The sequence below is a fragment of the Streptomyces sp. WAC 04229 genome, assembly GCF_003947455.1.
Lineage (GTDB): Bacteria > Actinomycetota > Actinomycetes > Streptomycetales > Streptomycetaceae > Streptomyces.
The window spans coordinates 1-103,067 of sequence record NZ_QHJH01000009.1 but is presented as its reverse complement, the minus strand read 5'-3'; the positions used below and the strand labels follow the sequence as shown (position 1 = coordinate 103,067).

At 69.4% G+C, this 103,067-nt stretch carries 101 protein-coding genes, 1 tRNA gene and 4 pseudogenes; 37 read left to right on the top strand and 69 right to left on the bottom strand.

Annotated features, from left to right (window positions below; translation table 11 throughout):
* Nucleotides 1–162: 162 nt before the first annotated feature.
* A pseudogene (locus tag DMH12_RS04585) lies at nt 163–729 on the top strand (ATPase, T2SS/T4P/T4SS family); the annotation flags it as partial.
* 199 nt (nt 730–928) lie between these two features.
* On the opposite strand, the gene DMH12_RS04580 reads toward DMH12_RS04585, so the two are convergent.
* From DMH12_RS04580 to DMH12_RS04565, 3 genes are all read right to left on the bottom strand, one after another.
* Nucleotides 929–1,597 carry a bifunctional 2-polyprenyl-6-hydroxyphenol methylase/3-demethylubiquinol 3-O-methyltransferase UbiG gene (locus DMH12_RS04580; protein WP_125490232.1) on the bottom strand — a complete coding sequence of 223 codons (669 nt, stop codon included), beginning with the start codon at nt 1,595–1,597 and terminating at the stop codon, nt 929–931.
* Between the two features lie 78 nt (nt 1,598–1,675).
* Nucleotides 1,676–2,140: a hypothetical protein gene (locus DMH12_RS04575; RefSeq protein WP_221763109.1), complete on the bottom strand. Its 465-nt coding sequence runs from the start codon at nt 2,138–2,140 to the stop codon at nt 1,676–1,678.
* Nucleotides 2,141–2,399: 259 nt separating this feature from the next.
* The gene (locus tag DMH12_RS04565; protein ID WP_125490230.1) at nt 2,400–2,738 is read right to left on the bottom strand and encodes a hypothetical protein; all 339 of its coding nucleotides are present in this window, start codon (nt 2,736–2,738) and stop codon (nt 2,400–2,402) included.
* Nucleotides 2,739–2,882: 144 nt separating this feature from the next.
* On the opposite strand from DMH12_RS04565, the gene DMH12_RS04560 reads away from it, so the two are divergent.
* A complete protein-coding gene (locus DMH12_RS04560) occupies nt 2,883–3,638 on the top strand; it encodes a GntR family transcriptional regulator (protein WP_260474050.1) in 756 nt (251 codons plus the stop codon).
* Between the two features lie 52 nt (nt 3,639–3,690).
* Here DMH12_RS04560 and DMH12_RS04555 read toward each other — a convergent pair whose 3' ends face one another.
* From DMH12_RS04555 to DMH12_RS04365, 41 genes are all read right to left on the bottom strand, one after another.
* Nucleotides 3,691–4,059: a hypothetical protein gene (locus DMH12_RS04555; RefSeq protein WP_125490228.1), complete on the bottom strand. Its 369-nt coding sequence runs from the start codon at nt 4,057–4,059 to the stop codon at nt 3,691–3,693.
* Complete coding sequence (locus tag DMH12_RS04550; RefSeq protein WP_125490227.1) at nt 4,049–4,477, bottom strand: hypothetical protein; 429 nt, start codon at nt 4,475–4,477, stop codon at nt 4,049–4,051. Before DMH12_RS04550 ends, DMH12_RS04555 begins: the two co-directional genes overlap by 11 nt.
* A complete protein-coding gene (locus DMH12_RS04545) occupies nt 4,477–4,743 on the bottom strand; it encodes a hypothetical protein (RefSeq protein WP_125490226.1) in 267 nt (88 codons plus the stop codon). Before DMH12_RS04545 ends, DMH12_RS04550 begins: the two co-directional genes overlap by 1 nt.
* Before the next feature lie 3 nt (nt 4,744–4,746).
* The gene (locus tag DMH12_RS04540; protein WP_185832140.1) at nt 4,747–5,655 is read right to left on the bottom strand and encodes an N-acetylmuramoyl-L-alanine amidase; all 909 of its coding nucleotides are present in this window, start codon (nt 5,653–5,655) and stop codon (nt 4,747–4,749) included.
* Nucleotides 5,656–5,712: 57 nt separating this feature from the next.
* A complete protein-coding gene (locus DMH12_RS04535; RefSeq protein ID WP_125490225.1) occupies nt 5,713–6,210 on the bottom strand; it encodes a hypothetical protein in 498 nt (165 codons plus the stop codon).
* A complete protein-coding gene (locus DMH12_RS04530; RefSeq protein WP_125490224.1) occupies nt 6,207–6,644 on the bottom strand; it encodes a hypothetical protein in 438 nt (145 codons plus the stop codon). The genes DMH12_RS04535 and DMH12_RS04530 overlap by 4 nt, the downstream gene beginning before the upstream one ends.
* Nucleotides 6,645–6,653: 9 nt before the next feature.
* Nucleotides 6,654–9,095 (bottom strand): LamG-like jellyroll fold domain-containing protein, encoded by a 2,442-nt coding sequence (locus DMH12_RS04525; RefSeq protein WP_125490223.1) that lies wholly within the window; start codon nt 9,093–9,095, stop codon nt 6,654–6,656.
* Nucleotides 9,096–9,097: 2 nt separating this feature from the next.
* On the bottom strand, nt 9,098–12,397 hold the full coding sequence (locus DMH12_RS04520) for a hypothetical protein (protein ID WP_125490222.1): 3,300 nt from the start codon (nt 12,395–12,397) through the stop codon (nt 9,098–9,100).
* 145 nt (nt 12,398–12,542) lie between these two features.
* Complete coding sequence (locus tag DMH12_RS04515; RefSeq protein ID WP_125490221.1) at nt 12,543–12,998, bottom strand: hypothetical protein; 456 nt, start codon at nt 12,996–12,998, stop codon at nt 12,543–12,545.
* Nucleotides 12,999–13,008: 10 nt separating this feature from the next.
* The gene (locus DMH12_RS04510; RefSeq protein WP_125490220.1) at nt 13,009–13,518 is read right to left on the bottom strand and encodes a hypothetical protein; all 510 of its coding nucleotides are present in this window, start codon (nt 13,516–13,518) and stop codon (nt 13,009–13,011) included.
* Between the two features lie 7 nt (nt 13,519–13,525).
* Nucleotides 13,526–14,512 (bottom strand): phage tail tube protein, encoded by a 987-nt coding sequence (locus tag DMH12_RS04505; protein WP_125490219.1) that lies wholly within the window; start codon nt 14,510–14,512, stop codon nt 13,526–13,528.
* A gap of 3 nt (nt 14,513–14,515) precedes the next feature.
* Nucleotides 14,516–14,749, bottom strand: a complete 234-nt coding sequence (locus tag DMH12_RS04500) for a hypothetical protein (protein WP_125490218.1) — start codon at nt 14,747–14,749, stop codon at nt 14,516–14,518.
* A gap of 25 nt (nt 14,750–14,774) precedes the next feature.
* Nucleotides 14,775–15,239, bottom strand: coding sequence for a hypothetical protein (locus DMH12_RS04495; RefSeq protein WP_125490217.1), 465 nt, complete (start codon nt 15,237–15,239; stop codon nt 14,775–14,777).
* Entirely contained in the window at nt 15,240–15,797 is a 558-nt protein-coding gene (locus tag DMH12_RS04490; protein WP_125490216.1) for a head-tail connector protein, read from the bottom strand.
* A gap of 13 nt (nt 15,798–15,810) precedes the next feature.
* Complete coding sequence (locus DMH12_RS04485; protein ID WP_125490215.1) at nt 15,811–16,068, bottom strand: hypothetical protein; 258 nt, start codon at nt 16,066–16,068, stop codon at nt 15,811–15,813.
* A gap of 72 nt (nt 16,069–16,140) precedes the next feature.
* Entirely contained in the window at nt 16,141–17,361 is a 1,221-nt protein-coding gene (locus tag DMH12_RS04480) for a phage major capsid protein (RefSeq protein ID WP_125490214.1), read from the bottom strand.
* Between the two features lie 90 nt (nt 17,362–17,451).
* Nucleotides 17,452–18,126, bottom strand: a complete 675-nt coding sequence (locus tag DMH12_RS04475) for an HK97 family phage prohead protease (protein ID WP_125490213.1) — start codon at nt 18,124–18,126, stop codon at nt 17,452–17,454.
* Nucleotides 18,126–19,271, bottom strand: a complete 1,146-nt coding sequence (locus tag DMH12_RS04470; protein WP_125490212.1) for a phage portal protein — start codon at nt 19,269–19,271, stop codon at nt 18,126–18,128. The genes DMH12_RS04475 and DMH12_RS04470 overlap by 1 nt, the downstream gene beginning before the upstream one ends.
* A gap of 10 nt (nt 19,272–19,281) precedes the next feature.
* Nucleotides 19,282–20,838, bottom strand: coding sequence for a terminase (locus DMH12_RS04465; RefSeq protein ID WP_260474049.1), 1,557 nt, complete (start codon nt 20,836–20,838; stop codon nt 19,282–19,284).
* Nucleotides 20,774–21,049, bottom strand: coding sequence for a hypothetical protein (locus DMH12_RS04460; RefSeq protein ID WP_260474048.1), 276 nt, complete (start codon nt 21,047–21,049; stop codon nt 20,774–20,776). Before DMH12_RS04460 ends, DMH12_RS04465 begins: the two co-directional genes overlap by 65 nt.
* A gap of 199 nt (nt 21,050–21,248) precedes the next feature.
* Complete coding sequence (locus DMH12_RS04455; RefSeq protein WP_125490211.1) at nt 21,249–21,683, bottom strand: hypothetical protein; 435 nt, start codon at nt 21,681–21,683, stop codon at nt 21,249–21,251.
* 10 nt (nt 21,684–21,693) lie between these two features.
* Complete coding sequence (locus DMH12_RS04450) at nt 21,694–22,017, bottom strand: hypothetical protein (RefSeq protein ID WP_125490210.1); 324 nt, start codon at nt 22,015–22,017, stop codon at nt 21,694–21,696.
* 2 nt (nt 22,018–22,019) lie between these two features.
* Nucleotides 22,020–22,298: an HNH endonuclease gene (locus DMH12_RS04445; RefSeq protein WP_125490209.1), complete on the bottom strand. Its 279-nt coding sequence runs from the start codon at nt 22,296–22,298 to the stop codon at nt 22,020–22,022.
* Nucleotides 22,299–22,310: 12 nt separating this feature from the next.
* Nucleotides 22,311–22,658: a hypothetical protein gene (locus tag DMH12_RS04440; RefSeq protein ID WP_125490208.1), complete on the bottom strand. Its 348-nt coding sequence runs from the start codon at nt 22,656–22,658 to the stop codon at nt 22,311–22,313.
* Between the two features lie 198 nt (nt 22,659–22,856).
* Nucleotides 22,857–23,057 (bottom strand): hypothetical protein, encoded by a 201-nt coding sequence (locus tag DMH12_RS04435; protein WP_125490207.1) that lies wholly within the window; start codon nt 23,055–23,057, stop codon nt 22,857–22,859.
* Between the two features lie 164 nt (nt 23,058–23,221).
* Nucleotides 23,222–25,336, bottom strand: a complete 2,115-nt coding sequence (locus DMH12_RS04430) for a cell division protein FtsK (RefSeq protein WP_185832139.1) — start codon at nt 25,334–25,336, stop codon at nt 23,222–23,224.
* Between the two features lie 85 nt (nt 25,337–25,421).
* On the bottom strand, nt 25,422–25,583 hold the full coding sequence (locus DMH12_RS38940; protein ID WP_185832138.1) for a DUF6257 family protein: 162 nt from the start codon (nt 25,581–25,583) through the stop codon (nt 25,422–25,424).
* A 14-nt stretch (nt 25,584–25,597) separates the two neighbouring features.
* Nucleotides 25,598–25,771 carry a hypothetical protein gene (locus tag DMH12_RS38935; protein WP_185832137.1) on the bottom strand — a complete coding sequence of 58 codons (174 nt, stop codon included), beginning with the start codon at nt 25,769–25,771 and terminating at the stop codon, nt 25,598–25,600.
* A gap of 79 nt (nt 25,772–25,850) precedes the next feature.
* The gene (locus DMH12_RS38930; protein WP_185832136.1) at nt 25,851–26,171 is read right to left on the bottom strand and encodes a hypothetical protein; all 321 of its coding nucleotides are present in this window, start codon (nt 26,169–26,171) and stop codon (nt 25,851–25,853) included.
* Nucleotides 26,168–26,920 carry a hypothetical protein gene (locus tag DMH12_RS04420; protein ID WP_125490206.1) on the bottom strand — a complete coding sequence of 251 codons (753 nt, stop codon included), beginning with the start codon at nt 26,918–26,920 and terminating at the stop codon, nt 26,168–26,170. The genes DMH12_RS38930 and DMH12_RS04420 overlap by 4 nt, the downstream gene beginning before the upstream one ends.
* The gene (locus DMH12_RS04415) at nt 26,917–27,648 is read right to left on the bottom strand and encodes a DUF6907 domain-containing protein (RefSeq protein ID WP_125490205.1); all 732 of its coding nucleotides are present in this window, start codon (nt 27,646–27,648) and stop codon (nt 26,917–26,919) included. Before DMH12_RS04415 ends, DMH12_RS04420 begins: the two co-directional genes overlap by 4 nt.
* Nucleotides 27,645–27,920 (bottom strand): hypothetical protein, encoded by a 276-nt coding sequence (locus DMH12_RS04410; RefSeq protein ID WP_125490204.1) that lies wholly within the window; start codon nt 27,918–27,920, stop codon nt 27,645–27,647. Before DMH12_RS04410 ends, DMH12_RS04415 begins: the two co-directional genes overlap by 4 nt.
* 122 nt (nt 27,921–28,042) lie before the next feature.
* Complete coding sequence (locus DMH12_RS04405; protein ID WP_125490203.1) at nt 28,043–28,255, bottom strand: hypothetical protein; 213 nt, start codon at nt 28,253–28,255, stop codon at nt 28,043–28,045.
* A 32-nt stretch (nt 28,256–28,287) separates the two neighbouring features.
* Nucleotides 28,288–28,923 carry a hypothetical protein gene (locus tag DMH12_RS04400; RefSeq protein ID WP_125490202.1) on the bottom strand — a complete coding sequence of 212 codons (636 nt, stop codon included), beginning with the start codon at nt 28,921–28,923 and terminating at the stop codon, nt 28,288–28,290.
* Entirely contained in the window at nt 28,920–29,126 is a 207-nt protein-coding gene (locus DMH12_RS04395) for a hypothetical protein (RefSeq protein ID WP_125490201.1), read from the bottom strand. The genes DMH12_RS04400 and DMH12_RS04395 overlap by 4 nt, the downstream gene beginning before the upstream one ends.
* Entirely contained in the window at nt 29,123–29,641 is a 519-nt protein-coding gene (locus DMH12_RS04390; protein ID WP_260474047.1) for a hypothetical protein, read from the bottom strand. The genes DMH12_RS04395 and DMH12_RS04390 overlap by 4 nt, the downstream gene beginning before the upstream one ends.
* Nucleotides 29,642–29,799: 158 nt before the next feature.
* Nucleotides 29,800–31,425 carry a DEAD/DEAH box helicase gene (locus DMH12_RS04385; RefSeq protein WP_260474046.1) on the bottom strand — a complete coding sequence of 542 codons (1,626 nt, stop codon included), beginning with the start codon at nt 31,423–31,425 and terminating at the stop codon, nt 29,800–29,802.
* A gap of 330 nt (nt 31,426–31,755) precedes the next feature.
* Nucleotides 31,756–34,422: a bifunctional DNA primase/polymerase gene (locus DMH12_RS04380; RefSeq protein WP_125490199.1), complete on the bottom strand. Its 2,667-nt coding sequence runs from the start codon at nt 34,420–34,422 to the stop codon at nt 31,756–31,758.
* A complete protein-coding gene (locus DMH12_RS04375) occupies nt 34,419–34,613 on the bottom strand; it encodes a hypothetical protein (protein ID WP_125490198.1) in 195 nt (64 codons plus the stop codon). Before DMH12_RS04375 ends, DMH12_RS04380 begins: the two co-directional genes overlap by 4 nt.
* Nucleotides 34,614–34,818: 205 nt before the next feature.
* A complete protein-coding gene (locus DMH12_RS04370; protein ID WP_125490197.1) occupies nt 34,819–35,283 on the bottom strand; it encodes a hypothetical protein in 465 nt (154 codons plus the stop codon).
* Nucleotides 35,284–35,363: 80 nt separating this feature from the next.
* Nucleotides 35,364–35,636, bottom strand: coding sequence for a helix-turn-helix domain-containing protein (locus DMH12_RS04365; RefSeq protein WP_125490196.1), 273 nt, complete (start codon nt 35,634–35,636; stop codon nt 35,364–35,366).
* An 89-nt stretch (nt 35,637–35,725) separates the two neighbouring features.
* Here DMH12_RS04365 and DMH12_RS04360 point away from each other — a divergent pair, with 89 nt between their 5' ends.
* A complete protein-coding gene (locus tag DMH12_RS04360; protein WP_125490195.1) occupies nt 35,726–36,589 on the top strand; it encodes a helix-turn-helix domain-containing protein in 864 nt (287 codons plus the stop codon).
* On the opposite strand, the gene DMH12_RS04355 is transcribed toward DMH12_RS04360, so the two are convergent.
* Nucleotides 36,590–38,083: a recombinase family protein gene (locus DMH12_RS04355; RefSeq protein ID WP_125490194.1), complete on the bottom strand. Its 1,494-nt coding sequence runs from the start codon at nt 38,081–38,083 to the stop codon at nt 36,590–36,592.
* A 36-nt stretch (nt 38,084–38,119) separates the two neighbouring features.
* On the opposite strand from DMH12_RS04355, the pseudogene DMH12_RS04350 reads away from it, so the two are divergent.
* The 6 genes and pseudogenes from DMH12_RS04350 to DMH12_RS39625 all read left to right on the top strand — a co-directional run.
* A pseudogene (locus DMH12_RS04350) lies at nt 38,120–38,797 on the top strand (ATPase, T2SS/T4P/T4SS family); the annotation flags it as partial.
* A complete protein-coding gene (locus DMH12_RS04345) occupies nt 38,794–39,672 on the top strand; it encodes a type II secretion system F family protein (protein WP_125490193.1) in 879 nt (292 codons plus the stop codon). The pseudogene DMH12_RS04350 and the gene DMH12_RS04345, both read left to right, overlap by 4 nt.
* On the top strand, nt 39,669–40,469 hold the full coding sequence (locus DMH12_RS04340; protein ID WP_125490192.1) for a type II secretion system F family protein: 801 nt from the start codon (nt 39,669–39,671) through the stop codon (nt 40,467–40,469). The genes DMH12_RS04345 and DMH12_RS04340 overlap by 4 nt, the downstream gene beginning before the upstream one ends.
* A 90-nt stretch (nt 40,470–40,559) precedes the next feature.
* Nucleotides 40,560–40,787, top strand: coding sequence for a DUF4244 domain-containing protein (locus DMH12_RS04335; protein WP_125490191.1), 228 nt, complete (start codon nt 40,560–40,562; stop codon nt 40,785–40,787).
* Between the two features lie 82 nt (nt 40,788–40,869).
* On the top strand, nt 40,870–41,199 hold the full coding sequence (locus tag DMH12_RS04330; protein ID WP_399186591.1) for a TadE family type IV pilus minor pilin: 330 nt from the start codon (nt 40,870–40,872) through the stop codon (nt 41,197–41,199).
* Nucleotides 41,196–41,462, top strand: a pseudogene (locus DMH12_RS39625) (Rv3654c family TadE-like protein); the annotation flags it as partial. The gene DMH12_RS04330 and the pseudogene DMH12_RS39625, both read left to right, overlap by 4 nt.
* A gap of 97 nt (nt 41,463–41,559) precedes the next feature.
* On the opposite strand, the gene DMH12_RS04320 reads toward DMH12_RS39625, so the two are convergent.
* Nucleotides 41,560–44,145 carry a DEAD/DEAH box helicase gene (locus tag DMH12_RS04320; RefSeq protein ID WP_260474045.1) on the bottom strand — a complete coding sequence of 862 codons (2,586 nt, stop codon included), beginning with the start codon at nt 44,143–44,145 and terminating at the stop codon, nt 41,560–41,562.
* Nucleotides 44,146–44,227: 82 nt separating this feature from the next.
* Between DMH12_RS04320 and bldG the strand changes: the two genes are divergently transcribed.
* From bldG to DMH12_RS04265, 11 genes are all read left to right on the top strand, one after another.
* Nucleotides 44,228–44,569 carry an anti-sigma factor antagonist BldG gene (bldG, locus tag DMH12_RS04315; protein ID WP_003975386.1) on the top strand — a complete coding sequence of 114 codons (342 nt, stop codon included), beginning with the start codon at nt 44,228–44,230 and terminating at the stop codon, nt 44,567–44,569.
* 107 nt (nt 44,570–44,676) lie between these two features.
* Nucleotides 44,677–45,108, top strand: a complete 432-nt coding sequence (locus DMH12_RS04310; protein WP_125490188.1) for an ATP-binding protein — start codon at nt 44,677–44,679, stop codon at nt 45,106–45,108.
* Nucleotides 45,109–45,403: 295 nt separating this feature from the next.
* The gene (locus DMH12_RS04305; RefSeq protein ID WP_125490187.1) at nt 45,404–47,809 is read left to right on the top strand and encodes a sodium-translocating pyrophosphatase; all 2,406 of its coding nucleotides are present in this window, start codon (nt 45,404–45,406) and stop codon (nt 47,807–47,809) included.
* A 207-nt stretch (nt 47,810–48,016) separates the two neighbouring features.
* A complete protein-coding gene (locus tag DMH12_RS04300; protein WP_125490186.1) occupies nt 48,017–48,607 on the top strand; it encodes a small secreted protein in 591 nt (196 codons plus the stop codon).
* 52 nt (nt 48,608–48,659) lie between these two features.
* Entirely contained in the window at nt 48,660–50,174 is a 1,515-nt protein-coding gene (locus DMH12_RS04295; protein WP_125490185.1) for a class I SAM-dependent methyltransferase, read from the top strand.
* Nucleotides 50,175–50,379: 205 nt separating this feature from the next.
* Complete coding sequence (locus DMH12_RS04290; RefSeq protein WP_125490238.1) at nt 50,380–50,577, top strand: hypothetical protein; 198 nt, start codon at nt 50,380–50,382, stop codon at nt 50,575–50,577.
* A 270-nt stretch (nt 50,578–50,847) separates the two neighbouring features.
* The gene (topA, locus tag DMH12_RS04285) at nt 50,848–53,706 is read left to right on the top strand and encodes a type I DNA topoisomerase (protein WP_125490184.1); all 2,859 of its coding nucleotides are present in this window, start codon (nt 50,848–50,850) and stop codon (nt 53,704–53,706) included.
* A gap of 163 nt (nt 53,707–53,869) precedes the next feature.
* Entirely contained in the window at nt 53,870–57,217 is a 3,348-nt protein-coding gene (gene tmk, locus DMH12_RS04280) for a dTMP kinase (protein ID WP_125490183.1), read from the top strand.
* A 132-nt stretch (nt 57,218–57,349) separates the two neighbouring features.
* The gene (locus DMH12_RS04275; protein ID WP_125490182.1) at nt 57,350–58,555 is read left to right on the top strand and encodes a DNA polymerase III subunit delta'; all 1,206 of its coding nucleotides are present in this window, start codon (nt 57,350–57,352) and stop codon (nt 58,553–58,555) included.
* Nucleotides 58,556–58,662: 107 nt separating this feature from the next.
* Nucleotides 58,663–60,279 (top strand): alpha/beta hydrolase, encoded by a 1,617-nt coding sequence (locus DMH12_RS04270; protein WP_125490181.1) that lies wholly within the window; start codon nt 58,663–58,665, stop codon nt 60,277–60,279.
* 127 nt (nt 60,280–60,406) lie between these two features.
* Nucleotides 60,407–60,483: transfer RNA gene (locus DMH12_RS04265), tRNA-Thr, on the top strand.
* A 125-nt stretch (nt 60,484–60,608) separates the two neighbouring features.
* Here DMH12_RS04265 and DMH12_RS04260 read toward each other — a convergent pair.
* Nucleotides 60,609–62,279, bottom strand: a complete 1,671-nt coding sequence (locus DMH12_RS04260; RefSeq protein ID WP_125490180.1) for a site-specific integrase — start codon at nt 62,277–62,279, stop codon at nt 60,609–60,611.
* Nucleotides 62,276–62,977: a helix-turn-helix domain-containing protein gene (locus DMH12_RS04255; protein WP_125490179.1), complete on the bottom strand. Its 702-nt coding sequence runs from the start codon at nt 62,975–62,977 to the stop codon at nt 62,276–62,278. The genes DMH12_RS04260 and DMH12_RS04255 overlap by 4 nt, the downstream gene beginning before the upstream one ends.
* A gap of 94 nt (nt 62,978–63,071) precedes the next feature.
* Between DMH12_RS04255 and DMH12_RS04250 the strand changes: the two genes are divergently transcribed.
* The 5 genes from DMH12_RS04250 to DMH12_RS04230 all read left to right on the top strand — a co-directional run bounded on the left by DMH12_RS04250 (nt 63,072) and on the right by DMH12_RS04230 (nt 68,727).
* On the top strand, nt 63,072–63,302 hold the full coding sequence (locus DMH12_RS04250; protein WP_185832135.1) for a hypothetical protein: 231 nt from the start codon (nt 63,072–63,074) through the stop codon (nt 63,300–63,302).
* Between the two features lie 233 nt (nt 63,303–63,535).
* Nucleotides 63,536–64,837, top strand: a complete 1,302-nt coding sequence (locus tag DMH12_RS04245) for a DUF3631 domain-containing protein (protein WP_125490178.1) — start codon at nt 63,536–63,538, stop codon at nt 64,835–64,837.
* 463 nt (nt 64,838–65,300) lie between these two features.
* The gene (locus DMH12_RS04240; RefSeq protein WP_125490236.1) at nt 65,301–66,134 is read left to right on the top strand and encodes a DUF2637 domain-containing protein; all 834 of its coding nucleotides are present in this window, start codon (nt 65,301–65,303) and stop codon (nt 66,132–66,134) included.
* Nucleotides 66,135–66,667: 533 nt separating this feature from the next.
* Nucleotides 66,668–67,018, top strand: a complete 351-nt coding sequence (locus DMH12_RS39620) for a MobC family plasmid mobilization relaxosome protein (protein ID WP_260474043.1) — start codon at nt 66,668–66,670, stop codon at nt 67,016–67,018.
* Nucleotides 67,015–68,727, top strand: a complete 1,713-nt coding sequence (locus tag DMH12_RS04230) for a relaxase/mobilization nuclease domain-containing protein (protein WP_125490176.1) — start codon at nt 67,015–67,017, stop codon at nt 68,725–68,727. The genes DMH12_RS39620 and DMH12_RS04230 overlap by 4 nt, the downstream gene beginning before the upstream one ends.
* A 136-nt stretch (nt 68,728–68,863) precedes the next feature.
* Here DMH12_RS04230 and DMH12_RS04225 read toward each other — a convergent pair whose 3' ends face one another.
* From DMH12_RS04225 to DMH12_RS04215, 3 genes are read right to left on the bottom strand one after another with little or no spacing between them, the layout of a single operon-like run.
* A complete protein-coding gene (locus DMH12_RS04225; protein ID WP_125490175.1) occupies nt 68,864–69,286 on the bottom strand; it encodes a hypothetical protein in 423 nt (140 codons plus the stop codon).
* A complete protein-coding gene (locus tag DMH12_RS04220; protein ID WP_125490174.1) occupies nt 69,283–69,489 on the bottom strand; it encodes a hypothetical protein in 207 nt (68 codons plus the stop codon). Before DMH12_RS04220 ends, DMH12_RS04225 begins: the two co-directional genes overlap by 4 nt.
* Nucleotides 69,486–70,064, bottom strand: coding sequence for a DUF6907 domain-containing protein (locus DMH12_RS04215; protein ID WP_125490173.1), 579 nt, complete (start codon nt 70,062–70,064; stop codon nt 69,486–69,488). Before DMH12_RS04215 ends, DMH12_RS04220 begins: the two co-directional genes overlap by 4 nt.
* A gap of 486 nt (nt 70,065–70,550) precedes the next feature.
* On the opposite strand from DMH12_RS04215, the gene DMH12_RS04210 reads away from it, so the two are divergent.
* Complete coding sequence (locus tag DMH12_RS04210; protein WP_125490172.1) at nt 70,551–71,090, top strand: hypothetical protein; 540 nt, start codon at nt 70,551–70,553, stop codon at nt 71,088–71,090.
* An 84-nt stretch (nt 71,091–71,174) separates the two neighbouring features.
* On the opposite strand, the gene DMH12_RS04205 is transcribed toward DMH12_RS04210, so the two are convergent.
* The 6 genes from DMH12_RS04205 to DMH12_RS04175 form a co-directional block, all read right to left on the bottom strand.
* A complete protein-coding gene (locus tag DMH12_RS04205) occupies nt 71,175–72,137 on the bottom strand; it encodes an FAD-dependent oxidoreductase (protein WP_125490171.1) in 963 nt (320 codons plus the stop codon).
* A 716-nt stretch (nt 72,138–72,853) separates the two neighbouring features.
* Complete coding sequence (locus tag DMH12_RS04195) at nt 72,854–73,441, bottom strand: class IV adenylate cyclase (RefSeq protein ID WP_125490169.1); 588 nt, start codon at nt 73,439–73,441, stop codon at nt 72,854–72,856.
* Between the two features lie 12 nt (nt 73,442–73,453).
* A complete protein-coding gene (locus DMH12_RS04190) occupies nt 73,454–74,116 on the bottom strand; it encodes a bifunctional 2-polyprenyl-6-hydroxyphenol methylase/3-demethylubiquinol 3-O-methyltransferase UbiG (protein WP_125490168.1) in 663 nt (220 codons plus the stop codon).
* A complete protein-coding gene (locus DMH12_RS04185; RefSeq protein ID WP_125490167.1) occupies nt 74,034–74,606 on the bottom strand; it encodes a hypothetical protein in 573 nt (190 codons plus the stop codon). Before DMH12_RS04185 ends, DMH12_RS04190 begins: the two co-directional genes overlap by 83 nt.
* A gap of 61 nt (nt 74,607–74,667) precedes the next feature.
* Nucleotides 74,668–75,570: a radical SAM protein gene (locus DMH12_RS04180; protein WP_125490166.1), complete on the bottom strand. Its 903-nt coding sequence runs from the start codon at nt 75,568–75,570 to the stop codon at nt 74,668–74,670.
* A gap of 72 nt (nt 75,571–75,642) precedes the next feature.
* The gene (locus DMH12_RS04175; RefSeq protein ID WP_125490165.1) at nt 75,643–76,368 is read right to left on the bottom strand and encodes an HAD family hydrolase; all 726 of its coding nucleotides are present in this window, start codon (nt 76,366–76,368) and stop codon (nt 75,643–75,645) included.
* Between the two features lie 98 nt (nt 76,369–76,466).
* On the opposite strand from DMH12_RS04175, the gene DMH12_RS04170 reads away from it, so the two are divergent.
* Nucleotides 76,467–77,240 (top strand): helix-turn-helix domain-containing protein, encoded by a 774-nt coding sequence (locus tag DMH12_RS04170; RefSeq protein WP_185832134.1) that lies wholly within the window; start codon nt 76,467–76,469, stop codon nt 77,238–77,240.
* Nucleotides 77,227–77,694, top strand: a complete 468-nt coding sequence (locus DMH12_RS04165) for an NUDIX hydrolase (protein WP_030404972.1) — start codon at nt 77,227–77,229, stop codon at nt 77,692–77,694. The genes DMH12_RS04170 and DMH12_RS04165 overlap by 14 nt, the downstream gene beginning before the upstream one ends.
* Here the strand turns inward: DMH12_RS04165 and DMH12_RS04160 are convergent.
* Complete coding sequence (locus DMH12_RS04160) at nt 77,682–78,245, bottom strand: HD domain-containing protein (RefSeq protein ID WP_125490164.1); 564 nt, start codon at nt 78,243–78,245, stop codon at nt 77,682–77,684. The genes DMH12_RS04165 and DMH12_RS04160 overlap by 13 nt on opposite strands.
* Nucleotides 78,246–78,393: 148 nt before the next feature.
* On the opposite strand from DMH12_RS04160, the pseudogene DMH12_RS04155 reads away from it, so the two are divergent.
* The 6 genes and pseudogenes from DMH12_RS04155 (at nt 78,394) to DMH12_RS04130 (ending at nt 86,399) form a co-directional block, all read left to right on the top strand.
* A pseudogene (locus tag DMH12_RS04155) lies at nt 78,394–79,298 on the top strand (IS3 family transposase).
* Between the two features lie 357 nt (nt 79,299–79,655).
* Nucleotides 79,656–81,455 (top strand): hypothetical protein, encoded by a 1,800-nt coding sequence (locus DMH12_RS04150; RefSeq protein ID WP_125490163.1) that lies wholly within the window; start codon nt 79,656–79,658, stop codon nt 81,453–81,455.
* A complete protein-coding gene (locus DMH12_RS04145; RefSeq protein WP_125490162.1) occupies nt 81,455–83,605 on the top strand; it encodes a DEAD/DEAH box helicase family protein in 2,151 nt (716 codons plus the stop codon). Before DMH12_RS04150 ends, DMH12_RS04145 begins: the two co-directional genes overlap by 1 nt.
* A gap of 60 nt (nt 83,606–83,665) precedes the next feature.
* Nucleotides 83,666–83,851 (top strand): hypothetical protein, encoded by a 186-nt coding sequence (locus DMH12_RS04140; protein ID WP_125490161.1) that lies wholly within the window; start codon nt 83,666–83,668, stop codon nt 83,849–83,851.
* Complete coding sequence (locus tag DMH12_RS04135; protein ID WP_125490160.1) at nt 83,848–85,926, top strand: AAA family ATPase; 2,079 nt, start codon at nt 83,848–83,850, stop codon at nt 85,924–85,926. The genes DMH12_RS04140 and DMH12_RS04135 overlap by 4 nt, the downstream gene beginning before the upstream one ends.
* A complete protein-coding gene (locus tag DMH12_RS04130) occupies nt 85,926–86,399 on the top strand; it encodes a DNA phosphorothioation-associated protein 4 (protein ID WP_125490159.1) in 474 nt (157 codons plus the stop codon). Before DMH12_RS04135 ends, DMH12_RS04130 begins: the two co-directional genes overlap by 1 nt.
* Before the next feature lie 49 nt (nt 86,400–86,448).
* On the opposite strand, the gene DMH12_RS04125 is transcribed toward DMH12_RS04130, so the two are convergent.
* The 6 genes from DMH12_RS04125 to dndB form a co-directional block, all read right to left on the bottom strand.
* Nucleotides 86,449–87,414: an HNH endonuclease gene (locus DMH12_RS04125; RefSeq protein ID WP_125490158.1), complete on the bottom strand. Its 966-nt coding sequence runs from the start codon at nt 87,412–87,414 to the stop codon at nt 86,449–86,451.
* A gap of 13 nt (nt 87,415–87,427) precedes the next feature.
* The gene (locus DMH12_RS04120; RefSeq protein ID WP_125490157.1) at nt 87,428–89,134 is read right to left on the bottom strand and encodes a hypothetical protein; all 1,707 of its coding nucleotides are present in this window, start codon (nt 89,132–89,134) and stop codon (nt 87,428–87,430) included.
* A gap of 122 nt (nt 89,135–89,256) precedes the next feature.
* Complete coding sequence (gene dndE / locus DMH12_RS04115) at nt 89,257–89,634, bottom strand: DNA sulfur modification protein DndE (RefSeq protein ID WP_125490156.1); 378 nt, start codon at nt 89,632–89,634, stop codon at nt 89,257–89,259.
* Nucleotides 89,624–91,654, bottom strand: a complete 2,031-nt coding sequence (gene dndD, locus DMH12_RS04110) for a DNA sulfur modification protein DndD (protein WP_125490155.1) — start codon at nt 91,652–91,654, stop codon at nt 89,624–89,626. Before dndD ends, dndE begins: the two co-directional genes overlap by 11 nt.
* Complete coding sequence (gene dndC, locus DMH12_RS04105; protein WP_125490154.1) at nt 91,641–93,239, bottom strand: DNA phosphorothioation system sulfurtransferase DndC; 1,599 nt, start codon at nt 93,237–93,239, stop codon at nt 91,641–91,643. Before dndC ends, dndD begins: the two co-directional genes overlap by 14 nt.
* The gene (gene dndB, locus DMH12_RS04100; protein WP_260474042.1) at nt 93,236–94,375 is read right to left on the bottom strand and encodes a DNA sulfur modification protein DndB; all 1,140 of its coding nucleotides are present in this window, start codon (nt 94,373–94,375) and stop codon (nt 93,236–93,238) included. Before dndB ends, dndC begins: the two co-directional genes overlap by 4 nt.
* 249 nt (nt 94,376–94,624) lie before the next feature.
* Here dndB and dndA point away from each other — a divergent pair, with 249 nt between their 5' ends.
* On the top strand, nt 94,625–95,779 hold the full coding sequence (gene dndA, locus DMH12_RS04095) for a cysteine desulfurase DndA (protein ID WP_221763107.1): 1,155 nt from the start codon (nt 94,625–94,627) through the stop codon (nt 95,777–95,779).
* A 13-nt stretch (nt 95,780–95,792) separates the two neighbouring features.
* On the opposite strand, the gene DMH12_RS04090 is transcribed toward dndA, so the two are convergent.
* Entirely contained in the window at nt 95,793–97,229 is a 1,437-nt protein-coding gene (locus DMH12_RS04090) for a DNA phosphorothioation-associated putative methyltransferase (protein WP_125490153.1), read from the bottom strand.
* A 126-nt stretch (nt 97,230–97,355) separates the two neighbouring features.
* On the opposite strand from DMH12_RS04090, the gene DMH12_RS04085 reads away from it, so the two are divergent.
* Entirely contained in the window at nt 97,356–97,538 is a 183-nt protein-coding gene (locus DMH12_RS04085; RefSeq protein WP_125490152.1) for a hypothetical protein, read from the top strand.
* Nucleotides 97,539–98,119: 581 nt separating this feature from the next.
* On the opposite strand, the gene DMH12_RS04080 is transcribed toward DMH12_RS04085, so the two are convergent.
* From DMH12_RS04080 to DMH12_RS04070, 3 genes are all read right to left on the bottom strand, one after another.
* Nucleotides 98,120–99,811 carry a bifunctional 3'-5' exonuclease/DNA polymerase gene (locus DMH12_RS04080; RefSeq protein WP_125490151.1) on the bottom strand — a complete coding sequence of 564 codons (1,692 nt, stop codon included), beginning with the start codon at nt 99,809–99,811 and terminating at the stop codon, nt 98,120–98,122.
* Between the two features lie 85 nt (nt 99,812–99,896).
* Nucleotides 99,897–100,643: a Clp protease N-terminal domain-containing protein gene (locus DMH12_RS04075; protein ID WP_125490150.1), complete on the bottom strand. Its 747-nt coding sequence runs from the start codon at nt 100,641–100,643 to the stop codon at nt 99,897–99,899.
* A gap of 69 nt (nt 100,644–100,712) precedes the next feature.
* The gene (locus DMH12_RS04070) at nt 100,713–101,345 is read right to left on the bottom strand and encodes a LysE family translocator (RefSeq protein WP_125490149.1); all 633 of its coding nucleotides are present in this window, start codon (nt 101,343–101,345) and stop codon (nt 100,713–100,715) included.
* Between the two features lie 132 nt (nt 101,346–101,477).
* Between DMH12_RS04070 and DMH12_RS04065 the strand changes: the two genes are divergently transcribed.
* Nucleotides 101,478–102,614 carry a DUF2786 domain-containing protein gene (locus DMH12_RS04065; RefSeq protein WP_125490148.1) on the top strand — a complete coding sequence of 379 codons (1,137 nt, stop codon included), beginning with the start codon at nt 101,478–101,480 and terminating at the stop codon, nt 102,612–102,614.
* A gap of 24 nt (nt 102,615–102,638) precedes the next feature.
* On the opposite strand, the gene DMH12_RS04060 is transcribed toward DMH12_RS04065, so the two are convergent.
* The gene (locus DMH12_RS04060; protein ID WP_260474051.1) at nt 102,639–103,058 is read right to left on the bottom strand and encodes a hypothetical protein; all 420 of its coding nucleotides are present in this window, start codon (nt 103,056–103,058) and stop codon (nt 102,639–102,641) included.
* Nucleotides 103,059–103,067: the final 9 nt, after the last annotated feature.

The window sequence follows — 103,067 nt, the reverse complement described above, 5'->3', positions numbered from 1 at the left end:
GTGGACGGGGGATCCGGAGCGCGCGGTCCCGGGACGCCGAGAGGGCGCACTGCCGAAGTCGTCCCCGGCTGGGCCTCCCGGACGCCCTCGGGTGGGGCCGGTCCGGCCCGCTCGGCCGGTTCGGTCGCGGGCGGGGCTGAGGGACCGGCTCCCGCTCCGGGGATGCTCGACGGGGTGCGGAGGTGGCTGGCCGAGAGCGGGGCGGAGCCGACACCCGCGCGCGTGGCGCAGGCGCTGCGCGAACAGGGGCGGGTGCTCGGAGACGCCGAAGTCCTCGGCACCGCGGCCCGGCTCAGGTCGGAACTGGTCGGCAGCGGGCCACTGGAACCGCTGCTCGCCGACCCGTCGGTGACCGACGTGCTGGTGTCCGCACCGGACCGGGTCTGGGTCGACCGGGGCGGTGGTCTGGAGCTCACGCCGGTCTCCTTCCCGGACGCCGGGGCGGTACGGCGGCTCGCCCAGCGCCTCGCCACCGTCGCCGGACGGCGGCTCGACGACGCCCGGCCGTGGGTGGACGCCCGGTTGCCCGACGGCACCCGGCTGCACGCGGTGCTGCCACCGGTCGCCGTCGGCTGCACCTGCCTGTCCCTGCGGGTGGTGCGACCGCGCGCGTTCACGCTCGACGAGCTGGTGGCGGCGGGCACCGTGCCGCCGGGCGGGGACCGGGTGCTGCGCGCCCTGCTGCGGGCCCGGCTGTCTTTCCTCGTCAGCGGAGGTACGGGCAGCGGCAACCCCAAGATGGCTCTGTGACGCCTCTAATGTGATCTTGCTCTAAGGGTACTCGCCGGGCGAGTATCCATGCCCCTGACCTGCGGTTATGTGGCCCAAATCCACAGCCTGTGGACCAGCCTTCGAATCCAAGGTGAGCACGAAAAGCGGCCCCGGACAGCGGTTGAGGTCGCTGTCCGAGGCCGCGTCGGGGGACCGGTCAGGCGCGCGCCCGGACGATGAGAGTGCCCGTCGTCCGCTTCCCGGGGGGAGCGGCGAGCACGTCGGCGGTCACGTCGGTGAAGCCGTGCTCCTTCAGCACGCGCTCCCACCCGTCCGGCTCGTAGTCCCAGCGCTTCACGACGAGCGGGTCCTCGTCGGCGCCGCGCGGGATGTACGAGGCCTGGCAGCCGTAGCAGCCCTCCACCGGCGGGCGCTGCGAGAACACCAGCCGACCGCCCGGGTGCAGACGCTCACGGATCGCGGGCAGCAGCCGCGCCGGGTCGGTGAACCAGACGGCGCCGTACACCGAGTACACCGCGGCGAACCCCTCCCGGTCCTCGCGCAGGAAGTCGACGGCGTCCGCCTGGTGCAGCTCCAGGCCGGCCGCCTGCCCCCAGCGTTCGCGGGCCGCCGTCAACTGCTTCGGGGAGATGTCGACGCCGACCGCGCGGTGACCGAGCGCGGCCAGGTGCGCGGCGTTCCCGCCCTTCCCGCACCCGAGGTCCAGCACCCGCGCGCCGGGCAGCGCCTCGAGGAGGCCGGCGCCGGGGCCGTGGTCCTCGTACTGGGTCCAGTTGAACCAGGTCGACTCGCCGCGGCCGTTGACGTCCCGGCGCTCCGGGCGCTGCCGGGAGTAGGTGTCCCAGGCGATCGACGTGTCTGTCACGTGGTGCTCCGCTCATAGGGGCAGCCGCCCGGCTGTGACACCGGACGGCTGGAGTGTCGTACAGATGGTGCCGTGCTGTCAGCTGTTCTTGGGGCTGTCCGTGCACCCGGCGTGGCATTGGGTGCACTTGGCCAGGTCGGGCCACAGCTCCTCGTCGACGGTGTATCCGGCGGCGCGGATCGCGGCGAGGGTCCGCTCGCGAGTGGCGCGCGCTGCGCTCGGCGTCTCGTCGCCCTCGTCGGTGGGGACGTGGTGGACGAACCCGCCGACGGTCTGCGAGCAGAACCGGGCGTAGTCGACGGTGTGCAGGATGAACGCGTGCCAGCCGTAGTCGACGAGCTGGCTCGGCGCGAGGGACTGGCCGGGGTAGCGGCCGGACGCGGCGACGAACGCGGCGGCCTGGCCGACGATCCGCCGGGCGGTCGTCTCACTGATCTCCGGGTGGTCGGCGGTGATGCGCCGGACGAGCCGGTCGGTCACCTGGGAGTCGACCAGGGCGGCCGGGTTGGTGGTGCCCACGGGGTGCTGTAACGCGATGGTCACGTCTTCCTCCTGTTGTGGACGGCGCCTCCGGTCGGAGGCGTCTTGCCCGCCCGCTGGTAGGGGGCGGGAGTTTGGGGGAGGCGCGCGGGCCCGCACCCGGACCGGGGCGGGCAGGCGTACACCTCGATGCTCAAGTCGTGGTTGCCGGAGCGGCCTTGGGCGCGGCCCGCGGACACGCCGCCGGTCACGGCGAGGGAGGCGCCGCACAGCACGCAGGCCCACCCGGAGTACTGCGCCCAGGACAGTGCGGAGGCGGCGATCACGAGCGGCCTCCCAACTGCCCCCACAGGCCGGTCTCGTCGGTGGTCAGTCCGGCCCTGGTGCAGAGGGCGGTGAGGATGGACCAGCCGGGGCCGTGGCTGTTGATGAGCGGCAGCGGGTCGGGGCCCTGCGCGGTGATGCGGATGCGGGGGCCCGCGGTGGACAGCGTCATCTCGACGACGGGGGCGCCGGAGCCGAGGACGGCGGCGAACAGTTCGTTCGCGATGAGCGGGGCGTCGGGGTGCTCGACGCGGCCACGGGTCCAGAGGCGGACGTGGGGCGCCTCGATGGGCTCGCCCTTGAACGCCTTCTGCCACGTGTGACCCGATTCGGGCATGACTGGACCCCGCAGACGGTGGCTATCTGAGTACGGATAGTGCTTATCTGTACTCAGATTGTCGCCGGAGTTGGCGCTGGTCAAGAGGGAGGGGAGAGTATGTGTACTCAGATTGACGCGATCACACGGAACGGTGGTACGGCAGTGGCACAGCCCGAGTACCTGCGCATCGCCGCTGAGCTGCGGCAGCGCATCGCCTCCGGCCAACTCGCGCCGGGAGATCAGCTGCCGACGCTGCCCGCCCTCTGTGCTTCATATGGCGTATCCGAGACCACCATCCGCAACGCGCTCCGGCTCCTCGCCACCGAGGGCCTCATCGAGACGAGGGCCCGCGCCGGCACCCGCGTGCGGCCCCGCCCGCCGATCCACCGCATGGCCGCCGACCGGTACCGGACCACGCCCGGCGCGAAGTCCACCCCGTACACCCGCGATCAGGGAATCGGCTGGTCCGAGTACCGGCTCGACAAGCGGTTCGAGCGGGTCAAGGCCGACGCCGAACTGGCCGGACTGTTCGAGTGCGAGGTAGGGGAGCGGCTCCTCGCACGGCACTTCGTCTTCTACGACAACGACCAGGCGACGCAGATGTCCACCAGCTACGTCCGCTGGTCCGACGTCGCCGGAACGCCGGTCGCCGACCCGATCAACGAGCCGTGGCCTGGCGGCACCCGCGCGCAGCTCAGCAGCCTCGGTATCCGCGTCACCGCGATCACGGAGTCGTTCACGGTGGGCATGCCGACCGAGCTGGAGGCGACGACGCTCCGCATCGGCGGCGGCGTCCCGGTCCTGCGGTACACCCGTCGGCACATCTCCGACACGGGACGCATCGTCGAGGTCGCGCACCCGATCGTGCGGCGCGGCGACACCACCATCGTCGACTTCCGCATCGACCTCGAAGACTGACCCCGGACGCACGAAAGCGGCCCCGCCCTCCCGAAGGAGAGCGGGGCCGCGGTCATGAGGTGATGTCGTGCAGGTACGGGGCGACTTCGTCCGGCACCGGCTGGGGTGGCGGTGGTGGTTCCAGCTGCTGGTGCCGCATGTAGCCGACCAGAGAGCGCGCCCACCCGGCCAGGTAACGGATCGCGTAGTCCTGCGCCGTGATCCGCGCCCGGTCCTGCCGGGACGCTTCCTTCTGCTCGGCCAGCTCCGTCTTCACCTCGCCGAGGCTGTTCCGCAGCTCGCCGACGATGGTGGTGAAGTCGTCCCGGCGTTGCTGCCCGCGCGGTTGCCGCCGGCCGACGATGGCCGTGGCGATGCCGCCCACGGCCGTGACGGCGGCGACGGCGAGGGCGGACAGCGCGGTCAGCATTTCAGGTCTCACGCGGCGACTCCGATCGTGCAGAGGGCTCGTCCCAGCCGATCGCCACGAGGCAGACCAGGCCGAACGCGCCGAAGAGCGTGGCGACGACCCACCCGCGGGGGGATTCGTCGAGCGGCCACCACGAGACGAGGTAGGCCATGGCCCAGGCGGAGGCGATGAGCCACACCGCGAGGAAGCCGGGCCAGTCGTGCGGCTGCCGTAGCCAGGCGCAGGCTAGGGCGATCAGGCCCGCCGCGATCCACGCCCATCCCCAGGCGTCCAGGGACATGGCCTTGAGGAGCAGGCTCAGGCCGTCGCGGTCGCCGGTGGGCTGGACGACCTGCCCGGCGCCGTAGCCGACGGCCATGATCCCTTTGAGGGAGAGCAGCGCGCCGCGGCGGCCCAGCCGCTTGACGAGCCGCCGGACCGCCGCGCGCATCAGACCCCCGAAGCTGTCGACGCGGAGTTCTTCGTGCCGACCAGGCGGGCCAGCACACCCTTGACCAGGGTCACGACGGCGGCCCCGCCGCCGATGGCGACGCTCTCCCAGAACGACGCGGACAGCATGTCGGCAGGGCCCGCCGCGAGGGCGACCGTGGTGGACGCGCCGAGGAACGTCCAGATGATCCGTTCGATGAGGTCGACCGCGTAGGTTCTCGCGGTCTTCACGACGGTCTCGGCGGCGGGCAGGTTGATGTCAGCCATGGGTCACTTCTCCTTGGTCTTGGTGAGCTGGGTGACGAGGTCGGTGAGGTTCTTGACCTGCTTCTCCAGGTCCTTGACCTTGGTGTTGGCCTGGGCGCTGTCGGCGCCCGCCCACCAGAGGACGTCCTTGACCTCGACGTACTTGGTGCCGCTGGTGCGCGGGTCGTCGATCTTGTAGGCCATGACCGCCTCGGCGATCTCCTTGGCGCTGGGCATGCCGTCCTCCTTCGGGGGCGTCTGGGGGGTGCTGGGCTTCGAGGGCGCGTCGGCGCTCCATGAGGCGGGGTGCTTGAGCCGCTCGGCGACGCGGGCACGGATCCCGGCGTGGCCGGGGTAGCCGGGGCCGCGGGGGTCGACCTTTCCGGGCTGCCACTCGGCGTGCGCGATGACCGAGATGGCTTCCTTGCCGTCCTTGTTCCAGCCGTGCGCGCGCAGCAGGGCCGTCGCAGCGCGGACCATGGCGTCCACCTGGGCGGCGGGCCACGGGTCCTTGTTGTCGCCGAGGTTCTCGCACTCGAAGCCGTAGAAGTGCCGGTTGCCGTCGGTGTTCGCCTCGTTGTCCGCCGGGATCGGCTTCTCGTTGATGACGGCCTGGAGCACGTCGTCGTCGCCGAGTCCGGCATGGTTGGCGCGGCCGTAGCCGACGACGTGGACGCGGCCGTCCTTGGTGATGACGCCGTGGCAGAGCGGGCCGGGCAGCCCCTCGTAGCCCTTGCGGCAGGTCTCCACCGTGTTGGCGCTGCCCTTGGTCACGGTGTGGTGCAGCAGGACGCCGTGTACGGGGCCGAAGGGGCCCTTGCTGTTGCGGTTGTGGGAGGCCGGGGACTTGCCGTTCGTCTTCACCTCGACGACGGTCAGGCCCTCGGCGCGCAGTGCGGCGAGGAACCCCGCATACGACAGTGGTGTGGCCATGTGGCCTCCAGACATGGGAAAGCCCCCGGCGGGCGGGGGCTAGTGGGTGAGGCGCCGTCAGGACGCTGCCTCGTACATGAAGGTCATGCGGAGCTGGGACCCGGAGGCCAGGGTCTCGGGCATCGTGCCGCTGACGAAGTCGATGCGGGTGTTGGTCGCGCTGATGTTGGAGAACGCGGCGAACTGGGTGGCGCCAGGGGAGAGGACCAGCTGGCCCTGCCACCGGTTGGACGCGGTGAGGATCTGGCACGTCCCCACGAACGAGGCGCCGGCGTTCGCGGCCGTGGCGGGCAGGGACCAGTTGTAGGCGCCGCTGCCCCACGTCGTGGTCGATCCGCCGGTGACGTTGACGTGCCCGAACACCATGCGGCCGATCTTCATGTACCGGCCGGTGAGGGTGCCGTTGTTGATGTTCGGGTTGGACGACGACGTCCACGTCGGGGTGTAGGAGGTCCAGGCGCCGAAGAAGGTGTTGAACTGGTCGCGGATCTCCTGGTTCATGGTCGCGGCGGAGACCACCTCGCCGACGACCCAGGTGCGGGGTGCGAACGTCATGCCGGGCTCGTCAGCGGTCCGGGGTCGGGCGCGCCGACGATCGGCTTGTCGGGGTTGGCCGGGTCTTCGGGGTTCCACCAGTTCCGCAGGGCGGGCTTGAGTCCCAGCAGGGCGGCCTCCACCGCGGCGACGTCGGAGGGGAAGATCAGGGTGCACCAGCCCCAGCCGCACTCGGTGCACGCGTAGCGGGGGTCGGTCGGGGAGACGACCTGCGCGGAGCCGCAGCTGGTGCAGTCGGCCAGCCACCGGTTCTGGTTGATGCGTGCGAAGTAGACGTCTTCGACGGTGCCCTCCGGGGGGAGGGTGCGCCGGCCGAGACGCCACTCGATCCACTTCCAGACGCGCTCGGCGGCGGGCACATCGGCCCACAGGTCCGCGGGCTGGGACGGCGGCGGGGTGTAGAACGCCTCGGCTCTGACGACGGCGATGGGCATGCAAGGCTCCTAGTAGGCGAGGCGGGTGGTGAAGTCGAGGACGCTGTAGGTGGCGTCGTCCAGGACCCAGACGCTGTCGTTGTTCGTCGCGCTGGTGTGGAACTGGAAGAGGTGCGAGCGCTCTTTGATCGTCTCGGTGTAGCCCTCGACGGTGACGCGCATCCATGGGGCGGGCGCCTGCGCGGGCAGGTTCGTCACGGAGAAGTACGTGGAGATGTCGGCATCGAGGATGTCCAGGTAGTTGGGCATCGTGTACGCCTCGACCGGTACCTCGCGCAGCTCCGGGGCGGGGTTGGCGTAGCGGGACACCAGCCAGTACGCGGCGTCCAGCACCGAGTTGTCGGAGGTCTTGAGCATGGACAAGTTCTGCTCGTACTCGCCGAACGCGAGGATGCTGGCGGGTGCGGTGACGCGCTGGGAGGCGCCGCCGGGCCGGTTGACGTCGGCGACGTTGACCAGCTTCTGGTCGTCGTCGGCGATGCTGATCCCGGGCTCCAGGTCGGCGTAGTCGATGGTGAACGTCTCCGACATGGGGTCGGGGTTGTAGCGCACGTCACGGGACTGGTAGGCCAGCCCGTACCAGTCGCGTTCGGCGAACAGCCGGCCGGACTCCGTGGCCTCCACCTCCCGCAGCCGCGCCACCACCGACGATCCGCCCGGGCCCTGGGAGGCGATCGGGTCGTGGGTGCTGCCCCACACCGTGACCGACGGCAGGCCCGCGTACCCGGCGAGGCGTTGCACGCGTTCGTCCGCGGCCTCCCCGGCGTAACCAGTGGTGCCGGCCGTCCAGTGCCCGACCGCAGTGGGGCCGGCGGAGACGGACAGCGTGGAGTGGATCGCGACGTGGGCGATGCTGCCCGCCCACAGGCGGGTGTTGCGGTAGCCGCCGACGTGCAGGACGCGCTCACCCCACCGGCGGGAGACGGCCAGCCCGGAGTCGACGAGGGCGCCGTCGATCCACACCTTGCCTTCGCGCTGGTCGTAGACGACGTGGTGCCAGTTCCCGTCGGCCAGCGTGGTGGGGCTGCTCACCGCCTCGGTGGTCAGCGGCCCGCCTTCCATGGCCCACTCGATCTGGAGGCCGCCGCCTGCGGCGATGGACAGCAGGTGCTGGTCGGCGCGGTCGGGGGTGTGCACGCCGAGGATGCACCGGCCGGTCGTCGTGGTCTGGAACCAGGCCTCGAAGCACAGGTACTGGTACATCGGAGGATCCTCGAACTGCGGGCCCAGGTCGACGCTGAGGTACTTGCCCTGCGTCGCGGTGCTCGGAGTGAACAGCGGGGCCTGCTCGCCGGTCTCCGCCGGGCCGGATGCCGCGCTCATGGTGAGGGTGCCGCCGCTGCCCGCCTGGGTGATGGCCAGGGCCGGGGCGCCGTAGCCGCCGATGTCGCCGGCGCTGGTCGCGTCGTCGTCCTCGGCCAGCGGGTAGTACACCATCGGCGCCTGGGCGAGGATCTCCTGCGCCAGCATCGACCGCAGCACGGGTAGCTTGTTGAGCCGTTTGAACAGGTCGGTGCAGGTGATGGAGACGTAGCTGGTCAGGCCCTCCCAGTCGACGGGGAATTCGTTGACCATGCCGTAGAAGCGGGGCCGGACGGTGGCGCCGACTAGGTCCCACTCGACGTAGTCCGAGGCGCCGCCGGTGCGGGTGGTGGGGAACTCCACGGTCACCTGCTGCGCGGCCACCCACGCCGGTGCGGCGAGCGTGCGGCGGACCGTCCATCCGAACCCGTCGCCGGACGTCTCCCAGTAGACGGTTCCGGACGTCTCGCGGATCCGCAGCCAGGCATGGCTGATCGGCGAGTACGTGAGGCTGACGGGGGTGGCGTCGCTGTAGCCCACCTGGTTCTCTGCGGTGAGCTGGCCCGTGACGGGGTTGTAGCGCCAGCCCAGCCGGGTGCCCGCGGTGGTCGAGCTGACGGTCATCGAGGCGTAGGCGGACGACGAGCCTCCCGCGGCCGGGGCCTTCGCTAGCCGCGCGGTGATCTGGCTTCCGGCGAGCGTCCACTGGCGGGCGCTCTGGTAGCCGGCGTTGCCGGACGTCGACACGGGGATCCGGGCGCGGCCGTCGACCTCGGTGGCGCCGCCGTAGTTCGTCGGCCACAACGTGGTGTCCACGCGGTCGTCGTCGAAGTCGTCGCCGAGCATCTCCAGCGGGTACGGCGCCGACCCGGTCGGCGCCGGCATGACGGCCACGCTGATCCGGATCGGGGCGCCCCGGCGGACGTAGGGGTAGTACGGGCTGGACGGGTTGCCGGGGGTCAGGGCTCCGTCGGCGTTGTCCAGGCGCAGCGTCGCGGTGCCGGGCTGGGTCTCGGAGCGTTCATCCGAGGCGCCGCGGGTGATGGTCACCCCGCGGCCCATGTCGGTGCGGCGGGAAATGTCCGTCCACGTGATGGTGCTGGGGTACTGGACCAGCCCACCCCAGCCCATCTCGACGATCAGCGGCACCGCTACACCCCTCCCAGGTTGATGGAGACCTTCGCGCCCTGCGCGCGCCCGAGCTGCAACAGCAGCCGCTGTACCTCGCGGGCTACGGCCATCGGGTCCAGCGCGTCGCTGATCGAGAAGTTCGCGTTGATGACCTGGCCGCCGGCGCCCGCCGTCACGGCGGCCCGCCCGGCCCGGGCCGGTGCGGCGATGGACTTGCCCGTGATTCGGCCGGCCACGGACTGCATGGCCCGGTCGACGTGCGGCAGACCGCCGGCCAGGCCCACGGCCAGGCCCTCGGTGGAGTAGCTTCCGAGCCGGGCCATCACCGTGGACGGCGACCTGATGCCCAGCGATTTCTTGATCGCCGATTGCATCGACTTCGCGATGCGCATCATCAGGTTCTCGATGTCCTTCTTCTGGCCTTCGAGCCCCGCGAGGAAGCCCTTGCCGGCGTTCTTGCCTGCGTCCCACAGGGCATCCGCCCCGTTGCGGCCCAGGGTGACGGCCCCCGATTCGAGCTGCTTGTCCAGGCTGTTGATCTGGCTGAGCGTGGACTTGCTGGCACCGACCAGCGCCGAGGCGTAGGCGTAGCCCTGCTCCGGGCCCATGTCGAGGATCTGCCGCAGCAGGGCGCCGCGCAGGCCCTGCTTCTTGAGGATGTCGATGTACTTCGTGAACTGCCGCAGCTTGGACAGCTTCGAGGCGAGCCCGGCCTGGATACTGCCGGCGGTGACCTGTTCGTCCTCCAGTCCGAGCTGCTGCATGTAGCCGCTCTCCCGGGTCCGCTTTTGCAGGTCGTAGGCGTATGCCTTGGCCGCCGCGATCTGCGAGGCGACCTTGTCCCGCTTGGCCGCCGCGGACAGCAGCGACTTCGTCTGCTTGTTCACCCACGAGACGAGGGAGGATTCCTTGCGCCCGGAGAACGCGGTCCGAATGTCCTTGACCAGGTCAGCCGCAACGGAGCGGATCTTCGCCTGGCTGCCGGTGAGACCGACGATGAGGCCCTGGCCGATGTCCGCGGCGAGCGCCTTCGTCTTCTTCGACGGGGACGCGATCTGCATCTCCGTCTTGATCCCGGCGGTGATCGCCGAGGCCATCAGGGCGGCGGCCCGGTTCACGTCTCCGGTGGCCTGCCCCATGCCCGTCACGAGGCCCTGCCCGGCGGCCTGCCCGGACTCGGCGGTGCTGGCCCGCGGCCCGGGCTCGGCGCCGCCGGTGCCCAGGGTGTCGTTGTTGATGGCCTCGATCAGGTTGCGGTGCTTGGCCGTGGAGCGGGCGTTGACGACGTACTCGCCGTCACCGGCCCACCACATGGGGATACTGTCCGAGGTGCCCGTGCCCGGACCGGACAGCATCCCGGACGGCATGCCGCCGGCCGCGAACTTGGGGGCGTGCCCGCCGTTGCGGCGGAACGGGCGGGCGGCCGCGTTGTCGTACTTCGCCTGGTAGTGGGTGACGATGTACGTGGTGGCGGTGCGGCCGTTGGCGGCACGGAGCATGCCGAGGGCGCCGCCGATCACAGGCGATGCCCGGTCGACGGCCTTGATGAACGTCGACTTGTCCCTGATGGAGGCGAGCTGCCCCTTGGCCGAGCGCACCTTCGCCTCAAGGTCGGCGATGTGGGCCCGCAGCTTCGCCTGCTTGTCCAGCGGCAGAGAGTTCAGCTTCGCCTTCGCCGTGGCGATCTGCTGTTCCCAGTTGTTGATGTTCATCTTGAGCTTGCCCTGCTCAAGTTTCGGGAGGGCCTCGGCGGCGAACGTCTTGGCCTTGCTCTGGGCTTCGTCGAGAGCGCCGATCCACTTGCCTTTGAAGGTGTCGAACCCCTCGGAGGCTTTCTTCAGCTTCTCGCCGATGATCGGCACGTCACCGAACGCCTTCGCCAGACCGCCGATCATGACGCCGACGGCGGTCAGGGCGAGCGTGGACATCTGCTTGAACGCGCCGATGACGGTGGGCATGATCCCGATGACGGATGACGCCATGCCGATCGTGGCGTTGCCGAAGACCCGGCCCACTTCCAGGATGCCGATCTTGTTGTCCTGGACCGTGCGGTGCAGCCGCTCGAACGGTCCGACCGTGCGGTTCACGGCGTCGCCAGCGGGAGACAGCCCGCCGAGGATCGCGCTGCCCACGTCGGACATGGTGGGGGCCAGGAGCTGACCCAGGTCGTTGAGGGTCCGCACCCCGAACGTCAGGTCATCGAAGATCGGTTTCGCGCCCCGGGCGATGGCCCCCAGGCTGTCCAGCACGCCACCTGTGGCGTTCCCGAACAGCTTCAGGTTCTCGCCGACCGCGGGACCGAACATGTCGGCGACCGTTCCGGCCAGCCGGCCGAGGGCGGGCAGGATCGTGTTGACGGCGCTGAACAGGCCGTCGAGCATCTTCGCCGAGCCGTCGATGCCGGGGATCAGGCCCTGGAAGAAGCCGGGCAGTCCGCGGGACAGCAGGCCGCCGATTCCGTCGGAGAACGCCTTGAGGGTGGGGCCGGAGGCGGCGCCGAAGTCGAGGAGGCTGCGGGTGAACGGGCCGAGCGCGGACGTCATGTCCCGCACGAACGTCGACCCCAGCTGGAGGTTGGTGCGCAGGGAGTCCTGGAATCCGGAGTCCTTCATCATCCGGCCGAGGCCCGCGGCCGCATCCCCGAAGGCGCCGCCGAGGTTGACCATTTCGCCGCGCAGGATCTTCGTGACCGGTCCGGCTTCCTTCAGCGCCTTCGTGAAGCCGGGCAGCATCGCCGCCTGGATCTCCTTGCCGACGCCGGAGAACTCCTTCTTCAGCCCGACCAGTTCCTTGGTGAACTCACGGGCCGGCGGGGACAGCTTCTCCAGGGCCTCGGCGTACTCCTCTTGGCCCTTGCCCGCGGCCTCGACGGCGTCGCCGACGCCGGCGAACCCGAGCTTCATCGTGACCGCGGCCAGGCCGACGCCGGCCATCATCGGCACCAGCGCACCGAGCGCGGGCAGCAGGGACAGAGCAGCGACGCCGGCGACCGCGCCCATGGCTCCGCCGAGGCCGCCGCCGCCCTTGCCGAGGGCCGTGGCAGCGTCGCCGCCGGCCGAGGACACGTCGCCGAGACGGTTGGTGAGGTCAGGCAGGCCGCCCGCCATGGCGCGCTGTGCGTCGGCGACGGACAGGAACCGGCCCTGGAGGTCCCGGAGGCGGCCGTCGGCGTCGCGGGTGAAGCCGCGGACGGCGGTGGTGTTGGCCCGCATGTCGCCGTCGAGGCGGCGGTGCAGGCGGGCCGAGGAGTCCCCGGCGTGGTTGAGGACCGGAGACAGCTGGTCGTCTCCGTCGAGGACGAACCGCAGGCGCGTGGCCATCACTCACCCCCTGAAGCGTGGGCCCGTAGCTGGGCCTGGTGGTTGTCGATCCACGCCACGAACAGTTCGAACCGCTCCTCGGTGAGGGCGTCGACAGCGTCGGGGGGCATGTGGCAGAGGTGCGCGAAGAGCGGCAGATAGCTCTCTACGCGGTCGCTGAAGGAGCCGTCGTCTCCTCCGGTGCCGGGGCGGGGGCCGGGTCTTTTGGGGCCGTCACGTCAGTGATGGCGGCCTCGCACGCCTCGGGGTCTGCGGTCACGTCGCGCAGCTCGGCGAACGCGTCGGCGAGGTCTTCGGGGTTGTCGCCGTACTTCTCGAACAGCCCCTCGGCGTAGGCGCGGGTCTCCTTCGCGTCGAGGAGCACCCGCAGTTCGTCCTCCCACGGGTCGAACTCGGAGAGCTTCAGAGCCGGCTGGGTGCGCTTCTTGATGACCAGGGCCACCACCCGCATGGCGCCGACGTCGCCCTGCCGCAGGCCGGCCCTCACGTCGGACCAGGTGGCGTCTGCGGTGCGCTCGATGATCTGAATCTCCGACGTGCGCAGGCGGCCGGCGTCCAGGCGCTCGGGCTCGGTGCCCTCGGGGCGGTACTCGATGATCAACGTCGGTCTCCTATTCGAGGCGGCGGCGCACGTCGTCGACGATGCGCTCGATCTCGCGGTTGATACGGGGCTGGTGGGCGCGCACGACGCGGTCCCACCACAGGGGGCTGGCGTTCTGCTGCGTCCACCGGCGACGATTGCCGAACACCGGATGCCGGACCCGGCCGTCGTGGATGCGGTTGACCAGGCCCATGGGGATGTCGGCGGGGAGCCGCCCCCGGTCGATCCACACGGTGGCCCCGGGGCTCGCGCCGGTGCGGACGCTGATCCGGATCGCGTCCGCGATCGAGGCGCGCAGCGGCCGGGTGGTGGGCGAGGGCCCGCCGCGCTTGCCCGGTCGGCGGCCCTCGCCGCGGATGTCCAGGCCGCGGATCGACCCTTGCAGGTCGGACTTCAGCGGCTCGGCCGCGCGCCGGATTCGGCGGTGCATGGACTGGCGGATGTTCTCCCCACCGGCAGCGCGCAGGCGCCGTGACAGCTCCAGCAGGCTGCCGGTGTTGAGGAGCCGGACGTTCTGCACGTCCGGCTCACAGCGTGACGTCGGTGCTGATGTACTCGATCTTCGGCTGGTTCGTGCCGTCGTACAGGCCCACGAAGTTGAAGCTGGGCTTGACCACGCCGAACCCGTCGACGACCGGGGGGCCCTCGTCGAGGCGGATGGCGGGCAGCGTCACGCGGAACGTGTCGTAGTACGTGGTCGCGATGTTCGCGCCGACGAACTCCCACACCAGGGATGTCGCACCGTCGGAGGTGTGCAGGTCGTCCAGGGTGGTGGCGACGTAGTCCGTCTCCAGCGTCCCGGAAATCTTGACCTGGTCGTTCTCGATCGGCTCGGCCTTCAGCGCGGACTGGTTCGCGTAGAACCTTTCGACATCCTGGGGCCTTTCGATCTTGCAGGACACCTTGCGGATGCCGCTCAGAGCGGTCTCCGTACCGAAGCTGCCGGTCTTCACCGCCATCTGCCCGAAGTGGAACGGCGACATGGCGCTGTACGAGGCGGCGGCCAGCGCCGACGTCTCCTCGACGTCCCGGCCGTCGACCTCGAACGCGGCGGTCAGCATGCCGCCGACCTCGCAGGAGAACTCACCCGAGGTGACCTTGCAGCCCAGGAAGTTCTTCCGGGTCACCGTGCCCGTGGTCAGCGGCACGCCCTTCTGGATCGTCAGGGACTTGCCCGCCACCGACGCCAGCGTGTGCGTCTGGAGATAGGCGGCGCCAGCGCCCTGCTGGACCGGGGTGACGGTGGTCCCCATGAGCGACTGCAGCAGCAGTCCCATGCCCTTGTTGGTGACCTCCAGCTCGATACTGCCCGCCACCTCCTTGCGGGTCAGCACGCGCCGCGAGGACAGCGCCAGCAGACGGCCGGCCGCGATGCCCGCGCTCTGGGCGGTGGTCTTCTTGAACGCCAGCGATTCCTTCGTGAACTCGATGAACTTCGCCGGCGCCACGTAGGTGCCATACGTCGTCTCGGCGGCGATGCCCAGCTGGGCGCCGAGGCCCGATCCGATCGCCATCGCTCAGCCCTCCGTCTTCTGCGGCCTGGCCGCCTTGCGAAGCGGCAGGGGCGCCACCTCTTCGTCCTGGTCCCGCTGCTCGCGGGGTTCCTCGACCGACTCCCAGTTCGCGGTCTGGCAGACGTAGCCGTCGAACCGGTCATCGGGTACCTCGACGACCTCGTCCGGGTGCACCAGACGGTTGCCGAGCTCGGGCACGGTCACCGGTTCCGGGCCCGTGAAGCGCACACGCGCCATGGCTGTACTCCTTGGATGAGATGGGTCAGATACGGGCCTGGCAGGTCACCGTGAAGGCGAGGCCGGCAAGGCTGCCCTCGGCCTGCTGCTGGAGCAGGTCGCCGGCCGTCAGGTGCGCCCACAGAACGACGCCGTTCAACGTCGGCGCCTCGGGGGATTCCTCGCTCGCGCGAAGCGCCTGCTCGACCTCGCCGACCAAGGCGAAGACTTCGCTGCGGCGGGCGGCCATGTCCTTGTCGCCGGACCGGGCCTCGGCATAGCAGGTGATGGCGAACGCCTCGTCGCGGGTGCGGGCGCCCGCACCGTTGAACTCCTGCTGCAGCGAAACGGCCGCCTCGCCGCCGGCAGACCAGCCGACGTGGATCCGCTGCAGCGCGGTCAGGTTGACGACCGGGGGACCGTCCACAATCTCGACGTCCACGAGCGCGGGCCGCGCACGCAGGATGCCCAGCAGCGCGTCGACCGCGGCCGGGACGCGGGAAGTCGCCATCTACGCCACCCCCGGCGGGACCCGGTAGGGCTCCAGCAGCTGGAGTACACGGTTGGGGATGGCGTAGCCCCATCCCGCGATGGGCTCGGTCACGCTGTAGTCGTCACTGCCGCCGACCCCGGGCACGCCTCTCGACGCCCCGTACTGCGTGCGCCACAGATGCTGGAGCAGGATCCGGGCGGCGAGGTTGACGGTGGGCATGTCCTCGGCGCGGCCGGCCGTGTAGCGGGCCAGCCACAGCGTCCCTGCGAACGTGCCGCCGCCGCGGCGGCGGACAATGCCCGTAGTCCCGTCCAGCACGAGCTGCGACAGGTCCAGGGAATCGCCGTCGTCCACGGCCGGGGCCACGGACACCAGAGCGACGGCCGGGATGTGGGACAGGCACAGGATGCTGCTGCGGCCCTCGATCGTCTCGGTGAACTCCCGGACCTCAACCGGGCCGATGAGCCGCTCGATGGGCGCGGTGAGCGCCTCGATGAACGCCTGCAGTTCGACGTCGTCGGTGTCCGATGCGATGTCGAGCTGGGCTTTCGCTTCGGCGAGGGTGAGCAGCGCCACGACGTCCTCCCGGCTACTTCGTGACGGCGGACTTCGTCGTCATGGGCTTGCGGCGGCCGGCGGCCGTCTCGGGCTGGGCCGGGTCGGTAGCGGTCTCTTCCCCCCGGTCGTCGTCGCGCTCCTCGGCCGCGGCGTCGCCGTGCTCCTCGGCGAGGCCGGCGGCGACCAGCTGCTTGGCCTCGGCCTCGGGCAGGTCGACCGACTCGCCGCGCTCGGGCCAGGACTTGCCGTCGCGGGTGCCGGAGATGGTGGCCTTCATACGCACGCGCATCGCGTGCTCCTCTCGTGAGCTGGGGCGGAGCCGGGACGGGCGGCCACCGTTCGTGGCCGCCCGCGGGGTGGATCAGGTGGCCGCGCCGACGAAGACCTTCACGGCGCCGGTCTGGTCGACGAGCAGACCGTCCGCGCGGATGATCGCCCGGAAGGTCACCAGGTCGGAGTTGAAGGCGTAGTCGTCGGAGCGCTCGAAGCGCACCCCGCCCGCGAGGCGGACGAAGTACTGCGAGAAGTCACCGAACGCCACGGACTTCGCGGTCGTCGCGGCGGCGGCCACGTTCGGGTCGGTGTGCACCGGCTTGCCCAGCAGCGTGTCCGGGGCGCCGACCTGGATGGACGGCTGCCACAGGTACTGGCCCTGCGAGTCCTTCAGCTTCCGCGCGGCGGCGAGGGTGGCGTCCCGCATCAGCCAGCCGGCCGAGGTGCTGTTCCGGTACGGGGCGATCACCGAGTAGTACAGGTCGATCAGGTCGTCCGCGGTGAACGCGCCGGCCACACCGGTGCCGCCGGTCTTGCCGGTCGTCGCCGAGGTGATGACACCGGTCGGCTTGGACGAGCCGTCGCCGGTGATGGCGTGGACGCCGAACGCGTTGCCCAGCGCCCGGCCGGCCTGCATGGCGAGGTAGCCCTCCAGGTCCACGCCGGTGTCCGTGAGCAGCTCGGTGGACGCCTGGAGCAGAACGCCGTACTTGTAGGCGCCCAGGGTCCGCTTGGCGAACGCCGGGTCGGACTCGGTCAGCGGCGCGGCCTCGGCGGTCAGCGCCGCGCTGGAGTGCGCCGTGGTGACCGGGATCTCGATGGTCTCGCCGGAGCTGGTGTTCAGCACGGTCGGCCCGGCCTGCATCACGCCGGACACCTCGATGAGGTGGGCCATGAGCTGGCCGTAGAAGGTGGTCGGCACCGTGTTGCCGCCCGCGGTCGCCGAGCCCTTGGTGAGGTCACGGAAGGAGACGCCCTCCGGCTTGGCGATGTCGACGCCGCGCATCTCGCCGCGCGCCCACCGCCGCAGCTCCGAATCCTTCTCCTGGCCCTTGCGGGCTCCCGGCTCCTCGGGCTTGGCGAGCAGCCCGGCGAACGCGGCCTCGGCGTCCTTGGTCCGCTGCTCCGCTTCGACCAGGTCCTTGGCCCGCTGGTCGATCTTGTCGAGGTCGGCGTTGAAGGCCTGGTACTTCGCCTCTTCCTCGGCGGTCAGGTCCCGCTTCTCCGACTCGGCCGTGTCGAGCAGCTCCTTGGCCTGCTCCCACACGTTGGCGCGCCGCTCCTGCAGCGCCTTGATGAACGAACTCATCTCGCCCTCCTGGGCATGACGAAGGCACCCGCAGGCCGTCGGGCCAGGGGTGCCGGATGGGTGGTGTGTCGAGGTGGGGTTCGCCCTGCCTCAGAAGGTGCGGCGCTGGTTGAGCGCGGCGCGCCGCTGCCGTACCGCCAGGAGCGGGTGGGTGTCGCCCTGCCCGCCCGGCGGAATGATCGTGGGGGCCGGGGCCCCAAGGAACCGCTTCAGTTCGCCGGCCTCGGCCGCGGCCCGTACCTCGGCCAGCTCAGCGCCCGCCTTCTCGGCGAGCGAGCGCAGGCCGGTGGACGTGTCGAGGTAGGCGGGATCGTTGACGGGGGCGACGTCGACCAGCTGCCCGGACAGCAGGGTGCGCACCGGGAACCCGTCGTCGGTCATCGACCAGTCGTCCTCGAACGTGAAGAACGCGAACGACGACTCGGAGACGTCGCCGCGCTGCACCAGCTCGTACACGTCCTCCCGAGCAGCGGGCACGTCCACGCTGTAGTCCAGGCCCGTGCCGTCCGTCTGCAGCCGCAGCGTCCCCGCCCGCGTGGTGCCGAGCAGCATGTTCCCGTCGTGGTTGTAGCGGGCCATCGCGCGCGGCCAGCCGTCGCCCTCGCTCTTCGCGAAGAACCCGGGGTCGATCCGCTCCACGAACCCGCCCAGGTTCCGCGACAGCGTGTTGAACTTCGCCGCGTACCCGCCGATCGTCCTGCTGCCGCCGGCCGCCCGAACCTCCACGAGGCCGCGCGTGAACCGACGCTCACTGTCGCCGTTCATCACTTCTCGCTTTCGTCACGGGCCACCTTCTGCAGCGGCGTGTAGTCCTTGCCGAGCCCGCCCGGCAGGGGCGGTTCGTCCTCCAGCCGGCGCAGCTCATCGATGCTCTTCAGGCCGATCGCCCGGGCGATCCGGTGCGACTGGTAGCGGGTGAGAGTGTCGGTACGCAGCATCGCGTCCACGTTGAACCGGGCCTCTTCCGTCGGCGGCCGCAACAGGGAGAACGCATCCTCCAGCCGGGCCACCCAGGGGCGCAGCGTCCACGTCAGCATGTCGATGCTGTTCTGCTCGACCGTGGCGTAGGTGAGGCTGCCCCCGGTCTCGCCGCCGACCTTTTCCGGCGGCACCCCGTAGATCGCGGCGATCTGGTTGGCGGTCGCCTTGATGGTCTCCAGGAACTGCGACTCGTCCGCCGGTACCGAGATCGGCTTGTACTTCACCCCGTTGCCCAGCGCCACCACGTCGCGGCCCTCGGCGGCCTCCTTGAACCGGGCCTTCAGGATCGTCGCCGCCACCTTGTCGACGGCCATGTCCGTCTCCAGCACAGCCGACGGCGTGGACCCGTTGGCGAACCAGTCCCGCCCGAACTGGTTGGCCAGCAGCCCGGCCTCCGTCGTCGTCGCGAAGTACGCGATCGGCGACAGCCCCAGGATCTGCCCGGGCACCGTGTAGGCCGGGATGTGAAACATCTGCCCGTCCTCGAGGCGCCGGCCCTTGTAGTACCAGACCGGGACCGCGGCCAGGTTGTCGGCGATGTGCACATCGTCCGGGTGCAGCCACTCGATCTGTGAGGGCCAGCCGTCCGGGCCCCAGGCGACGACCAGGCCGTAGGCGTTGCCGCGCAGCGTCAGCGACGTCATGCACCGGTGCAGCCAGTCGTAGCGGGTACCGGTCGCGGCGGGACGCCGGAACAGCGCGGGCACTGGGGCCCGCATCCGGTCGTCTCCGTCCACCCGGTAGGACTTCAGCGGCAGGGACGCCACCGAGTCCGCCAGCAGCCGCGTCGCCGCGTACACCGGCCCCAGGCGCAGCGCCCGCTCCTGGCTGCTGCCGCGCAGCACGGCCGGGTCCGCGCCCGCCCCCCACACGTCCTGGTAGGAGATCGCCCGCTGTACCGCCGTGCGGCGGAAGGGCCACCACTTCACGACTGCCCCCTCACCACACGCTGCTCAGAATGTCGCCCGGAGGCTCTTCCACCTCGGCGCCGAGCCCCCACTTGGCGAGGGTGCCGGCCACCAGCGGGCTGATGTCCACAGACGGGATGCGGCGGGCCCACGCCCACGCATCGCCGAGCGTGCGCTTCTGCGCGCCAGCCAGAGCGGACGCCAGCGGCGCATCGTCGAAATGGGTCAGGCTCTGGGTGGTGACCGCGTCGTAGAACTGCCCGCAGGCCGCCGCCGTCTCGCGGGCCTTCGGCTTCACGACCTCCACGCCCAAAGCCTCGGGACGCTCCAGCTCGGGGATGAACGAGGCCGCGGGGCTGGCCGGGTCGATGACCCAGCACCGCGGCCCATACTTCTCGTGCAGCTCCTTGGCGCGCTCTACGACCCAGCCGCCTCCGGGCCGGTGGTCGACCACCGTGACGTGCACCCCGCCCAGGTACGGAAACGCCGCCGAGATCGCCGCGTGTGACCTCTCCGGGGTCATGTCGATGGACAGCGCCACCGGCCCCGCCAGCCGCGCGGCAGCGACCGCCTGGACGTCGCCGACAGCCAGGGCCCGCCACGCGTCCTCGGCAATGACCTGCCACGTGTCCGCAGTGTCAGACGGGTACTCGCCCACGCCGAGCCTCTCCCTCGCGTAGCCGGCCTTGCTGAGGGTGGCCCGCTCACGGGCGACCTTCTCCAGCGTCAGCCGGTAGCCGACGCCCGGGTTGGACTTCAGCACCGCCTCGTCACTGTCCGGGTCGTCATGCTCGGTGCAATCCGCCGGGCACTCATCGAGGTGCACGTCCGCCGACCACTCCATGTAGGCCAGGGACTCGTCGGGCACCCCGGTCTCGATCGCAGCCAGCGCGCGGCGCCGCAGCCTCCCCAGCTGCACCGACGGAGAGCCGATGCCGGCCGATCCCAGGTACCAGATCTGCGGGTTGGCCACGGCCGCCATGGTCGGCAGCAGCGCGTCCATCGCGTCGTCGCCCAGGATCATGTCCTCGTCGAGGATGTTGCAGTCGCCAGTGAAGCCGCGCCCTGAGCCCTTCGACCGGGCGATGAACCGCAGCACCTGCCCCGAGTGCAGCTCGATCGACTCCTCGCCGACCGTGTACCGGTACGCCTTCACGCGTTTATGCAGGTCAGGACATCCTCGGATCAGGCGCTCGATCCGCTTGAACGCGTTCTTCGCCGTCTTGAACTCGTGTGCCGACAGCAGGATCAGCCGCTCGCCACCGATGAACAGGCCCCACAAGACTCGGGCTTCGATGACGCCGCCCTTGCCGTTCTGGCGGGGGACGTTCACGACGCACTCGAAGGCCGCCCAAGTGCCGTCCGGCTTCTCGCCCATGCCCACCCGGAGGATGTGCTGCTGCCACGGGTCTAGGACCAGGCCGGCCCGGGCGGCAAGGTCGATGGCCTCCTGGCCCGCGGTGGACACGGCCAGGGGCGCGATCTGGATCGGTGGGGTCTGCCAGCCGTACACCGCGGCGCCGTCAGCCGTCGGAGGCCTGCCGCTGTGCTGCTGCTCGGCGTTTCGCTCGCTGCTCAGCAATGTCATCGACCGTGTCCCCCTTCGTCTCGACGGGGGCCAGCCTGCGCAGGTCGGCCATGATGGAGCGCAGTTCGCGCGCAGCGACAGCCTTCGCGGTGGGAGCGTCGGTCCCGGCGATGGCCTGCGCAAGGTCGCGGGCGACGGCGGCCATGCCGGGCGACGTCTCGTCGGCGTGGAGGTCGTCAAGCTCGGCGTCGATCTTGTCGGCGACGCTCACGATCACCTCCACTAATTCACTCGAACCGAGTTCGCGGAAATAGCGAGGTGACCCACCGGCCCGTCACGGAGAGTGACGCCACTAAAACACTCGAACCGAGTTCGCGCGAAGAGGCTTTCAAAATCGCCGCGCAAAAAATCGGGCGACAAGGGCGTTTGGGTCGCCCGGTCTCGCTCTCAAAAAGTGGTCGGGCTCTTGATCACCAGTCGAGCGTTGCGCCGGCCGTCTCGGTCTTCGTTGCAGGTCGTGACCGGTACCAGCGGGTCGCCACCCGCTTCATCTCGGGGTCGCGCATGGCTTCGATGCGGGCCATGACGATGCTGCGTCCGGGGTCGACGGCGATGATCGTGGCATCCATGCGCTTGTACCGGGCGAGCCATTTGCCCGTGGGCATGGTGTGGATCAGGAAGACATCGACCTTGTCGCGGTGCTCGAACGCCTCGAACATCGCGGCGTAGCGGGCCTTGTGCGCGACGCGGAGCAGGGTCGGGTCCTGGTTCCAGTTGGGGGCGCCGGGTCCGGCGAGCGCGCGGGTGATGCGGTCCAGGTCGATGACGATGTCCGACGGCTTGGCCCTGCCTTCGATCCAGCTGGTCTTGCCCGCGGCCGGCGGCCCGGTCACGACGTACAGCATGGGCGTCACCTCAACGACGGGCGGGGTCGGTGCCCCGATCACCGGCTGCGAGGCGGTCGGGCTGGCGGCACGCGTCCCAGTCGCAGGGCGAGTCGGCCTCGGTGTGCCAGCACTGGACGGACGCTTCGCTGTACTGCTCGACGGCGGCGCCGCGGGCCTGGTGGCCTGGCGGCAGGTCGGCGAGGAGTGCGTCGAGGCTGACGGCGACGGTGCACTGGGTGGGCTGGTCGGGGTGGTAGACGCAGACGAAGCCGCCGGGGAACTCGGCGCCGCCCCAGGCTCGGCCGTCTGCCAGCCGGAGGAGGAACGGGATGGGCGGTGCGGGCACGGCCATGGTCACCACCTGAGTGTCGGGCGCTTGGGCTGGCGGGGCGGGGTGGTGCGGTTGCCCTTGCTGCTGTTGCAGCGGCGGTGCGCGGCGCGGGCGTTGGTCTTGTCGAGGAGGGCGCCGCCGCGGGAGAGCGGCTGCTCGTGGTCGAGGGTGAAGCTGAGCGGGTGGCGGGCGTCGAGGTTGTAGTCGATGTTGTGGCCGCACAGCCAGCAGGGCAGGCGCTGGGAGCGGAGCCAGGCGCAGAGCGCGCGGTAGGGGCGCCCGTTGCGGGGGTTGCCGGCCACGGGCGCCACCTCCTACGGCTGCTCGCTGCTGCCCATGTCGCCCCATGCGTCGTCGAGGGCCTCGCCGAGTTCCTGCTCGGCGATCTCGCCGATGTACCGCTCGACGGTGGCCTGGCTGATGCCGGCGCACTGGGGTGGGGTGCCCTTGAGTCCGTCGCCGCCTGCTTCGGCCTTGTCGTAGGCGCGTTGGAGGGCGGCCTTGCAGGCGCTGGGGCTGGCGTCGCTGTCCGTGGCGTCGCGGATGACGCCGCCGAGGGCGAAGGCGCCGGCGGCGGCGATGGCGGTTGCGAGGACGAACAGCCAGGGACGGCCGCGCCGGGGCGCTCTGTCTGCGGGCGGGTTGTGCTGTGGATGCGTCATGAGGGCCCCCAGGATGCGCTGATGCTGTGGTGGGCATCATCCGCCGCCGGGTGGCGCGTTGGGGACGGTATGGCCGTCCTGTGACACGGCGAAGCCCCGGGGGCTCGGTGGCCACTCCGGGGCTTCGTCGTGAGTGCGTGGCGCCCGTCTCGGGGCACAGTTGTACACCCGGATCGTCACACAGCTTCTGACCTGCGGTCAAGCAGCGCTGCGTGTGCGGCGTTCGGCGAGGATGGCGGTGACGTCTTCGACGCGGTACCAGGGCTGTCGTTCGGTGCCGCCGGCGCGGGTGAGGCGGCCTCGGTAGACGAGGTTGCGGACGGCGCCGAGACTGCTGCCGAGGATCCTCGCGGCCTGGTGCGCGGTGACGTAGCCGGGGCGGATGAGCTGTGACTCCATACCCCCATGATGCGGCAGGGAGGGAGGCGGCGGAGGGGAGGCGGGAGTGCCTGTTTCCCGTTTCCCAGGCTCGGTACGGCGAGCTTCCCTCGCCTCCCTCAACGACTGTTTCCGCAGGTCACTGTGAGGGAAGCGGGTTGGGGAGGCAGGTAGGGAGATCTCCCCTACTCTTCGTCGCCTCCCTCGTCGTCGTCGCGGGCGGCGATGGCCTCAAGGATGCGGTCGAGGCTGACGTGCTGGCGGCCGCCGGTCTTGTACTCGCCGTGCCCGGCGTCGTCGAGGACGCGGCGCAGGTCCCGGAACGACCAGGAGCTGTAGGCGGCTTCGTTGCGGTCCTGCAGGCCGCGCAGGACGTCTTGGGTGAGCATCTTCGTCTCGTGCCCGAGGACGGCCGCAATGTCGGCGAGGTGGTCGACGGGGGCGAACGTGGGGGCGTCGGCCGGCGTGCTGCCCTTGTGCATGGCCATGGCGCGTTCGACGACCGGCGTCACCTCGTCGACGCCTGCCTCCTTCCGCACGTAGTACGAGCGGATCAGCCCCGGGGTCTTCCCGAAGCCCGCGGCCATGGCGGTGCCGACGTCCTCACCTGCGACGAGGGTGGTCGCCGAGTAGCCGTTCTTGTGCATGCCGGTGCCGAGGATCGCGTCGTTGCCCTGGTGGTCGTTGATGGCGAACGCCACCCGGTGGGAAACGGTCTTGGAGATGCCGCGCGGCAGGCTCGCCGCATCCGCGTCCGGGGTGATCCACATCAGCATGATGGCCGTCTTGCGGGCCTTCTTGGTGACCTTCAGCGCCAGTTCCTTGGCTTCCCTGCCGTGCTCCGGGTGCGTGAACAGCTCGTGGACCTCGTCGAATACGACGATCCGGGGCCGCATGGACGGGTCACGTTCCGCCATCTCGCGGGTGACCTTGGTGTCGGTGCCGATACGCTCCAGCTCCTGGCCGCGGCGGGACACCTCGGAGGCGAGGGCGCGCAGCGTGTTCATGGCCGCGACCACGTGTTCGTCGTCGTCGCCCTTGACCAGGCTCCGCAGGCGGGGCCGCATCGGGTCGTAGTCGTTGTTGTACGCGAGGACGTGAACGTCGATCTCGACCAGCGGGTCGAGCATCGCGCCGAGCAGCAGGGCGACGACCAGCGACGACTTACCCGAACCCATGATTCCGGCGATCAGGTAGTTGGCGGCCATCAGCCGGCCGATGATCTGCTCGCCGCGGGCGTTGAGGGAGACCGGCACGCCCTTGAAGAAGTCGGTCGTGCCCTCGGTGAGGAGCGGCCACGGCGGTACCGGTTTGGTGAGGACGCCGGGGTCGGCCACCCACAGGTCGAGGACGCCGGCCTGGTCGCGGGGCTCGGTCGGCCACACCTCGATGGGCTTGCGCATCAGGTTGTGCGCCAGGATCCGCTTCTTGTCGGCGATCATCTCGACGGGCACGCCCTCGGGGAGCTGCAACTGCGCATGCCACCCGTTCCCGGAGCGGGTGGACGGCTGCACCCATCGGGGCTTCCAGCCTTCCTTGATGGCCGCGTTCAGCGGGGCGATCCCCAGCTTGCCCAGGGCCCTCATGATGGCGTTCTCATCAGGCACGACGTCCCGCTCGTCACCGTCCTCGGGCAGCGCCCAGACGGGTGCGGCCTGCCGGTTCTTGCCGACAGCCCAGGCGCCGGCCACGGCCAGGAACGGCAGGGCGGTCAGCAGCGGTTCCCAGATGACGCCGCCGATGAACGCGGCCCACGCCACCAGGTCGATGACGGTGCGGATGGGGGTGAGCACGTCGGCGACGTCGTGGTTTGCCCAGGCCAGCATGATGCCGAGCATGAGCAGCAGGCCCGCGGCGCCGGCCGTGCCCATGGCGATGGCCTTGGGGGCGTTGATGGCGAGCTGGAGGAGTTCCATGCGCCGACGGTGCCGGGACTGCCGGAAGATGTAGGCGCGCTGTTCCCAGTCGCGGGCGACGTCTTCCTGGCCGGCGGCTTCGGCGGCGCGCATCATCCGCTCGTGCCGGGCGGTCGTGCGGGAGTCCCAGGCGCGGCGGGTGAGGATGCGGGCGCCGCCGAGGGTGTAGGCGCCGTGCCGGACGACGGCCCTGTACCCGGCGTTGGTGCGCACCTCGACGAAGACGCGGCGCAGGGAGTCGACGCGTACCCGGCGGCGGTTCCGGTTGGTCCCGCTGGTCTTCTCGACGGGTACGGGCGCGGGGCCTGTACTCGCCTGCTCGGGTACAGCGGGTACGGGTGTACTCGCGGCGCCAGGGTGGGCGGGTGCGTGGACGTCCGTCATGCTGGTCTCTCCTGGTTCTCCGTGAGGTGTGCTGGGGCCCGGGGCGCCCGGTGTACCTGGCCGGGTACGGGCGCCCCGGGTGTACCTACTTGCCGTTCTTGCGCTTGGCGGCCTGCTGCTCGATGCGCTCGATGTCCCGGCGGAGCTTGGTGATGTTGGCGCGGGGCATGGTCATGCGGGCGGTCTTGGCGGCGATCCGCGCCTTCTCGCCGCGGGTGAAGTCGCTGAAGCGGACGTCGTGGGCCATGGGTCAGTCCTCCGTCAGCGGCGCTTCTGCTGGTTGACGGCCTGGGTCACGGCGGCCACGGTCTGCTCGGCGCTGGCGGTGTTCTCCTTGATCGCCTCGGCCATCACCTGGACGATCCGCTGGGTGTCTCCCGCATCGGCGGCGGCGATGACCTCGGCGGCCTTGTCGTTGATGAAGCTGCTGGCCATGTCGGTCTCCTCGGTATGTGGGCCGGGGCTGTCCCGGCTCCCCTCACCGCCCGTGCGTGACGGGCGGATCGGGCAGCCGTCAGCGGCCTTTGCGCTGGTAGTCGGTCCACATCGAGCGGAGGACCAAGACGACGATCGCGGCGGTGCCGCCGAGGATGGCCAGGGCGATGGAGGCGAAGGCGATGCCGACGCCGCCGACGCACACGGCGCAGGCGATGCCGAGCCACTCGCCGGCCGAGCGGCGGGCCTTGGGCTGGTGCTCGCAGTGGTGGTGCTGCGGTGCGGCCTGCTGCTGCGCGGCCTTGGCCAGCTCGATGGCGGCCATGGCCAGCTGTACGGCGGCCGTGTCGGTCGCGGCCTCGCGGGCGGCGGCCTCCGCCTTCTCCAGGGCTTCGCTCACAGCTTCACCCCCGAGGCCTGCGCCTCCAGGGCGGCCCGGAAGCCGTCCTGAATCTCCTTGGCCCGGTTCTGCCCGACGGACAACTGAGCCTTGATGGTCCGGATCGAAGGCAGGTCCCCGGCGAGCAGCTCGTCTTTGAACTGCTCGGCGGCCAGCCCGAGGCCGTACCTCGTGAGCGGCATCTCCTCGGCGGGCGCGTAGTCGCCGGGTACGGTCCACTCCGCGTGTACCTCGGCGCGGGTACGGGTGTACTCGGCGGCGGGTACGAGGGCCTTCCCGGCGGGCACCGGCCGGGCGACGATCGGCAGCATCCGGGCGCCCTCGGGTACGGCTACCGGAACCGGCCGGACGGGTTCGGGTGCGGCGGGTACGGGTTCCGGTTCCGGCGCCTGCTCGTACTCGGGAGCGTCGCCGACGGTGTCGGTCTCGGGTGCGTCGGCGAGCCGGTGCACCCGCCACAGCACCAGCGGTGCGATGGCGGCGACGGCGACGACGAGGGGCCAGTCGACGGGCAGTAGCCCGACCGTGACGAGGTGGCTGGCGGAGTTGACCAGGATCAGTGCGAGGACCGCGGCGAGGACGTCGCGGTGCGCCCGCAGCGCGCGGATGGTGTAGATGTCCAGGGCGCCCGGCACGGCCGCGGCCACCCACTGGTTGAAGCCGACGGCGCGGGCGAGGTCGTACTCGGCCGAGGCCGTCGCGACCAGTGCGGCGATCAGCGCCGCCCACTTCAGGGTGTCGTTCTTCATCGCTGCTCACCCCGCAGGTGGTCGAGGCTGGCGATGGCGCGGTCGAGGCGGACGGCGGCGACGCGGAGGGCCTGGACGATGTGCCGGGCGTCTTCGGGGACGACGTTGGCGTCGACGTCGACGCGGATGGACAGCAGCGGCGCCTGTTCCCGCTGCTTGTCGGCGTGCGGGGCGTGGGTGATGTTGGCTTCGAGGACGGGGATGCGACCGTACCGGGCGGTGACGGCGCCGGCGGTGCTGGATGGCCCGTTGTGGGTGAGGTCGGCGAGGTAGCCGATCAGCTCGTCGTCGTGGCCGACGCACCAGGCGGGCTCGGGCACGGTGACTTCACCGCGGTCGAGGGTCTGGAGGGTGACGGTGCCCTGCCGGTACCGCGGGTCCTGCTGGAGGCGCGGGGCGGCGGGGGGCCGGGTGTAGGCCCGGTTGATGGCCTCGTCGAGCTCGGCCGCGTACTCGGGAGTGAGCCGGGCGTTCACGGTGGGGGTCTCGTCGTCGATGGCGACGACGGCGCCGGCGGCGAGCTGGCCTTCGATTTCGCGGCGGATGTCGAGGATGGAGAGGTCGGCGAGCGGCGGCCGGCCGGCCTGTTCGGCGTGGCTGGCGGCGAGGGCGGTGCGCAGCTGCTCGCGGGAGACGGTGACTGCGAGCGCCACGACGGCGAGCGGGGTGGCGTTCTCGTCGGCCGGGATGGTGTCGGTGGGCCCGAACACGGGCGGGTGCGTGCTCACTGGCCGTCCTCCTCGGCGAGGAAGGCGGCGATGGTGGGGAACTGGGCGTCGACGGAGCGGCGGACGGCGTCCTGCTCGACGGCGCGCAGCAGGATCCGCAGGCTTTCGCGGACGGCGACCGGGTTGTCGCTGGCGAGGACGCAGCGGGCGAGCTGGGTGGCGACGGCGAGGTCGCTGGGCTCCGGGGTCCGTCGGATGATGCCCGCGGCGATCAGAGTGCGGGCGGGGCTGACCTGCGCGCACGACGGCGCGCTAGGGTTCTTCCTGTCCATTACGAGGCCTTATCTCGTGGTGGGAAGTGCCGGGGCGTGTCAGCGCTCCGGTGCGTTAGGGGTCGGTCGTCGCGCGCGCCTCGGGTGTTCCACCACCCGGGAGCTGACGGCCGGCCCCGCTTCTATTCGGTTGTCGAGTACTTCTTGATCGCGTCGTTGACGGAGGTGTAGCTCCGTCCGACGTCCTTCGCGACCGCGTAGGCGCTGCCGAGTTCGGCCTTGCCGTCGGCGAGCGCCTTGCCGCGCCGCTTGAGCGCTTCGGCCAGCTGCGACTGGAGCTGTTCCACCAGCTCTTCCTCACGCCTGAACCGAACCCGCCAGGGTTCTTCGGTCACGAGGAGCAGACTATCACGGCCCCCCGTGATAGTCACGCTACTTCCTTGGGCTGGCCGGCCAGGAGTCGCAGCCAGTCCTGGCCGGAGTCGTAGACGCAGCAGCACCAACGGCAGCGGAGCCGCGTCTGGCCCGGCACCCGGGCGATCACCGCCCCGCAGATGGAGCCGTCCAGGTTATGGCCGATGCAGTAGCCCAGCCGCTGCGCCCGCGGCGGCGGATCCCCGGCGATCGTCAGCGCCGCCCGCTCAACCTCCTGCACCTCCCCCAGCAGGTCGGCGGCGGCCGGATAGTTCGCGACGATCCAGTCCACCTCCATCAGCAGCCACCGACACGCGACCTGCACCCGCCGGGTCATGCCGCCCTCGACGGGCGGGGCGCCGTGCTCGGGCCACCGCACCCGCTGCACGTCCGCCCGCCACCCCTCCAGGACCAGCGCCGCGTGGCCGGCGGCGACCAGGTCGATGACGTCCTCGTTGACCGGGGACCGGGGACCGGCCGGGGACGCCGCCAGGAAGTCGGCGGGTCCGCGGCGGGGCGGCACCAGGTACAGCTCGAGCTCGGCGAACAGGACCGGGAGGGAGCCGAGGGCCCTCGCCAACTTCACGGCGTGCCGCCCGCACAGGTACTTGCCGTCCGAGTCGTCACGGCAGACCTCGCACGCGATCACGACGTCCTCCCCGTGCGCTGCTGGAGGCGGTAGAGGCGGAAGCCGTTCAGCCAGTGCTCGCCGAGGGCCTGCTTGGCTGCCACCTCGGCTTCGGTGGCGGCCCGGTTCGCGGCGCGGCCGGCCCACCAGGCGTGCCCGGTACTGACGGCGACGGCCCCCGCGGTGGCGGCCGCCACCGCGGCCTGAATCTCTTCGGGTGTCATGCTGCGAGTCCTTCCGTGACCGGCCACTGGCTTCCGTCGAGGCCTCGGCGGTGGGTGTCGGGGACGACGGCGAGGGGCCAGCCGAGGTGGTGCAGGCCCATCGCGAGGAGGGTGTAGGCGTCGGCCTGGTCGTAGCGGCCGGGCCCGTCGCAGTCGACGCCGTAGCGGGTGCGGACGGCGTCGCGGACGGCGCCCTTGGATCCGGAGCCCTTGCCGGTGGCATACAGGGCCCGGCAGGACGGCGGAACGACCGCGTAGGGGATGCCGCGGCGCCAGCAGGCGTGGCGGACCATGACGCGGAGCCCGGCGAGGTCTTCGTGGCGGTGGGCGACACCTCCGCCGAACGAGGGGCCTTCGATGACGACGAGGTCGGCGCCGGTGATGTGATCGGCGACCCGTTCGACGATGAACGCGAGCCGGGGGTGACCGCGGACGCCGGTCCGGGGGCGGATGGTGTCGGTCCAGCCTTCGCCGGCGACTCCGGTGCAGGTGAGGCTGAGATCCAGGCCGATCACCTTCGGAACCGCAGCGGTCCGGGGCGCGATTGTGGGGGACAGCCTGCCCCCCACAACAGAGGGACGGGCTGTCCCTCTGTCGTCTGCCACTCCGCCCAGCGGAGTCGCAACTGTGGGGATATCCCCACGGCTGTTGTCGTTGTGCACGGTGTCTCCCTTCACGCCGCGGCGAGGGCGGTAAGCCGGTGGAGGATGCTCGAGAACTGGTGCACGGCCTGAAGGTCGGACACCTCGCCGGCGGTGCTGCCGGTCGGCACCGCGATCCGGTTCATGCGGCAGAAATTGAGCTGCTTCACGCTCGCCGGCCGGTTCCGCCAGGACGCCGAGCGGGTGGCAAGCCACCGGCTGCCCATCGCCCGCGCCTGCTGCTCAAGCCACGCCTTCGCCTCCGCCAGTGGCAGCGGGACGTCGTTCCTCGGGCCGACGATGCCGTTGGCGACGTCGAAGCGGCGTAGCCAGTACGTCCGCTGCCCCGGGTTGCGGAGCAGGAAGACGTAGGTGGTGTCCGTGACGGGGATGAACCAGACCCCCGACTCGGTCTTCAGCCAGCGGACCACCGAGCCGTGGAACAGGTCGATCTCCTCGACCTGCATTCGGGAGAGGTCCAGCTGGCGCCTCGTCTGCTCTTCGGCTTCCCGCACGGCCTCGCGCAGCGTCTGGTCCTCGTCGGGCATCACGACGTCGCGTCCGGTGAGGTCGACGATGGAGGCGAGCCGGTGTCGGGTCGAGGCGCCCATCACGTCGAGGATCAGCGCATCCTTCTTGCCCTCCCACAGGCGGAGCGCGCGGCCCGCCATCTGGCAGTACAGGCCCGCGGACTTGGTCGGGCGGGCGATGACCGCGCACGACGTCCACGGCGCGTCGAAACCTTCCGTCAAGACCATGCAGTTGGTCAGTGCTTGCACGTCGCCGCGCCGGTACTTCTCCAGGGCGGCCGCACGATCGTCGCGGGGCATGTCACCCCACACGGCGGCGGCCGGGATACCCGCGGCGGTGAAGGCCTCGGCCATGGACTGGGCCGTGTCCACCGTCGGAGTGAAGACGACACCTGCCCGGTCTCCGGCGTGCTGCCGGTACGCCTCGGCGACGACCTCGGCGGCGCCGGCGTCGTCCAGGGCCTGGCCGAGCTGTCCATCCTGGAGGTCGCCGGCGCGGGACTTCACCGCGTCCAGGTCGAGGCCGGGGACGGTGACGCGCTTGCCGCGGACGTCGCACAGGTAGCCGTCCTCGATCATCTCCAGGATGTCGAGGGTGAAGACGACCTCTTCCCAGACGTCGGCCAGGCCGCCGTCGGTGCGGGTCATGGTGGCGGTGAAGCCGGCGACGGGCAGGCCGCGCCAGGCGCCGAAGTGCTCGAGGACGGTCATGTAGCTGCGGGCGGCGGCGTGGTGGCACTCGTCGACGATGACGACGCCGATGTTGGTGATGGCGTTGCGGCGGCGTTCGACGGCGAGGGTCTGGATGCTGGCGACGATGACGTCGACGTCGTGATGCTCGTCGCGTTCGGCCTTGACGACGCCGACGCGGAGGTCGGGGCGGACGGCGCGGATCTTTGCGGCGGCCTGCTCGAGGAGTTCCTCGCGGTGGGCGATGACCAGGGCGCGGCCGCCGTTGAGCTGGGTGAGCAGCTCGTCGATGAGGTTGGCGAAGACGACGGTCTTGCCGGCGCCGGTCGGGAGGACGACGGCGAGCCGGTTGTGCGGGCCCTGCCAGCCGGAGATGAGGGCCTTGATGGCCTCGGCCTGGTACGGGCGGGGCGTGAACGTCTCGGGCGTATCAGACATGCCGGTCACCTCGGCTCTCGGTTGCGGGGTTCTGCGGGGATGTTGCGGGGATGTGCGCGGGGTTCTTCTCGCGACGCTCGACGCGCCCTGACCTGCCGGTCTGCGGGGTTTGCGGGTAAGTGCGGAATGTCTTGTGGGTCTGACGTATGGGGCTGAGATCTTTTGGAACGCGACGCATGCACAGACGTGTTGCGGGTGTTGTGTATGAGGGGGTTACGTATACGGGGGAATAGCTCCCGATCCCGCACATCCCCGCATCCCCGCGAAACCGCAGGCCAGGGGCCGTTTCGCATCCCCGCAGCTTCCCCGCAGACTGCGGGGATGTGGGGATCACCGGCCCTCCCCGTACTTGGCGACGCGCCACAGGTTCTGTTTCCGGTGGGAGTCGGGGACGCGGACGACCTTCAGGTCGTCGTAGTAGCGGCCTTCTCTGGCCTTGAGCCAGTGGCCGAGCTGTTTCGGGGACGGGAGGTCACCGTTGTGGAGGCGGGGCACGTCCTCCTTGAGGCCCAGGAGCTCCTTGGTGGGGACCGCGCGGCCGGCGGGAATCGTCTCGTGCCAGGCGGTCAGGAACGCCGCCCACTCTTCGGCTTCGTCGTCGAGGACGGCGGCCGCCGCCTCGCGGTTGGCGAGCCAGCCGGGGACCTCCAGGTAGGCGAGGATCCCGGCCATCACGGAGGCCCATCTGGAGTAGTCGCCCATGCGGGTGTTGACGGTCTTGGCGCCGTCCGCGAGCCACCCGCGGACCATGGTGACGAGTGCGGCGACGACCGTGGACGCGTTGTCGGCGAGCCACGTGCGGAGGTCGCCGACTGCGAAGTTGTCGCGCTGGTCGGGGTTGGGGCAGTCGGGGTCCAGGCGGACCCAGAGGGTGCGGCGGGCGTTGTCCCCGCCGGTGCGCAGGTTGTTCCCGGTCAGGACCCATAGCCGGTCGTTGGGGATGCTGACGCTGCTGGTGCTACCGAGGAGTCGGTCGCTCCAGTTGGCGGAGGTGACGAGGGACGACAGGATCGGCGACTTGACGATGTGGCCGTTGGGCAGGTTGTCCATGGCGATCACCGGGTCGCCGCAGTCCCACAGCTTGGCGGTGATGGCCTTGCGGAGTTCGGCGTCGTTCTCCGGCCACGGCGTTTCGGCGAGTCCGTAGACGTAGCCGAACGCGTCCTTCAGCAGCGTCTTTCCGGAGCCCTGGGAGGTGCTCGTGATGACGACGACGGGTGTCGGTCCGGGAACGTAGGGGCGGATGATCGGAGACAGCAGGGCGCCGAGGTACTGGGCGCAGTCGGATGCGTCGACGAACGGGAAATCGGCCAGCATCTGGTTGAGCACGATGTCCTTGGCCCGCTCGACGGACTCCTTGGACACCTGCGGCTGCAGCCGCCGGAGCGGCACCCGCGGGTGCATATACAGGCCGGTGCCGCGGTCGTAGCCCGGCGCCTTCACCAGTGTTCCGTCCGGTCGGACAACCGGCGACGTGACGATTCCCCGCAGCGGCAGCAGCGGCCAGTCCCGGCGCCCCAGGATCGTGCCGCACGTCTTGGGCATGACCAGTTCGCGGACTTCCTTCGTGCCCTCGGTGATCGGGTCGCGCACGATCTGGAAGGTGGTGACGTGCTCGGCGAGGTAGGCCCGCAGGTTGTCGGTTCCCAACTGCTTGACGAGAGGGTTGCCCTGGTCGTCCTCGTAGACCCAGCACGGGCCGGTGGACCGCTTGTACAGGCCGGGCATCTGCTCGTTAGCCATGATGTCGAGCAGGCCGTCGATGGCGTCGGCCTCGTTGGTGATGTCCAGCTCGGGCTTGCTCCGGACGATTCGGAGGTCCGGCCCGCCGGCCATCTCCTGCTCGTCCGGGTCCGGGACGCTGTCCGGGTCGAGGGCAGACGAACCGTCGTTGAACGGGCCAAGCTGCCGGGGAACGGAGCTGAGGCGCTGCCGGGGCGGTTCGGAGCCGTATCCCTGCTGGCGGAGGTCGGCAGCCGCACGCTTGAATGCCGGAGTGGTGTTGCTGCCCTGAGTCAGGAGGGTGTAGGCCGCGAACTTGGAGTACGGCGTCCAGGCGTCGAACTCGGTGGAGCTGCTGAAGACGAACAGCCGGTCTTTGTCCGGGGCGTGACCGGTGGTTGCGGAGATACCGCGGGTGTCCTTGCCGGGCCGCCGCCAGTAGCGGGTGCGTCCGCGCTGGTGCAGGCACTCCCAGCCGTGAGCGCCGATGATCTGTGCCCAGTCGGCCCGTGCGTCGAAGTCCTCGCCGGGCCGGAGTCCGCCGCCGGGCAGCGGCTTGAGCTCGGTCGGTGCGGTCTTGGGGGTCTCGGGCTTGGGCAGCGTGTCGACCATCCGGCAGATGTCCCGGATGGCCTGCATGGTCTCGGCGTCCAGCGTCGGGATGCTGTCCGGGTCTCCGGCGTGGTGGAGGTACGGCTTCCCGGAGGCGTGGACGGTACCGCTTGATGGTTCGACCAGGCCGTACCCGCCTTCGCCGCGCGTCTCGATCTGCACGCGGATGATCCGGCTGTTCGGCTTCTGGCGGAGCCGCTGCTTCTCCTCGTCGGTGTACTCGTCCTCGCGGGCGAGTCGCGACGCCAGCTTGGTGTTGCCGGGGACGTCGCCGCCCTCGATACGCACGCGGTAGTGGCGGCCGCCGGAGGGGGACTCGGTGGCCCAACCGTTCAGGATCTGCGCCCAGGGCTCGCCGAGCCCGGAGGCGTCCATGATCTCGGTGACCTCGTCGAGGACGCCGTCGGCAATGGCGTGCCCTTCGAACTCGATCATTTCGACGTTGCCCGACACGGCGCCGTAGACGACTGCGATACCGCGGGGGCGGTCCCCGCCGAACCACTGGTCGTGTTCGGCGGGGACCGAGCGCTGGACCTTGTAGGGGCTCCAGCTGCGGACGTCGGCGGCCTTGCTGCCGTCTGCCTTGATGGGCAGCAAGCACAGGCCGGCGTCGTCCATCTCGCGGGCGGAAGCCCGGAGGTCGGTGGGCTGTGCGTCGTTCAACGTGACACTCCGGTGCGGTGGATGGGCCAGCCGGGACCGGCCGGGATCTCGGGCAGGCCCTTCAGGGCATTCGGGGTGTGGGCCGGGCACCGCATGCCGGGGAGGTAGTGGCGAACGCCGTCGACCTTCTTGCAGTGCCGTCGTTCGGCGCCGAGCCAGTGGTCGCACTCGGGGCGCGTCTGGTCCTTCATGTCGCCTCCCGGGTCGCGGTGCGGGCGACGGGCGCGAAGATTCCCCGCAGGGTGGCGATCTGTTCCTCGGTGAGCGGTGGCGCTGCGGCCACGTTGCGCTCGATGCGAGCCCAGTAGGCGGCGTTCCGGACCGGGTCCTCGAAGCGGACCGGGCGGGCCGGGGGCGTAGCTACACCCCCAGCTGCCGGCGTGCTGTTCGGCGCCGTCACTTCTGGTCCTGCATGTGGTCGAGCAGGTCGCGGATGGCGGCGAGCCGCACGGTGGGGGTCTGTCCGGCGGGGACGGCGATGATGGTGCGGCCGTCGGTGTGGTTCACGAGGAGGGCCTGGAAGCCAGCGGCCAGCTTGGGGTTGGTCTCGAAGAGGCTGGCGGTGTCGAGCTCTTCGAGCTCGATGTGGTACTCGGCGAGGAACGCCGGGGTGAGCACCTTGGCGGTGTACTCCTGGGCGAGGGCTTCGATCTGGTCGAGCTGCTTGCGCTGGATGGCCACCTTCTGCAGCAGGGCGCGCGGGCTGATCACCTGAAGATCAGCCAGGTTGCCGAGCGTGCTGGCGGTGAGGTCGAGCTGTCCGTCGTCGGGGTCGGCCATGACCTCGGCGGTCAGGCTGGCGACGATGCACTGCTCGGACATGGTCGGCGACGCCGTTGTCGCCTGTGCGATGCTGTCCATAGAGCTGTCCCGTTCTCATTGCGTGGGTTCGCGATTTGCTCGACTGGCGCCGCCGGCTGGACTCCGGCGGCGCCGCCGTTTTAGGCGGCCGGTTCCGACTGGACTTCGGAGCCGACGCCCGACTCCTCCGAGAGGAGGGGCTTGAGGTGACCAGCAAGGTCATCGAGGTCGATGACCAGGGCCAACCGGTAGAGAGCCTCGAGCGAGAGTTGTTTCTCGCCGCGCTCGACCTTGGACAGGTGTCCGGGGTCGATCCCGGATCGTGCTGCTGCAGTCCGCAGAGACAGCCCTTTCGCCTCGCGGACAGCGCGTAGCGACCGAGGCTTCAACGCGGACGTTGAATCAGTCTGCATGTCGTTGACCGTAGGCCACCACGGTCACATAGTCAACGATCCGTTGAGTGAATCTGGCGCGGCGTTGACTCATGGTCTACGGTGGCGCCATGACAGACGACGAGACCCAGGCCGCCGCGTTCACCTTCAAGCCGGCCGTCCCCCCGCACGGGCCGATCCTGTCGATCAACGAGATCGTGTCCTACAACCTCATGAGGGCTAGGCGATCCAACGCTTGGACTCAGCAGGAAGTGGCTGATCTTCTGGAGAAATACACCGGCAGGACGTGGTCGAATGCGAGCGTGAGTGCCGCTGAACGTGCATGGCAGGGCGGCCGGCCGCGCAAATTTGACGCGAGCGAACTGGTGGCGCTCACGAAGATTTTCGATGTCCCACTCGGCTATTTCTTCCTGCCGCCAGAGGATCAGGAGTACGCCAACAAGTGGGTCTCTATGAAGAAGTTCGAGGGACAGGAGCCTCCGCGCGGGCCGGAGGCACTAGACCGCCATGACTTCATGGCCCTGCTCCCGACGGCGGATCTACTGGAATCAGTAGGCGCACATAAGGCTGACCTCGACTATGCGGCCAGGATGAAGCGGCTGGTCAAGCGATACCTGGGTCTCGACTGGAGGCCAGACTCGTGGACCATCTTCATCGGCACTAACCCCGACACGGGAGAGCTTCAGATCGGAAAGCAGGTAGACGAGGGCGACCGCGTTGGACCTGAAGAGCGGCCGGAAGAGCGGACTCTAGAGAAGCCGAAGTTGACCTGGCCGCTGCCTGATCATTTGAAGGAAGCCGAGGAGCTTGTTGGTGTCGGTAACGAAGTCATGGCTGAGCAGGAAAGTTGGGAGCGAATGATCCAAGATCGGGTTACGGCTATCGTCGAGGCGAAGACCCGGCAGGTAGTCCAAGAGATCGTCGCCGAGGTGGGTAAAGAAATTACCCATTTGGTAAGGGGGCAAGAGAAGTAGTCAGCTACGTGTCGCCCGCTTCCACTGGAACACGACGGCTTCGTAGTCGAAGTACCCGCCGTCCGGCATCCGCCCCGGCCGCGGCGTCCGCAGCGTCACCTCCACCAGCGATCGCAGCACCGCCCGCTTGCGGTCCAGCTCGAGCGCCTTCCACGCGGCGCGCACGTCCGGCGCCCCGACCAGTCCGGCCAGCGGGTCGGCGGTCACTGCGCGCGCCAACTGTCGGGTGACGCCGTCCAGCTGCGCGCGGGCCGTCTCCATGCCCTCGGTGAACGGCGCCAACTCGAGCTCCCCCGCGCCGAACAAGCCACCGAGGTCCCGCATCCGTGCGCGGATCTGCTCGCCCTCCGCCTGGAGAGCGGCCACGTCCACGCCCTCCGGCGCGGGCTCCAGCAGCTCGTGCGCGTCGGGCTTCTCCAGCCGCTCGACGATGGTGTCCTCGACGTACTGGTCGACGACCTCGGCGCGCCGGCCGCCGCCGTGCCCCGTCGGGCACTTGTAGCTGGGGTACCGCCGGCCGCCGGACTGGGTCACGGTCACGTACCCCGTGCAGTCGCCGCGCCCGCACCGGTACAGCAGCGAGCCCAGCCACTTCGGCGCCGCCCCGGGCGTCGTCTTGCGCGCGGGGTCCATCAGGATCGCCACGACGGCCCTGTGCTTCGCCTCGTCGACGATCGGCTCCCACTTCCCGCGGCCGACCTCCTCGCCCTTGTAGACGGCGATGCCGGCGTTCCGCGGCCGCATCAGCATGTCCCGCAGTTCGACGTGCGTGACGGGGTTCCCGCGCGTGGTCGTGATCCCCTTATCGGCGCACCACTTCACCAGCGATCGGAGTGACGCCCCGGACAGGATCTCGTCCACCCAGAAGCGCAGCGCCTCAGCCTCATCGGGCACGACCTTGGCCATGTCCAACTCTGGGGCCTCGGTCTCCTCACCGGTCTTCCGGTCGACCTTCTTCTTCGTCTCCCCGGTGGGCACGCCCCATCCGAACGGGCGGATGCCGCCCGCCCACTCGCCGGCCATGGCCTTCTGCTGCCGGGCGCGGGCCACGCGGTGGCCCTTGTGCTCGGACTCCTGGCGGGCGACGGCGCCGAGAATCCGCGCGGTCATCCGGCCGGACGGCGTCGCGAGGTCGATCGTGCCGGCCTGCACGGTGTGGGTGGCGATGCCCCGGCGGTCGGACAGCTCGATGTACTCCTCGAGCTCGACGATGGAGCGGGTGAGCCGGTCGGTGTGCCAGACGATGACGACGGTGGCCTTGCCATCGTCGAGGTCGGCGAGCATCCGGCGGTAGTCCTTGCGGAGCTTCCCGGAGAACGCGGACACGTCGTTGTCGACGTACACCTCAACGACGTCCCAGCCCATGCGCTCGGCGAGCGCTTCGCAGTCCTCGCGCTGGCGGTCGACGCCGAGGCCCGCGCCGGTGCGGTCCTGGCTGATGCGGCAGTAGATCACGGCGCGCGTCCGAGCGCCCCCCGTCTGGGTGGTCTTCATGACCTGAGTGTGCACCAGTAGGGGAGTCACTGTCCCGGGTTCGGGAAGACGACGCTCCTGAGCGCGCTGCTCGGGCTCGTCGGACCGGACGAGCGCATCGTGCTGGCCGAGGACTCGGCGGAACTGCGGCCGGATCACCCGCATGTCGTCCGCCTGGAGACCAGACCCGCCAACCAGGAGGCCGCGGGCCTGGTCACCCTCGAGGACCTGGTCCGGCAGGCGCTGAGAATGCGCCCGGACCGGCTGGTCGTGGGCGAGGTGCGCGGCCCCGAGGTGGTCCATCTGCTCGCGGCGTTGAACACCGGTCACGAAGGCGGGTGCGGGACGGTGCACGCCAACGCCGCCGCCGACGTACCGGCCCGGCTGGAGGCGCTCGGCACGGCGGCCGGCCTGGACCGCGCGGCCCTGCACAGTCAGCTCGCCGCCGCCCTCTCGGTCGTCCTGCACCTGGTCCGCGACCGGACCGGCAGGCGCCGGATCGCCGAGGTGCACGTGCTGGAGCGTGATCCGTCGGGGTTGGTGCGGACGGTACCGGCCCTGCGGTGGGGCACGGCGGCCTTCGTGGCCGAGCGCGGTTGGGAGCGGCTGCGGGAGCTGCTGCGTGGCGAAGGGCTCGGAGGGCTCCAGGGGCTCGAGGGACTCGGAGGACTCGGAGGCCTCGAAGGAGTCGGAGGGCTCGACGGGCGAGCCCGCAGGACGGGAGGCGAGCGATGACGGTGACCGGGACGGGCGAGCTGTCGACGGGTGTGGCCCTGGCGTGCCTGGGGAGCGCCGCCTGGCTGGCGGGCGGATGGCACTCCGGCGTACGACGCGCGCGGGCGGTGCTGGCGGAAGGAGGGAAGGGCGGGACCGGACCGCCCTCGGTGCGCCGGGTGACGGAGCGGCTGTGGCGGGCCTGCCGCCGGCTGGGCTTCGAGTGGTGGGCCCCGGCCGCGGGGCTGGCACTGGCGCTGCTGGGCGCCTCGGTGCTGCCGCTGCTCGCGGGAGCGGCCGGGGTGCCGGCACTGCGGCGGACGCGGCGGGCCGGCGATGCGAGGAGGGCCCGGGAGCGGCGGCAGGACGCGGTGCTCGCGCTCTGCGGCGCGCTCGCCGGGGAGGTGCGGGCGGGGCGGCAGCCCGGTGAGGCGCTGTTGTACGCCGAGCGTGACTCCGGCGGGCTGGGGACCGCGCAGGCCGCCGTGCTGGCGGCGGCCCGGTTCGGCGGGGACGTTCCCGCGGCGCTCGCGGCGGCGGCGCGGCAGCCGGGCGCCGAGGGGCTGCGGGGCCTCGCCGCCTGCTGGCGGGTCGCCGTCGACCAAGGGGCGGGGCTGGCCGCCGGACTCGACCGGCTGGAGGGCGCGTTGCGCGCCGAGCGGGACCAGCGCGCCGACCTGCGCGCCCAGTTGGCGGGCGCCAGGGCCACGGCGGTGATGCTCGCGGGCCTGCCGGTGCTCGGCCTCCTGCTTGGCGTCGCCCTGGGCTCCGATCCGCTGCACGTGCTGCTGCACACCGGAGCAGGGCTCGGCTGCCTGCTGGGCGGCGGGCTGCTGGAGGGCCTGGGCGTGTGGTGGGTGACGCGGATCGTGCGCGGAGCGGAGGCGGTGTCGTGAGCGGGGACGTTGTCCACAGGCTGGGGGTAGTGGTGGGGGCTCTGGCGGCGGCCGTCTGGCCGGTGCGGGTGCTAGGAGCCGCGCGGCGGGAGCGGACGGTGCACAGGCGGCTCACGGGGCTGCTGGCGACAGGCCCGTCCCCCACGACCCCACGACGCACCGAGGAAGTGCGGGCCGTCGCCCGCGCGTGGCTGCCGCTGCTGGGCACGGTGGGTGCCGGCTGGGTCGTGGTCGGGGGTGCCGCCGGTGCCGTAATGGGGCTGGCGGGCGCGGCGTTGCTGTGGCGGCGACGCTCCCGACGCCCGGCCGCCGGTGCGTCCGAGGCGGGAGTCACCGCCGCGCAGGCCGCGCGTCAACTGCCCCTGGCAGCCGATCTGCTGGCGGCCTGTGTCGCGGCGGGCGCGAGTCCGGTGGCCGCCGCGCGGGCGGTGGGCGAGGCCTTGGACGGGCCCGTGGGAGAGGCGTTGGGGCGTGGCGCGGCGGAGGTGCGACTCGGCGGCGAACCTGAGGGTGCCTGGCGGAGGTTGGCCGAGATCCCGGGCGCCGGTCCACTGGCGCGGCTGCTGGAACGGGCCGACGTGTCGGGGCTGCCCGCGGCAGATCCGGCCGCCCGGCTCGCCGCCCAGGCCCGCGCCGACTGGGCCCGCACCACGACGGCTCGGGCCCGCCGGGCGGCCGTCATGGTCACCGCGCCGGTGGGGCTGTGCTTCCTGCCCGCCTTCATCGCGGTAGGCGTACTGCCGGTCGTCATCGGGCTGGCCGGCGGTGTGTTGGGAGACGGGGGAGGCGGTCGCTGACGGAACGGGGCGTACCGGCGGGAAGCCGGAGAGCGAGTGACCAGCAGGACGAGCGAGTGAACAACGGGATCGAACCTCACGGGGGTTGAGATGTATCAGGTGGTACGGGCAGGGCTGAGTGCCCTGGTGTGCGGCGCACGGACGGCGTTGCGGCGACGGGGCGCGGGGCGGGACGGGGGCATGGTCACGTCGGAGTACGCGATGGGGATCGTCGCGGCGGTGGCCTTCGCCGTGGTGCTCTACAAGGTCGTGACGAGCGGTACGGTCAGCGCCGAGTTGCAGGGAATCGTGAAGCGGGCGCTCGATGCGCGGATGTGAGCGGACGGCGGGGACGGAGGCCGTGCCCGGAGCCCGCCGGGGGTGCGGTCCGCCGGGTGGGCGCCGCTCGGACGAGGGGTTCGTGACCGCCGAGACGGCCGTGGTGCTGCCGGTGTTGGTGGTGTTCGCGATGGCACTGGTGTGGGGGCTGCTGGCGGTGGCCGCCCAGATCCAGTGCGTGGACGCGGCCCGCTCGGGCGCACGCGCGGCGGCACGCCAGGACCCGGACGGCGCGGTCGTGGAGCTCGCCCGGGAGGCGGCGCCGCGCGGGGCACGCGTCACGGTCGCCCGGGAGGGGGGCCTGGTCCGTGTGGTCGTGGTGGCCGCGCCACCGGCGTTGCACGGCCTGCCCTTCGAGGTACGGGCGGAGGCCGTGGCGTCGGCGGAGCGCGCGGTGGGGGCGGAGCCGTGAGGGGCGCTCACGACCAGGGGTCCGCCACCGTCTGGAGTGTGGGCGCCGTCGCCGTCCTGTGCCTGGTGTTCGGTATCGTGCTGGCCCTGGGGCAGGCGGTGGTGGCCCGGCACCGCGCCGCCGGGGGTGCCGATCTGGCGGCGCTGGCGGCGGCGGACCACTGGGCCCGTGGCGGCTCGGCGGCGTGTGCCGAGGCCGACCGGGTCACGCGGGCCCAGGGTGCGCGGCTGGTGCGCTGCGTGCTGACCGGCCAGGTCTCGGACGTGTCGGCGGCGTCGGGCCGGGGCCCGTTCGCGGCGGAGGTCCGTGCGAGGGCGGGCCCGGGCCTGCCCACCGAACCTCAGCCCGCCGAACACCTGCCTACTGAGCCTGCTCCGCTTCAGCCTGCTCCGCTTCAGCCTGCTCCGCTTCAGCCTGCTCCGCTTCAGGCTCGTCCGTCTGTTCCGTCCGTCCCACCTGCCCCGCCCGAGGCAGCTCTGCCTCCACCGCCGCTGCCGCCGCCTCCGCGCCCCGCAGCAGCACCGTGAGCAGCCGCACCGCTCCCCGCTTGTGCAACGGATCGTTCCCGTTGCCGCACTTGGGGGACTGGATGCAGGACGGGCAGCCGGCGTCGCACTCGCAGGAGGCGATGGCCTCCCGGGTGGCCGTGAGCCATTCGCGGGCCGTGTGGAAGGCGCGCTCGGCGAATCCCGCGCCGCCGGGGTGGCCGTCGTACACGAAGACGGTGGGGAGCAGCGTGTCCGGGTGCAGCGGGACCGACACCCCGCCGATGTCCCAGCGGTCGCAGGTCGCGAACAGCGGCAGCATGCCGATGGAGGCGTGCTCGGCGGCGTGCAGGGCGCCGCCGAGGATCTCCGGGTTGATCCGGGCCGCGTCGAGCTGGTCCTCGGTGACCGTCCACCACACCGCGCGCGTGCGCAGCGTCCGAGGAGGGAGGTCGAGCTTCGTCTCGCCCAGGACCTCGCCGGTGATGAGGCGCCGGCGCAGGAAGGAGACCACTTGGTTGGTGACCTCGACGGAGCCGTAGCACAGGCGCCCGTCGCCCCAGGGGACCTCGATGTCGGTCTCCAGGACCGAGATCGCCGTCGTGTCGCGGGCGACCGTCGAGTAGGCGGGGGTGGCCTGTTCGACGAGCGCGACGGAGTCCTCCAGGTCGAGGGAGCGGACGAGATAGGTGCGCCCCTGGTGGAGGTGTACGGCGCCCTCGTGGACGCTGGTGTGGGCGGCACCGGCGTCCACCGTGCCCAGCAGCCGCCCCGTCCCGGCCTCGACGACCTGGACCGGACGTCCGCCCTCCCCGCGGATGTCCGTCAGGTCGGCGGCCCGCTCCCGGCGTGTCCAGTGCCAGGCCCGGGTCCGCCGGCGGAGCAGCTTGGCCGCCTCCAGCTGGGGCAGCAGCTCCTCGCAGGCGGGGCCGAAGAGCTTCAGGTCCTCCTCCGTCAGGGGCAGCTCGGCCGCCGCCGCGCACAGGTGGGGGGCGAGGACGTAGGGGTTGTCGGGATCGAGGACGGTGGACTCGACGGGCTGGTCGAAGAGCGCCTCGGGGTGGTGGACGAGGAAGGTGTCCAGCGGGTCGTCCCGGGCGACCAGCACCGCCAGGGCCCCCTGACCCGCGCGACCCGCCCGGCCCGCCTGCTGCCACAGCGAAGCCCGTGTGCCCGGGTACCCCGCGATCACCACGGCGTCCAGGCCGGAGATGTCGAGGCCGAGTTCGAGGGCGTTCGTCGCCGCGAGCCCCAGGAGTTCGCCGGAGTGCAGGGCGCGCTCCAGGGCGCGGCGTTCCTCGGGGAGGTAGCCGCCGCGGTAGGCCGCCACGCGCCGGGTCAGGGAGCGGTCGACCTCGGCGAGGCGCTCCTGGGCGATCACCGAGATCAGCTCGGCGCCGCGCCGGGACCGTACGAAGGTGATCGACCGCATCCCCTGGACAGTGAGGTCGGTGAGCAGGTCGGCGGCCTCGGCGGTGGCCGTGCGGCGCACCGGGGCGCCCTTCTCGCCCTCCAGCTCGGTCAGCGGCGGCTCCCAGAGGGCGAACACCAGTTCACCGCGCGGGGAGGCGTCGTCCGCGACCTCGACGACCGGGAGCCCGGTGAGCCGGCGGGCCGCCACCGACGGCTCGGCGGCCGTGGCGGAGGCGAGCAGGAACACGGGCGACGCGCCGTAGCGGGCGCACAGTCGGCGCAGCCTGCGCAGCACCTGTGCGACGTGGGAGCCGAAGACGCCGCGGTAGGTGTGGCATTCGTCGATGACGACGTACTTCAACGACTTCAGGAAGGAGGACCAGCGGGGGTGGGACGGCAGGATGCCGCGGTGCAGCATGTCCGGGTTGGTCAGCACGTAGGTGCCGTACTGGCGGATCCACTCGCGTTCCTCGAACGGCGTGTCGCCGTCGTAGACCGCGGCGCGGACGGCCGTGCCGAGAGGTTGTGAAAGTTCCTTCACCGACCGGCACTGGTCGGCCGCGAGTGCCTTGGTCGGGGCCAGGTAGAGGGTGGTGGCGCCGCGTCCGTTGGGGGCCTCGGAGCCGTCCAGGAGCGTCGACAGCACCGGCACCAGATAGGCCAGCGACTTGCCGGAGGCGGTGCCGGTGGCGACCACGACGGAGTCGCCGTCCAGGGCGTGCTCGGCGACGCGTGCCTGGTGGGCCCACGGATGTTCGATGCCCGCGGCCTGCACGGCGGCGACGACCTCCGGGCGAATCCGGTCCGGCCAGACGGCATGACGGCCCGCACGCGGGGGCAAGTGCTCCGTATGAGTGATGCGCGCAGCCCGACTCGGTCCCGCGGCGAGCCGGTCCAGGACCGTGCCTGGTTCCGGCCGGGAGCCGGGCTCCGCCGGGGGTCGATCGGGTCGGTGATTCTTGGCCATCGGCACCGAGTCTGTCACTGGCGTGACGGACAATGGGACCAAGGCGTCGTGCGCGCCTGCCGGTAAGTGATTGAATGCCATCGCGGCTGGCGTACCGTCCTGGGGGCTTCAAGCCGAGGTGTCCCGATGGACGACCGCTCGATAGCAAGGTGCTGGAGGATCCGTGGACCTGTCCCTGTCGACCCGTACCGTCGGCGATCGTACGGTCGTCGAGGTCGGTGGCGAAATTGACGTATACACCGCGCCCAAGCTGCGTGAGCAGCTGGTCGAGCTCGTGAACGACGGGAGTTTCCACCTCGTCGTCGACATGGAGGGCGTGGACTTCCTCGACTCCACGGGGCTCGGCGTGCTGGTCGGCGGACTGAAGCGGGTGCGCGCCCATGAGGGCTCGCTGCGCCTGGTCTGCAACCAGGAGCGCATTCTCAAGATCTTCCGTATCACCGGCCTCACCAAGGTGTTCCCCATTCACACCTCGGTCGAGGAAGCGGTGGCGGCCACCGACTGACGACCGGTCCCGGGCCCGCGAGCCCGGGACGGTGAGAGAACGAGGGGGGTCCGGGCCGTCGGCGGCCCGGACCCTCGGAAGCACGCCCGTAGTTCCGAGGGGGATGCATGGCCACCGTTGAACTCCGCTTCAGCGCGCTGCCCGAGCATGTCCGTACCGCCCGTCTGGTGGCGGCCGCCGTGGCACGCAGGGCCGGAGTGGACGAGGCCGTCCTCGACGAGGTCAGGCTCGCCGTCGGTGAGGCATGCACGCGGGCTGTGGGCCTGCATCAGCACGTCGGCATCACGGCGCCGGTCAAGGTGTCGCTGATCGAGGAGGAGAAGCAGTTCTCCATCGAGGTCGGCGACGAGGCGCCGCACGCGGTCCCCGGTGACCGGACCCCGGGCTCCGGGGCCGACGAACCGGAGGCCGAGGAGGACGAGATGGGCCTCGCGGTCATCAGCGGACTCGTCGACGACGTGGAGGTCAAGGCCGGTGAGGACGGCGGACTGATCCGCATGACCTGGCCGACCGCGCCGGCGGTGCTCCCGCCGGTCTGACCGCTCCCGCCTCACTCACCCGTTTCACCCGAAGGGCCCTACCTCGTAGGGCCCTTCGTCATGTGCGGACATACAGTGGTGCCGTGCGGGCGCCAAGTGAATTCATTCACGATCAATGGCGCGGTAAATGGATCACAACAGGAAACCAAGACGTTAATGCGGGAAGGGCATTACTACTTCTCGGGTCCTTGTGGTTGACAGGTCATTTCCTTTTGTCGTGCACTGTTTTGATCAGCTTCCGGTACCTACAATCCCGTCCACATCTTGAGCTCAGCCCAAGCGTCAAGGAGGACGAATGGCGGAGCTTTCCACCCCTCATCAGTTGGGCGACTCCTCGACCCTCGCGGCCGCCGTGCTCACCGACGGAAACCGTGTCCTGATCGCGGTCATCGCCGTCGTCGCACTGGCCGCCCTGGTGCTCGCGGGAATCCTGGTGCGCCAGGTGCTCGCGGCGGACGAGGGCACCGAGAGCATGAAAGAGATCGCGGCGGCCGTCCAGGAAGGCGCGAACGCCTATCTGGCCAGGCAGCTTCGCACGCTCGGCGTATTCGCCGTCGTCGTGTTCTTTCTGCTCATGCTGCTGCCCGCGGACGACTGGAATCAACGAGCCGGGAGATCGATCTTCTTCCTGATCGGCGCGGCGTTCTCGGCGGCCACCGGCTATATCGGCATGTGGCTCGCCGTGCGCAGCAATGTGCGCGTCGCCGCGGCGGCGCGGGAAGCGACCCCGGCCCCGGGCGAACCGGAAAAGGATCTCACTCTCGTCTCGCACAAGGCGACGAAGATCGCTTTTCGCACGGGCGGCGTGGTCGGCATGTTCACGGTGGGGCTCGGCCTGCTGGGCGCCTGCTGCGTGGTGCTCGTGTACGCGGCCGACGCGCCGAAGGTCCTGGAGGGCTTCGGCCTCGGTGCCGCGTTGATCGCGATGTTCATGCGGGTCGGCGGCGGCATCTTCACCAAGGCCGCCGACGTCGGCGCCGACCTGGTCGGCAAGGTCGAGCAGGGCATTCCGGAAGACGATCCGCGCAATGCCGCGACCATCGCCGACAACGTGGGCGACAACGTCGGCGACTGCGCGGGAATGGCCGCCGACCTCTTCGAGTCCTACGCCGTCACCCTGGTGGCCGCACTGATCCTCGGCAAGGTGGCCTTCGGCGACTCCGGGCTGGCGTTCCCGCTGCTGGTGCCGGCGATCGGTGTGATCACCGCCATGATCGGCATCTTCGCGGTGGCGCCCCGGCGCTCCGACCGCAGCGGCATGAGCGCGATCAACCGGGGCTTCTTCATCTCCGCGGTGATCTCGCTCGTCCTGGTCGCGGTGGCCGTCTTCGTCTATCTGCCCGGGAAGTACTCGGAGCTGGACGGCGTCACCGACGCGGCGATCGCGGGAAAGAGCGGTGACCCGCGGATCCTCGCGCTGGTCGCGGTGGCCATCGGCATCGTGCTCGCCGCGCTGATCCAGCAGCTCACCGGCTACTTCACCGAGACCACCAGGCGTCCCGTCAAGGACATCGGCAAGACCTCGCTCACCGGTCCCGCCACCGTCGTCCTCGCCGGTATCTCCCTCGGTCTCGAATCCGCCGTCTACACCGCCCTGTTGATCGGACTCGGCGTCTACGGGGCGTTCCTGCTCGGCGGAGCCTCGATCATGCTGGCGCTGTTCGCGGTGGCGCTGGCCGGCACGGGCCTGCTCACCACGGTCGGGGTGATCGTCGCCATGGACACCTTCGGCCCGGTCTCCGACAACGCGCAGGGCATCGCCGAGATGTCCGGTGACGTCGAGGGTGCCGGCGCCCAGGTGCTCACCGACCTGGACGCCGTCGGCAACACCACCAAGGCCATCACCAAGGGCATCGCCATCGCCACCGCGGTCCTCGCGGCGGCGGCCCTGTTCGGGTCGTACCGCGACGCCATCACCACCGGCGCGGCGGACGTCGGCGAGAAACTCAGCGGCGAGGGCGCGCCGATGAGCCTGATGATGGACATCTCGCAGCCCAACAACCTGGTCGGGCTCATCGCGGGCGCGGCGGTCGTCTTCCTCTTCTCGGGGCTGGCGATCAACGCGGTGTCGCGGTCGGCGGGCGCGGTGGTCTACGAGGTGCGGCGGCAGTTCCGGGAGCGGCCCGGAATCATGGACCACAGCGAGAAGCCGGAGTACGGCAAGGTCGTCGACATCTGCACCAGGGACGCCCTGCGGGAACTCGCCACGCCCGGACTGCTCGCCGTGCTGGCGCCGATCTTCATCGGGTTCACGCTCGGCGTGGGCGCGCTCGGCGCGTTCCTCGCGGGCGCCATCGGCGCGGGCACGCTGATGGCGGTCTTCCTCGCCAACTCCGGCGGCTCCTGGGACAACGCCAAGAAGCTCGTCGAGGACGGCCACCACGGCGGCAAGGGCAGTGAGGCCCACGCCGCCACCGTGATCGGCGACACGGTCGGCGACCCGTTCAAGGACACCGCGGGACCGGCCATCAACCCGCTGCTGAAGGTCATGAACCTGGTGGCACTGCTCATCGCGCCCGCCGTCATCAAGTTCTCCTACGGCGCCGACGAGAGCATCGGCGTGCGGGTGGTGATCGCGGTTCTCGCGTTCCTCGTCATCGCGGGGGCGGTCTACGTGTCCAAGCGGCGCGGGATCGCGATGGGTGACGAAGACAACGCCGGCCACGAGCCCAAGTCGGCCGATCCGGCCGTGGTTTCGTAGCGGGCGGCGCGGAGCCCTCGTAGGAGGTGCAGCTCAAGGGCCGGGCGGACGGCGCGTGTTGGCGCGTCGTCCGCCCGGCCCGTACCCGTGCGCTCCCTTCGCCGTGACCCTTCTCTCTCTTGGTGCAAATGGCTTCAATACGGTCTTAACGGATGTTCGTCCGGCGGATGTCCCCCATCCGGCGTGTATGTTCCGGGGCCGAGAGCCATGGAAGGGACCAAACCGGTGAACAAGAAGCTCGCGGTCGCACTGTCCGGCGGTGCGGTACTGGCACTGGCGCTGACGGGATGCGGTGGCAGCGACGACAACGAGAAGCTGAACTCCTGGGCTAAGGACGTCTGCGACGGCGTGCAGCCGCAGGCCAAGAAGATCGAGGCGGCCAACGCGGCGATCCAGAAGGAGACCTCGGACAACAGCACTCCGGCGGAGGTCCAGAAGACCGACGCGAAGGCGTTCCAGGACATGTCCGACGCCTACAAGGCGATGGGCGCCACCGTCCAGAAGGCCGGTGCTCCGGATGTCGAGGACGGCGAGAAGAAGCAGAAGGACGCGGTCACCGAGCTGAACGGCCTCTCCTCGTCGTACGCCTCCCTCAGGAAGCAGGTGGAGGACCTCGACACCAAGGACCAGGCGAAGTTCGCCGACGGCCTGAAGGACATCGCCACCGAGCTGAACAAGCTCAGCAAGAGCGGCAGCGACGCGCTGAAGACCCTGGAGGAGGGTGAGGTCGGCCAGGCGATGGCGAAGCAGGAGAGCTGCAAGGCGGCTTCCGTGACGCCGTCGGCCGCGGCGGGCTGATCCCCCGGGCGGACACGGGGCGGAGGGCGGAGAGCGGGGCCACAATGGGGGTGTGAGTAACGCCAGCCTGTCCCCCCTGCCCTCCGCCGACCGCCCCGACGTCACCGCCCGGCTGCGGGACGCCCTGCTCGGGGCCTCCTTCACCGCCGACGGACTGCTGGAGCTGCTCGGCGCCCCCGCCTACGCGGCGCTGTCGCGCAGCGAGACCGTGCCCGCGCTCCGGGCCACCCGCGGCGACACGCCGCTCGAACTGCTCGTCCGGCTGTTCCTGCTCCAGCAACCCGTGCCCCACGCGCGCGTGACGGACGTTCTGCCCGTCGACGCCTGCCTGGAGGCCGGCTGGCTGGTCCGGGCGGAAGACGAGGTGGCGGCCACGGTGGACGTACGGCCCTACGGCGGACCCGGCGGCGAGGACTGGTTCATCGTCTCCGACCTGGGCTGCGCGGTCGGCGGCGCCGGAGGCATCGGCAACCACGCCCCGGGCGTCGTCCTCGGCGTCGGCGGCGCCTCCACGACCCTCGCGGGCCTCACCGTGCGCACGCCCGTCTCCGCCGCCCTCGACCTCGGCACCGGCTCCGGCATCCAGGCGCTGCACGCCGCCGCGCACGCCACGCGCGTGACCGCGACCGACGTCAACCCGCGCGCGCTGCACATCACCTCGCTCACGCTCGCCCTGTCCGGGGCTTCGGCGGCCGAGCTGCGCGAGGGCTCGCTGTACGAGCCGGTCGACGAGGACGCGACGTACGACCTGATCGTCTCCAACCCGCCCTTCGTGATCTCGCCCGGCGCCCGCCTCACCTACCGCGACGGCGGCATGGGCGGGGACGATCTGTGCCGCCGGCTCGTTCAGGAGACGGGGGAGCGGCTGAACCCGGGCGGGTTCGCGCACTTCCTCGCCAACTGGCAGCACGTGGAGGGGGAGGACTGGACGGACCGGCTGCGCTCGTGGGTGCCGCGCGGCTGCGACGCCTGGATCGTGCAGCGCGAGGTGCAGGACATCACGCAGTACGCCGAGCTGTGGCTCAGGGACGCGGGCGACCACCGCGGTGACGCCGGCGAGTACCAGGCGCGGTACGACGCGTGGCTGGACGAGTTCGAAGCGCGCAAGGTCAAGGCCGTCGGCTTCGGCTGGATCACGCTGCGCCGGACCGGGGCCGCCGAGCCCTCGGTCGTCGCCGAGGAGTGGCCGCACCCGATCGAGCAGCCGCTCGGCGAGACGGTGCGCGCGCACTTCGACCGCGTCGACTACCTCCGCGCCCACGACGACGCCGCGCTGCTCGAAGCGCACTTCACGCTGGCCGGCGAGGTCGTCCAGGAGCAGGTCGGGCTGCCCGGCGCCGAGGATCCGGAGCACGTCGTCCTGCGCCAGAACCGCGGCATGCGCCGGGCCACCCGGGTCGACACGGTCGGCGCCGGTTTCGCCGGCGTCTGCGACGGCACCATGAGCGCGGGCCGCATCCTGGACGCCATCGCCCAGCTGGTCGGCGAGGACCCGGTGGCGCTGCGCGACCGCACGCCCGCCCAGATCCGGCTGCTGGTGGAGCAGGGCTTCCTCGAACCGGCGTAGAGACATGCCGCGCGGAGACGTGTCTTCCGGAGACGTGCCTCACCGGTCCCGGCCTTCCGTCGCCGAACGGGAAGAACGAGCCACGCGCGGTGGCCGACCGCCCGTCGGCTCCCCGTTCACCTCGGGTTCGCCTGCCCGCCGCCCACGCGTGACAGCGTCCCCGATGCTGCACACGCGCGGGGTGGAGAAAAGGGGCACGGGGACCATGGAGAGCGGGCCGGCGATCTTCGCGGGATTGGTGTTCGCCCTGTTCGGGGCCGGTCTGCTGGTGTGGACCACGACGCGGGTGCGGCACGGCCGGTCCGTCGCGCACGGTGTGAGCCCCGTCGCATCGGCGACCGTCGCGAGCGTCGCCGCCGTGGTCGCGCTGGCCCTCGGGGCATGGTGCCTGTCGCACGTGTGAGAGGCCGGTTCCGGTCCCCCGCCGCACTCTCCCCCGCGTAATCGGGAGATCGCGCTCCGGATATCCGGATCGGGGCCGGTGACCACTCCGGGCGGCAGGAACAGGGTTCGTCGGGTTACCGTTCGAGTGGCCGTTGCGGGCTTTTCCCGTTTGACACGGGGGCGGGAGGTACCGTCACACTCCGCAGCGTCACGACCGAAACGCAGTACGACCCGACCCCGGGGACCACGGCCCGGGGAGGCCCAGCGTCGACCGGAGAGAAGAGCGAAGTTGTCCCCGACCAGCGAGACCGCGAACGGCGGCCGCCGACTCGTCATCGTCGAGTCGCCTGCCAAGGCGAAGACGATCAAGGGCTATCTCGGCCCTGGCTACGTCGTCGAGGCGAGCGTCGGGCACATTCGCGACCTTCCCAGCGGTGCCGCCGAGGTGCCCGAGAAGTACACCGGCGAGGTCCGCCGCCTCGGTGTGGACGTCGAACACGACTTCCAGCCGATCTATGTGGTCAACGCCGACAAAAAGGCGCAGGTGAGGAAGCTCAAGGACCTGCTGAAGGACTCCGACGAGCTCTTCCTCGCCACCGATGAGGACCGCGAGGGCGAGGCCATCGCCTGGCACCTCCAGGAAGTCCTCAAGCCGAAGATCCCCGTCAAGCGCATGGTGTTCCACGAGATCACCAAGGACGCGATCCGGGCGGCCGTGGCCAACCCGCGCCAGCTCAACCAGAAGCTGGTCGACGCCCAGGAGACCCGCCGCATCCTCGACCGCCTCTACGGCTACGAGGTCTCGCCGGTCCTGTGGAAGAAGGTCATGCCGAAGCTGTCGGCGGGCCGCGTCCAGTCCGTCGCCACCCGCCTCGTCGTCGAGCGGGAACGCGAGCGCATCGCGTTCCGCTCCGCCGAGTACTGGGACCTCACCGGCACCTTCGCCACCGGCCGCGCGGGCGACGCCTCCGACCCGTCGTCGCTGGTCGCCCGCCTCCAGACGGTCGACGGCCGGCGGGTCGCCCAGGGCCGCGACTTCGACTCCCTGGGGCAGCTCAAGAGCGCCAACACCCTCCACCTCGACGAGGCGAACGCCCGCGCGCTCGCCGCCGCCCTGGAGAACACGCGCTTCGCCGTCCGCTCGGTCGAGTCCAAGCCGTACCGCCGCTCGCCGTACGCCCCGTTCCGTACGACGACGCTCCAGCAGGAGGCGAGCCGCAAGCTCGGCTTCGGCGCCAAGGCGACCATGCAGATCGCCCAGAAGCTGTACGAGAACGGCTACATCACCTACATGCGTACGGACTCGACGACCCTGAGCGACACGGCGGTCTCCGCCGCCCGCGCCCAGGTCACGCAGCTGTACGGCGCCGACTACCTGCCGCCCCAGCCGCGGACGTACGCCGGCAAGGTCAAGAACGCCCAGGAGGCGCACGAGGCGATCCGTCCCTCGGGTGATCGTTTCCGCACGCCCGCCGAGACCGGGCTGACCGGTGACCAGTTCAAGCTGTACGAGCTGATCTGGAAGCGGACCGTCGCCTCCCAGATGAAGGACGCGACCGGCAACAGCGTCACCGTGAAGATCGGCGGCGCCGCCTCCGACGGCCGCGACGTCGAGTTCAGCGCCTCCGGCAAGACCATCACCTTCCACGGCTTCCTCAAGGCCTACGTCGAGGGCGCCGACGACCCGAACGCCGAGCTGGACGACCGCGAGCGCCGTCTGCCGCAGGTCGCCCAGGGCGACGCGCTGACGGCCGAGGAGATCACGGTCGACGGCCACGCCACCAAGCCCCCGGCCCGCTACACCGAGGCGTCGCTGGTCAAGGAGCTGGAAGAGCGCGAGATCGGCCGCCCGTCGACGTACGCGTCGATCATCGGCACCATCCTGGACCGCGGCTACGTCTTCAAGAAGGGCACGGCACTCGTCCCGTCCTTCCTCTCCTTCGCCGTGGTCAACCTCCTGGAGAAGCACTTCGGGCGGCTCGTCGACTACGACTTCACCGCCAAGATGGAGGACGACCTCGACGCCATCGCGCGCGGCGAGGCGCAGGCGGTGCCGTGGCTGCGGCGCTTCTACTTCGGTGAGGGCACCGGGACCGGCGGCGCGGCCGAGGCGGGCAACGGCGACGGCGACCACCTGGGCGGCCTCAAGGAACTCGTCACCGACCTCGGCGCGATCGACGCCCGTGAGGTGTCGTCCTTCCCCGTCGGCAACGACATCAAGCTGCGCGTGGGCCGCTACGGCCCCTACGTCGAGCGCGGCGAGAAGGACGCCGAGAACCACCAGCGCGCCGACGTCCCCGACGACCTGGCCCCGGACGAGCTGTCCGTCGAGCTGGCGGAGGAACTGCTCGCCAAGCCGAGCGGCGACTTCGAGCTGGGCACCGACCCGGCCACCGGCCACACCATCGTCGCCAAGGACGGCCGCTACGGCCCGTACGTCACCGAGGTGCTCCCCGAGGGCACCCCGAAGACCGGCAAGAACGCCGTGAAGCCGCGCACGGCCTCGCTGTTCAAGTCGATGGCGCTGGACACCGTCACCCTGGACGACGCCCTGAAGCTCATGTCGCTGCCGCGCGTCGTCGGTGCCGACGCCGAGGGCGTCGAGATCACCGCGCAGAACGGCCGCTACGGGCCCTACCTGAAGAAGGGCACCGACTCGCGGTCCCTCCAGGCCGAGGAGCAGCTCTTCACGATCACGCTGGAGGAGGCGCTGGCGATCTACGCCCAGCCCAAGCAGCGTGGCCGGGCCGCGGCCAAGCCGCCGCTGAAGGAGCTGGGCACCGACCCGGTCAGCGAGAAGCCGGTCGTGGTCAAGGACGGCCGCTTCGGCGCGTACGTCACCGACGGCGAGACCAACGCGACCCTGCGCTCCGGCGACAGCGTCGAGGAGATCACGCCGGAGCGCGGCTACGAGCTGCTCGCCGAGAAGCGCGCCAAGGGGCCCGCCAAGAAGACGGCGAAGAAGGCCACCAAGAAGACGGCCGCCAAGAAGGCTCCGGCCAAGAAGGCCCCGGCCAAGAAGGCGGCGGCGACCAAGAAGACGGCCGCGGCGAAGACCACGGCCGCCAAGAAGACCACCGCCGCCAAGAGCACCGCGAAGAAGACGGTCACCAAGGAGGCGACCGCCTCGCGGGCGTCGGAGGACTGAGCCCGGCTCAGAACCGGGAGCGACCGGGAGAACGCCGGGTGCGGACCGGCCGGCCCGCACGCACCTTCGCAAAACGAACGCCCCGGCATCATTCGGATGCCGGGGCGTTCGTACGTGCCGCCGGGCATGCCGGACTGTCGGCGGCGACCGATAGGCTGAACGCATGACGCGAGCCGAGCAACCAACGGCCCCTCACCCCGCCCCGGACGACGCCCTGGTCGCGGACTCCCGCGAGCGCGCCGTCCGCGCCCTGCTGCGCCGGCCGCAGCTGCGGCGTTTGTGGAGCGCACAGCTCGTGGGGGGTGTCGGCGACATCCTCGCCCTGCTGGTGCTGGTCCTCCTCGCCGTCCAGGCGGCGATCGGCGCGGGCTCGTTCGGCGGCGGCTACCGGGGCGTGGCGTTCGCGGTGGCGACCGTCTTCGGCGTCCGCATCCTGGCGACGCTGCTCTTCGGCGCCGTCCTGCTCGGGCCCCTCACCTCACTCACTTCGCAGGACGGCCCGCTCGACCGCCGCTGGACCATGGTCGGCGCCGACGGGCTGCGGGCCGCCCTGCTGATCGTCGCCCCCCTGTGGATCGACTGGACGCCGGACAACGCCCTCGCCGTGCTCCTGGTGACCGCCTTCGTCACCGGCGTCGCCGAGCGCTTCTGGACGGTGTGCCGCGAGAGCGCGGCCCCCGCGCTGCTGCCGGCGCCGCCCCTGGAGGGCGCGACCGTACGGCCGCTGCCCGACCACATGGACACGCTGCGCCGCCTGTCGCTGCGCACGGGCTTCGTCGCGATCCCGCTCGCCGCCGCCGTACTGGTCGTCGCGGCACTGGTGAACAACCTGCTGGGCGCCGGCATCGACTGGTTCGCCGAGCACCAGGCGGCGCTCGCCTCGTACGTCGCGGCCGGTCTCTTCGCCGCGTCCCTGTCCGTGGTGACCTTCCTGGAGCTGCCCGGCGTCCGCACCCCGCGCGCGCGGTCGCCGCTGGAGGGCCTGCGCCGTCCCAAGAGCGGCACCGGCGTCGACAAGGGCCGCACCGGCGTCCTGCCCCTGCTGGTCTTCGCCTGCGCGGCGGTCGCCGCCGTCGTGGCCGCCGTGGTCGCCGTGGCGGTGCTGCACGCCAAGGACCTGGGCGGCGGCCCCGTGTTGTACGGGCTGATGGTGGGCGCGCTCACCGGTGGCGTCGTAGTCGGCATCCGCACGGCCCCCGCCCTGCTGCCCTCCCTGTCGCGACGCCGCCTGCTCGCGCTGGCGATCGCCTTCGCCGGCGTCGCCCTGCTGGCCGCCGGCCTCGTCCCGGACGACACCACCGTGCTGCTGCTCCTCGTGCTGGCCGGTGTCGGCGCGGGCGTGACCGCGAACACCGGGCACGCGCTGCTCGACCAGGAGACCGAGGACGGCCGCCGGGCCCGCACGACCGAGCACCTGCACGCGGTCGTCCGGGTCTGCGTGGCCCTCGGCGCCGTCGTCGCACCCGTGGTCGCCGCGGCGATCGGCCCGCACCGCCTGGAGAGCGGCAAGTTCGTCTTCGCGCACGGCGGCGCCGCGTTCGTCCTGATGCTCGTCGGCGCGCTGCTGCTGCCGGTGGCCGCGCTGGTGCTGGCCAAGGTCGACGACCGGTCCGGCGTTCCGCTCCGGCACGACCTGCGGGACGCCCTGCTCGGCGGCGACGACCCGGTGCCGACGCCCGCGACGGGCGGCTTCTTCATCGCCCTGGAGGGCGGTGACGGCGCCGGGAAGTCCACCCAGGCCGAGGCCCTCGCCGAGTGGATCCGGGGCAAGGGGCACGAAGTCGTGCTCACGCGCGAGCCGGGGGCGACCCCGGTGGGCAAGCGCCTGCGCTCCATCCTGCTGGACGTCTCCAGCGCCGGTCTGTCGCACCGCGCGGAGGCGCTGCTGTACGCCGCCGACCGCGCGGAGCACGTCGACACCGTGGTCCGGCCCGCGCTGGAGCGCGGCGCCGTGGTCATCTCCGACCGCTACATCGACTCCTCGGTCGCCTACCAGGGCGCCGGACGCGACCTGTCGCCGACCGAGATCGCCCGCATCAACCGCTGGGCCACCAACGGGCTCGTACCGCACCTGACCGTGCTGCTGGACGTCTCCCCGGAGACCGCGCGCGAGCGGTTCACCGAGGCGCCGGACCGGCTGGAGTCGGAGCCCGCCGAGTTCCACGCGCGGGTGCGCTCCGGTTTCCTCACCCTCGCCGCCGCCGACCCGGGGCGCTACCTCGTCGTCGACGCGGGCCAGGAGCCCGAGGCCGTCGGCACCGTCGTACGCCACCGGCTCGACCAGGTGCTGCCGCTGTCCGAGGCCGAGATCAAGGCCCGGGAGGAGGCGCGCCGCAAGGCCGAGGAGGAGGCCCGCCGCAAGGCCGAGGAAGAGGCCGCGCGCAAGGCCGAGGAGGAGCGCCTGGAGCGCGAGCGCCTCGAGCAGCTGGAGCGGCTGCGCGCCGAGGAGGAGGAGCGCAAGCGCCGCGAACTGGAGGAGGCGCAGCGGCGCGAGGCCGAGCGGCAGGCGGAGGAGGCCCGGCTCCGGGCCGAGGAAGCGAGCCGGAAGGCAGAGGAGGAGCGGGTACGGCTCCTCGCCGAGGAGAAGGCACGCGCCGAGGAGGAGGCGCGGCTGCGGGCCGAGGAGGAACGCCGCCGCAGGCAGGCCGAGGAGGAGGCCCGGCTGCACGCCGAGGCCGAGGCCCGGCGGCTGGAGAAGCAGCGCAAGGCCGAGGAGGCCCTGCTGCGGGCCGAGGAGGCGCGCCGGGCGGCGGAGGCTGCGGCTGCCGCGGCCTCCGCGGGCCCCAAGGCGTCGGCGCCGCCCGCCGCCGACGCGCCCCGGCCCAAGCGGACCGCGGCCCCCGCGGACGCCGCGACCGTGCCGACGCCGGTGGTGACCCCGACGAACGCCTCCGGCGGCCCCGTGGAGGACACGGCCGTCCTGCGGCCGGTGCGGGACACGCGGGACGGCGACACCGAGGACGGATCCGGGCACGGATCCCGGGCCGACGGGGCGTCCGGAGCATCCGCGGCGTCCGGGTCCCTGGAGTCCGAGTCCGAGGTGACGGCCGAGCTGCCCAAGCCGCCCGAGCCGGCCGGTTCGGCGGACGAGACGACGGTGCTGCCGGCCGTGGAGCCGCGGGACGTCGACGAGACGGCGGTCCTGCCCCCGGTGACGCCGGGCGCCGCGGACGAGACGGCGGTGCTGCCGCCCGTACGCGGCGACGACCCCGCCGACCGGGTCCCGCCGGGCTACTTCCGGGAGGACGGCCCCGGCGACGGTGGTGCCGACCGCACCCGGGAGGCCGAGGCACGGGACCGTACGCGCGAGCTGCCCCAGATCGACCCGGACCAGGCGCCGCCCCGCCGGCGCCGTTCCGACTGGGCCGAGGAGACGCCGCTCGACGACCTGCCGACCCTGGCGGACGAACTGCTCGGGCCGCGCGAGGACGAGCACGGCCGGGGCGACGAGGGCCCCGGCGGCCGCGGTGGCGACGATGGCCGCCGGGGCAAGGGCCGCGGGCGCCGCTGAGCCCCGGGCCCCGGGCCCGTCGGTCGCGGGGCCCGGCCTCGTTGTCAGTGCCGCCCCGCACAATGGAAGGCGCGTCGCGGACGGGTGCGGCGCGGTGCGACGGCGGAGCGTGACGGAAGGACGGCGTGACCCATGACCGTGTGGGACGACCTCGTCGGGCAGGAGAAGGTGAGCGAGCAGCTCACCACCGCTGCCCGGGACGCCGACGCCTTCGTCACCGCCGCCGCGGCGGCGGGCCCGCCGCCGGAGGCGTCGAGCATGACGCACGCCTGGCTGTTCACCGGCCCGCCCGGCGCGGGAGTCACACAGACGGCGCGGGCCTTCGCCGCCGCGCTCCAGTGCGTGAGCCCCGACCGCGCCCTCGGGGGCGTCCCCGGCTGCGGCTTCTGCGACGGCTGCCACACGGCGCTCCTCGGCACCCACGCGGACGTCAGCACGGTGAGCGCGGTGGGCGCGGAGATCCTGGTGCGGGACATGCGGGACACGGTCCGCAAGTCGTTCACCTCGCCGGCGAACGGGCGCTGGCAGATCATCCTCGTCGAGGACGCCGAGCGGCTCAACGAGAAGTCGGCCAACGCCGTCCTCAAGGCCGTCGAGGAGCCCGCCCCGCGGACCGTCTGGATGCTGTGCGCCCCGTCCATCGAGGACGTCCTGCCCACCATCCGCTCCCGCTGCCGCCACCTGAACCTGCGCACACCATCGGTGGACGCCGTCGCCGACATGCTCGTACGCCGGGAGGGCATCGAACCGGACCTCGCCGCCGCGGCGGCCCGGGCCACCCAGGGCCACGTCGAGCACGCCCGCCGCCTGGCCACCGACCCGGCCGCCCGGGAGCGCCGGGCCGCCGTGCTGAAGATGCCGCTGCGGGTAGAGGACGTCGGCGGCGCCCTCCGGGCGGCGCAGGAACTGGTCGACGCGGCGGCGGAGGACGCCAAGCAGCTCGCCGAGGAGGTCGAGACCAAGGAGACCGAGGAGCTGAAGGCGGCGCTGGGCGCGGCCCAGGGCGGCCGGCTGCCACGCGGCACGGCAGGCGTGATCAAGGATCTGGAGGCCGACCAGAAGCGCCGCAGAACGCGCACGCAACGCAACAGCCTCGACCTCGCCCTGACCGACCTCACCGCCTTCTACCGCGACGTCCTCGCCCTCCAGCTCGGCTCCCGCGTGGCGATCGCCAACGCCGACGCGCAGGACGCCCTGGACCGGCTGACCCACGCCAGCTCACCCGAAGCGACCCTGCGCCGCATCGAGGCGATCGCCGCCTGCGGTGACGCCCTGGACCGCAATGTGCCGCCGCTGCTGGCGGTGGAGGCGATGACCATGGCGCTCAGAGCGGGCTGAGCCCGGCCGCCCTCCTGGCGCGCCGCATCCGCTTGACGGGGTAACACGAACGAGGCACGCGAACCACGCACCGCATCAGCGTCGTCGCGGAGAGTTACGCTCGCTGAATGCACACAAGGCGCACTCACCGCAGGACCCGCATCGGCGGCATCCGGATCCGAGCCACGTTCCTCGCCGCCGCGCTGCTCGCCACCGCCTGCTCGGCGGGGGGCGCGTCGACGTCCGCCGGCCCGGCGGCTCAGGCGGCAGGGGCGACGGAGTCGGCGACGGCGTCCCTGGCCTCGCTGCCGAAGGCCACGCCCGCCGAGCTGTCGCCGTACTACGAGCAGAAGCTCGGCTGGCGCGACTGCGGTGTCCCCGGCTTCCAGTGCGCCACCATGAAGGCCCCGCTCGACTACGCGAAACCGGCCGAGGGCGACGTCCGCCTCGCGGTGGCCCGCAAGAAGGCCACCGGCCCCGGCAAGCGCCTCGGCTCCCTCCTGGTCAACCCGGGCGGACCCGGCGGCTCGGCCATCGGCTACCTGCAGCAGTACGCGGGCATCGGCTACCCGGAGAAGGTCCGCGCCCAGTACGACATGGTGGCGGTCGATCCGCGTGGCGTGGCCCGCAGCGAGCCCATCGAGTGCCTGGACGGCCGCGAGATGGACGCGTACACGCGGACCGACGTCACCCCGGACGACCAGGACGAGACGGATGAGCTGGTCGACGCGTACAAGGAGTTCGCCGAGGGCTGCGGGGCGGACTCGCCGAAGCTGCTGCGCCACGTCTCGACGGTCGAGGCCGCCCGCGACATGGACGTCCTGCGCGCGGTGCTGGGCGACGACAAACTGACCTATGTCGGAGCGTCGTACGGCACGCTCCTCGGCGCGACGTACGCGGGGCTCTTCCCGGACCGGGCCGGGCGCCTGGTGCTGGACGGCGCGATGGACCCGTCGCTGCCCGCCCGCCGGCTGAACCTGGAGCAGACGGCGGGCTTCGACACCGCCTTCCAGTCCTTCGCGAAGGACTGCGTACGCCGCGCCGACTGCCCCCTCGGCGACAAGAACACCACCCCCACCCAGGTGGGCAAGAACCTGAAGGCGTTCTTCGGCGACCTGGACGCCAAGCCGATCCCCACCGGCGACGCCGACGGGCGCAAGCTCACCGAGTCCCTGGCCACCACCGGCGTGATCGCGGCGATGTACGACGAGGGCGCCTGGCAGCGGCTGCGCGAGTCGCTGACCTCGGCGACGAAGGAGAACGACGGCGCCGGCCTGCTCGCCCTGTCCGACAGCTACTACGAGCGCGAGGCCGACGGCGGCTACAGCAACCTGATGTTCGCGAACGCCGCCGTGAACTGCCTCGACCTCCCCGCGGCCTTCTCCTCGCCCGACGAGGTCCGCGACTCCCTCCCCGACTTCGAGAAGGCGTCCCCCGTCTTCGGTGAGGGCCTGGCCTGGGCCTCCCTGAACTGCACGTACTGGCCGGTGCAGGCCTCGGGCGAGCCCCACCGCATCGAGGCCGCCGGTGCCAGCCCGATCGTCGTGGTCGGCACCACCCGCGACCCGGCCACCCCCTACCGCTGGGCCGAGGCCCTGGCCGACCAGCTCTCCTCCGGCCGCCTCCTCACCTACGAGGGAGACGGCCACACCGCGTACGGCCGCGGCAGCACCTGCATCGACTCGGCGATCGACACGTACCTGCTCCGCGGCACCGCCCCCGAGGACGGCAAGCGCTGCTCGTAGCCGCCCCTCACCCACCCCACCTGCGCCGCCCGCCCCGGAACCTTGGCCTCCGGGGCGGGTACGGAGCACCCCCGGAAACTGTGTAGACTTACCGACGTCGCTGATCGCACCATGGTGCCCAGCACAAGCCGCCTTAGCTCAGATGGCCAGAGCAACGCACTCGTAATGCGTAGGTCTCGGGTTCGAATCCCGAAGGCGGCTCCATCGAACCCTAGGTCGCATAGCTCGTGACCTGGGGTTTTCTGTTGCGTGGGGCATGACGCGTCACACGGCCGAGGTGCCGTGACTTTGCTTGCGTGAGCGATGCGTGAGCGGAGCCGCTCGGGAACCTACTTCTGGGACTTGCCGCGCTTGGGCTTCTTGGCGCCCTTGCCTGGGGCGTTCGCCTTGGTCTTCGGCTTGCCGCCCTTCGCCTTGCCGGCGTTCTTGGCCGCAGCCTTCTTGGCCTTCTCCTTCTTCGCCTTCTCCTTCTTCGCGGCCTTGCGCGCCGCCTTCTCGGCCTCGGTCTTGCGCTGAAGTGGGACCAGCTTCGCGGTCGCCTCGGCGGCGCTCCTGCCGACCTGGGGCAGGACGCTCTGGTAGATGTCCCGAGTGATCCGGGTATCACTGTGACCGAGGGTGTCCGACACGATCTTGATGTCGATGTCAGCGGCGAGCATCAGGGTGGCGGCGCCGTGGCGGAGGTCGTGCAGACGGATCGGCGGAAGTCCGGATGCGGCGACGAGACGCTCGAAGAGATCGGTCACCTTGCCCGGGTGGAGCCAGGACCCGTCCTCCTGGGTGAAGACGTTCCCCGTCTCGACCCAGGCGGTGCCCCACTCCTGGCGGTCGGCCTCCTGCCGCGCACGGTGCCGCTTCAGGACGTCCACGGTGTCGTCGTCGAGCGCGACCACGCGATACCCGCTGTCCGTCTTGGGATCGGACGCCTCGACCCCCCAGCCGTCCTGCACGAGTTGGGAGGAGACGGTCAGGGCGTGCGTGTCGAGGTTCGTCTCCGACCACGGCTGCCCGCACGCCTCGCCACGGCGAAGGCCACGGAAGGCGATCAGGTGCCACATCGCGTACAGCCGGTCTTCGGCGACGAAGTCGAGGAACGCTCCTGTCTGCTGCGGCGTCCAGACCATCACCGGTGACGGCTTCTCGCCCGTCTGCTCCCACTTGGCGACCCGCTCGTCCGTCCACACGAGCGCCTTCGGCTTGCGTACGGGATCGATCTCGACGTGGGCGGCGGGGTTGAAGGTGATGATCTGCTGCCCGATCGCGTCGTTCAGGGCCGCACGGAGGGTGGCCTTGACGTGCTGGCGCGTGGCGGGACCGGTGATGCGGCGGAAGGGCGGCATCTCGTCGATCGCGGTCTTCATCGACTTGCGGCGGGCGCGCTCCCCGCCCTTCCACGGTATGGTCGCCAGCTCGTCGAGTGCGGCGCGCCGTTGAGCGTTGTCCTCCAGGATCTGGGCGTTCGCGTCGCGGATGTCCGTGAACATCTCGCTGAGGTGGCTCACGCGGAGTCGGTCCAGGCGGCGGTTCCCGATGCGAGGCTTCAGGTGCACGCGGATGTCGGTCTCGTAGCGGTTGAGGCCGGACTTGCGTATGCGCTTGCCAGGCAGCCACCGGTCGAGCCACTCGGCCACGGTCAAGCTGCCGATGAGGTCCTGGCCGGAGTTGAGACGCCGCCTCGTCTCCTCGACCTCGGGCAGAGAGGACCGTTCGCGGCTGACCTCGGCCAGCATCTCGGCGATCAGTTCGGTGCCCTCGGGGTCGTCCGATTCGGCCAGCCCGAGGAGGGCGCGCACGTGGTCGAGGTCGGCCTGGGCCGCCTTGAGGCTGCTGTACCCGCCTCGGGCGAAGGAACGCCGACTGCCGTCCTCGCGGGGCGAGAGCTCCTGGCGTACGGAGTAGGTGCAGTGGTTCCTGCTGTTGCGCTTGGGGCAGGAGGTGCCGAGTTCCTTGCCGGTCTTCGGGTCGCGACAGGAGCAGCGGCGGTAGGTGGAGCCCTTCAAAGATCATTCTCCTCGGTGGTCTCGGGATCGCTCCCAGATGAGTCGATCGCGGTGGCCACGTCTGGCCACAGGGACGGGGGAGTGACGCCCTCTTCCCGGATGAACGCGCGGATTCTGCGCAGTTGGCTGGCGGCGTCGTCGGCCGCCTCGGCGGCACGCGCCTGAGAGCGGAGGGCCTCGGCTTTACGGTCGGCGTTCGGGGCGGTCTCGGCGTGGTAGCGCGCGTGGTCCTCGTCGCGGCGCGCCTTCCGTAGTTGCTCCTCGGCGGCGTGGTGGGCGCGGAAGTAGCGGAGCATGTCGTCGTCCGTGCCGAGGTCGGTCTCCTCCCCGGTGAAGCGGCGCAGCGCGTCCAGCGCCGTGGTGGGGTGCTGAAGCGGGAGTCGCTGCACGTCGTCGACGTATCCGACCGGGTAGACGAGGCAGATGGGCGGGGTGTTCAGGGCTTCGGCCAAGACGATGACGTCGACCAGGGGAAGGTTGGAGCGGCGTCCGGACTCCATGTTGGCGATGACGTTGCGGGGGATCGGGTGGCCGATCTCCTCGCACTTGTCGGCCAAGTCCTGTGCACTCCAACTCAGTTCCTTCCGTCGTCTGCGGACTTCGGCGGCCACGGTGGCCATGACCTGATCCACCCACTCCGGGACGTCGTCCTCGTCGTCGACCTTCTTAGATCCAGGATCGCTACGGCGCTGTGTCATTTAGACACAGTAGCTCGCTTAGCGTTGATTCCAAGACCTGGAGACGGGCGCGATGGGCGCGTTCGCCGTGGGCTCAGTCGTGGATGGAGCGCGCATGCGCGAGAAGGAAGAGGTTGGCCGAGCGAAGGGGATGAGCCGCGAGGAGCTCCTTGAGCTCCCCGCGGCCGTTGACCTGGAGACGGGCAATCGGGCGCTGGGACTGGGGCGGAGCAAGGGGTACGAGCTCGCCAAGCGCGGCCAGTACCCGTGCAAGGTGCTCCGTCTCGGAAACACCTACCGGGTGGTGACCGCAGACTTGTTGGCTTTGCTGGGGCTGGCAGCGTGAAGGACCTGACGCGTAACAGACGCTTCTGCGCTGAGCTGACACAGAAACGCTGGACTGTGGCACGGCGTGGACGTACTGTCCGTGGTCGCTCGCGGTGCCGAGAGGCCCGCGAGAAGAGGGGGAGCCTCCGGCGGTGCAACGCCGGAGGCCCCGAGACTCCCCAGCAATCCCGTGAGAACCGACCCGGCGGCAGGGGTGTGCAAACCCGAAACCGCCAGACGAGGAGCCGCCCAGTGCAACCCGAGAACCCCGAGACCTATTCCGTCCCCGCACGAGCGGCCTGGCCCGCCACGGCCATTCCCGGCCAGCCCGGAGCCCACCTGCGTCCCGCGCAGGCCGACGGCAGGGCGGACCCGAGCGACAGTAGGGCCGATGACAGCACCAACGAGGCGGACCCGGCGATCGGCCTGGATGCCATGCCCGACGCGGAGCCGACGGTCGGCTCGAAGGCTCTGGACGAGCTGCGCTCGCAGATAGCCCGGTTCGTGATCCCGCCCTCCTCTGAGGCACTGGACGCGATCACTCTGTGGGTGGCAGCGACACATCTCCAGCCGGCGTGGCAGCACGCCCCTCGGTTGGCAGTGGTGGGGCCGGCGAAGCGCTGCGGCAAGTCGCGGTTGCTGGACGTGCTGACCGAGACGGTCCACGAGCCCATGCTCACCATCAACACCACACCGGCGGCCATCTTCCGCTCGATCCACGAGGACGAGCCGCCGACGTTGCTGGTGGACGAGGCCGACACCATCTTCGGCCCCAAGGTCGCGGAGAAGAACGAGGAGACGCGCGGCCTGCTCAACGCCGGCCATCAGCGCGGCCGGTACGTCACCCGGGTCGTCGGTAACGACCACACCCCGCACAAGTTCGCCACCTTCGCGATGGCGGCCATCGCGGGAATCGGGGACCTGCCGGACACAGTCATGGACCGGTCGGTGGTCATCCGCATGCGGCGCCGGGCCGAGGGTGAGAAGGTCAAGCCCTTCCGCTCCCGCCGGGACATCCCCGCCCTGCACGAGCTGCGCGACCGCATCCACGCACTGGCCAGGCCGCTGCTGGAAGACGCCGCGAACCTGGAGCCGGATATGCCGGTTGAAGACCGCGCCGCCGACACGTGGGAGCCCTTGGTGATCGTCGCCGACCTGGCGGGCGGTCGCTGGCCCCGGCTGGCGCGGATCGCCTGCGCGCGGATGGTCGCCGCCGAGGTGGCGGCAGAAGAGGACCACCCCAGCGGGGCGCGCATCCTCGCCGACATCCGTCGGGTCTTCTTCGCCCAGAGGGAAGCGGACAGCCTCTCCACTGAGGATCTTCTGCACTACCTGAACGCGGACGCCGAAGCCCCGTGGGGAGAACGAGGCCGCTACGGCCTGACCGCCCGCGAACTCGGCGCGATGCTGCGCGATTACGACATCCGGCCCGGCAATGTACGCATGGCCGACCGGACTCAGCGCAAGGGCTACATGCGCCACAAGTTCCTCGACGCGTGGCGGCGGTACTGTCCGGCCGTCCACCCAGTCGACGCCCGCCGCGGCGAGAGCTGATCCGCGGCTCCTGGTTGCCGTACTTGCCGTCCCTGCCGTGATCTCGCAGGTCAGACAGCACACCGGCAAGACGTCAGCCAGGGACAAGACGGCAATGCAGGCGTTTCCAGGAGTGCTGCCCGCCGGAGACGCTGCCGGGATCCGTCTTGCCACGTCCCAGGCGTCCATGCCGTATCGCCGCAGCTCACAGCCCTGCCTATTGGGACGGACGGTGCTGCGCAGCCGTCCCTTCACGGGACACACCGACCCAAGCAAGCCCGCCCCGACGGCGCCGTTCTTGTCCCGAGTCGGGACAAGAACGCCGCATACCTGTCCCGACGTGGGACAAGACGCCAGCACCCGCCGGGACGGCACATCAGGAGAGCTGCCGTCCCGCCCTGACCTGCACGTGCAACGGCCGAGACGGCAAAGACGCCGCACACCGCTACCCCCAGGAGCCTTCCGCTTGACCACTCCGCCCCTCATGCAAGCCCCGCAGCCGCACGATGACGTCCCCAGCGAAGGGCGACCGAAAAGGAAGGCTGACGCCGAGCAGTTCGCGCTCGGCGCGGCCGGCATCGTCATCGTCACCCTGACCGCCGGAGCGTTCTGGCTCTCCTACGCGCACCTGGCTGACGTCGCCGGCCAGCACGGGCTCGGAGCGTCGCCCATTCGCCGCTGGGCCTGGCCCGCCACCGTGGACGCGTTCATCGTCGCGGGCGAACTGCTCATGCTGCGCGCGGCACTGCGCCGCGTCACGGACCCGTGGGCGATCGCCGTGACCGCCGTCGGATCGGTCGGCTCCATAGCGCTGAACGTCGCTGGGGTCAGCGGCACGGGCAACGCACACCCTGTCCCGTTCCTCGACTACGTGGTCGCCGCCGTCCCTCCGGCCGCCGCGATGGTCGCGTTCGGCGTCCTCATGCGACAGATCCACCAGCTCGTCGCACCGTCCGACGACTCCCCGAACACCGGTTCCGTACAGACGCAGGAGCAAGCGGTCGGCGACTTCAGTCACAGCCACCTGCCAGACGCCGCTCCTGCCGGTTCACGAGCCGCCGGCGGTGAGCGGACGGAACCCGCGGCACAGGTTCCGGAGGGCAGGCCGAGCGGTGGCCGTCCGGCGAAGGCGACCATCGCGGAGCTGGCGGATATCGGCCGGGCCGCCGGCCACCAGCACGGCAAACTCACGCGCGGCCTGCTCCGAGCGGCAGTGAAGGACCGGGACCTGACGATCGGCAGTGAGCGGCAGACCGAGGTGATGGAACTGCTTCGGCCGGAACTAGAAGCCGCCGGGATCGAGGTCTCCAAGCGCTGACCGCCGCCTGCTCGGGTGACCGGAACCCTTCCGGTCACCCGAGCAGACGGCCAACCGCCCAGCCAATCTCCACACCCTGTGGACAGCACGACGACCCTGCCGGACAGGCATCTCCGCTCCGCCTGCCGGCCGTACCTGGAGCAGCTTCCTTGACGCACTACGAGCACCCGCCTGAAGACACCGACGTTGAGACACCTTTGTCGTCGCACTCCCCAACGCTGCTGGGACGCTTGCGGCGGGCGTTCGGACGGACGGCCCCTGGCGGAGCCAGTAGTACCCCGAGTCCGACTCAAGGCCGGTCTTCGGGGGTCTCCGCCCCGGGGGTGGCGGAGACGGCCCGACGCCAGGGGGCGCCGGACCAGGAGGTCGGGGCCGAGGGCAGCCCCGATCCAGACACTTTGCACGCTGTCCAGCAGCAGATTCTCCGCCCCGAGTCCGCAGCCACCCCGGCGGCCGTTGAGGGAGACGTGCAGAGCGTTCAGCCGGCGATCCGTCGTTTCAGTGGCACGAAGCGGACCATCCGTGTCGGTCCGATGCGGTTCACCAGCGTCGAGCACGTCAGGCTCCAGGAGGCCGCCGCCGAGCACGGCTACAAGGGGGAGTCCGGCTTCGCCGCCGACATCGTCCTCGCCTTCATCAGTGGCCGGTTCACGGCGAATCTGCCGCTGTCCGAGGGCCGCCGCCGCACTCATATGTTCCGTGCCCAGGTGCTGCGCGAGCTCAACCGCATCGGCGTCAACGTCAACCAGATCGCCCGTGCCCTCAACAGCGACCTGACTCCGCCCGACATCCGTCACCGGCTCGGCGAGCTGGACCGCCTGCTGGAGCTGATCGCCGAGGCCCTGCGTGAACCCGCCGGCAGCATAAAGGACCAGGCCGCGTGATCGCCGCCATCAAACCGGCCGGGTCCAACACCCGTGGCCTGCTCGCCTACCTCTACGGCCCCGGCCGCCACGACGAGCACACCGACCCGCACATCGTCGCCGGCTTCGCCATGCTCGGCATGCCAGACCCCGGCCGTGACCAAGACGCCACCCTCACCCAGCTCGCCCGCCACCTCGACGAGCCTGTCCTGCTTCGGAACAGCGAGTTCGGTAAGAAGGTCACCGACCATGTCTGGCACTGCCCCATACGCGCAGCCCCCGAAGACCGCAGCCTCTCCGACGCCGAGTGGGCCGAGATCGCCCAGCGGATCGTCGAAGCCGCCGGCATCGCCCCCGCCGGAGAGGACCTTGGCTGCCGTTGGATCGCCGTACGCCACGCCGACGACCACATCCACATCCTTGCCACCACCGTCCGCGAAGACGGCCGCCGCCCCAGGCTCCACGACAGCGGCGCCCGCGTCGGCGACGCCTGCCGCCAGATCGAGAAGGACTACGGCCTACGCCAGCTGAAGAAGGGCGACCGCACCGCCGGACGCCGGCCCACCCAAGCCGAGATGCACAAGACCGAACGGCTCGGCTGGGAGCAGACCAGCCGCGATTGGCTCCAGGACCGCATCCGCGCCGCCATTCCCCACGCCAGCAGCGCGGAGGAACTCCTCGCCTACCTCGAAGCAGGCGGCATCGTGGTCAAACCCCGCCGCGGACCGTCCGGAGACCTCCTCGGCTACGCCGTCGGCCGACCCGGCGACCTCAACAACGACGGCGAACAGATCTTCTACCCCGGCGGAAAGATCGCCCCCGACCTCACGCTCCCCAAACTCAAGGCCCGCCTCGAAACCACCGTGCCGGAGGAGCACCCCACCGCCCGCCGCGACCAACCTGCCACCCCCTGGAACGAGGCCACCGACGCCCTCGACGCCCTCCACACCGACATGGCCGACGGCACTCATGCCCAGGCCCACATCACCGCGCTCGGCGAACTCATCGAAGCGACTGCCCAGAAAGCCCCCGCTCACCTTCAGGCCGAACTCCGAGCCGCGTCACGAGCTTTCGCCCGTGCCCAGCGTTCCCAGGTTCGCGCCGAGAACCAGACCGCCTACACCCTGCGCGCTGCCGCCCGCGACATCGCCCACACCGCCACCGGGCCCGACGCAAGCGTCCTGGCCACCCTGCTCGCCGCCCTCGTTTGGGCTACGGTCCTCGCCGCCCACTGGCACGACGCGAAGAGCCACGCTCACCAGACCGAAGCCGCCCGCCAGGCCCTTCGCCACCTTCAGGTGGCAGCCGATCAGGCCCTCACACCCGTTCTCGACGGCCTCGCCACCCGTCAACCGAGCGAGCAGGCTCGCCGGACCCTCGTCCACGACGTCCGCGCCGCCATCCCCAACCACGCCGACCGCATTCTCAGCGATCCCGCCTGGCCCGCTCTCGCCACCGTCCTCGCCGATGCCGAAGCCGGCGGCCACAAGCCCCACCAGCTCCTCAAGGAAGCCGCTGCCCAACGTGAACTCACCACCGCCCACCAACCCGCACGGGTCCTGATCACACGCATCCAGCACACGAGCCGCAACCCGGCGCCGAACCTCCGAGCTGAAGCCGCCCGCCGACGGACCACCATGCGGCTATCCGCGCTTGGACCCGCACTGGATGGGGCACAGCCCGCCTCGCCATTGGTGTCCGTGCACCCGAACAACCGTCCACGGCGGTAAGGGCGCGGGCTCAGCCATCAAGCCCGGTCCGCGCACTTTTCTCTGAGAGGCTCGCTGTCAGGTGCGGGCTGGGCAACGCGGCCGGGGCTGTCCAGGAACTGCACACCCCCGACCCCCGCGGTCTTCGCGGTCGTCCTCACGCGGCCATTGGCTTGGTTTTCGTGCGGGCCTGTTGCAGCAGCTCCCGTAGCCAGCCCATCACACCCGCAGAATCCTGGGTGCGGTCGATCTCGCTGAGGACGATCTCCAAAATTTCCCGAACGCCCGCCACATCTTCCTTGTAGTAGGCGTCGCGGACGCCCTCGCGGATCGAGTCCTCGGTGAAGGTCGCGTAAATACCGAGGAACTGGCGCACCATGAGCCCGCTGGTCTGCCGCGGGTCGTAGACGATGTGGTGGCCGCCGTTGTCGAGCCGGTGAGTGAAGTACTCATCCGGGCCGAGCGGGGCCTGCTCGATGTGGAGGTGCTGGCTGTCAAGCCCGTTGGGCAGCCGCCCGAAGTGGTCGCACATGCGGTCACGGAAGGCATCGAAGCCAGCACGTGTGGTCAACGTCGTCATACCGTCACCTCCGTCGACTCGCTGAGGACGTTACGCATCGCCGCTTCGACGGCGGCCCTCGGAGATCCGCAGACGATGATGCCGACGATCACGTCGTCGGCGAACTTCTCCACGGCAGGCGAGCACGAGCCGATTTCCCGCATCTTGGTACGGAACGCTTCCACCTCAGCGATGGCGCGTTCGGTGACGGACGTTGCCTTCATGCTGCCACCCCCGGAAGTTTGACGTACTCGGTGCGGACGTTGACGAGTTGGGCGTGGGCCTCGCGCAGGGAATCGACCCGCTTCTGTAGGCAGCCGATGATCACCTGCAGTGTGTCCGGTTCGAGGTACTCGATGTAGTGGTCATCGAAGACCTCAATGACCACGAACGGCAGCCTCTCCGCTGGCCGGCCCGAGAAGGGGTGGGACTGGATCTGCCAGCTGAGGAAGCGGAAGTCCTCCGGGCCTCGCGTGGTGCACAGCGGGCCGTAGAGGGGCAGTTCGTCGGCTGTGCCGGGTATATCGCAGTAGATGTCGTGTGGGTGCGTGGGCGTGTCGCTGTCTGCCTTGTGGTCGACCATGCAGCCGGGCATGCAGGTCACGGTCACTTCTTCGCCCGTGACGGTGCTGGTGAAGGTGAACGCCCGCTGGACAGGGGACCCTCCCGCGGCGGGCTCGCTGTCGTACGGAGCTGCGGGAACGGGCTGAAGCCGGGCGACCTGGCCAGCGTTCCCGAGAGGCTGGCTGGTGTGGCCCTCGTGGCAGCCACCATTGGTGGCCGTTGGCGTGTTTTCCATGCTTTGTCTCCTCCGTTACGGGAGCTGGGCTATGGCTCCACCTCCGGTGTTGAACCCACCGGCTGGGACCCTTTCTTTGGTGATACGCGCACTGCCGAATGAGGTCGAGGAAGCTGTCCCGTTCGAGGGGTCCAGGCACGGACCAGGTCTTCTTCAGGCAACTGGTGCGTATAATGCGCCGTTTCAGCTGGCGAGGTGAATCACCGGGCACCTCCTCGCCAGCTCTAGGCGGTCAGGGCCTGCAGGAGCGCCCGGGGTCGCTCACGTTTTATGCGAGAGACAACCTTCCCGAGTCGTCGAGGATGCTTACGGGTGGCCGGGGCTTCGCCTGTCTGTCAGCCGCACTGCCCAATTAACCCGACTGGTTGGAAAGAGCGCAGTCACGTATGAGCTCCTCCCGCCATAAATGATCACACCGCGCGAGATAGTCGACCAAGACGCTTCAACTCCTCGGCCGCGTCGCGCATCGTTACTACGCTTCCTGTCGTGAACGAGGTGGAATATCGGAGCAACGGCGTCCCGTTAGAGGAATACAAACTCAGTCGTTGGGATCACCAGCGCCAGAAGGAGAGCGAGGAGAGTAGCGAGCATATCCGGCGACAGGTAGCCGAGGATAACGCCAAATGCCGGGCAGATCCGGTTAGGGCAGAGCGTCGTCGCCAGGCATTCGAGAACGCCGCGAGACTGCCGCAGTCCTTCAAGACGGAGGATCACGAGATCATGCGATGGCGTGTCCGACTGTACTGCGGCCACATCATCGAGACCAAGGCGCATTACACGTACACTAACCCAATCGATGCGGGAGGTTACTGGAAACCATGCTCTGAATGTGGAAAAGACCGCTTGACGATCGTAGCCTTCGAACCCATCGGACTACTTGCCGAGCCGCCGAAGACCAAGGCCCCGCCGCCTCCGGCATCTCCAAAGAAGCCAGCGCGAGCCGAACTTGAGCGACGAGTCAAGGCCCTGGAGGAGGAAAATGATCGTCTGCGCTCGAAAGCGCCAATTGAAATCGAACCCACTTAAAGAGGAGCGGGTTTCTAAGCAGTCGTGACCCTGTTCGGCATATTAGGGAAGCCGATACAGGCAAGCGTCCTGGACTGTTTTGCTTCACTTGTCCGGGAGCAGCCCACGAACTTCCTCGGCACAACCCCATGACAGCGTGACGCCAGCCCCGCCGTGCCCGTAGTTGTGCACGACCACAGCATCGTCCTCTCGCCGGTCAGCCTCCACCCGGACCGTGGCCCGCGTGGGCCGGACACCGAGACGATGCTCCAGAACGCGGGCTGCGGCAAGACGGGGTTCGACCTCGGCACAGCGCGCCAGGATGCTCGCCGCCGCCGCCGCCGCCGTGTCGTCGGAGGCTAGGCCCCCCTCACCGTCAATGGCCGTGCCGCCCAGGACGACGGTGTCGCCGTGCGGGTAGAAGCACAGCAGGTCCGATGAGAGGCCGGTGTCCTTGGAGAAGAACTCGGTCAGCCCGGGGTTGGTGACGACGACGTGTTGGCCGCGGGTGGGCCGAAGCCCAGGGTCGGGAAGTAGAGCCTTGGCGCTGAGGCCCGTGCAGTTGACGAGCACGGTGGCTGGACCGGCGTCCGCGAGTGAGGCCAGGCGGCGCCGCTCGACTGTTCCTCCTGCGGCATCGAGTCGCCGTAGGAGGTAGTCAAGGTAGGTGGGCATGTCGATCAGCGGCATCGTGAACCGGTAGCCGGCCGAGAACCCGGCTGGCAGTTCAGCCGGCCCGCATGGCCGGAAGCCGGGCAGGGGGGTGGCCCAGTCCGGTGGCGCTTCGGCCGTGCGGGATGCCTCGATTCCACTGGCGAGCCGGACGCCCGTGGCCGGATCCTCTGCCAGCCTTCGGAAGATCTCTAGCGATCGTTGTCCCCACTGGTCGACCTTGTTCTTCGGCTCGACCAGATACGGCCCCCACATCGCCCCGGCCGCCAGCGAGGTGACGCCCGGCACCTCCTTGGCGATGACATGCACCGAGACGCCGGTCTCGGCGAGAACGACAGCGGTGGTGATCCCTGCCACGCCGGCCCCGACAACGACAACACGCTTCCCTGCGGCCATGGTCCTGACCGTAACGGCCCCTGAAACCTCGACGCGGCGGGTCAGTGGGGCGCGTCCAGCACATCGGGCGCAGTCCTGCCCACATCCTGCGAGCCGCAGCGCCCGCCGGCACACCATCTATGCCGTCGCCAAACGATCCCGGTCATCTCTCGCGCTCTCCGAAGATTGAGCCGTCGCTCTGTCCGGTCCGAATCGCTGGCCCCGCAGGCAGAGGGAAGCGTTCGGGCCTTCGTCTCAGGGAAGGCCCGAACGCCATTACCCTCCCTGGCCGCCAGCGCTCACACCGCGGGGGGACGGCGGGCGCATGCGACCACGGCGGGAGCTAACCTCTGCGGAGGAACCTGCTTTGGCCCCGGTGCTTGCCGGGCCTCCGGCCAGCCGTCGGTTGTCCCACCACGGAGTCGTCGTTCGACTGGGTGGAGTCGCCGGGGCAGTCCTTGCTGAGGAGGGACTGCCAGACCCGTTCCTGTAGCGCTCGGATGCAGGGTCCGCAGGCGTACATCGGTGCTTGGACGCCCGCGACACGGGCGGGGCCGATCCACAGGACACGAGTCCACCGCTGCCCGCAGTAGAGCCAGCAGGGCCCGTCGACCCACTCGTTGCCGTCATCGGTGGCCGCTGGGGCTGGCAGTCCACCGCGTGCGAACTCGGCGATACCGGGGATCACCCTGTGCCGTAATGCGGCTTCCGTGAGCATGGCTTGTCCGCCCCCTTGATCAGTGGCTGCGGACAGCGGAGGAAGCGTCCTCCCGCTTCTCGGCGTCGGAGAACAGGAGGGTGGGCTCGGCGAGGATGTCGCGGCCGGCCTCGCTCTTGTAGATCTCGTCGACGCTGCCGAAGCGGGCTTCGGAGTAGTCGAGGTCCAGCAGCGCGGCGGCCTGCCGGACCGATGCCTCGTCGGGCCCCTCGATCTCCAGGAAGGTGGGGAGGTCGGGCCAGGTGTCGAAGTCGAAGGCGACCTCGCCCAAGCGCCACTCCTCGCGGTAGTTCTCCTGGTAGCGCACCTCGGTGAGGCCGACCCGGCGCAGGATGTCGGCCGTGGCGTGCAGGTCGGACACCTCGGTCTCGATCTCCTTGGTGCCGTCGATCGTGGTGGCGTCGGTGACCTGCTTGAGCGTGAGCGTAGACCGGGTGCCTTCGTCCCGAAGGCGGACCCAGGCCCCACCGTCGAGGGAGTCGTTCTCGAAGATCTTGCGGGTGAGGAGGGTGCGGGGGAACGCCTGGACGGCTCCGAGGGCGGCCAGCTTGGCCTGAAGACCAGCGGCGTCGACGGCCAGGAACTTCGCCTCGTACTCGTGATCCATGGGGTCCTTCTCTCAGAAGTGGTCGGTGAAAGGGGACGTTCGGGCTGCCATGAGCAGGCCCATGCGGTGGGTGTGGTCGTTCGGCTGGCCGACGTGGGCCCGTTCCGTGAACTCGTTCGTACGCAGGGTGAGCAGGATTTCCCAGTCACCGATGAAGTGAGGGAGAAGGCGCTCGGGAGAGGTGTAGTGCTCGGTCATGTGGTGGCGTCTTTCGACGGGCATCATGAACTCCGCACCGAACACACCGCCCGGGCGGACCAGGCGTTGCATGCGGTCGACGAACTCGGCGAGCGGGCGGTGGTGGTTGGCACTGTAGTGCCACGAGCAGCTCGTCCAGACCGCCTCGCACTGCACGCCCAGGGGCTTGCCCTCGAGGAAGTCGTCCTCAACCACGTGGACGCGGGCATGGAGTTCTTCGAGCTTCAGCCGGTCGATCAGGCCCATCGCGTGGGCCTCACTGTCACCCGGAAGGCGTACCTCGCCTCCGTGTAGGGCGAGCGCGTCGCGTTCGATGGCGACGACGTGGTAGCCGGCGGCGGCCAACGGCAGGACGAACTTGCCGTCGCTCGCGCCGACGACCGCGACAGTGGCGTCAGGGGCGACACGCTCGCGCAGTGTGCCGAGGAACTGAGGGAAGAAAGTGAGGGTGTGCTCCCACAGGCTCTGAGTCTGCATGGGAGTTCGCTCCTTGCCTGTCGGTTTCTGTGATCACACGGAGCACCTCTTCGGGGCTGCGCCCCATGGTGTCGACGCGACGCATCCGGAACGAGGCGTAGGCGTCGGTCACCTGGTCCGGGACGGTTTCGATCAGCGCGTCCCACTGCGTCGCTGGCTTGTCCCGGGCGGCCAGACGACGGCGGCGTTCGTCGTCGCCGCAGACGAGGTAGTACGTGACGGGTGTCGGGAGCCAGCGCGGCAGCGTGACGCCGAGCCGAGCCCCCATGGCCTGGTGGGTGGCGAGGCACCGGGCGAAGTAGCTCTCGACGACTACGGGGACGCCGGCGTCGAGGTGGCTCTGGATTTCCTCGGTCGCGGTGAATAGCGCGGAGAGGTAGAGGCACATCCGCGCGTCGACGTTGGTCCGCTGGTCCACGGCCGCTCTGAGGGGCTGGTACAGAGCGGGCACGGTGGGGACGAGGACGGCGTGGCGCGCGGCGGCGAGCATCGGGGCGATGGTCGACTTGCCGGTGCCCCGTAAGCCCTCCAGGCTCTCGAATCGCGGGTGGTCAGGCACGGGCGTACACCACGTCCGGCACCGCGAGCGTGAGCTCGTCGCTGGCCGAGGGCTGGTGAACGATGCGGCCAGCGCTCTTCTCGTACCAGAAGGCGTGGGAATCCTTGCCCACGGCCTTGCAGGACATGGTCAGGGCACCACGCGGGTCGGCCTCGATGCGGTCGATCTCGCGGGGCCCTCCGGTCGGGGCGCAGAGCTGTGGGGCGCCGTGCTCGGAGAGGTCCTCGTCGACGATCACCTCCAGAGGCAGGTCGGCCGCCGCGAGTTCTTCGCGGAGCCGGCCGTAGGCGGCAGGCTCGGTGACCAGTAGCTCGGGGTGGTTGGCGGCGTTGCCTACGGGCCGCAGGTGGTGGAGCTTGAGTTGCTGGACCCCGAGTCGGGCCAGGATGCCGGCGAGGGGGAGTACCTCACCGATGTTTCGTGAGGTCACGGTCATGGTCGCGCCGGTCGGCACTCCGAGGTCCCGTGCCAGGCTCAGTGCGTTGAGGGCGCTCTGGTAGCTGCCGTGCCTGCGGATGCCGTCGTTGGTCGATCCGACGCCCTCCAGGGAGACCCTGAGGAGGTCCAGGTGCGGCGCGATCTCTGTCAGGCGTCGCTCGATCCGGTACCCGTTGGTGCAGATCTCGACGCGCTGGCCCAGTTCTTCCTTGGCGTGGCGGACGATCTGCGGGAGGTCCCGGTGGACGAAGGGCTCCCCGCCGAGCAGGGTGACCTCCACCGTGCCGTACTCGTCGCGCATCAGGGTGAGGAGGCTGGCGGCTTCGTCGGAGGTGAAGGCGTCCGCGTACTGAAGCCGCTTGCCGTGGAAGCAGTGCAGGCACGTGAAGTTGCAGCGGTAGAGCAGCTGCAGGTACAGCATCCGGATCTTCCTGATCCCGGTGACTTCCCTGATCACTTGGGCTCCTTCGGCTGGCTGCCTTTCGGGAACCCGATCGTGGCTGTCTGCCCGGGGACCTCGTCACCGCGTTCAGGGACGGCCCGAGGACGTCCTGGGACGTTTTCCGTCACCTGCGAACGACTCAAGGACGCTTAGAAGGCGCTTGGCGTCTGCCAGGTCCGGCAGGACCTTGGGGGCGCCGGCCGCTGCGAGTTCCGCGCGGTCGTGCAGACCAGAGGCGACGGCGACGATCCCGCACCCCGTGGCCAGGGCAGCCTCCACATCACGAGGGGTGTCCCCGACCAGGACGATGGGCGTGTCGACCCGGACACCACGAAGCCGCAGCACTCGCTCGCGGGCGACCGCGACCAAGTCGGGACGGAGATCGGCGTCCGCTCCGTAGGCGCCCACCGGCAGGTCCAGCAAGGAGTCGAGGCCGAACGCGGAGAGCTTCACACGGGCGTTGGCCTCGATGTTGCCGGTCAGGACAGAGGAGACCCAGCCGCTCCGTGCCGAGGCGGCCTCCAGTGCTTCATGGGCTCCTGGCAAGGCCCATCCGCGCGAACGCAGAGCGTCCCGGCGCTCACTCCCTGCCCGTTCGAGGGCCGCCTCGATGCCGGGCCAGTCGGGTACGGGCAGCCCCTCCCGAACGAACATGTCGCGCATGATCAGTCGGTCCGTACGCCCCTCGGTGCGTGCCGGCCCCGTCGGCTCGCGCCCCGCAAGCGCCGCGAAGGCGGCGGCGTAGATCTCCTTGCTCACCCCCGCGTTCTCGATGAGGGTGTGGTCGATGTCCCACAGGACGATGAGCTCCATGACGCCAGCGTAAGCAGCAGCCGGTGGCACTGTGATTCCGCGACAACGTCCCACAACGTCCTTGCGCGATCACGCGTTGCACCGCTTGCATGGTTTCTGTGAACGACCGACTGCATACCGTGCTCGCCCAACGAGGGGTCTCACCCGATGCGCTCGCGGAGATCTGCGAGGTCGACCCCAAGACAGTGAGCCGGTGGCTGGGAGGACGCGTTCCTCACGCGCGGCATCGCTTTCGCGTGGCCGGTCATCTGCGCGTGGAGGAGACCTTCCTCTGGCCGACGCCCTCCAAGCGGCCCGGTCCACCCCGCGACGGATTAGGCACCGAACTGGTCGGCGCCTACCAGAACCGAGCCAGCGTGCCGCGGGACGTATGGCTCTCGCTGCTGCGGGAGGCACGGCAGGAGATCAGCGTCCTCGTCTTCTCGGGCACGTTCTTCGCACAGTCCAACCCGCACGTCGCCAAGATGCTCTCCGAACGCGCCGCCGAGGGCGTCCGGGTTCGCCTGTGCTTCGGTGACCCCGACGGACAGGCGGTCGCCGTCCGGGGCCGCGAAGAGGGAATCGGCGACACACTCGCCGCCAAGATCCGCGCCTCGCTGACGTACTACCGCCCCCTGCTGGGCGAGGCCGGGTGCGCGGTGCGTCTGCATGACACCACGCTCTACACGTCCATGTTCTGCTACGACGACGACCTCCTCGTCAATCCCCACATCTGGGGGCAGCCGGCCAGCGCCAACCCCCTCCTCCACCTCAGGAGAGCCGACGGCATGGGGTGGTTCGACAACTACGCTCAGAGCTTCGACGCCGTCTGGGCCGCCGCACGGCCATGGGCACCCGACCAGGAGAGGACCGCCGACCATGGGCAGGACTGAGTACTACAACGACCCGGCCGCGCCGAAAGCGAACACCCTCATCCCGGCCAGCAACCTGCTCGTCGCCGACGAGACGGGTGCCATCCTCCTCCAGCGCCGCCGCGATACCGGACAGTGGGCACTCCCCGGCGGAGCCCAGGACATCGGCGAGACCGCGGCCCAGTGCGCGGTCCGCGAGTGCCTGGAGGAGACCGGCATCATCGCGGAGATCACCGGCTTCCTCGGCGTCTACACCAACCCGAACCACATCGTCGCCTACACCGACGGTGAGATCCGCCAGCAGTACGAGAACACCTACATCGGCCGCCCTGTCGGCGGCGAGCCCACAGTCAACGACGAGGCTGACGGCGTCCGCTTCGTCCAGCCCGCAGACCTGGACCAGTACGACATCCACCCGAGCATGCGCCAGCAGATCGGCGACTACCTCGCCGGCACCTATCCCTACCTCGGCTGAGCCGCCAAGGCGGCCTCAATCCTCTCGACAGTGGAGAAGATCTCCGGTGCCGCCCGCCGGATGAATCGACCGACCATGCTGTCCGTGCCGTACCGCCCGACGATTTCCGCGACCCGGTCGTGTGCGGTCGTCCGGTCGCCGTCCGGTGTCGTTGTCATGTCGCAGTACACGAGGGCATCCACAAGCAGAGGCTGCTCCAACAGCGGGAACTCCGTTGCGAGGTCCGCCATCAGCCCGCGCTCTTCAGCCTCGAGAAGGGCGAACGAGTGGTTCGCGACAAGCCGCACCAGCCGCTGGTCCGTCCCATACTCGTCACGAAGGAAGCGGGCTCCGTCCAGAGGATGGAAGCCCGTGGTCGCGAGCCGGGGTGCATACCCGACGTCATGAAGCGTGGCGGCAGCAAGGAGCAGGCCAGCGTCTGCGCCGAGAACCTGGCGTACTTCAACCGCGCGTTCAGCCACTCCTTGTGTATGTGCCCACCGCCGTGGAAGCGGACTGCTGAGTTCGGCTTCTGCTACTTCCATCGCCCACTCACCGAACAATTCATCCATGTCGTGGTTCGTGCCCAGGGCGGGTCTCGCTCAAGCCCTACGGGTCTGCCGCACGATCGGGTGACATCTAAACTGGCTTGCCCTGCGGGGCGGGTGGGAAGGATGTCGCTGTGTCCAGCCGTATCCGGAAGAGTTCCGCCAGGACGTCATGCGGGTCGCGAGGAACCGCGGGCCGGGTGTGACGGTCGACCAGGTGGCCACCGACTTCGGAGTCCACGATGACGTTGTGGAAGTGGATGCGTCGCGCGGAGATCGACGACGGGGCCAAGCCCGGGACGACCAGCCAAGAGAGCGCAGAGCTTCGGGAAGCGCGTCGGCGGATCAAGCTGCTGGAGCAGGAGAACGAGGTCCTGCGGCGGGCGGCGGCCTACCTGTCGCAGGCGCATCTTCCGGGAAAAGGATCTACCCGCTCGTGAAGGAGTCGGCCGGGGACGGGGTGCCCGTCACGGTTGCGTGCCGGGCGATGAAGCTCGCCAGACAGCCCTACTACCGCTGGCTGAACCAGCCGGTGACCGGCGCCGTGCTGGAGGACGCGTATCGCGCGAACGCGCTGTATGACGCGCACCGTGACGACCCGGAGTTCGGCTACCGCTCCCTGGCCGACGAAGCGCGCGGCGCCGGGGCCGTGATGGCGGACCGGACTGCATGGCGGATCTGCCGGGACAACCGCTGGTGCGTGTTTGGCAAGAAGCGCGGCGAGGGCAAGAGGGTCGGCCCTCCGGTGCACGACGACCTGGTCCGCCGTGACTTCACCGCGACCTGTGCGAACCGGTTGTGGCTTGCTGACATCACCGAGCATGCCACCCGCGAAGGCAAGCTCTATCTCTGCGCGGTCAAGGACGTCTATAGCAATAGGACCGTGGGCTACTCCATCGACGCTCGGATGAAGTCCCGCCCTGCCGTGGCAGCCCTGGATAATGCCGTCGCCCGGCGTGGAGACGTCGACGGGTGGAGCGGACCTACCACAGGCGCCGCAGACAAGCCTCACTCAGCCGGCTGATCCCCATCGAATTCGAGACCGTCATGACCACGCCGGCTCTCCAGACCGCGTGACCGAACCTGCATCAGACCCGTCGCTGAGGTCATGGCTCCGGCTTCGCAGAGCTTTTGGATCCGATCTGGAGCAATACTCGCTACATGGAGGCGTGGGTGAGGCTGTAGGACCGCAGCCGCCGTTCCGCGGCTGCTGCAGTTCAGGAACCGTGGATCGGTTCAAGGCATCGCCCGTAACGTTGGAGGCATCAGTGCTGTCGCTGGTGTACCAGGAGGGGGGAGAGGCACAGGGGTGGGCTGTGGAACGAACAACCTAATGGCGCCTTAAACGCGCGGTGACTGGCAACCCGATCGCCGCGTGTGGTGAGGCGCTGCTCCCAGCGCGCTGACCATCGTCCACCCCTACCTCTGAAGGCCATGAACGCATTCGACCGTTGGTACAAGGGGCTCAGCAGCTTCAACCGAGACCTCGTCCTGCAGCACTTCTGCGCAGAGGATCCAGTTCCGCTGGGCGAACTTGCGTCTCAGCATGCCCTTCTTCGGGAGACTGCGCGGCAGTGCCGAAACTTCCTCATGGACGAGTTCAACCGCTGTGTCGAGGGGGATTCGGTTCTCCGTGTCTGGATAGAGCACGCTGAGCTTGACCTGCGGAAACCTTGCCTCGTCAGTTCGTTTCTGGACCGCCACGCCTGGCTTGGCGAGAACATTGGGGACAGGCTCACCGTCCTCCGCCTGTTCACCGGCATGCGCTGGCTGGACGCAACCACCTCCACGTCCCCGACGGGACAGTGGATCTTTATGGATGATCTGGAAGAGTGCGGCGCCGCCACGGTGAGAGCCCTTGATCTTGATGTCGACGAGGTGATGAGCCAGTCGACAGCCTCTGCTCTTCTCGACGCACACCAGGTGCCTGTCCCCAGCGATCTCGACACCCTGGGGCAGTGGCTGAACCACTGCGGTCTTGACTGTGAGGGCACCCAGATCTCGTTGACTCGCTCCAAGCCCCAGCCGACTGAGACCGCTGTCGTCCCTGGCGGGCTGTCCGAGCTGGTTGAACAGCTGTCCGCCCTCCTCCTAATAAACAGAAACGGCGAGGGTACTCTTACTCTCGGTGACCTGCTTGGCGAGGCGGAGACGGCGGACGGGGAGCTTGGAGTGGTCTCGCGCATGCTCCGCGACGCGACCTTCACGGCGGGCGAGGGCTGGGTTGTGCCGGATCGCTCCACCGATTCCGAGCGCCGTCGGGCAGTGCGAAGCGAAGGAACCTTGGCGGAGCAGAATACTACGGAGGGTAGTAGCCCTTCGAGTGCGACCGAAGAAGTCAAAAACAAGGAAGCCGAGAGTGACGGATCCATTCCGCTTGCAGGCATGTTGGAGGATGCCGGCGAAGCGGGCCTGGAGGCGTCGCCTGGAGATCTCATCGCGCAGCTCCTCGAAGGCTGCGCTGAGGGCATGAGCACCTCGCTCATCGAGGGTGCACTGGACGGCGTCGTGCCACAGGGAGAAGTGACAGAGGCGCTCTTCACGGATGTGCGCTTCGCGATCACGGCCAGGGGAGCCTGGTGCCTCCAGGACGGTTCCGACACGACTGCACCCTCCGCTGCAGTGATCCCGGCCCAGGGACTTTCCTCCCGAGAAGAAGAAGCGTCCGCCTCGACCACCGAGGCTGCTGGCGGCGTCGGCTCGCGCGGCGGGCTTCAGCGTGAGCGCGAGCGCCTCGACAAGGTGGAGGCCGCCTTGCGCGAGGCGGACACCCCGCTGACTGTCGAGGAACTGAAGGAGCGCACGGGCGTCGCCATCGGGATCCAGTACCTCCGGCAGCAGATCGAAGGGGATGCCCGCTTCAGCCGGAGCCAGCGGAACCAGTGGGCGCTGACCGAGTGGCACCTCCCGGTGTACAAGCCGATCAAGGAACTGATCTCTGACATGGTCGATGCGCACGGCGGCCAGGTTGAGGCAGACAAGGTCGTGGCGCTTCTCCGCCGAGACTTCGACATCAAGGAGTCCAGCCTGCGGGCCGCCATGTCCATTGCGCCCTTCACCGCACGCGGAGGGATCGTCCGCCGTATAGGTGAAGACCTGGACACTGGCTCCGAGGAAGCAGCTGTCCCCGCAGTCCGCACCGCTGAGACCGATGCGTCGGCTGAGCAGCAGCCCCACCCCGTCGACGAGGCCCCCGACGTGGACGACCTCATGGACCACCTGGGGTTGTTCTGATGGCGGCTTCCCCTCTCCTCCGCGAATGCGGCGCGGAGTCCGACTACCGCAGCGACCGCAACAACCTTGTCGAGGACTTCTACCTGCCTGCCCTCGCCGCCTCCACCGCCTACGACCGGGCCGTCGGCTACTTCGCTGCGTCCGTGATCGCCACGCTCGGGCAGGGAATCGACGAGTTCACCTCGCGCGGCGGCACTATGCGGATCATCGCCTCCCCCTACCTTGACCCGGCCGACATCAAGGAGATTGAGGACGGCTACGAGCTGCGCAAAGTCCTCCAGCGTGCTGCCCTCCGCGACCTGGAGCAGGCGGTCGAGGACGCGCGGGCAGCCCGCGGCCTCGGCAAGCTCGGACGACTGGTCGCCGAGCGCCGAGTCGATTTCAAGCTGGCCTATGTCAAAGAGCGTGGCCGCGTTGGCATGTACCACGAGAAGATCGGTGTCTTCCGGGACGGTCGAGACGTCATCGCCTTCAAGGGCAGCGCCAACGAGACCCGCTCCGGTCTCGTGGGCAACTTCGAGGCGATCGAGGTCTATCGGAGCTGGGACCCGAGCGATGCACGCCGGGCCGCGCGCATAAGCAAGGACTTCGATGACCTCTGGGAGAACCGCACGCAGATGCTGCGCGTCATCCCGTTCACCGATGCCGCCAAGGTGATCGTCGAGCGCAGCGCCCGGGCCACCGCCGACCAGTACGAGCTGGACGACCTCCCGACCGGCGGAACCCCCATCCGCACCACGCCGCTGCCTCCTCCTGGCACGCTTGCGATCCCGCCAAGCCTGAAGGTTCGCGACTACCAGAAGGAAGCTGTCCAGAACTGGTTCCGCAACCAGTGTCGAGGCATCCTCCGCATGGCCACAGGCACGGGCAAGACCCTGACCGCACTTTCCGCTGCCTCCCAGCTTGGCACGCTCCTTCGGAAGAACGATGCGTCCGCCTCACTCCTCACCGTCGTCGTGGCCCCGTACCAGCATTTGGTCGACCAATGGGCCAAGGACATCGAGTGGTTCGGCGTGACACCGTTGCGGGCCTACGAGGCGACCAGCAGATGGTCCCCGCGCGCTCACAGCCTGCTCCAGAACATTGCTCTGGGCGGTACGCGAGGCGGCGTCATCGTCACCACCAACGCCACCTTCGGCGGCGATGCCTTCCAGAACCTGCTCAGCTCCTACCAGGGGCACCTCCTCCTCATCGCGGACGAGGCCCACAACCTCGGTGCCGCGCACCTGCGTACCCGCCTCCCGGAGAAGGCCCAGTACCGCCTCGGCCTCTCAGCCACCCCGGAGCGCTGGTTCGATGAGGAGGGCACCGACGCCCTCACCGACTACTTCGACCGAGTCGTCTTCGAGATGGGCATCGGCGAAGCCATCCGCCGTAGCGCCCTGTGCCGCTACACCTACACGCCCATCCTCGTGGAGCTGGACGACGAAGAAGCCGAGCTGTACGCAGAGACCAGCGCGAAGATCGCCCGCCTGATCGCGGCCGGCACAGACCTGAAGGAGACCGCCGACCGGGACAGCCCGCTCGGCCGACTTCTGAAGAAGCGCGCCGACATCATCGGCCACGCCCGCGGCAAGCTAGAGATCCTCCACGCGGAGATCGAGAGGCGCCGGGACACGAGCCACCAGCTGATCTACTGCGCCGAGGGCAAGCACCCCCTGTTCTACGAACACGGCACCGACGGCTCGCGTCAGATTGACCAGGTCATGGAGATGGTCGGCAACGAGCTGCACATGCCCGCTGCCCGCTACACCTCGGAGACCAAGCGCTCGGCGCGCCTGGACATCCTGCGCCGCTTCGAGAACAACGACCTCCAGGTCATCTCCTCCATGCGCTGCCTGGACGAAGGCGTGGACGTCCCGGCCTCCCGGACCGCCTACCTCCTGTCCAGTTCCTCCAACCCCCGCCAGTTCATCCAGCGCCGCGGCCGCGTCCTGCGCAAGGCGCCCGGCAAGGAGCGCGCGGACATCATCGACTTCGTCGTCGTGCCGCCTGCGGGCGGGGACGCGATTCAGTACGAGACCGAACGCAGCCTGCTCCGTCGCGAACTGGCTCGCGTCGAAGAGTTTGCCTACCTCGCTGACAACGAGGGGGACACGCTCAATGTCCTCCGCCCCGTGCGCGAACGCTACGGCCTCTTCGACACCTGAGCCCTCACTGCAAGTGCCCCCATTCCTTCCGTACCCGCTACCTCGAACCAGGAGTACCCCGTGAGCGACGAAACAGCCGGCCAGCCTCCCGCACGAACGGTGCGCGACGTCCTGAACGAGCTGCCGCGGGAAGCCAAGGTCCTCGTCCAGAAGGTCATCGACCTGGAGACCGAGAACATCCACATCAGGGAGACGACCAAGGTCGTCCCGAAGATCGTCGACGCCGTGAGGGAGCTGACCAAGTGAAGCTGCTCAAGCTGACGCTGAAGAACTTTCGCGCCTTCTACGGTGAGCAGGTTCTCGACCTGTCTGTGGAGGAGGGCAAGCCCGCCGTCCTCATCTTCGGTAACAACGGTGCCGGCAAGACCACCCTGCTCAACGCGTTCGCCTGGGCCCTGTACGGCACCTTTTCGGAAGACGTGGAACAGCAGCATCGCGTCATTCACGACAAGGCATGGGCGGACACGGCGTTCGGGGAGGACATTACGGCCTCCGTTCGGCTGGACTTCGAGCACGACGGGACCCGGTTCTCCGTGGTCCGCCACGTCACTGTTATCAAAGAGAAGGCGGAGCAGGAGCCAGTTGAGCCTGAGCTGACGGTCACGGAGATCGGGACGGATGGCGAAGCCCAGAGCATCCTCAACGGCCAGGATCGGATCGAGAAGATCCTGCCCAAGGGCCTGCGTCAGTTCTTCTTCTTCAACGGTGAGCGCATGGAGAAGATGTTCTCCGGCGACGTGAAGCGGGAAGGCGAAGGCAAGAACCAGGAGGTCCAGAAGGCCATCAAGACCCTTCTCGACTTGGAGGCCATCGAGCGTGCTCTGGAGGACCTGCCGAAGGTCTCCCGAAAGCTCGCCAGCGAGATCGACTCCAAGGAGGACAGCAGGCTGAAGCAGCTGTCCGACCATATGGACCACCTCGCCACCCGCGAGAAGGAAGAGGTTGCAGAGATGCTGCGCCTCTCCGGCGAAATCAGCGCCTTCCAGAAGGAAGTCCAGGCCATTGACCGCGCCCTGCTCCAGAACAGGGAGGCGGAGCCGCTCCAGAAAAAGCGGGACTCGCTGACCCGCCGGATCAAGGCCGCGCACGACCGGCACATGGAGTACAAGAGCCGCAAGCGCGAACTGCTGTCGCGGCACGGCTTCCTGGCTCTGACCAGCGGGATCGACACTAAGGTGATTGAGCTCGCGGACGAGATGCGAGAGCGCCGCCAGCTGCCCGCAGGCATCCAGCGCAGCTTCATCGAGGACATCCTCGAAGCCCAGCTGTGCTTGTGCGGCCGTGAGGTTCGCGAGGGGACCCAGGAGTACGAGGAGCTGGACAAGCGCAAGTACAACGCCGGCCTCGAGGACGTCCAGGAGAGCTGGATGCGGGTCAGCGGCAAGATGAAGAACCTGGAGGAGAGGCGCCAGGAGATCCTGGAGCAGCTCACCCTCAACGCTTCCGACATTCAGAAGGCAGACGCAGAGATCAGCGAGCTGGAAGAGGAACGCTCCGATGTCGATCGGCAGCTGGAGGGGGTGAATATCCAGGACGTCCAGCGCCTCATCGAGCGCCGGAAGAACTACGCCTCCAAGGAGACCGACGCCCGCGTCGCGCACAAGGAGGCTGAGAACAAGGTCACCTCGATCAAGCAGGAAGCAGAGGCCACAGGCCGTCAGTACCGGAATGCTGAGGTCAAGAGCGAGAAGGCCCGCAAGGTTCAAAAGCAGGTCGAGCTCGTCGAGAAGGTGCGTGCCGCGCTGAAGGAGATCCTCGAGATCAAGACTGAGGAGGTCCGCGACCAGCTCGACAAGAAGGTCAAGGAGGTCTTCTCCCGGATCTTCATCAAGAGCTACGTACCCGAGCTGAACGACGACTTCGAGTTGGAACTGCACACCGCGAGCGGAGTTGCCATCCGCTCCACCGGTGAGAACCAGATCCTCGGCCTCAGCTTCGTCGGCGCGGTTTCCGAGGTTGCCAGGAACATCAGTGCTCGAAAGAAGAATAGGGGGGAGGCGACTATCGAGACCGGCAGCGGCGGTGTCTACCCGGTCGTCATGGACGCCCCCTTCGGCAGCCTCGACCTGACCTATCAGGAAGAGATCTCCAAGGCCCTGCCGGCGCTGACAAGCCAGATCATCACCCTGCTCTCGCAGTCGCAGGCGCGGGGCAAGGTTCTGGAGAACCTCCAGCAGGCCGCCAATCAGATGTACGTACTGCGCTCTTACACGCCAAACCAGTCGGCGGGTGAAGAGACGATCGTGATCAACAAGCGTGAGGTTCCGTACGTGTCACACGGCGACTTCGAGCACACTGTTCTGGAGAAGGTGACCTTCTGATGGCCTACACGGACCGATTCCGCCGGCCCCGGGCGCATGAGGACTTGCTCGGTAAGCTGACCGACAGAAAGACCGGGACGTTCGCGACCATGGTCGAGGCGATGATGTTCGCCGCACTGCTCGGCCGCCGCCGAGGCGAGCGCAAGCCGTTCGACGAGGCCGATGAGCCGATCCGCCTCGCGCTCATGGAGAGCCGGGACTACGGGGAGGTGCTCCTCGACATGCTCGGAGCCGTCGAGTGCCCCGACGACCCGAAGATTCTTAGTGTGGACCGCCAGCCTGAGCGGGTTCTCATCTTCGAGGAATACGCAAACGCCGGCCTGTCCCACCTGCAGACTCTCATAAACCGTCAGTCCGACCAGGACCTCGATTCGATCATTTCGAACCTCGTCATCGAGGGTCTTCAGACGCCACCGACGGAAGAGAAGGACGACGTGGCCGACATCCTGACCAGCGCTGATTTGGACTGGTAGTGGAATTGGTGGGGTGTATCCCGTCACCCATGGGATGCACCCCACCAAATCAAAATCGACTCTTGTGGAAGTTCTGTGCGTAGGTTTTCGCTCCTACGAACCGTTGATTACGCCACGGGTCGTGACTATCGCAGTAGACGGCACAGTTGGTGGGGTTTATTGCCCCGGATAGACGTCGGGGGGCTACGAATAGTTCTGCATTGTCGATGTTTGCTTTGCAGCCAGAATAGTCCTCACAGCGCCCCCGCATCTTTACGAGTCGAACGACCCAGAGTGGGCGAGGAACGCTGATCCTGCCCATGTTCGGATGGTCGAAAGTGCCCGCGTATGCGGACGGAGTTCCGTAGAGGTCGATATGTGAGGACTTCTTGCGGTTGCACCATCCGCAGGCAAGCCTCAAGTTGTCCAAGGAGGTTTCTCCGCCGATGGCCACAGGGCGAATATGATCCACCTGCGGAAGGAGATCTACTGGCCTGAGTCCACGCGGCCGAACGAAATCAACCGCGATTGGAGGATCTACTTGTGACGCGTCGGATACCCATAAAAACCGATCTCTTGCCGCGGCTGTGAACAAGTATCCGCAGAGGTAGCATCTAGGGTTCGGCTGACTGTTCCAGATCTCCCTGCGTTCTTTCTTTGTGAGCTTTCGTCGGTCGACGCTCCGGCGGAACTCAATCTCGGGCCATGCTGTCTGTGCGACTGCCTTTGCCAGGTGGGAGATCTCGTCCCAAGGCGTGCCCCTGTGGTCTTCCTGGAGGGCTTGGCGAATTTCTCTGTAGAAATGGGCGTAGGTCAATCCGGTGTCGGTCTCGTAGGCGGCAGTATCGACGATTCCGTTTATGTACCAGAGGGCCCAGGTGGAATGTATGTCGGACTTTAGTAGCCATCCCAGCGGGCCGTGTGCATGCTGGGGGACCGACTCTCTTGCGAGGGCATGGATCGGGGATGTTTCCCATGGGTAGCTGAAGGCTTGTTGGGCTACCGTGATCCATGAGGCCAAGGTGCGGGTGTCCATAGTGAGCCCTTGATCAGGGCGTGTAGTTCTCTACGCGCGGAAGACGCTCCGGATCCTTGCGATACTCGACCCAGACTTTTGCCCACTTCTCACGGACTGCTCGCTGGTCTTTCTTTAGTCCGACGCGCCAATCTCGGTTGAAGTACTGATTGTTCACATCTTCGAGCCAAGACTGAACGGTGGAGCTGACATCCTCGATAGAATTCAAGGTCATCTTGCGCTCGGTGAGGAACTGGAAGTAGTCGGCGGCCAGGATCGTCAAATGGATCTTGTTGTAGAGATTTGACGTGGTATTTCCCCAGGCGTTATGGGCGTTCTGGTCATCGTCACCGAATCGATCCCTGATCTCCCAGAAGAATCGAATGGCGACGCCACGCCAAGGGCCATCCGGGGCTTTCCAGATGCTGTATTTCTCTTCCAGGCTGCTTCCGGCGGAAACAAGATCGGAGCTCTCAAAATGCTTCCGACGCCAAACGTCGGCGAAATCGACGGATCCGCCGAAGATTTTTCCACCCCTTAGCTCACGGAAGATAGACGTCAGAGACTTCAGGACCGTCCACTTGAGTAGGTTGCTGGCGTCGCCCCCAACGCCGGTCTGTACCAGTCCCATGAAAGGACTCTCGCTAGAGCGGGTCATGTAGGCAACAGCTTGGGAGTCGTCGAAGGGGATACCAGCGCGGCGCAGTCGATCTGCGACGGGTTCCGTCTCCTCCTTCGATAGGGAGGTCGAGACGATGGTACCGAGCAGCGCCGGTTGCATGGGAGTGGCCTTCTGGTTCACCACTACGAACTGGAAGACATGCTCCGAAGGGTTGGAGTCGAGCAAGAGTGAGATCGGGAGGAACCGGGCCTTCGATTCGAGGACCTGCCTGTGGGCTAGATCGGGTTCGGCGCCACTGTCGACCTCTACGGTTGCAAGGTCCATCCCTTGCTTGGAGTTTGCGAAATCTTCTGCGGCGCGGACGGCTCCATGCAAACGGTGCTGGCCATCCACCAGTACCACGGGGCGCAAATAGCTAAGCAGAGCGTCGATTGTGAAGCCGGCCAAGTTATCCGGGCGCTGTGGAGGGGGCATCTCCTGAAGGATCGATGCCCTTATCTTCAACTCCAGGTAGAAATCAAGGATCTGAGTCTCTTCAATGAGGAGAGCAGAGGCGAGATCAGAAACTGGATCGATGCCCTCGGTAGGGAAGGAGTCGCCGTCAGAGTCCTCCTGGTCGGATTCTTCCTCTTCGGGAAAATGCTGCTGCACGGACTCGCTTTGCTGCCGGGCTTGGTCAAGAATTGCCCGGCGGCGGGCGGCATCGATGTGTTGTTCCCGGAGAGCAGGGACCCGCTCCTCTAGTCGCGCGCACACGCGATCGAGGGCCTCGAGCAGGGTGAGGTTCTCCACCGACTCGGTGCGGATGGTCAGGATGCCGAACTTGGGCTGCTCAGCGTTAGGTACGAAGCTGACGGCTGTGGGGTCTTGAAGGGCAGCGAGGAGCGGGTTCTGAACTACATTTCGTTCTTCGCTGAAGAACTTGGCCAGTTCACGCAGGCGCCCTTGATTTTCTTCCCGCTGCCAGCCAACGGTTTCACTGTCGCTGAGTCGGCGTCGCTGAGGGACGCCGACCCATCGATCAATGTCGGTTGCTTTGGCCGAGAAGAGCAACAGCGGCTTACTGGTCGCGGTTTCCTGTGAGACATATACCGGATACTCGAACTTCTCCTCGGGCATGCCTCTTCCCCCCTGGGCTGTGGTGAGCGACATGGAGGATCTTACATGTGCGTTGCGTCACTCAGGGGTAGTTCTAACAGGGCCAAGGTCCCGCATGGGTACGCGCGCTCCTCGTAGCGCGGTCACGTCGTAGCTGCCCCGAGGAGCCCCTCGATCGCCGTCATTTCCTTGTGCGCACCCAAGTACCCGATCCCCCGGGCCAGATGGATCGTCAGCGTCTTGGAGACATTCTCGTCCGTCGGCTCCAGTCCGTCGGACACGCAGCGCTGCTTGAGCAGGGCGAGGTAGAGGTCTCCGTGAGGCCCAGCGAAGGTCTTCCAAGACATCTCGACGTTGGAGTCGGTGACGACCTCACGGACAAGGGGAGTGGAGGCGTCCGCCAAAGAGAGGGTCAGGGCCCAGCGGCATAGGACGTTCCACTGGGTGATGCCGGTGGTGCGCTTCAGACGGCTCAGGCGGTCCTTGCTTGCGGTGGCGAGGCGGATGCTCTCAAGCGACATTGCTGGCTCCTACCTTCCACCAGTAGCCCTCGACGACGGTGGTGGTGAAGGTGGTGTCGTCGTGGACCAGGGTGTAGGTGTGGGCGACAGACTTCTTGAGGCGGCCAAGCAGGTACTCGTCGATCTCCTCATCGGTGGAGAGGAGGAGGACTTGGTCGCTGGCGTATGGGAAGTATCGGTCCACCAAGTGCTCACGGTGGCGGCTGTCGAGCCGGCCGAGCGGCGTGTCGATGACGCTGGGCAGGTGGTTGCCGGCGACCTTCATCAAGCCCCAGAGGAGGGAGACAGCGAGTAGCTGGCGCTCGCCCGCGCTGAGACGGCCGGGGTCGATCGGCTCTCCGTCGGTGTCAGCCAGGGTCAGCGTGAACTTGTCGGTATCGATGCGGAGGTCGTTCACCAGGCCCTGCTTGCGCATGAGGGTCTGGAAGCTCGTGAGCATTGCTACCTCGAGGCGGCTGATGTGGCGCTTGAGGAGGGCATCGCCGAACTGTTCTAGTGTCTTCCGGGCCTTCTCCGAGTACTTGATGATCCGCTCGACCTCTTCGGCCTTCACCTTGGTGCGGACGAACTCTTCGTGGGCACGCTGCAGGGAGGCGGAGACGTATTCGAGGCGGCGCTTCAACTCGTCGACGGTGTTGAGGCTGTTCTCGTGCTCCCGTTCCAGCCGTGCGACTTCCTGGAGCTGGTCTTCACGCTCCTTCTGAATGGCCTCGACCTTGCTCTGGGCCGGTACACCCGCCAGCTGTCGCGCCAGCTGCACATGCTCTTCGGCGGCTTCCGCAGCCTGCTGGAGGAGTTCGGCGGCTCGTGCCTTGTCGCGACTGAGTGCCTCGTCGAGTGCCGACAGCTGGGGGAGCGTGTCCGGGGAGAGGCTGAGATCCACCTTGAGGCCGGCGGACTTGGCGCGCTTGGCGCGGTCAGCCTCCAGTTTCTTTATTACGGCGGCCTTCGCCTCGGAAGGGAGCATGTCCAGAAGCCACTGGTCACGCTCTTCGAGCACCCCCAGTACCTGGTGGGACTCGGCTGCTTTCCGCTCACGACCAGCCTGCTTGCGCAGCTCCTTGAGGTGGCTTTCCATCATGAGGAGCGGAAGCGGGCCTGCAGCCAACTGGACGAGAGAGCTGCGGATTTCGGCGAGGCGAGCGGACACCTGCGCGTACTCGCGCTCGATCTCGACGCGCCGCTCGAAGAGGTTTCCACCCTCCTGCTTGTAGGCAGCCTCCAGCGTTTCGAGAGCGCGCCGAGCTTTGACTAGCTCGCTGTTGCGCTGCGCTGCCTGCTGTTCTGCGTTCTCCAGAGAGGCGTCGGCCGCCTGCCGTTCCTGCTCCTCCGCGTGGATCTTGTCCATCAGGTGCTGCTCTTCGTCCGACAGCTTCTGCCGGCGCTGGAGCGCGAGCAGGTCCGTACGGAGCTGCTGGACGGTGCTGACACCGAGCAGCGAGTTGATGGCTGACTCGATGACCGATGCGGCGCGCTCGGGGTCGGCGAGCGATTCGATCTTCTCTCCGTCGAAAAACGACAGCGAAGCGACTTCGAGGGGGAGCAGGCTCTCGATGTGATCGGCCCACTCCTGGCTCAGAACCCGGCTGTACTTCAGCTCAGGTTCGACGTGCTGTCCTGGCTTCGCCCTGGAGCCGTACTTCTCATCGACGAACGCGTTCACGAATTCCTTGAGCGCCGTCTTGCCGCTGGTGTGCCAGCTGCGGACCACCTTGTAGTAGTGCTCCGTGCCGTCCACCGTGACTGTGAACTCCAGGATGATCTGCGCACCGCGGGCCGGGTCGGCCTGCCGGTTGATGCTCTGGCGGAGGTACGTCTCGTATGACTTGCTGCCTCGACCGCTGCAACGTGCTCGCGGCCCGTACAGTGCCAGCTGGATGGCGTCGAGGAGGGTCGTCTTACCGCAGCCATTGAGGCCGCCGATGAGGACGATTGGCTTGTTCTTCTTGGTGGTCAGATCCAGCGACTGGGTGCCGCGGTAAGCCCCGAACTCTTCGAGAGTGATCTTACGCAGGAGCATCGATATTGGTTTCTTCGTCCAGGGTCAGGTGGGTCTGCGATTCCTCACGCCAGTTGTTCTTGCGCTGCGCGAAGTCGATGGCGTCGGCGCTGTCCTCGTAGTAACCCTTCTTTACGGCGGTCTCCAGGGCTTGGAAGAGGCCAGCGCGTCGGGACATCGTCCGGTACTTGCGCTCGACGGAGAGCAGCTCACGGACCATGCCGTAATGCAGGTCGTCGTCCTCGCAGAGTTCCTTCAGGAGCTCCATCTCGTCCGCGCCCATGACGAGCTGCTCATCCAAAGGTCCGCCCGGGAAGTCGTCGCCCGTGGACTCCTTGTAGATACGGGGCAGGGAGTCCTCAACCTCGTGTTTGTCGAAGACCCAGAGGCGGCGGATCTCGTGCAGCTCGTCGAGGGTGATCAGCTCGATGTTCTTGACGTGCTCCGGCGCGTTGGCGCGGATCCACGTCTGGGCATCCAGCAGGTCCTTGAGCCAGTCCTGGCGGAACTTCTGCAGGTACGGTCCGTGGATCGGGACCTCTTCGCCGTCGGTCCGGCGCGTGTAGACCATGACCTTGCCGTTCATGCGGCGGAAGTCTCGGGCTGGCTGGTCAGGGCGGGGGTACGGGAGCTTCCGGCCGGCGGGGAGTCCTTCCTCGCCCTCTTCGAAATAGCCGAATGGGGCGTCGAGCTTGTCGCGGAGGTCCAGGAGCGGCCTCATCCACTCCTTCTCCTCGTCGTTCTGGATCATCGCCGACATTGACTTGTCCTGCTCGACGAGCGTGCACGTCCAGCACCCGAAGCGGCTGGAGCCGCACGAGGGAGTGGTCGAGTCGACCACGAGCGGGCACTCGCCATCGCCGGAGGCGCCCTGGTACATGGTGAGGAGATCCTGATTGTTGTAGCCCCACGGGTTGGGCTTCTGCATCAGGTACTCCCAGACGTCATCGTTGGTCCAGTCTTCGACCGGGCTGTAGACGAGGGAGTTGGGAAGGTTTGCATTGGGGGAAAGACGATCACGGACGCGTCGCTTCTCGTGCTTCTCCATGGCGCGGGCGCGCGCCTGGCTCTCGGTCTTACGGATACCGAGCACCATGATCGCCTCGCCATGTGCTGCCACGACGTTCCGGATGAAGGAGTTGGAGGGCTTGATCTTGAGGCGCTCGGTGCACCAACGGAACTTGGGGCGCGGCGCCGGGTAGCCCCGACCGATCAGGTTGACCCAGAAGGTGTCCTTGATTTCCGGCGTCAGGCGATGAGGCTCGATGGGGAGGCCCTGCTCGGCGGCGGCTTTCTCCATCGTCACCAGGGATGTCGTCACCCACGCCGCGACGACTGGGTTCTCGACGAGGGTGTCGGTGCTGATGACGTGGACCGTCTTGGTGCGCTGCTCCGCCGGCAGCGCGGCGATGGCGTTCCATACGAGTTGAAGGACCGCGGTGGAGTCCTTGCCGCCGCTGTATCCGATGACCCAGGGCACCTGGTCGGCGGTGTAGAGCTCACGCACCTCGTCTGAGAGCTTGGCGATGACCTCTTCGAGGGGTTGCCCGTCGAACGGCTTCCGCCGGACAGGCGTGATGCCGAGTTGCAGAGGGATGGTGCTCATGCCTCGCCTCGCAGGTATGCGTCCTCTACCCGCTGCTCTTCGGGGCTGAGGCCGAGGCGCAGGTGATTTCGCAGGTAGTTGACTGTAAGAGTTACATTTTGGTGGCTCTTGGAAACGCGGCCGCCGACGATGGCGCGTCCCTCCCAGTCTGCATTCGACCGAGTCCAGTCGACCTTTTTCAGAGGAGAGAGTTTCCGTTTCCATTTACTGGGCGCGATGGATTCCCGAAGTAGGGAATTTCCGATGCGGCCGAGAGCGTGCAATGCGATTCCGTGACTGTGGATGAAGTCGCGCCGCATTTCGGGTGCCGAGAGCTCTCGCTTGCGAACCATCTCCCACTCGGGAAGTGTCGTGTCGATGTGCTCCCAGTACTCCTGCGCCAGCTCAGCTGCGGCGTCTGCCGCGATCTCCAGGCCCTGGAGGAGGGACTGGGTGCCGTAGTAGAGAGCGCTCAAGGTGAACATCATCCGGGAACGGGCGGAGAGGGTGCTCTTCTCCATCTCGACGTATCCCTTGAAGATCTTGCACTGGCCGGCCAGTGTGCGTGCGACCTGAGCTTCGCCGTCCCGGTGGTCGTAGAGGACGCCGATGGACCGGGCAGGCCGCACCGCGTGCCGGTTTAGGTCCGCGAACATCTGCTGCGAGCGGGCGAGTCCTGCGTCATGGAAGAACACGACGGCGATCGTCTCGTTGCCGATGTCCGGGTTCTCCTTGAGGGCGTGCTCGATGGCTGCGCGCCGATGCTGGCCGTCGTTGATCAGGAACCGAGAGTCCATGGGGATGCGCAGCTGCCCGGTACGGAAGGCGTTGCCGTCGGAGCCGAGATGGTCGAACTCCACGTCGCCGTCGACGGATGCGGTCAAAGCACTGAAGACGTAATCCCCTGGATTGTCCAGAATGTACTTCGTAAGTGCCGGGAGGCGCCCCTTGTTGAGGATCCGCTGGGCGCGCAGTTCCGGCGAGAGCTCGTCTTCGTCGAAGATAAAAATCTTTGGGATGAGGCGCAAGGGGCACATCGAGACGTAATACTCGCGTCCCGCCTGGATGCCGCGGATCGCAGGGAACGTGTACTCGAACCCCGTTGAGGTGCGCGGAGCTACGACTCTGGTCGCTGGTGCCGCTGCTTTGATCTCCACCCGGCCACCTTAGCGTACGTCATCTGGTTAACGTACGAAGCTTGCTGAAGTTACGTTACCTTCACGTACGTAAGGCCCACCGGCATGTCAGGGGGGACGCCCGGCTCGAGCGAAGAGTGTCCCTGCGCGGGAAGACGTACGTCGATGTCTGCGTTGGCAACTCTAAGGCGCCGCGCTGTGCGTCAGGCGAGCATGCGTGTACGTTAACGGTTTGACGTACCCGGTAACGGGTTGATTGCTCTGGGATGGGTGAGCGCGGTGGTGGCGTATCTGGATGTGGCGGCGACGACCCGTGTGGAGCCGCGGGTGGCTGACGTGGTGCTCCACTGGATGACCGAAGACTTCGGCAACGCCGGCAGCCGCACCCATGAGTACGGAGCCCGGGCAAAGAGAGCGGTCCAGGAGGCCAGGGCGTTCCTCGCCGGGACGGTCGGTGTGAGGACCGAAGAGGTCATCTTCACCAGTGGAGCGACGGAGTCCAACAACATCGCGCTGCTCGGCATGGCCCCGTATGGCGAGAAGTACGCCCGAAAGCACATCATCACCTCCGCCATCGAGCACAAGGCGGTCATCGAGCCTCTGCTGCATCTGCAGGAGAAGCAGGGGTTCGAGGTCGACTTCCTGGAGCCCGGCCCCTCTGGGCGGATCTCCACGGAGGCCGTGCTGGAGAAGCTGAGGCCGGACACCCTGCTCGTCTCGCTAATGCACGTGAACAATGAGACGGGCGTCATCCAGCCCGTGGCCGAGCTGGCGGAGAAGCTCCAGAAGACCCCGACTTATCTCCACGTTGACGCCGCGCAGGGGTACGCGAAGGTTCCCGAGGACCTGAAGGCGCCCATTGATTTGACCAGCATCAGCGGCCACAAGGTCGGTGCACCCAAGGGGATCGGCGCTCTGGTGACCCGGCGTCGCGGCTGGAACAAGGTGCCACTGGAGCCGATCATGTTCGGTGGCGGGCAGGAGCGAAAGCTGCGCCCGGGGACGCTCCCCGTGCCACTGATCATGGGACTGTACGAAGCAGCCAAGGTCTTCCAGGAGAACCGGTCGCGTTGGGAGCGGGACGCCAAGGAGATGCGGGAGCGGCTGCTCGCCGCGCTCGGGAAGACCCGCTTCCAGATCAACGGCGATGCCGACCACGCGGTCCCGCACATCCTCAATGTGACCTTCGACGGGCTGAACGCCGAGGCCCTGATCGTACGGATCAAGGATCAGGTGGCCGTGGCGACTGGCTCCGCATGCACCAGCGCCTCGTACACGCCGAGCCACGTGCTGACCGCAATGGGCCTCCCGGAGGAGGTGGCCACCAATGGCCTCCGCTTCTCGTGGTTCCCCGGGCAGGTCTCGGACTTTGACCCGGACGGCTTGGCGGAGACGATCGCGTACATGCAACCGGAGGCCACCTGACGGTTTGAGCTGCTCAGTCTTCGGGGCGCCGGACCAGCCGGTGTCCCCGAAGCATGCGCCCGCACCTGGTCAGTTCGGCCTCCCACCCATTCTCGGTGCCGATCAGGTGCGGATTCTCGTAGAGGCCAGCGCGCAGCTCGGACTCGGTCAGACGGCGGTAACGCGGCACGTCCGGGTCGTCGGGCGCCAGGAATTCGTGCTTGCGGTGGAGCAGAGGACGGTTGGCGGAGTTCGCGTAGGACAAGTGCGAGGTCTCGAGGGTCTTGAGATCTACGAGGTACGAGGACGTGATCCGCGGGTGTGGGTCCTTGTCGAATTCCGGGTAGTCGAGCCAGCTGATGGCTCGCCCCTGGTGCTTCAGCTTGGCGATGGTCCATTCCTGAGGGCGGCCGGCGGCGACGGAGGCGCAGTGCTCGTACAGGCGCAGGACTGTCGGCATCCGGCCGATCGCCCGGCGGTGCACGTACAGCGCGGTCGGGGTGATCTTGCCGACGCTGGATGCGTTCATGGCGCCCCGGATATAGGTGTCATCCCGGAGTTTTAGGAGCAGACGGTCGGAGCGCCTGCAGGCTTCCTTGTACGAGGTGAAGAATGAACGGACGTCGAGCTGGATGCCGAGGGGGAGGCTGCTGAACGGACCTCGGCCGTTGAAGAGCTCGACGGCGAGGAACAGCAACGTGTTCAGCGTCGTGCGCTTGGCGCCCTCGGAGACCCTCTCGGCGTCGGCGGAGTCGCGTATGAGGCGCTTAAGTTCGCCGGGTTTCAGGTGTGCGAGCTGTTCCGCCATCGGCCGGGGCATCTCGTCGACACGGGGCGGGCGGCCACGCCGTTCGACGTAGTCGAGCAGCGAGGCGATAGCGGAAGTGGTATCGGCTGAAGCGAGCCACTCGGCGTCGGGGACGATGCGGTGTGCGAGGTAGTCCAGTCGAGCTGAGTCGTCCTTGAAGGCGTACACGATGCCGGGGGCCGCTGATATGCAGCGCGTTCCTGTGACCTCCTCGACATAGAACCGGAGCTCGTCCGGGCTGAAGAGGTGCTGGAACGTCTGCCGGCTGGTGAGGAGGCCGTCGCCGTACTCCTGGCCGCGGACTTTGGACCGCTCCCAGGTGAGGCGAGCCGAGACGATGAGTACGGAGGCGGCGAGCCTCCATGCCTCCTTGAGCGTCTGCCGACGCTCGACGGGGTCCTCGATGATGTTCAGGACGTAGGTGAGGAGGACGACGTCGGAGAGGGCCACCGGCGCACTCGAGCTGTAGTAGGGGTCCCAACCGGTGATCTTGCAATCGAGGCGCTGGAGGGAGGCGACATCGCCGCCCCGGCCGCAGCCGTAGTCGAGGATCGTGCGGTCCGCGTTGAGCTGGCGGTCGGCTAGAGCCTGGCGCGCCGGCACGGAGAGGCTGGAGCGACCGATCGCGGTGCGGCGGCGGTCGCTGTTCCATGACTGCTGCATGTCGGCCTCGTCATTCGAGGAAGGGGGGCGGGTCGCAGCATAGGCAGGGCGGCGGTACGGGCGAAGAGGTTTCCGGAAGCGGAGGTTTCCAGCGCGTCCCTCGGTGCAACCGGTGAACTTGCCTGGTTGGCAGGCAAGACGGTTGGTATCGGCACTGTCGTTGCGATGTCACTCGCGCTCATCCAGGACCAGTCGACGCCCGGGCAGCGGGGCGTGACTACCCCGGCAGCGACGACGCTGCGCACCCTCGGCTCGGCGGCTGAGGCGAACGGCATCGCCGTTCTCACCGCGGCCCTCGATACCATCTAGCACCAGGATCAGCAGAACCGGGCGCCCTGCGTTTGTTGCCGCTTCAACCGTCGTGGCCGTCCTTGCTTCGGCCCTGTCGGCACCCCGCCGCCGTACGACCACTGGGTGAGACCTGGACCGCTGACCCCAGAAGATTAGTACTCGCCCCGGCAGTGTGACTCCTCTGTGGCGATTTCCTTGGGTCGCGGCATCCGCCCTGACAGTTCGGACGCTTGCTGGTATGCGGGCGTAGGTCTGAAGCGTGAGCGCTGCGTGAGCGGACTGGGCGGCACCACGGCGGATCGGGCGTCATGCTGATCAAGGCTTCAGGTCTCTGATCAGCGAGAACAGGACTCGGTGGCACCGCCAAACACAACCCGGCACGATCTTGCAGGCCCTCGTAATGCGTAGGTCTCGGGTTCGAATCCCGAAGGCGGCTCCATTCGAAGTCCAGCTCAGACAGTATCTGAGCTGGGCTTTTTCGTGGTGTGTGGCCGGTGGTGCGTAGCCATGCGTCGTCGTCCGGGACGGGTGCCGCCCCCTGGTGAAGGGATGAGGTCCCGAGGGGGAGTGGGGAACGGAGCCGGCGAGGGGGCGGGCGCTCACTTCGCGTCCCCGTAGCACTCCACCACCGCCGTGGTGAACGGGAACCGCACCGGCGTGGTCCCGAAGGTCAGTCTTCCCGCCAGCTCCGCCGACTCCCGGATCGCCGCCACGACCGCGTCGGCATCCTCCGCGGGACAGTGCACGATCACCTCGTCGTGCTGGAAGAAGACCAGCTCGGCCGCCATGTCCGCGCAGTGCTGCCGCAACGCGGCGAGCAGTAGCAGCGCCCAGTCGGCGGCGCTGCCCTGCACGACGAAATTGCGGGCGAAGCGGCCCCGCGCGCGGGCGTCGGTGGAGGCGTAGCCCGGCACCCACTCGTGCGGGCGGTCCGGGGCGCCGGTGGGGTCGTCCTGCGGCAGGCCCGCCTCCTCGGCTCCGTCGGCCGCGCCGGCCGCCGGCGGGCAGGTGCGCCCGAGCCAGGTCCGCACGAGCCGCCCCTCCTCGCCCGCGCGGGCCGCGTCGTCCACGTACGCCACCGCCCGCGGGAAGCGGCGTCGGAGCGCGGCGAGGTTCTTCAGGCCGTCGCCGGAGGTCTGCCCGTACACCGCGCCGAGCACGGCGAGTTTGGCCTGCCCGCGGTCTCCGGAGAAGGCGCGGTCGGAGACCGACTGGTAGAGGTCGCTCTCCCGGCCGGCCACCTCCATCAGCCCGGGGTCACGGGAGATCGCCGCCAGTACCCGCGGCTCCATCTGGTCGGCGTCCGCGACGACCAGCCGCCAGCCGGGGTCGGCGACGACGGCCCGCCGGATCACCTTGGGGATCTGCAGCCCGCCCCCGCCGTTGGTCACCCAGCGTCCGGTGACGGTGCCGCCGGCCAGGAACTCGGGGCGGAACCGTCCCTCGCGCACCCAGTCCTGGAGCCAGGACCAGCCGTGCGCGACCCAGATCCGGTACAGCTTCTTGTACTCGATCAAGGGCTTCACGGCGGGGTGGTCGAGCGCTTCCAGCTCCCAGCGGCGGGTGGAGCCGACCTTGACGCCCGCCTGCCCGAACGCCTTGACCACGTCCGCGGGCAGGTCGGGCCGCACCCGGCGGCCGAACGCCACCGACACCTCTTCCGCCAGCTCGGCCAGGCGGCGCGGCTCGCCCCCGCCCGCGTACCGCTCGCCGAGCAGGTCGTGGAGGATCTCGCGGTGCACGTCGGCCCGCCAGGGGAGCCCCGCATGGTTCATCTCGGCCGCCACCAGCGTGCCCGCCGACTCGGCCGCGGTCAGCAGCCGCATCCGGTCGGGGTGGGCGGCCCGCTCGTGCCGGCGCTGCTGCTCGGCGTAGACGGCGAGCAGGTCGTCCAGGGGCAGGTGGGCCCCCTGCGGTTCGAACAGCGGGGACTGCGCGCCCGGCTCGGCGGAGCGCTGCGGCGGATCGGCCGGTACGGGGCCGCCGCGCAGCCGGGCCAGGGCCGCCGCGGCCGAGCGCGGCTCCCCGTACCGCCCCTCGTGGCCGAGGAGCAGGGTCTCGGCCGCCTCCAGGTCGTAGCACCGCTCGACTCGCACCCCCGTGGCGAGCAGGTGCGGAGCGACCTCGGCGGTGGACCGCCACACCCAGCGCGCGACCTCCGGCCTGCTCCGTACCGCCTCGGCGGGGCCGGCCTCGCGCCGCACCGGTCCGGCGGGCAGCCCGTCGGGGCCGAGGGGGGCGACGTCCACGCCACCGTCCTCGGCCACGGCGAGTGCCCACCGGTCGGCCATGCCGCGAGTGTCGCAGCAGGGTCTGACAACGCCCCCGCGGCGACCGGGGCGGCGTTGCCACCCCCCTCGGCCGCGACCGCGGGCGTCAGCCCTGGCCCTCCCCGCCGTCGTCCTCCGTCTTCATGAACTGCGCCAGTGCCTCCGTGACGTACCGCTCGGTCGACTCCTTGCCGATACCGAGTCCGCTCAGTACGCCCTCGCCGTTCTCGTGCTCCAGCAGGGCGAGCAGGAGGTGTTCGGTGCCGATGTAGTTGTGGCCGAGGCGGAGGGCCTCGCGGAAGGTGAGTTCCAGGACCTTCTTCGCGGCGGGGCCGTACGGCACCAGTTCCGGGACCTCGTCGGCGGCGGGCGGCAGCTTCCCCGTCGCCGCCGCGCGGATCGCGTCCAGGGCCACGCCCTGCGCGGTGATCGCCTTGGCGGCCAGACCGTCGCGTTCGGTGAGCACGCCCAGGATCAGGTGTTCGGGCAGGCCCTCGGTGGCGCCGGCGGCCACCGCCTCGTTGTGCGCGGCCATCACGGCGTTCTGCGCGCGCGGCGTGTAGCGGCTGAAGCCCTGGCTCGCGTCCAGGTCGGCCGACTCCTTGGGCACGAAGCGCTTCTGCGCCGCCTGCCGGGTGACGCCCATGCTCTTGCCGATGTCCGTCCAGGAAGCACCCGAACGCCGGGCCTGGTCCACGAAGTGTCCGATGAGGTGGTCGGCCACCTCTCCGAGGTGCTCGCCGGCGATGACGGCGTCCTGGAGCTGTTCGAGGGGCTCCGGGTGCACCTTCTTGATCGCGGTGATGAGCTCGTCGAGTCGTACGGATGACGTGATGCTCGGATTCGTCGCCATGTGTCAACCGTAGGTTGCATGCCGTGGAGCGTCAACCTTTGGTTGACACTCGCTCCACGCGCTCCTCGGCTACTTCGGGGAAGCCACCACCAACCGCACCGCGAGTCCCGTGAACACCGTCCCGGAGACGATGTTGAGCCAGCGGTTCACGCGGGCACTGCGCCTGAGCAGCCCCGCCAGCCTGCCGGAGAGCAGGCCCACGAAGCCGTCCCACAGGAACCCCATCACCACGAGCGTGCCGCCGAGCACCAGGAGCTGCGCGGGCACGTGACCCAGCGAGGGGTCGACGAACTGCGGCAGGAACGCCACGTTGAAGAGGATCACCTTGGGGTTGAGCAGGTTGGTGATCGCGCCCTGCCAGAAGGCCCGCCGCATCCCGGTGCCCCGGTCCGCCGCGTCCCCCTCGCCCGGCACCGAACGGTCCCGGAACGCCTTCACCGCCAGATACAGCAGATAGGCCGCGCCCGCCCAGCGCAGCACGTGGTACAGCGTGGGCAGCGTCGTGAACAGCGCCGACAGGCCGAGCGCCGCGGCGACCGCGTGCACCAGCATCGCGCAGGCCACCCCGAACGCGGCCATCACACCCGCCGTGGGGCCGCCCCTCCCGCCCATCGCCACGATGAACATCATGTCGGGTCCCGGAGTGACACAGAGCGCGAGAGCGGCGACGAGGAACGCCGCGTAGAGAGTCATGTCCACCATGCCCGCCATGCTCGGCCCCACCGAACCCTGCGCCGGTCGAATTCCGAGGAGTGAGACCGGCATCGCGGCGAGCCCGGCCGCCCATCCCCCTCCACCACAAACCCACCCCCGCCGGCATGGCACGATCGCCGGGTGAGTACGTCCCGCACCGTCGACCGCGCCTTCGAGGCCGCCCTGTACGACACCGCCGAGCACGCCCTCGACACCGCCGCCTCGCTGCTCGCGGCCGACCCGGCGGCGGACGCGGAGCTGGCGCGGCGCGGTGAGGAGTTCGTGGCCACGGCCTGGCGGCGCGGCTGGCAGCCCGCCGACCTCGTGCGCATCGTCCGCCGCGAACTGTACGACGTGCACGTACGGCTGGTCGCGGCGCTGATCCGCGCGCAGGCACCGCACGACCGTGCGCGTGGCCCCCGCTGGGCGGCGCAGCTCGACGCCGTACCGGACGGGGCCGCCCCGCCCCGCGCCGACCGCTTCTCGCACGCCACCGCCGTACTGGAGCTGTACCGCCTGCTGCTGCGGCTGCCCACGCTGGAGCCCCTCGACGCGGGGGAGACCGGGCGGCCCCGGCAGGAGAGCCGCCCCGAGTCCCGCGCCCTCGCCCGCATCCGCGCGCTGCTCGCCAAGGCGGAGGCGACCGGGTATCCGCAGGAGGCGGAGGCGCTGAGCGCCAAGGCGCAGGAGCTGATGGCCCGCCACAGCGTCGACGAGGCGCTGCTGTCGGCGCACGCGCCCTCGCCGGACGCCCCCGGCGCCTGCCGGATCGGCGTCGAGGCGCCGTACGAGCAGGCCAAGGCGGTGCTGCTGGACGCGGTGGCCGACGCCAACCACTGCCGGGCGGTGTGGAACGAGCCCCTCGGCTTCTCCACCGTCGTCGGTTTCGAGGCCGACCTGGAGGCCGTCGAACTCCTCTACACCTCACTGCTGGTGCAGGCCGAGGCCGCGATGACCAAGGCGGAGGCGGCCCAGCGGGCGTGCGGACGCAAGCGCACCAAGACCTTCCGCCAGTCGTTCCTCGCCGCCTACGCCCACCGCGCGGGCACCCGGTTGCGGGCCGCCGCCGCCGTCGCCGCCGAGGCCGGCAGCGCCGGGGACGTGGACCTGCTGCCGGTGCTCGCCTCCCGGGACGTCGCGGTCACCGACCGGCTGGAGCGCATGTTCCCCGAGACGACCACGACCCGGCTGCGCGGCGCCGGTGACGCGGCCGGCTGGACGGAGGGCACCCGCGCGGCCGACCACGCCGAGGTCGGCCGCCGACGGCCCCTGCGGTAGGCGGCCACCGGAGCAGGCGCGGGTTCAGGAGCCGAGGCCCTCCGTCGGCAGCCCCGGCGGCAGCGACCCGCCCTCCGACTTGGTGTACGTCTCCTCGCCGAGACCGCCCTCCCAGATCATCTTGAGGGACTTGCCGTCCACCGACCCGACCGTGCCGGTCGACCGCTCGTCGCTGCCGTCGGTGCACTTGAGGCGGACGATGCGGGTGCCGGCGTCCTCACCGGCGGTGCCGCTGCACACCGTCCCGCCGGTGGCGAAGAGGGCGGCCTTGCCGCCGGTCACCATCAGCGCGACGGCCTGGCCGTCGGTGGTGGCCAGCCAGCTCCCCTCCAACTCCCCGGCGTCGGACGGCGACCCGTCGCTGCCGCTGCTCGGCTCCGTGCTCGCGGACGCCTCGGGCGCCGCCGAGGACTCGCCGCCCCCGCCCGAGGCGTCCGCGAGCACGGAGCCGAG

Bases quoted from the DNA above. Each gene is read 5' to 3' on its own strand.
- DMH12_RS04565 (WP_125490230.1), bottom strand. From the start codon at position 2,738: ATGCCCGAATCGGGTCACACGTGGCAGAAGGCGTTCAAGGGCGAGCCC.
- DMH12_RS04550 (WP_125490227.1), bottom strand. From the start codon at position 4,477: ATGCGCGCGGCGGTCCGGCGGCTCGTCAAGCGGCTGGGCCGCCGCGGC.
- DMH12_RS04545 (WP_125490226.1), bottom strand. From the start codon at position 4,743: ATGGCTGACATCAACCTGCCCGCCGCCGAGACCGTCGTGAAGACCGCG.
- DMH12_RS04540 (WP_185832140.1), bottom strand. From the start codon at position 5,655: ATGGCCACACCACTGTCGTATGCGGGGTTCCTCGCCGCACTGCGCGCC.
- DMH12_RS04535 (WP_125490225.1), bottom strand. From the start codon at position 6,210: ATGACGTTCGCACCCCGCACCTGGGTCGTCGGCGAGGTGGTCTCCGCC.
- DMH12_RS04530 (WP_125490224.1), bottom strand. From the start codon at position 6,644: ATGCCCATCGCCGTCGTCAGAGCCGAGGCGTTCTACACCCCGCCGCCG.
- DMH12_RS04520 (WP_125490222.1), bottom strand. From the start codon at position 12,397: ATGGCCACGCGCCTGCGGTTCGTCCTCGACGGAGACGACCAGCTGTCT.
- DMH12_RS04505 (WP_125490219.1), bottom strand. From the start codon at position 14,512: ATGGCGATCGGATCGGGCCTCGGCGCCCAGCTGGGCATCGCCGCCGAG.
- DMH12_RS04500 (WP_125490218.1), bottom strand. From the start codon at position 14,749: ATGGCGCGTGTGCGCTTCACGGGCCCGGAACCGGTGACCGTGCCCGAG.
- DMH12_RS04495 (WP_125490217.1), bottom strand. From the start codon at position 15,239: ATGGCGACTTCCCGCGTCCCGGCCGCGGTCGACGCGCTGCTGGGCATC.
- DMH12_RS04485 (WP_125490215.1), bottom strand. From the start codon at position 16,068: ATGCGCGTGCGTATGAAGGCCACCATCTCCGGCACCCGCGACGGCAAG.
- DMH12_RS04480 (WP_125490214.1), bottom strand. From the start codon at position 17,361: ATGAGTTCGTTCATCAAGGCGCTGCAGGAGCGGCGCGCCAACGTGTGG.
- DMH12_RS04475 (WP_125490213.1), bottom strand. From the start codon at position 18,126: ATGAACGGCGACAGTGAGCGTCGGTTCACGCGCGGCCTCGTGGAGGTT.
- DMH12_RS04465 (WP_260474049.1), bottom strand. From the start codon at position 20,838: ATGACATTGCTGAGCAGCGAGCGAAACGCCGAGCAGCAGCACAGCGGC.
- DMH12_RS04455 (WP_125490211.1), bottom strand. From the start codon at position 21,683: ATGCTGTACGTCGTGACCGGGCCGCCGGCCGCGGGCAAGACCAGCTGG.
- DMH12_RS04450 (WP_125490210.1), bottom strand. From the start codon at position 22,017: ATGGCCGTGCCCGCACCGCCCATCCCGTTCCTCCTCCGGCTGGCAGAC.
- DMH12_RS04440 (WP_125490208.1), bottom strand. From the start codon at position 22,658: ATGACGCATCCACAGCACAACCCGCCCGCAGACAGAGCGCCCCGGCGC.
- DMH12_RS04435 (WP_125490207.1), bottom strand. From the start codon at position 23,057: ATGGAGTCACAGCTCATCCGCCCCGGCTACGTCACCGCGCACCAGGCC.
- DMH12_RS04430 (WP_185832139.1), bottom strand. From the start codon at position 25,336: ATGACGGACGTCCACGCACCCGCCCACCCTGGCGCCGCGAGTACACCC.
- DMH12_RS38940 (WP_185832138.1), bottom strand. From the start codon at position 25,583: ATGGCCCACGACGTCCGCTTCAGCGACTTCACCCGCGGCGAGAAGGCG.
- DMH12_RS38935 (WP_185832137.1), bottom strand. From the start codon at position 25,771: ATGGCCAGCAGCTTCATCAACGACAAGGCCGCCGAGGTCATCGCCGCC.
- DMH12_RS04420 (WP_125490206.1), bottom strand. From the start codon at position 26,920: ATGAAGAACGACACCCTGAAGTGGGCGGCGCTGATCGCCGCACTGGTC.
- DMH12_RS04410 (WP_125490204.1), bottom strand. From the start codon at position 27,920: ATGGACAGGAAGAACCCTAGCGCGCCGTCGTGCGCGCAGGTCAGCCCC.
- DMH12_RS04395 (WP_125490201.1), bottom strand. From the start codon at position 29,126: ATGACACCCGAAGAGATTCAGGCCGCGGTGGCGGCCGCCACCGCGGGG.
- DMH12_RS04385 (WP_260474046.1), bottom strand. From the start codon at position 31,425: ATGTCTGATACGCCCGAGACGTTCACGCCCCGCCCGTACCAGGCCGAG.
- DMH12_RS04375 (WP_125490198.1), bottom strand. From the start codon at position 34,613: ATGAAGGACCAGACGCGCCCCGAGTGCGACCACTGGCTCGGCGCCGAA.
- DMH12_RS04370 (WP_125490197.1), bottom strand. From the start codon at position 35,283: ATGGACAGCATCGCACAGGCGACAACGGCGTCGCCGACCATGTCCGAG.
- DMH12_RS04365 (WP_125490196.1), bottom strand. From the start codon at position 35,636: ATGCAGACTGATTCAACGTCCGCGTTGAAGCCTCGGTCGCTACGCGCT.
- DMH12_RS04360 (WP_125490195.1), top strand. From the start codon at position 35,726: ATGACAGACGACGAGACCCAGGCCGCCGCGTTCACCTTCAAGCCGGCC.
- DMH12_RS04355 (WP_125490194.1), bottom strand. From the start codon at position 38,083: ATGAAGACCACCCAGACGGGGGGCGCTCGGACGCGCGCCGTGATCTAC.
- DMH12_RS04345 (WP_125490193.1), top strand. From the start codon at position 38,794: ATGACGGTGACCGGGACGGGCGAGCTGTCGACGGGTGTGGCCCTGGCG.
- DMH12_RS04335 (WP_125490191.1), top strand. From the start codon at position 40,560: ATGTATCAGGTGGTACGGGCAGGGCTGAGTGCCCTGGTGTGCGGCGCA.
- DMH12_RS04320 (WP_260474045.1), bottom strand. From the start codon at position 44,145: ATGGCATTCAATCACTTACCGGCAGGCGCGCACGACGCCTTGGTCCCA.
- DMH12_RS04310 (WP_125490188.1), top strand. From the start codon at position 44,677: ATGGCCACCGTTGAACTCCGCTTCAGCGCGCTGCCCGAGCATGTCCGT.
- DMH12_RS04305 (WP_125490187.1), top strand. From the start codon at position 45,404: ATGGCGGAGCTTTCCACCCCTCATCAGTTGGGCGACTCCTCGACCCTC.
- DMH12_RS04300 (WP_125490186.1), top strand. From the start codon at position 48,017: ATGGAAGGGACCAAACCGGTGAACAAGAAGCTCGCGGTCGCACTGTCC.
- DMH12_RS04290 (WP_125490238.1), top strand. From the start codon at position 50,380: ATGGAGAGCGGGCCGGCGATCTTCGCGGGATTGGTGTTCGCCCTGTTC.
- tmk (WP_125490183.1), top strand. From the start codon at position 53,870: ATGACGCGAGCCGAGCAACCAACGGCCCCTCACCCCGCCCCGGACGAC.
- DMH12_RS04275 (WP_125490182.1), top strand. From the start codon at position 57,350: ATGACCGTGTGGGACGACCTCGTCGGGCAGGAGAAGGTGAGCGAGCAG.
- DMH12_RS04270 (WP_125490181.1), top strand. From the start codon at position 58,663: ATGCACACAAGGCGCACTCACCGCAGGACCCGCATCGGCGGCATCCGG.
- DMH12_RS04255 (WP_125490179.1), bottom strand. From the start codon at position 62,977: ATGACACAGCGCCGTAGCGATCCTGGATCTAAGAAGGTCGACGACGAG.
- DMH12_RS04250 (WP_185832135.1), top strand. From the start codon at position 63,072: ATGCGCGAGAAGGAAGAGGTTGGCCGAGCGAAGGGGATGAGCCGCGAG.
- DMH12_RS04240 (WP_125490236.1), top strand. From the start codon at position 65,301: ATGCAAGCCCCGCAGCCGCACGATGACGTCCCCAGCGAAGGGCGACCG.
- DMH12_RS39620 (WP_260474043.1), top strand. From the start codon at position 66,668: ATGCGGTTCACCAGCGTCGAGCACGTCAGGCTCCAGGAGGCCGCCGCC.
- DMH12_RS04225 (WP_125490175.1), bottom strand. From the start codon at position 69,286: ATGACGACGTTGACCACACGTGCTGGCTTCGATGCCTTCCGTGACCGC.
- DMH12_RS04220 (WP_125490174.1), bottom strand. From the start codon at position 69,489: ATGAAGGCAACGTCCGTCACCGAACGCGCCATCGCTGAGGTGGAAGCG.
- DMH12_RS04215 (WP_125490173.1), bottom strand. From the start codon at position 70,064: ATGGAAAACACGCCAACGGCCACCAATGGTGGCTGCCACGAGGGCCAC.
- DMH12_RS04205 (WP_125490171.1), bottom strand. From the start codon at position 72,137: ATGGCCGCAGGGAAGCGTGTTGTCGTTGTCGGGGCCGGCGTGGCAGGG.
- DMH12_RS04195 (WP_125490169.1), bottom strand. From the start codon at position 73,441: ATGGATCACGAGTACGAGGCGAAGTTCCTGGCCGTCGACGCCGCTGGT.
- DMH12_RS04190 (WP_125490168.1), bottom strand. From the start codon at position 74,116: ATGCAGACTCAGAGCCTGTGGGAGCACACCCTCACTTTCTTCCCTCAG.
- DMH12_RS04185 (WP_125490167.1), bottom strand. From the start codon at position 74,606: ATGCTCGCCGCCGCGCGCCACGCCGTCCTCGTCCCCACCGTGCCCGCT.
- DMH12_RS04175 (WP_125490165.1), bottom strand. From the start codon at position 76,368: ATGGAGCTCATCGTCCTGTGGGACATCGACCACACCCTCATCGAGAAC.
- DMH12_RS04165 (WP_030404972.1), top strand. From the start codon at position 77,227: ATGGGCAGGACTGAGTACTACAACGACCCGGCCGCGCCGAAAGCGAAC.
- DMH12_RS04160 (WP_125490164.1), bottom strand. From the start codon at position 78,245: ATGGATGAATTGTTCGGTGAGTGGGCGATGGAAGTAGCAGAAGCCGAA.
- DMH12_RS04150 (WP_125490163.1), top strand. From the start codon at position 79,656: ATGAACGCATTCGACCGTTGGTACAAGGGGCTCAGCAGCTTCAACCGA.
- DMH12_RS04145 (WP_125490162.1), top strand. From the start codon at position 81,455: ATGGCGGCTTCCCCTCTCCTCCGCGAATGCGGCGCGGAGTCCGACTAC.
- DMH12_RS04130 (WP_125490159.1), top strand. From the start codon at position 85,926: ATGGCCTACACGGACCGATTCCGCCGGCCCCGGGCGCATGAGGACTTG.
- DMH12_RS04125 (WP_125490158.1), bottom strand. From the start codon at position 87,414: ATGGACACCCGCACCTTGGCCTCATGGATCACGGTAGCCCAACAAGCC.
- DMH12_RS04120 (WP_125490157.1), bottom strand. From the start codon at position 89,134: ATGCCCGAGGAGAAGTTCGAGTATCCGGTATATGTCTCACAGGAAACC.
- dndE (WP_125490156.1), bottom strand. From the start codon at position 89,634: ATGTCGCTTGAGAGCATCCGCCTCGCCACCGCAAGCAAGGACCGCCTG.
- dndD (WP_125490155.1), bottom strand. From the start codon at position 91,654: ATGCTCCTGCGTAAGATCACTCTCGAAGAGTTCGGGGCTTACCGCGGC.
- dndC (WP_125490154.1), bottom strand. From the start codon at position 93,239: ATGAGCACCATCCCTCTGCAACTCGGCATCACGCCTGTCCGGCGGAAG.
- DMH12_RS04090 (WP_125490153.1), bottom strand. From the start codon at position 97,229: ATGCAGCAGTCATGGAACAGCGACCGCCGCCGCACCGCGATCGGTCGC.
- DMH12_RS04080 (WP_125490151.1), bottom strand. From the start codon at position 99,811: ATGGCCGACCGGTGGGCACTCGCCGTGGCCGAGGACGGTGGCGTGGAC.
- DMH12_RS04075 (WP_125490150.1), bottom strand. From the start codon at position 100,643: ATGGCGACGAATCCGAGCATCACGTCATCCGTACGACTCGACGAGCTC.
- DMH12_RS04070 (WP_125490149.1), bottom strand. From the start codon at position 101,345: ATGGTGGACATGACTCTCTACGCGGCGTTCCTCGTCGCCGCTCTCGCG.